This is a genomic window from Zobellella iuensis, assembly GCF_016746085.1.
Classification (GTDB): Bacteria; Pseudomonadota; Gammaproteobacteria; order Enterobacterales; family Aeromonadaceae; genus Oceanimonas; species Oceanimonas iuensis.
On sequence record NZ_JAERTZ010000018.1, the window covers coordinates 169570 to 284912 of the forward strand.

Annotated in this window: 101 protein-coding genes and 5 tRNA genes (2 of these 106 only partly in view); 77 read left to right on the plus strand and 29 right to left on the minus strand. The window is 62.7% G+C overall.

The features are described from left to right. The 20 genes from JKV55_RS07580 to JKV55_RS07675 form a co-directional block, all read left to right on the plus strand. Positions 1 to 414, plus strand: partial view of a hybrid sensor histidine kinase/response regulator gene (locus tag JKV55_RS07580; RefSeq protein ID WP_202083816.1) — the final stretch only. The gene continues 2295 nt to the left of window position 1, outside the view; the window shows 414 of its 2709 coding nt (coding positions 2296–2709); its start codon lies off the left edge, out of view; the stop codon is at positions 412 to 414. 255 nt (positions 415 to 669) lie between these two features. Then, entirely contained in the window at positions 670 to 1923 is a 1254-nt protein-coding gene (locus JKV55_RS07585) for a D-amino acid dehydrogenase (protein ID WP_202083818.1), read from the plus strand. Positions 1924 to 2034: 111 nt separating this feature from the next. Beyond that, on the plus strand, positions 2035 to 2916 hold the full coding sequence (locus tag JKV55_RS07590; protein WP_202083820.1) for an AEC family transporter: 882 nt from the start codon (positions 2035 to 2037) through the stop codon (positions 2914 to 2916). A 147-nt stretch (positions 2917 to 3063) separates the two neighbouring features. Next, positions 3064 to 3330: a DUF4212 domain-containing protein gene (locus JKV55_RS07595; protein ID WP_202083822.1), complete on the plus strand. Its 267-nt coding sequence runs from the start codon at positions 3064 to 3066 to the stop codon at positions 3328 to 3330. Positions 3331 to 3340: 10 nt separating this feature from the next. Further along, the gene (locus JKV55_RS07600; protein ID WP_202083823.1) at positions 3341 to 5044 is read left to right on the plus strand and encodes a sodium:solute symporter family protein; all 1704 of its coding nucleotides are present in this window, start codon (positions 3341 to 3343) and stop codon (positions 5042 to 5044) included. Between the two features lie 238 nt (positions 5045 to 5282). Next, a complete protein-coding gene (locus JKV55_RS07605) occupies positions 5283 to 6038 on the plus strand; it encodes an MSHA biogenesis protein MshI (RefSeq protein ID WP_369409630.1) in 756 nt (251 codons plus the stop codon). Continuing rightward, positions 6035 to 6613: a PilN domain-containing protein gene (locus JKV55_RS07610; RefSeq protein WP_202083825.1), complete on the plus strand. Its 579-nt coding sequence runs from the start codon at positions 6035 to 6037 to the stop codon at positions 6611 to 6613. Before JKV55_RS07605 ends, JKV55_RS07610 begins: the two co-directional genes overlap by 4 nt. Then, positions 6610 to 7248, plus strand: a complete 639-nt coding sequence (locus JKV55_RS07615; RefSeq protein WP_202083827.1) for an MSHA biogenesis protein MshJ — start codon at positions 6610 to 6612, stop codon at positions 7246 to 7248. Before JKV55_RS07610 ends, JKV55_RS07615 begins: the two co-directional genes overlap by 4 nt. After that, positions 7241 to 7558: an MSHA biogenesis protein MshK gene (locus JKV55_RS07620; protein ID WP_202083830.1), complete on the plus strand. Its 318-nt coding sequence runs from the start codon at positions 7241 to 7243 to the stop codon at positions 7556 to 7558. Before JKV55_RS07615 ends, JKV55_RS07620 begins: the two co-directional genes overlap by 8 nt. After that, a complete protein-coding gene (mshL, locus tag JKV55_RS07625; protein WP_202083831.1) occupies positions 7555 to 9153 on the plus strand; it encodes a pilus (MSHA type) biogenesis protein MshL in 1599 nt (532 codons plus the stop codon). The genes JKV55_RS07620 and mshL overlap by 4 nt, the downstream gene beginning before the upstream one ends. Continuing rightward, positions 9153 to 9899: a tetratricopeptide repeat protein gene (locus tag JKV55_RS07630; protein WP_202083834.1), complete on the plus strand. Its 747-nt coding sequence runs from the start codon at positions 9153 to 9155 to the stop codon at positions 9897 to 9899. The genes mshL and JKV55_RS07630 overlap by 1 nt, the downstream gene beginning before the upstream one ends. Continuing rightward, positions 9877 to 11574: a GspE/PulE family protein gene (locus JKV55_RS07635; RefSeq protein ID WP_202083836.1), complete on the plus strand. Its 1698-nt coding sequence runs from the start codon at positions 9877 to 9879 to the stop codon at positions 11572 to 11574. Before JKV55_RS07630 ends, JKV55_RS07635 begins: the two co-directional genes overlap by 23 nt. After that, a complete protein-coding gene (locus JKV55_RS07640; protein ID WP_202083838.1) occupies positions 11574 to 12794 on the plus strand; it encodes a type II secretion system F family protein in 1221 nt (406 codons plus the stop codon). Before JKV55_RS07635 ends, JKV55_RS07640 begins: the two co-directional genes overlap by 1 nt. Before the next feature lie 155 nt (positions 12795 to 12949). Further along, positions 12950 to 13465, plus strand: a complete 516-nt coding sequence (locus JKV55_RS20150) for a pilus assembly FimT family protein (RefSeq protein WP_202083840.1) — start codon at positions 12950 to 12952, stop codon at positions 13463 to 13465. 43 nt (positions 13466 to 13508) lie between these two features. After that, positions 13509 to 14060 carry a prepilin-type N-terminal cleavage/methylation domain-containing protein gene (locus JKV55_RS07650; RefSeq protein WP_202083842.1) on the plus strand — a complete coding sequence of 184 codons (552 nt, stop codon included), beginning with the start codon at positions 13509 to 13511 and terminating at the stop codon, positions 14058 to 14060. Further along, positions 14050 to 14610, plus strand: a complete 561-nt coding sequence (locus tag JKV55_RS07655; RefSeq protein WP_202083844.1) for a type IV pilus modification PilV family protein — start codon at positions 14050 to 14052, stop codon at positions 14608 to 14610. The genes JKV55_RS07650 and JKV55_RS07655 overlap by 11 nt, the downstream gene beginning before the upstream one ends. Further along, on the plus strand, positions 14607 to 15359 hold the full coding sequence (locus JKV55_RS07660) for a prepilin-type N-terminal cleavage/methylation domain-containing protein (RefSeq protein ID WP_202083846.1): 753 nt from the start codon (positions 14607 to 14609) through the stop codon (positions 15357 to 15359). Before JKV55_RS07655 ends, JKV55_RS07660 begins: the two co-directional genes overlap by 4 nt. Beyond that, the gene (locus JKV55_RS07665; protein ID WP_237332738.1) at positions 15349 to 15711 is read left to right on the plus strand and encodes a hypothetical protein; all 363 of its coding nucleotides are present in this window, start codon (positions 15349 to 15351) and stop codon (positions 15709 to 15711) included. Before JKV55_RS07660 ends, JKV55_RS07665 begins: the two co-directional genes overlap by 11 nt. Positions 15712 to 15806: 95 nt before the next feature. Beyond that, the gene (locus JKV55_RS07670) at positions 15807 to 18380 is read left to right on the plus strand and encodes a DUF7305 domain-containing protein (RefSeq protein WP_202083847.1); all 2574 of its coding nucleotides are present in this window, start codon (positions 15807 to 15809) and stop codon (positions 18378 to 18380) included. Positions 18381 to 18562: 182 nt separating this feature from the next. Further along, positions 18563 to 20323, plus strand: coding sequence for a putative bifunctional diguanylate cyclase/phosphodiesterase (locus tag JKV55_RS07675; RefSeq protein WP_202083849.1), 1761 nt, complete (start codon positions 18563 to 18565; stop codon positions 20321 to 20323). Positions 20324 to 20340: 17 nt separating this feature from the next. Here JKV55_RS07675 and glpD read toward each other — a convergent pair whose 3' ends face one another. Then, a complete protein-coding gene (gene glpD, locus JKV55_RS07680; RefSeq protein WP_202083851.1) occupies positions 20341 to 21858 on the minus strand; it encodes a glycerol-3-phosphate dehydrogenase in 1518 nt (505 codons plus the stop codon). A gap of 268 nt (positions 21859 to 22126) precedes the next feature. Between glpD and JKV55_RS07685 the strand changes: the two genes are divergently transcribed. Both JKV55_RS07685 and JKV55_RS07690 read left to right on the plus strand, forming a co-directional pair. Beyond that, positions 22127 to 23299, plus strand: a complete 1173-nt coding sequence (locus tag JKV55_RS07685) for an iron-containing alcohol dehydrogenase (RefSeq protein ID WP_202083853.1) — start codon at positions 22127 to 22129, stop codon at positions 23297 to 23299. A 168-nt stretch (positions 23300 to 23467) separates the two neighbouring features. Continuing rightward, positions 23468 to 24229, plus strand: coding sequence for a DeoR/GlpR family transcriptional regulator (locus JKV55_RS07690; RefSeq protein ID WP_202083855.1), 762 nt, complete (start codon positions 23468 to 23470; stop codon positions 24227 to 24229). A 57-nt stretch (positions 24230 to 24286) separates the two neighbouring features. On the opposite strand, the gene glpK is transcribed toward JKV55_RS07690, so the two are convergent. Continuing rightward, positions 24287 to 25792, minus strand: coding sequence for a glycerol kinase GlpK (glpK, locus tag JKV55_RS07695; RefSeq protein ID WP_202083857.1), 1506 nt, complete (start codon positions 25790 to 25792; stop codon positions 24287 to 24289). 27 nt (positions 25793 to 25819) lie between these two features. After that, complete coding sequence (locus tag JKV55_RS07700; RefSeq protein ID WP_237332739.1) at positions 25820 to 26671, minus strand: MIP/aquaporin family protein; 852 nt, start codon at positions 26669 to 26671, stop codon at positions 25820 to 25822. Positions 26672 to 27083: 412 nt separating this feature from the next. Here JKV55_RS07700 and JKV55_RS07705 point away from each other — a divergent pair, with 412 nt between their 5' ends. Beyond that, the gene (locus tag JKV55_RS07705) at positions 27084 to 29075 is read left to right on the plus strand and encodes a methyl-accepting chemotaxis protein (protein ID WP_202083859.1); all 1992 of its coding nucleotides are present in this window, start codon (positions 27084 to 27086) and stop codon (positions 29073 to 29075) included. Here JKV55_RS07705 and mepA read toward each other — a convergent pair. Further along, a complete protein-coding gene (mepA, locus tag JKV55_RS07710; RefSeq protein ID WP_202083861.1) occupies positions 29065 to 29826 on the minus strand; it encodes a penicillin-insensitive murein endopeptidase in 762 nt (253 codons plus the stop codon). The genes JKV55_RS07705 and mepA overlap by 11 nt on opposite strands. Before the next feature lie 90 nt (positions 29827 to 29916). Between mepA and JKV55_RS07715 the strand changes: the two genes are divergently transcribed. Further along, positions 29917 to 30537, plus strand: coding sequence for a hypothetical protein (locus JKV55_RS07715; RefSeq protein ID WP_237332740.1), 621 nt, complete (start codon positions 29917 to 29919; stop codon positions 30535 to 30537). Positions 30538 to 30593: 56 nt separating this feature from the next. After that, positions 30594 to 31487: a dienelactone hydrolase family protein gene (locus JKV55_RS07720; RefSeq protein ID WP_202083863.1), complete on the plus strand. Its 894-nt coding sequence runs from the start codon at positions 30594 to 30596 to the stop codon at positions 31485 to 31487. Between the two features lie 140 nt (positions 31488 to 31627). Here the strand turns inward: JKV55_RS07720 and JKV55_RS07725 are convergent, their stop codons facing one another. Next, positions 31628 to 32260: an MBL fold metallo-hydrolase gene (locus tag JKV55_RS07725; protein ID WP_202083865.1), complete on the minus strand. Its 633-nt coding sequence runs from the start codon at positions 32258 to 32260 to the stop codon at positions 31628 to 31630. 200 nt (positions 32261 to 32460) lie between these two features. Then, the gene (locus tag JKV55_RS07730; protein WP_202083867.1) at positions 32461 to 33654 is read right to left on the minus strand and encodes a class I SAM-dependent methyltransferase; all 1194 of its coding nucleotides are present in this window, start codon (positions 33652 to 33654) and stop codon (positions 32461 to 32463) included. Positions 33655 to 33729: 75 nt separating this feature from the next. Here JKV55_RS07730 and yccX point away from each other — a divergent pair, with 75 nt between their 5' ends. Next, on the plus strand, positions 33730 to 34002 hold the full coding sequence (gene yccX, locus JKV55_RS07735) for an acylphosphatase (RefSeq protein ID WP_202083869.1): 273 nt from the start codon (positions 33730 to 33732) through the stop codon (positions 34000 to 34002). A gap of 161 nt (positions 34003 to 34163) precedes the next feature. Here the strand turns inward: yccX and JKV55_RS07740 are convergent, their stop codons facing one another. Next, complete coding sequence (locus JKV55_RS07740; protein WP_202083870.1) at positions 34164 to 35684, minus strand: fumarate hydratase; 1521 nt, start codon at positions 35682 to 35684, stop codon at positions 34164 to 34166. 127 nt (positions 35685 to 35811) lie between these two features. On the opposite strand from JKV55_RS07740, the gene pabB reads away from it, so the two are divergent. The 3 genes from pabB (at position 35812) to JKV55_RS07755 (ending at position 39270) form a co-directional block, all read left to right on the plus strand. Then, on the plus strand, positions 35812 to 37188 hold the full coding sequence (pabB, locus tag JKV55_RS07745) for an aminodeoxychorismate synthase component I (protein ID WP_202083872.1): 1377 nt from the start codon (positions 35812 to 35814) through the stop codon (positions 37186 to 37188). Then, positions 37185 to 37748, plus strand: coding sequence for a CoA pyrophosphatase (locus JKV55_RS07750; RefSeq protein WP_202083873.1), 564 nt, complete (start codon positions 37185 to 37187; stop codon positions 37746 to 37748). The genes pabB and JKV55_RS07750 overlap by 4 nt, the downstream gene beginning before the upstream one ends. Before the next feature lie 139 nt (positions 37749 to 37887). After that, the gene (locus JKV55_RS07755) at positions 37888 to 39270 is read left to right on the plus strand and encodes an L-serine ammonia-lyase (protein ID WP_202083875.1); all 1383 of its coding nucleotides are present in this window, start codon (positions 37888 to 37890) and stop codon (positions 39268 to 39270) included. A gap of 156 nt (positions 39271 to 39426) precedes the next feature. Here JKV55_RS07755 and metG read toward each other — a convergent pair whose 3' ends face one another. Beyond that, complete coding sequence (metG, locus tag JKV55_RS07760; protein ID WP_202083882.1) at positions 39427 to 41457, minus strand: methionine--tRNA ligase; 2031 nt, start codon at positions 41455 to 41457, stop codon at positions 39427 to 39429. 117 nt (positions 41458 to 41574) lie between these two features. On the opposite strand from metG, the gene JKV55_RS07765 reads away from it, so the two are divergent. The 12 genes from JKV55_RS07765 (at position 41575) to JKV55_RS07820 (ending at position 54009) form a co-directional block, all read left to right on the plus strand. Beyond that, positions 41575 to 41742, plus strand: coding sequence for a glucokinase (locus JKV55_RS07765; RefSeq protein ID WP_202083884.1), 168 nt, complete (start codon positions 41575 to 41577; stop codon positions 41740 to 41742). After that, positions 41739 to 42455, plus strand: coding sequence for a response regulator (locus tag JKV55_RS07770; RefSeq protein ID WP_202083886.1), 717 nt, complete (start codon positions 41739 to 41741; stop codon positions 42453 to 42455). Before JKV55_RS07765 ends, JKV55_RS07770 begins: the two co-directional genes overlap by 4 nt. Further along, the gene (locus JKV55_RS07775; protein ID WP_202083888.1) at positions 42452 to 43903 is read left to right on the plus strand and encodes a sensor histidine kinase; all 1452 of its coding nucleotides are present in this window, start codon (positions 42452 to 42454) and stop codon (positions 43901 to 43903) included. The genes JKV55_RS07770 and JKV55_RS07775 overlap by 4 nt, the downstream gene beginning before the upstream one ends. Positions 43904 to 44058: 155 nt before the next feature. Next, on the plus strand, positions 44059 to 45312 hold the full coding sequence (locus tag JKV55_RS07780; RefSeq protein WP_202083890.1) for an ABC transporter substrate-binding protein: 1254 nt from the start codon (positions 44059 to 44061) through the stop codon (positions 45310 to 45312). A 59-nt stretch (positions 45313 to 45371) separates the two neighbouring features. Beyond that, complete coding sequence (locus JKV55_RS07785; RefSeq protein ID WP_237332741.1) at positions 45372 to 46313, plus strand: carbohydrate ABC transporter permease; 942 nt, start codon at positions 45372 to 45374, stop codon at positions 46311 to 46313. Then, positions 46306 to 47169, plus strand: a complete 864-nt coding sequence (locus tag JKV55_RS07790; RefSeq protein ID WP_202083892.1) for a carbohydrate ABC transporter permease — start codon at positions 46306 to 46308, stop codon at positions 47167 to 47169. Before JKV55_RS07785 ends, JKV55_RS07790 begins: the two co-directional genes overlap by 8 nt. Positions 47170 to 47457: 288 nt before the next feature. Next, a complete protein-coding gene (locus JKV55_RS07795; RefSeq protein ID WP_202083894.1) occupies positions 47458 to 48573 on the plus strand; it encodes an ABC transporter ATP-binding protein in 1116 nt (371 codons plus the stop codon). Between the two features lie 100 nt (positions 48574 to 48673). Next, a complete protein-coding gene (gene apbC, locus JKV55_RS07800) occupies positions 48674 to 49747 on the plus strand; it encodes an iron-sulfur cluster carrier protein ApbC (protein ID WP_202083896.1) in 1074 nt (357 codons plus the stop codon). Between the two features lie 25 nt (positions 49748 to 49772). Further along, positions 49773 to 50414, plus strand: a complete 642-nt coding sequence (gene udk / locus JKV55_RS07805) for a uridine kinase (protein WP_202083898.1) — start codon at positions 49773 to 49775, stop codon at positions 50412 to 50414. A gap of 21 nt (positions 50415 to 50435) precedes the next feature. Then, positions 50436 to 51017, plus strand: coding sequence for a dCTP deaminase (gene dcd, locus JKV55_RS07810; protein ID WP_202083900.1), 582 nt, complete (start codon positions 50436 to 50438; stop codon positions 51015 to 51017). A 22-nt stretch (positions 51018 to 51039) separates the two neighbouring features. Continuing rightward, complete coding sequence (locus JKV55_RS07815) at positions 51040 to 52956, plus strand: AsmA family protein (protein WP_202083902.1); 1917 nt, start codon at positions 51040 to 51042, stop codon at positions 52954 to 52956. 576 nt (positions 52957 to 53532) lie between these two features. Further along, positions 53533 to 54009: a low molecular weight protein-tyrosine-phosphatase gene (locus JKV55_RS07820; RefSeq protein ID WP_237332742.1), complete on the plus strand. Its 477-nt coding sequence runs from the start codon at positions 53533 to 53535 to the stop codon at positions 54007 to 54009. A gap of 47 nt (positions 54010 to 54056) precedes the next feature. On the opposite strand, the gene rne is transcribed toward JKV55_RS07820, so the two are convergent. After that, positions 54057 to 57170 carry a ribonuclease E gene (gene rne, locus JKV55_RS07825; protein WP_202083904.1) on the minus strand — a complete coding sequence of 1038 codons (3114 nt, stop codon included), beginning with the start codon at positions 57168 to 57170 and terminating at the stop codon, positions 54057 to 54059. Between the two features lie 333 nt (positions 57171 to 57503). Between rne and rluC the strand changes: the two genes are divergently transcribed. Both rluC and JKV55_RS07835 read left to right on the plus strand, forming a co-directional pair. After that, a complete protein-coding gene (rluC, locus tag JKV55_RS07830) occupies positions 57504 to 58454 on the plus strand; it encodes a 23S rRNA pseudouridine(955/2504/2580) synthase RluC (protein ID WP_202083906.1) in 951 nt (316 codons plus the stop codon). Continuing rightward, positions 58451 to 59092, plus strand: a complete 642-nt coding sequence (locus JKV55_RS07835) for an HAD family hydrolase (RefSeq protein ID WP_202083907.1) — start codon at positions 58451 to 58453, stop codon at positions 59090 to 59092. The genes rluC and JKV55_RS07835 overlap by 4 nt, the downstream gene beginning before the upstream one ends. A 120-nt stretch (positions 59093 to 59212) precedes the next feature. Here the strand turns inward: JKV55_RS07835 and JKV55_RS07840 are convergent, their stop codons facing one another. Beyond that, positions 59213 to 59791, minus strand: a complete 579-nt coding sequence (locus JKV55_RS07840) for a Maf family protein (protein WP_202083909.1) — start codon at positions 59789 to 59791, stop codon at positions 59213 to 59215. 159 nt (positions 59792 to 59950) lie between these two features. Here JKV55_RS07840 and yceD point away from each other — a divergent pair, with 159 nt between their 5' ends. From yceD to JKV55_RS07920, 16 genes are all read left to right on the plus strand, one after another. Beyond that, on the plus strand, positions 59951 to 60472 hold the full coding sequence (gene yceD / locus JKV55_RS07845; protein ID WP_202083911.1) for a 23S rRNA accumulation protein YceD: 522 nt from the start codon (positions 59951 to 59953) through the stop codon (positions 60470 to 60472). A gap of 21 nt (positions 60473 to 60493) precedes the next feature. After that, entirely contained in the window at positions 60494 to 60664 is a 171-nt protein-coding gene (gene rpmF / locus JKV55_RS07850) for a 50S ribosomal protein L32 (protein WP_094040976.1), read from the plus strand. A 10-nt stretch (positions 60665 to 60674) separates the two neighbouring features. Next, positions 60675 to 61685 carry a phosphate acyltransferase PlsX gene (plsX, locus tag JKV55_RS07855; protein WP_202083913.1) on the plus strand — a complete coding sequence of 337 codons (1011 nt, stop codon included), beginning with the start codon at positions 60675 to 60677 and terminating at the stop codon, positions 61683 to 61685. Between the two features lie 5 nt (positions 61686 to 61690). After that, positions 61691 to 62650 carry a beta-ketoacyl-ACP synthase III gene (locus tag JKV55_RS07860; RefSeq protein ID WP_202083915.1) on the plus strand — a complete coding sequence of 320 codons (960 nt, stop codon included), beginning with the start codon at positions 61691 to 61693 and terminating at the stop codon, positions 62648 to 62650. A gap of 13 nt (positions 62651 to 62663) precedes the next feature. Next, entirely contained in the window at positions 62664 to 63599 is a 936-nt protein-coding gene (fabD, locus tag JKV55_RS07865) for an ACP S-malonyltransferase (protein WP_202083917.1), read from the plus strand. Positions 63600 to 63707: 108 nt separating this feature from the next. Next, the gene (fabG, locus tag JKV55_RS07870) at positions 63708 to 64442 is read left to right on the plus strand and encodes a 3-oxoacyl-ACP reductase FabG (protein WP_202083919.1); all 735 of its coding nucleotides are present in this window, start codon (positions 63708 to 63710) and stop codon (positions 64440 to 64442) included. 158 nt (positions 64443 to 64600) lie between these two features. Next, a complete protein-coding gene (acpP, locus tag JKV55_RS07875; protein WP_094040981.1) occupies positions 64601 to 64837 on the plus strand; it encodes an acyl carrier protein in 237 nt (78 codons plus the stop codon). A gap of 72 nt (positions 64838 to 64909) precedes the next feature. Beyond that, positions 64910 to 66151, plus strand: a complete 1242-nt coding sequence (fabF, locus tag JKV55_RS07880; protein ID WP_202083921.1) for a beta-ketoacyl-ACP synthase II — start codon at positions 64910 to 64912, stop codon at positions 66149 to 66151. Positions 66152 to 66208: 57 nt separating this feature from the next. Next, positions 66209 to 67006: an aminodeoxychorismate lyase gene (gene pabC / locus JKV55_RS07885; RefSeq protein ID WP_202083923.1), complete on the plus strand. Its 798-nt coding sequence runs from the start codon at positions 66209 to 66211 to the stop codon at positions 67004 to 67006. Continuing rightward, the gene (gene mltG / locus JKV55_RS07890; RefSeq protein ID WP_202083925.1) at positions 66990 to 67997 is read left to right on the plus strand and encodes an endolytic transglycosylase MltG; all 1008 of its coding nucleotides are present in this window, start codon (positions 66990 to 66992) and stop codon (positions 67995 to 67997) included. The genes pabC and mltG overlap by 17 nt, the downstream gene beginning before the upstream one ends. A gap of 3 nt (positions 67998 to 68000) precedes the next feature. Further along, complete coding sequence (tmk, locus tag JKV55_RS07895; RefSeq protein ID WP_202083927.1) at positions 68001 to 68624, plus strand: dTMP kinase; 624 nt, start codon at positions 68001 to 68003, stop codon at positions 68622 to 68624. Next, positions 68609 to 69592 carry a DNA polymerase III subunit delta' gene (holB, locus tag JKV55_RS07900; RefSeq protein WP_202083929.1) on the plus strand — a complete coding sequence of 328 codons (984 nt, stop codon included), beginning with the start codon at positions 68609 to 68611 and terminating at the stop codon, positions 69590 to 69592. The genes tmk and holB overlap by 16 nt, the downstream gene beginning before the upstream one ends. A gap of 21 nt (positions 69593 to 69613) precedes the next feature. Continuing rightward, complete coding sequence (locus JKV55_RS07905) at positions 69614 to 70393, plus strand: TatD family hydrolase (protein WP_202083931.1); 780 nt, start codon at positions 69614 to 69616, stop codon at positions 70391 to 70393. A gap of 101 nt (positions 70394 to 70494) precedes the next feature. Continuing rightward, positions 70495 to 70908, plus strand: coding sequence for an NfeD family protein (locus tag JKV55_RS07910; RefSeq protein ID WP_202083933.1), 414 nt, complete (start codon positions 70495 to 70497; stop codon positions 70906 to 70908). Positions 70909 to 70921: 13 nt separating this feature from the next. Next, a complete protein-coding gene (locus JKV55_RS07915; RefSeq protein ID WP_202083935.1) occupies positions 70922 to 71875 on the plus strand; it encodes an SPFH domain-containing protein in 954 nt (317 codons plus the stop codon). 408 nt (positions 71876 to 72283) lie between these two features. Then, a complete protein-coding gene (locus JKV55_RS07920; protein ID WP_202083938.1) occupies positions 72284 to 72556 on the plus strand; it encodes a YebG family protein in 273 nt (90 codons plus the stop codon). Between the two features lie 8 nt (positions 72557 to 72564). On the opposite strand, the gene JKV55_RS07925 is transcribed toward JKV55_RS07920, so the two are convergent. Beyond that, a complete protein-coding gene (locus JKV55_RS07925; protein WP_237332745.1) occupies positions 72565 to 74298 on the minus strand; it encodes an ABC transporter ATP-binding protein in 1734 nt (577 codons plus the stop codon). Between the two features lie 129 nt (positions 74299 to 74427). On the opposite strand from JKV55_RS07925, the gene JKV55_RS07930 reads away from it, so the two are divergent. From JKV55_RS07930 to JKV55_RS07965, 8 genes are all read left to right on the plus strand, one after another. Further along, positions 74428 to 74886 carry a free L-methionine (R)-S-oxide reductase MsrC gene (locus tag JKV55_RS07930; RefSeq protein WP_202083942.1) on the plus strand — a complete coding sequence of 153 codons (459 nt, stop codon included), beginning with the start codon at positions 74428 to 74430 and terminating at the stop codon, positions 74884 to 74886. A gap of 87 nt (positions 74887 to 74973) precedes the next feature. Further along, positions 74974 to 75519: an RNA chaperone ProQ gene (proQ, locus tag JKV55_RS07935; protein ID WP_202083943.1), complete on the plus strand. Its 546-nt coding sequence runs from the start codon at positions 74974 to 74976 to the stop codon at positions 75517 to 75519. A 10-nt stretch (positions 75520 to 75529) separates the two neighbouring features. Then, positions 75530 to 77536, plus strand: coding sequence for a carboxy terminal-processing peptidase (gene prc / locus JKV55_RS07940; RefSeq protein WP_202083945.1), 2007 nt, complete (start codon positions 75530 to 75532; stop codon positions 77534 to 77536). Between the two features lie 78 nt (positions 77537 to 77614). Continuing rightward, positions 77615 to 80221 (plus strand): aminopeptidase N, encoded by a 2607-nt coding sequence (pepN, locus tag JKV55_RS07945; protein WP_202083947.1) that lies wholly within the window; start codon positions 77615 to 77617, stop codon positions 80219 to 80221. Continuing rightward, positions 80221 to 80442 carry a DUF2835 family protein gene (locus tag JKV55_RS07950; protein ID WP_202083949.1) on the plus strand — a complete coding sequence of 74 codons (222 nt, stop codon included), beginning with the start codon at positions 80221 to 80223 and terminating at the stop codon, positions 80440 to 80442. The genes pepN and JKV55_RS07950 overlap by 1 nt, the downstream gene beginning before the upstream one ends. A gap of 318 nt (positions 80443 to 80760) precedes the next feature. Next, positions 80761 to 85596 (plus strand): NAD-glutamate dehydrogenase, encoded by a 4836-nt coding sequence (locus JKV55_RS07955; protein WP_202083951.1) that lies wholly within the window; start codon positions 80761 to 80763, stop codon positions 85594 to 85596. A 57-nt stretch (positions 85597 to 85653) separates the two neighbouring features. Then, a complete protein-coding gene (gene pyrD / locus JKV55_RS07960) occupies positions 85654 to 86661 on the plus strand; it encodes a quinone-dependent dihydroorotate dehydrogenase (RefSeq protein WP_202083953.1) in 1008 nt (335 codons plus the stop codon). A gap of 250 nt (positions 86662 to 86911) precedes the next feature. After that, entirely contained in the window at positions 86912 to 87448 is a 537-nt protein-coding gene (locus tag JKV55_RS07965) for a cell division protein ZapC (RefSeq protein ID WP_202083955.1), read from the plus strand. 65 nt (positions 87449 to 87513) lie between these two features. On the opposite strand, the gene JKV55_RS07970 is transcribed toward JKV55_RS07965, so the two are convergent. The 5 genes from JKV55_RS07970 to JKV55_RS07990 all read right to left on the minus strand — a co-directional run bounded on the left by JKV55_RS07970 (position 87514) and on the right by JKV55_RS07990 (position 88056). After that, positions 87514 to 87590: transfer RNA gene (locus JKV55_RS07970), tRNA-Met, on the minus strand. Positions 87591 to 87627: 37 nt separating this feature from the next. Further along, a tRNA-Met gene (locus tag JKV55_RS07975) sits at positions 87628 to 87704 on the minus strand. A gap of 37 nt (positions 87705 to 87741) precedes the next feature. Beyond that, positions 87742 to 87818 (minus strand) — tRNA-Met (locus JKV55_RS07980). Positions 87819 to 87855: 37 nt separating this feature from the next. After that, a tRNA-Met gene (locus JKV55_RS07985) sits at positions 87856 to 87932 on the minus strand. A gap of 47 nt (positions 87933 to 87979) precedes the next feature. Further along, positions 87980 to 88056 (minus strand) — tRNA-Met (locus JKV55_RS07990). 181 nt (positions 88057 to 88237) lie between these two features. Here JKV55_RS07990 and rlmKL point away from each other — a divergent pair. The 4 genes from rlmKL to rmf all read left to right on the plus strand — a co-directional run bounded on the left by rlmKL (position 88238) and on the right by rmf (position 92941). Continuing rightward, positions 88238 to 90343 (plus strand): bifunctional 23S rRNA (guanine(2069)-N(7))-methyltransferase RlmK/23S rRNA (guanine(2445)-N(2))-methyltransferase RlmL, encoded by a 2106-nt coding sequence (gene rlmKL / locus JKV55_RS07995; RefSeq protein ID WP_202083964.1) that lies wholly within the window; start codon positions 88238 to 88240, stop codon positions 90341 to 90343. Next, entirely contained in the window at positions 90340 to 90570 is a 231-nt protein-coding gene (locus JKV55_RS08000; protein WP_202083966.1) for a glutaredoxin family protein, read from the plus strand. Before rlmKL ends, JKV55_RS08000 begins: the two co-directional genes overlap by 4 nt. Further along, the gene (uup, locus tag JKV55_RS08005; protein ID WP_202083968.1) at positions 90567 to 92471 is read left to right on the plus strand and encodes an ATP-binding cassette ATPase Uup; all 1905 of its coding nucleotides are present in this window, start codon (positions 90567 to 90569) and stop codon (positions 92469 to 92471) included. The genes JKV55_RS08000 and uup overlap by 4 nt, the downstream gene beginning before the upstream one ends. Before the next feature lie 293 nt (positions 92472 to 92764). Further along, positions 92765 to 92941: a ribosome modulation factor gene (gene rmf, locus JKV55_RS08010; RefSeq protein WP_202083970.1), complete on the plus strand. Its 177-nt coding sequence runs from the start codon at positions 92765 to 92767 to the stop codon at positions 92939 to 92941. Between the two features lie 63 nt (positions 92942 to 93004). Here rmf and fabA read toward each other — a convergent pair whose 3' ends face one another. Together fabA and JKV55_RS08020 are read right to left on the minus strand one after the other, a co-directional pair. After that, a complete protein-coding gene (gene fabA, locus JKV55_RS08015) occupies positions 93005 to 93535 on the minus strand; it encodes a 3-hydroxyacyl-[acyl-carrier-protein] dehydratase FabA (RefSeq protein WP_202083971.1) in 531 nt (176 codons plus the stop codon). Positions 93536 to 93627: 92 nt separating this feature from the next. Next, on the minus strand, positions 93628 to 95586 hold the full coding sequence (locus JKV55_RS08020; RefSeq protein ID WP_202083973.1) for a Lon protease family protein: 1959 nt from the start codon (positions 95584 to 95586) through the stop codon (positions 93628 to 93630). A 174-nt stretch (positions 95587 to 95760) separates the two neighbouring features. Here JKV55_RS08020 and JKV55_RS08025 point away from each other — a divergent pair, with 174 nt between their 5' ends. Both JKV55_RS08025 and JKV55_RS08030 read left to right on the plus strand, forming a co-directional pair. Next, positions 95761 to 96264: a phosphatase PAP2 family protein gene (locus tag JKV55_RS08025; protein ID WP_439654902.1), complete on the plus strand. Its 504-nt coding sequence runs from the start codon at positions 95761 to 95763 to the stop codon at positions 96262 to 96264. Positions 96265 to 96276: 12 nt separating this feature from the next. Further along, a complete protein-coding gene (locus tag JKV55_RS08030) occupies positions 96277 to 97329 on the plus strand; it encodes an MJ1255/VC2487 family glycosyltransferase (RefSeq protein ID WP_202083977.1) in 1053 nt (350 codons plus the stop codon). On the opposite strand, the gene JKV55_RS08035 is transcribed toward JKV55_RS08030, so the two are convergent. Continuing rightward, complete coding sequence (locus JKV55_RS08035; protein ID WP_202083979.1) at positions 97326 to 98051, minus strand: hypothetical protein; 726 nt, start codon at positions 98049 to 98051, stop codon at positions 97326 to 97328. The two genes, JKV55_RS08030 and JKV55_RS08035, sit on opposite strands and share 4 nt — an antisense overlap. Before the next feature lie 219 nt (positions 98052 to 98270). Here JKV55_RS08035 and JKV55_RS08040 point away from each other — a divergent pair, with 219 nt between their 5' ends. Beyond that, on the plus strand, positions 98271 to 99389 hold the full coding sequence (locus tag JKV55_RS08040) for a CapA family protein (RefSeq protein ID WP_202083981.1): 1119 nt from the start codon (positions 98271 to 98273) through the stop codon (positions 99387 to 99389). Positions 99390 to 99444: 55 nt separating this feature from the next. Here the strand turns inward: JKV55_RS08040 and JKV55_RS08045 are convergent, their stop codons facing one another. Beyond that, positions 99445 to 99747, minus strand: a complete 303-nt coding sequence (locus tag JKV55_RS08045) for an MTH1187 family thiamine-binding protein (protein WP_094038816.1) — start codon at positions 99745 to 99747, stop codon at positions 99445 to 99447. A 168-nt stretch (positions 99748 to 99915) separates the two neighbouring features. On the opposite strand from JKV55_RS08045, the gene JKV55_RS08050 reads away from it, so the two are divergent. Beyond that, positions 99916 to 100413 carry a putative molybdenum carrier protein gene (locus JKV55_RS08050; protein ID WP_202083983.1) on the plus strand — a complete coding sequence of 166 codons (498 nt, stop codon included), beginning with the start codon at positions 99916 to 99918 and terminating at the stop codon, positions 100411 to 100413. A 436-nt stretch (positions 100414 to 100849) separates the two neighbouring features. Here JKV55_RS08050 and JKV55_RS08055 read toward each other — a convergent pair whose 3' ends face one another. The 7 genes from JKV55_RS08055 to JKV55_RS08085 form a co-directional block, all read right to left on the minus strand. Beyond that, positions 100850 to 101206: a hypothetical protein gene (locus tag JKV55_RS08055; RefSeq protein WP_202083985.1), complete on the minus strand. Its 357-nt coding sequence runs from the start codon at positions 101204 to 101206 to the stop codon at positions 100850 to 100852. A 687-nt stretch (positions 101207 to 101893) separates the two neighbouring features. Beyond that, positions 101894 to 103183, minus strand: a complete 1290-nt coding sequence (gene fabF / locus JKV55_RS08060; RefSeq protein ID WP_202083986.1) for a beta-ketoacyl-ACP synthase II — start codon at positions 103181 to 103183, stop codon at positions 101894 to 101896. A 95-nt stretch (positions 103184 to 103278) separates the two neighbouring features. Beyond that, entirely contained in the window at positions 103279 to 103818 is a 540-nt protein-coding gene (locus tag JKV55_RS08065; RefSeq protein WP_202083988.1) for a PaaI family thioesterase, read from the minus strand. 80 nt (positions 103819 to 103898) lie between these two features. Then, entirely contained in the window at positions 103899 to 104705 is an 807-nt protein-coding gene (locus tag JKV55_RS08070; protein ID WP_202083990.1) for an oxidoreductase, read from the minus strand. 44 nt (positions 104706 to 104749) lie between these two features. Beyond that, positions 104750 to 107815: an efflux RND transporter permease subunit gene (locus tag JKV55_RS08075; protein ID WP_202083992.1), complete on the minus strand. Its 3066-nt coding sequence runs from the start codon at positions 107813 to 107815 to the stop codon at positions 104750 to 104752. Continuing rightward, the gene (locus tag JKV55_RS08080; RefSeq protein ID WP_202083994.1) at positions 107812 to 108927 is read right to left on the minus strand and encodes an efflux RND transporter periplasmic adaptor subunit; all 1116 of its coding nucleotides are present in this window, start codon (positions 108925 to 108927) and stop codon (positions 107812 to 107814) included. The genes JKV55_RS08075 and JKV55_RS08080 overlap by 4 nt, the downstream gene beginning before the upstream one ends. Positions 108928 to 109012: 85 nt before the next feature. Then, positions 109013 to 109576 carry a TetR/AcrR family transcriptional regulator gene (locus JKV55_RS08085; RefSeq protein ID WP_202083996.1) on the minus strand — a complete coding sequence of 188 codons (564 nt, stop codon included), beginning with the start codon at positions 109574 to 109576 and terminating at the stop codon, positions 109013 to 109015. 155 nt (positions 109577 to 109731) lie between these two features. On the opposite strand from JKV55_RS08085, the gene JKV55_RS08090 reads away from it, so the two are divergent. Then, positions 109732 to 111180 (plus strand): efflux transporter outer membrane subunit, encoded by a 1449-nt coding sequence (locus JKV55_RS08090; protein ID WP_202083998.1) that lies wholly within the window; start codon positions 109732 to 109734, stop codon positions 111178 to 111180. Between the two features lie 27 nt (positions 111181 to 111207). Here JKV55_RS08090 and JKV55_RS08095 read toward each other — a convergent pair whose 3' ends face one another. Together JKV55_RS08095 and JKV55_RS08100 are read right to left on the minus strand one after the other, a co-directional pair. Further along, positions 111208 to 111708, minus strand: coding sequence for a heme-degrading domain-containing protein (locus JKV55_RS08095; RefSeq protein WP_202084000.1), 501 nt, complete (start codon positions 111706 to 111708; stop codon positions 111208 to 111210). Positions 111709 to 111831: 123 nt separating this feature from the next. Beyond that, the gene (locus JKV55_RS08100; protein ID WP_202084002.1) at positions 111832 to 113124 is read right to left on the minus strand and encodes a tyrosine-type recombinase/integrase; all 1293 of its coding nucleotides are present in this window, start codon (positions 113122 to 113124) and stop codon (positions 111832 to 111834) included. 172 nt (positions 113125 to 113296) lie between these two features. Here JKV55_RS08100 and JKV55_RS08105 point away from each other — a divergent pair, with 172 nt between their 5' ends. Further along, a protein-coding gene (locus JKV55_RS08105; RefSeq protein WP_202084004.1) for an AMP-binding protein crosses the window boundary here: on the plus strand, positions 113297 to 115343 show its 5' portion. 815 nt of this gene lie beyond the right edge of the window; the window shows 2047 of its 2862 coding nt (coding positions 1–2047); the start codon lies at positions 113297 to 113299; its stop codon lies off the right edge, out of view.

Consider the following 115343-nt stretch of genomic DNA (forward strand, 5'->3'; position numbering starts at 1 on the left):
AAACCGGTGCATCGCTTCGACCTGTACCAGGCCTTGGTACAGGCGATCGGCAGCGGGGGCATGGCCGACCCGGCCGGGGACGCGTGCGCGGACCATGCGGCCGCGCCCGCCGGGCCACTCCCGGTACCGGAGCCCGTTGCCGCACAGCGGCATCAGGGCCAGCGGTACTTTGCCGAGCAACACCAGGATGATATCTGGTTATTGCAGGCGGCCCTGGCCGGTCCGGACTGGCAGGACGCGCTCGCTACCGTGCGGGCACTGGCCGAGGGCGCCGAGGCCTGCCGGGCGGAGGCTCCGGCGACACTGGCCCGGGAGCTGGAACAACGGCTGCTCCATAAGCAGTTGCCGGATCCGGAGCAGATCCGCGCCCTGGCCCAGGCCATCGCCGATATCCGGGAGCGCAGCGCGCGGTAACGGCAAGATCCCTGTTTTTACGATTTTGAGATATTTGTCACATTTGCGGGCATCGTGGTTTTATGTGCCGATTTTAGTAAATAAGTTGGAATTTTATACCAACCAAAAATCTTCGCTCAGATAAAGATGGAACCCCCTTGTTTACTGCCCATTTACAGGCCGCTCCCGCCTGGAAGTGGGCTTTGTTTTGCTCTGGATTTTATTTCTTTTTTAGATGATATTGTTGCCGTGAGCGCATCTTGATAGGGGAGTGTTATGAAAGTATTAGTGTTGGGTAGTGGGGTCGTCGGTGTCACCAGCGCCTGGTATTTGTCGCAACTGGGCCACGAGGTGGTGGTGATCGACCGCCAACCCGACGCGGCGGAAGAAACCAGTTTCGCCAACGCCGGCCAGCTGTCGTTCGGCATGACCTCGCCCTGGGCCGGCCCCGGTATTCCGCAGAAGGCGGTCAAGTGGATGTTCCAGTCCCACGCTCCCCTGAAAGTACGGCCCAGCCTCAATCCGGCGCAGTGGCAGTTTATGCTGTCGATGCTGGCCAACTGCAATGAAAAATCCTACGGCATCAACAAGTCGCGCATGGTGCGGGTATCCGAATACAGCCGCCAGTGCATCAACAGCCTGCAGGAAGAGCTGCAGCTGCCGTTCGAAGGCCGCAAGAAGGGCCTGCTGCAGGTGTTCCGCACCCAGAAGCAGGTAGATGATGCCGCCAAGGACATCAAGGTGCTGCAGGACTTCAAGGTGGCCCATGCCATGCTCAACGTAGACGAGTGCATCGCCCGTGAGCCGGCCCTGGCCCGGGTCAAGGACAAACTGGTGGGTGGCCTGCACTTCCCCGACGATCAGACCGGTGACTGCAACCTCTTTACCAAGGCCCTGGTAAAGAAATGCCAGGACAAGGGTGTGGTGTTCAAGTTCGGTACCGAGATCAAGGCGTTGGTCAGCGATGGCGATCGGATCCGTGGGGTGCAGACCGCCAACGGCCTGGAAACCGCCGATCAGGTGGTGGTGTGCATGGGCAGCTATTCTCCCTTCCTGCTCAATCCGCTGGGCATTCGCCTGCCGATTTACCCGGTGAAGGGCTACTCCCTGACCATAGAGGTGAAGCAGGATGCGGACGCGCCCCAGTCCACGGTGATGGACGAAACCTTCAAGGTGGCCATCACCCGTTTCGACAATCGCATCCGTGCTGCCGGCACCGCCGAACTGGCCGATTTCAACGGCGATCTGCCCAATGCGCGCCGTGAGACCATCGCCCATTCGGTGAAAAGCCTGTTCCCGGAAGGCGGCAAGGTGGACGAAGCCATCTTCTGGAGCGGTTTCCGCCCCATGACCCCGGACGGTACCCCCATTATCGGCGGCACCCGTTACAAGAACCTGTGGTTGAATACCGGTCACGGTACCCTGGGCTGGACCATGGGCCCGGGCTCCGGCAAGCTGATTGCCGATCTGGTCAGCGGCAAGCAGCCGGAAATCGACGATAACGGCCTGGCCTTCAGCCGCTACGGCTGACTTAAGCTGGAAGCTAGAACTGGAAGACTGAGGCCGGAAGCGTGAAGACCGGCTTCTGGACAGGGCGGGGTCCAGGCGCCATACTGGCGCCTTTTGGCCCCGTCCTTTTTTATGTTTCTTACCCTGCTCAATATAGTAGTGCCGGTATTTGCCGTGGTGGCCGTGGGCTTCGCCTTCGGCCGGCGTCAACGCCACGGGGAGATGGGGTTTATCAATCTCGCCAACGTGGCGGTATTCTGCCCGGCCCTGGTGTTTTCCGCGCTGGTCGACAACCCGGTATCGCCCGGCGAGAGCTGGCCGCTGATCCTGGCCGGGGTACTGATCGTGCTGTTGCCGGGGCTGCTGCTCTGTTTATTTCGTTTCCCGGGATTGGAGCGTCGGACTTTAGTCGTAGCCGGCATGTTCCGCAACACCGGCAATATCGGCATCCCCTTGATGATGCTGGCCTATGGCGCCGATCAACTGGGTGCCATCATTATTCTTTTCGTATTGTCCAACCTGATCCATTTTTCGCTGGGGCTCTTTATCCTGTCGCGGGAGGCAGGGCCCTGGCAGTGGCTGCAGAACCCCATTATCTGGGCCGCGGTATTGGGCATGCTGCTGGCCGATAATACCGCCCTGTTGCCGGCCTTCGTCTATACCACCGCCGATCTGCTCGGGCAGATGGCGGTCCCCCTGATGCTGTTTGCCCTGGGGGTGCGGCTGTCGGGCGGGGAGATGGGGGCGCTGGGGCTGGCGTTGCGGGTCAACCTGGCCTACCTGCTGGTGGGGGCGGCCAGCTTCGCCCTGGTGGCCTGGTGGCTGCCGCTCGGCAACGACTGGCTGCGGCTGCTGGCGCTGTCGGTGATGCTGCCGCCGGCGGTGCTCAATTACCTGCTGTGCGAGCAATACCGCTGCCAGCCCGAGAAAATGGCCAGCATAGTGCTGCTCGGCAATGCCATGGCGGTGGTCACAGTTCCGCTGGTGGTCTATCTTACCTTGACCTTCCTCTGATTACCTGCGCCGACCAGGCCCCCGTGGCCTGGTGCCATTGTTTAATTTTTGTTAATCAATCGTTAATACCAAAGTCTAAGTTTCAACAGGCTTCTAACGGAGTACTGTTACTTTCGAACCGTATTCGGCTATTCAAGGAGAAAGAGAATGGCGTTCGAAAGTAAGGAAAAAGCAAAAGCGTACTGGAGCGAAAACCTGAGGCTGATGGCCATATTGCTGGCGGTCTGGTTCTCGGTGTCTTTCCTGTTCGGCATTATCCTGGTGGATCTGCTCAATGCCTTCACCATCGGCGGTGCCAAGCTCGGCTTCTGGTTCTCCCAGCAAGGCTCCATTTATGTGTTCGTGGTGCTGATCTTCGTCTACGTATGGCGAATGAACGTGCTCGACAAAAAATACAACGTTGACGAAGCGTAAGGGGTAGGGCATGGATATCCAAACCTGGACATTTATTCTGGTGGGCCTGAGCTTTGCCCTCTATATCGGTATCGCCATCTGGGCCCGCGCCGGCACCACCGGCGAATTCTACGTGGCCGGCGGCGGCGTCAACCCGGTGGCCAACGGCATGGCCACGGCGGCGGACTGGATGTCGGCCGCCTCCTTCATCTCCATGGCCGGGGTGATTTCCTTCGCCGGCTATGACGGCGGCGTCTACCTGATGGGCTGGACCGGCGGCTATGTGCTGCTGGCGCTGTGCCTGGCCCCCTACCTGCGCAAGTTCGGCAAGTTCACCGTGCCGGATTTCATCGGCGATCGCTACTACTCGCAAACCGCGCGCATGGTGGCGGTGTTCTGCGCCATTTTCGTGTCCTTCACCTATGTGGCGGGCCAGATGCGCGGCGTGGGCGTGGTGTTCTCCCGCTTCCTGGAGGTGGACATCAACCTGGGCGTCATCATCGGCATGGCCATCGTGTTCTTCTACGCGGTCATGGGCGGCATGAAGGGCATTACCTATACCCAGGTGGCCCAGTACTGCGTGCTGATCTTCGCCTTCCTGGTACCGGCCATCTTCGTCTCCCTGATCGTGGCCGGCACTCCCATTCCGCAGCTGGGCTTTATCGGCCAGACCGCCGCCGACGGCGTTTACCTGCTCGACAAGCTGGACGGCCTGTCCCAGGAGCTGGGCTTCACCGAATACACCTCGGGCAAGAAGTCGGGCATCGATGTCTTTTTCATCACCGCCGCCCTGATGGTGGGCACCGCCGGCCTGCCCCACGTGATCATCCGCTTCTTCACCGTGCCCAAAGTGCGTGATGCCCGCATCTCCGCCGGCTGGGCGCTGCTGTTCATCTCCTTCCTCTACACCACAGCCCCGGCCGTGGCCGCCTTCGCCCGCGCCAATATGATCGAAGGCCTGAACGGCACCGACGGCCAGGGCGTGATCGCCGAGCAGGCGCCGGGTTGGGTGGCCAACTGGGAGAAGACCGGCCTGGTGAAATGGGAAGACAAGAACGGCGACGGCCGCATGTTCTACGCCGGCGACGAGCGTAACGAAATGACCATCAGCCCGGACATCATCGTGCTGGCCAGCCCCGAAATCGGTCAGCTGCCGAACTGGGTGGTGGCCCTGCTGGCGGCCGGTGGCCTGGCGGCGGCGCTCTCTACCGCGGCCGGCCTGCTGCTGGTGATCTCCACCTCCATCGCCCACGATCTGCTGAAGAAGGGGCTCAAGCCGGACATGACCGACAAGCAGGAGCTGCTGGCCGCCCGGGTGGCCGCCGCCTTCGCGGTGATCGGCGCCGGTTACCTCGGCATCAACCCGCCCGGCTTCGTGGCCCAGGTAGTGGCCTTCGCCTTCGGCCTGGCGGCGGCGTCCTTCTTCCCGGCCATCGTGCTCGGCATCTTCTACAAGAAGATGAACAAGGAAGGGGCCATCGCCGGCATGGTGACCGGTATTACCTTCACCGCCGCCTATATCGTGTACTTCAAGTTCATCAACCCGGCCGCCGACAATGCCGCCAACTGGTGGTTCGGCATTTCGCCCGAGGGTATCGGTACCCTGGGCATGCTGCTCAACCTGGGCGTATCGCTGCTGGTGGCCAAGCTGACCACCGAAACCCCGAAAGAGGTGCAGGAGCTGGTGGAGAGCATCCGCTTCCCGAAAGGGGCCGGTGCCGCCCACGACCATTGATCCCGATCAAAGATTGTGAACCAGGGGCGCCGCGGCGCCTCTTTTTTATGCCCGGCTAAATAGTGGCTTGTTTCTAAACCGCTTTTATCTGTTTATACTGGCGCTTTACCACTTTCGTGCAGGGCAGATGGCCTTTATTCCCAACTGGTTCAAACCCGCCAAGGCGTCTTCTTCGGTCGGGATATACCTTACTCAACACGCCCTTCTTGCGATTGATGAGCATCAGCCCCGGCAGGAGGTGCAGCGAGCGGTCGGCAGCAGTGAGTCGCCCCTGTCCGCCTTGCAGGCGCTGATCGGCGAACAGGGCTGGCAGGGACGCCGCCTGCATCTGGCGCTGGGCCGCCACTGGTATAATCAGACCCAAATGGAAAAGCCTGTCATGCCCGACGAGGAGCTGGCCCAGGCCTTGCCATGGTGCATGCGGGAGCAGGTAAGCGAGCCGGTTGAAAACCTTCTGTTTGACTATATCGACTTGCCCCCCGGCCCCCAGGGGCAGCCGCGCATCGCCGTCTATTACAGCGTCCGCGAACGGCTGGCGGCCCTGGTCAAGGCGCTGACGCCCCAGTGCGATATCGCCACCATCGGCGTGGATGAGCTGGCCCTGGCCAACTTGCTGGAGCCGGAAGTGCGCGGTTTGCTGCTGCACAAGGTGCCCGGCCAGGATCTGACCCTGACCTTCATCCACCAGCAGCAATGGCATTTTTCCCGTACCATCCGCGGCTTTCAGGCGTTGGATGACGAACAGGTCGCCAGCGACCAGTTCGTGTTCGACAACCTGTTGCTGGAGCTGCAGCGCAGCATCGATTATGCGGTGGGGCAACTGAAACTCAGCGTGCCCAACCGCTGGTATCTGGCCTTGCCCCAGCGGGTCACGCCGGCGGTAGAGGGCGCCATCAGTCAGGTGTTTGATCTTCGGCCCGAGTCCTTGACTACGGACAGCCTGAGTCCCATCAGCCTGCCGGCACTGGGAATACTGCGGGAGCCAGGCCGATGAAAAGTCGCGTCGAGTTTTATCAGGCCGGACTGAAGCCATCCCGGGAAAGGCCCACCTTTGCCTGGCTGACGCGGGGGGGGATGCTGATCCTGCTGCTGTGGGGGGGAGCCTTTGCCGTTGCCGCCTTCGCCAACCATCGCCTGCAGGAGCAGAACCGGCAGCTGGAAGCGGCGGTGGAAGCCGGCGCCGCGGGCCTGGCCCAGTTGCAGCAAAGCCTGGCCCTGCTCAGCCGCAGCCAGGACGACTCCCAGCGCCAGCGCCTGGAGCAGGACATCCGCGCCCGCCAGCGGCTGCTCGGCGTCCTGAATAAAGAAAGTTTCGTGTCTTATGCCACGACCCTGAAGGATTTGGCGCAGATCCCCTGGCAGAATGTGGCCCTGCAAGGGCTTACCCTGAACGGCAGGCACATGGTGTTGCGGGGCGAGGCGAGCCGGGGGGCGGCGGTACCGGCCTGGATCATGGGCTTCGAGCAGAGCGACAGCCTGCGCGACCATGCCTTTGGGCGGCTCGATATCCGGCAGCAGGGCGAGGGCATCTGGAGCTTTACCCTGCACAGCGAGGGGGCGACACCATGAAGGGATGGAAAGAGCAGGCCGGCGCCTGGTTTATGGCCCGTCCCCAACGGGAACGCTGGCTGCTGCTGGCCGTTGGCTGGGCCACCCTGGCCTGGAGTGGGCTGGAACTTTATGAACACAGCCTGGGGGCCAGATCGGCCCAGCTGGGCCAGCAGCAACAGCAACTGCATCGCACCCTGGCCGAGCAGCAAAGCCAGCGGGAAGAGCTGAACCAGGGCATCGCCCGGCTGTCGGCCAATAATGAACAGCAGCGCATCGAGCGGCTGAACCAACGACTCAGCCGCCTGAACGAAAACGTTGAGCAACGCATGCGTACTTTGGTGGGGCCGGAGCAGATGGCGGCCTTGCTGCTGTCGGTGCTGGAGCAGAGCGACGGACTCCAACTGCTTCAACTGAGCAATCAGCCTCCCCGCCTGCTCGATGGCGGCGACAGCGAGCTGCTGTATCGGCACGACCTGAGCCTGCACCTGGTTGGCGGCTATCTGCAACTGCTCGATTATATCGAGCGGCTGGAACAGCTGTCCGGGCGGATCTTCTGGCATGGCCTGGAGTTCCAGCTGGAGCAGTATCCTAACGGAGCCATTCGTCTGGATTTCTTTACCATCAGCCAACATAAGGAGCTGTTGCGTGGTTAATTCACTGCTTTTGCTGGTGCTGAGCGCGGCCTCCGGCTTGCAGGACCCGACCCGGCCGCTGGGGGCGCCGGTGGCGGAGCCCCGGGCCGAAGGAGTGCAGGCGCCTTCTTCCGTACCGCGGCTGGAGGCGATTTTCAGCGGCGAGGGGCGCTACAGCGCCATCCTGAACGGACAGCGCTATCACCCCGGCGACAGGGTGGGCGACTACCGGCTGGTACGGATAGCACCGAATCATATTTTGCTCGAAGGGCGGGGTGAGTCACTGGAGCTGACCTTGTTCCCTTCCTTATCAACCTTGAGTAGCCAATGAATTTAACGAAACGACCTTTTGCCGTGGCCCTGCTCGGTGCCTCCCTGGCCGCTTGTGTTAATGCACCGGATGGCTCCTTGCCCAAGGCCACCCTGGATGAAGCCCTGAGTACCCGCCCCGACGCGGTGCCGGCGGCGGTAGAGCAGGAATTGCTCCTGGCCCGTCCCGGGGCGCCGGCACCGCGTGGCGAGCCCCGCCTGCGCCGTTTCGACATCGCCGCCAACGAGGTGGAGGCCCGCAGTTTCTTTACCGCCCTGGGCAGCCAGCACGGCATCAGCATAGCGGTGCATCCGGAGGTGGCTGGCACCATCAGCCTGAACCTGCGCCAGGTCACCCTGCCCGATACCCTGGCCGCCATCTCCGGCCTGTACGGCTATGGCATAGAGCGCCAGGGTGGGGTCTATCAGGTTTACCCCAATGGGGTGCGCACCCGTACCTTTAATGTCAATTACCTGATGCTGTCCCGCCGCGGCCAGTCCCAGACCGCCATCAGCGGCAGTACCCTGACGGCCAGCGACGGCGGCGGCAATGCGACCCGTATCGATACCCAGTCCAACAACGATTTCTGGAACGATCTGGAGTCGGCCCTTGCGCGGCTGATCGGCAACGAGCAGGGCCGGGTGGTGGTGACCAATCCCCAGGCCGGGCTGGTGAGCGTGCGTGCCGCTCCCGATGAGCTGGTGCTGGTGGAGGATTTTCTGAACCAGGCCCAGCGCCAGCTCAAGCGCCAGGTGATACTGGAGGCCCGCATTCTGGAAGTGGAGCTGAGCGATGGTTATGAGCAGGGCATAGAATGGAATAACCTCAGTGCGCGCAGCCGCAGCAACGGCACGGGCCAGAACGCAACCGGAAACACCTTTCCCTTCCCGGGATTTCTCAGCCCGGTAACCAATCAGCTGGGGGGCGGGGCCGTCTTTACGTACACGGACGGCAACTTTGATGTGGTGGTCAATTTGCTGCAGACGCAAGGGGAGGTGAACACCCTGTCCAACCCCAGGGTCACCACCAGCAATAACCAGAAGGCGGTGATCAAGGTCGGTACCGATGAATACTTCGTGACCAATTTTTCACTCACCACCACCACCAGCAGTGCGACCACCGAAGTGACCCCCGATATCGAGCTGACCCCGTTCTTTTCCGGGATATCGCTGGACGTGACCCCCCAGATCGCCGAAGACAACAAGGTGCTGCTGCATATACATCCGTCGGTCACCGAGGTGACCGACAGCACCAAGATTATCGAATTCGGTAACAATTCGGTCACCTTGCCGCTTGCCAAAAGCACCATCCGCGAGTCGGATACCATAGTGGAAGCCCGCTCGGGGGAGATTATCGTCATCGGCGGCCTGATGCAGGAGCGCCAGGGGCAAATCGAATCCGGCATACCTGTGCTCAGCCAGATCCCCGTGCTGGGTAATCTCTTCAAGAACCGCAATCTCAGCACCCGCAAGAGCGAGCTGGTGATTATGCTGCGGCCGGTGGTGGTGGAGGAAAACACCTGGCAGAACGAATTGCAGCGTTCCCGCGATCTGCTGGAGAAATGGTATCCGCCATTGGCCGAGCCGCTGGCCACCTTGCCGAGTGGGGTCAGGTAATGAAAAGACGCCATCACTGGACAAAGCTGCTACTGACGCTGCTGCCTTTTGCGCTACCCGCCCAGGCCGAAACCTTCGAGGAAGACTGGAACCAGGTGGACTGGGCCGACCTGATGGTGGAGGTGCCCGCTGCGGAAGCCGAGCTGAACATCACCGAGGTGACCCTGAGCCGGGCCGACTGGCTGGCGGAGGCCAACAAGCAGGCCGATGCGGCCCTGGCCGCCGGCGACTGGGCGCGGGCCGAGTATCGCCTGGCCCAGGCGCTGGCGGAGTATCCCGACGCCCACGACACCCGGCTGCGGCTGGCGGCCATGCTGTTTGGCCGTGGTGACCCGGATCAGGCCCGGGTGCGGCTGCAGCAGGGCCTGGAGCTGGTGCCGGATCATGCGGATATGCGCCTGGCCCTGGCCCGGCTGCTGGCCGCCCAGGAACGCTTCCCCGCCGCCTTGCGGGTGCTGGACGATGTCAGCCCCCTGTTGCACCGTCATCTGGATTATTACAGCCTGAAGGCGGAAATGGCCCGGCGCAGCGGCCGCTGCGATCTGGCCATCGGCCTCTACCAGCGGCTGCTGGACAGCAGCCGGGTCGGTGCCTGGTGGCTCGGCCTGGGCCTGTGCCAGCGGGAGCTGGGGCAGAATTTTACCCTGGCCTTTGAGCAGGCCCGGGCCAGCGCCGATCTGGGCAATGCCTCGTTACGTTTTGTCGAGCAGCAACTGGAGCAATATGGTACAGCGCAAACTCACTAAACGCCTGGGCGAGCTGCTGATCGAACACGGGGTGATTTCCCCGGTGCAGCTGGATGCGGTACTGCAGCAGCAGCAGCGCGAAGGCGGCCGTATCGGCACCTTGCTGGTACAGATGGGCATGCTGGGCGAACTGGAGTTGCTGGGCTTTGTGGCCCGCCAGCTGGATTTGCCGCTGCTCGATTTGAACAGGACGCCGATCGACAAGCAGGCGGTCAAGCTGCTGTCCGAGGTCTATGCCCGCCGCTACCGGGCCCTGGTGATCGAGAGTGATGATACCCAGGCCACGGTGGTGCTGTCGGATCCGGCGGATCTCGACACCCAGGACGCCATCAGCAACCTGCTGGCGCCGCGGGACATCAACCTGGCGGTGGCCCCCCACGGCCAGCTGCTGGGGCTTTATGACCAGCTCTACCGGCGCACCGATGATATTGCCAACCTGGCCGAACAGCTGCACGTGGAGCACGCACCCAGCCGGCCGGCCCTGGATGCGGGCGGCCTGGACGACAGTGACGCCACCGTGGCCAAGCTGCTCAACTCCCTGTTCGAGGATGCCTTGCAGGTAGGGGCGTCCGATATCCATATAGAGCCGGATCAGAAGGTGGTCCGGCTGCGCATGCGGGTCGACGGCCTGCTGCAGGAAACCGAACTGAAAGAAGTGGCCATAGCCCCGGCGCTGGTGTCCCGGCTCAAGTTGATGGCCGGGCTGGATATCGCCGAGCGCCGCCTGCCCCAGGACGGCCGTTTCGAGCTCAGGATAAAAGACAGCCCGGTGGATGTGCGCATGGCCACCATGCCGGTGCAGCATGGCGAGGCGGTGGTACTGCGGCTGCTGGACCAGTCGCAGGGGGTGCGCAGCCTGGCCCAGGCCGGTATGCCGGCCGCCCTGCTCGGCGCCTTTCGCCGCCGCCTGGCCAGCCCCAACGGCATCATACTGGTGACCGGCCCCACCGGCAGCGGCAAGACCACCACCCTCTACGGCGCGCTGTCCGAGCTCAACACCCCGGATCGCAAGATCATCACCGCAGAAGACCCGGTTGAGTACCGGTTGCCGCGTATCAATCAGGTACAGGTCAACGCCAAGATCGGCCTGACCTTCGCCCGCATCCTGCGTACCAGCCTGCGCCAGGATCCCGATGTCTTGCTGATCGGCGAGATGCGGGATCAGGAAACCGCCGAAATCGCCATGCGCGGCGCCCTCACCGGCCACCTGGTGCTCTCTACCCTGCATACCAACGACGCGCCCAGCTCGGCGGTGCGGCTGATGGACATGGGAGTGCCCGGTTACCTGGTGGCCAGCACCCTGAAGGCGGTGCTGGCCCAGCGGCTGGTGCGCAAATTGTGTGAACATTGCAAGGTGCCGCACCGGCTGGAGGAAAACGAGCTGCAGTTCCTGATGCATTTGAACCCGGAGGCGTTCAAGGGGGGCTTTTATCAGGCGCCCGGCTGTGCCAGTTGCAACCACAGTGGCCACAAGGGACGGGTCGGCGTCTATGAATGGCTGGAAATCAACCACGAGATGGCCGACGCCCTGCGCGAGCACGATATCGAAGCCTTCAACGGCCTGGTGGCGGCGGTGCCCGGTTTCACCACCCTGGCCCGCTCGGCCCTGCAACTGGCGTTGCAAGGGGAGATTGCCGCCACCGAAGTGCTGCGCCTGGCCGAGTGGATGGACTGATGGCCTTTTACCAGTACAAGGCGCGCAACCGCCAGGGCCAGCTCAATGAAGGACGGCTGGAGGCCGCCTCCGCCCGGGCCGCGGCCGACAGCCTGAGCAACGCCGGCCTTATCCCCATCGAGGTGAAAGAGGCACGCTCCGGCACCAAGACCTGGCTGCAGCTGCGCCAGTTGCTCAAGGGCGGCATCACACCCGAGGCCCTGCTTATCCTGAGCCGGCAGTTCGCCTCCCTGACCCGGGCCGGCATTCCCATACTGCGCATCGTGGAAGGCTTGCGCGACACCACCGACAACAAGGTATTGCGCGAGGCGCTGGGCGAGGTGAGCCAGGCCCTGAACCAGGGCCAGACCCTGGCCAACGCCCTGGCGGCCCATCCCCATCTGTTCAATTCGCTGTTCGTGTCCCTGGTGGAAGTGGGCGAAAGCACCGGCCAGCTGGAGCAGGCCTTTCTGCAGCTGGCCCACTATTACCAGCTGGAGCTGGACACCCGGCGGTGGGTCAAGGCGGCCATCCGTTATCCGCTGTTTGTCAGCCTGGCCATGATAGCGGCCATGGTGGTGCTCAACCTCTATGTGATCCCGGCTTTCAGTGGTATTTTTGCCCGTTTGGGTGCGGATTTGCCCTGGACCACCCGTTTTCTGCTGGGCACCTCCCATTTCTTCACCCACTATATCGGCCACCTGGCGCTGGCCCTGCTGGCGTCGGCGGCGCTGCTCTGGCGCTATATCGGCACGCCGGCCGGGCGCTATCGCTGGCACCGCTGGCAGCTGCGCATCCCCATCGTCGGGCCTTTGATCAAGCGCATCCTGCTGGCGCGCTTTTGCCGCAGTTTCGCCATGATGCTGGCCGCCGGCGTGCCCATTACCCGGGTGCTGACCCTGGCCGGCACCGCCACCGGCAACGCCTTTCTGACCCGCGCCATCCTCGGCATGGGGGAGGGGCTGGCCTCGGGCAACAGCCTGTCGGCGGTAGCGGCCAAGAGTAACGTCTTTACTCCCTTGATTTTGCAGATGTTCCGGGTGGGGGAAGAGACCGGCCGGGTAGACGAAATGGTGATGGAAGCGGGCCGTTTCTACGAGGAGGAAGTAGACTACGATATCGCCAACCTCACCGCCAAGATCGAGCCCCTGCTGATCGTCGGCATTTCGGTCATGGTGCTGATCCTGTCGCTGGGCATCTTTACCCCCATGTGGGATATGGTCAACGTGGCCAAGGGTTGACACAAAAAATGCGGCTAACGTTGGATTTTTACCCAAAAGGGCTGGATTGGCCCCCGGCGGCAAAGTATCATAGCCCGGTTTTAATCCTTTGGTAGTAGCAATAAAAAACCATTTTATTTACAACAAGATAACTATTTTCTAGAGACGAGGAAAGAATGAAAAAAGCAGCGGGTTTCACCCTGATCGAGCTGGTGATTGTAATTGTAATACTCGGCATCCTGGGCGCCGTGGCCGCGCCGCGCTTTATCAACCTGCAAGGGGATGCCTATGAGGCCAATGTAAATGCATTGAAGGGTTCTATCCAGTCGGCAGCGACGTTGGCTAATACTCGGGCAGTTCTTGATGGGAAAGAAAATGGCACTGATGTAACCGGTTTTGATGATGTCGTTTTTGCTGCTGGTTATCCAATTGCTGGCACTGAAGATGAAGATTTTAAAGATGGGATTTTAGGGGCATTGCAAGATTTTGACTTAAACGCCTATAAAGTCGATGAGGCTGCTGCGGCAGGTTCAAATACAGCATCTATTACTATCAGACCGAATAACCGTAATACTGCTAGCTGTCAGATTCAATACTTTCAGGCAAAAGCGGCTGTAGCAGCTACAGCGGATGATCCGGCAGAGCCTGCGCTTCCTGCACGGATTGTAGCTGTCACGACCGGCTGTAACTGATACTTCCGTGTTAGAGGCGGCTTAGGCCGCCTTTTTTAACCCTATGACCTTTCAGCGCGGTTTTACCCTGCTTGAACTGGTGCTGGTGCTGGTATTAACCGGCATACTGGCGGCGGTGGCCTTGCCGCGGCTGTCGCTCTCTTCCTCTTTCGATGAACGCCTGCAGGCGGATAACCTGGTGGGCCTGCTGCGCCTGGCCCAGCTTAGGGCCATGAACGATCCCGGTGCCTTGCAAGCCAGTACGGATGTAAGCCGTTGCGGCCGGTTGGTGATAACCTCGACCGGGTTTTCCCTGTCTGAGGATTGCAATAGCACAACCTTGCTTAATGGGATTGCCTTGAATAATGCCGACAGTCAGGGCCTTTTTCTGGGTAAAACCGGCATTGCCATCGGTGCCGGTCATTCCCTGCCGCTGGTGCTGCAATTCGGCCGTCCGGCGCAAGATCCCAGGTTTTTAAGCAGCGACAGCCGCCTGGGGCGGCCCTTTTTGCATCAATCCGGTGCCGCTGCGGTTGCTTTAACCACTCCGCTGGAGATCATTATTGGCGGCAAAACGGTCAGGATAGAAACCGAGGGCTATATCCATGCGCCCTGAGGCAATACGCCAGGGGGGCCTCAGCCTGCTGGAGTTTGTACTGGGGCTGACCATACTGGCCATTGTGCTGGTGGGCAGCACCCTGTTTTTTGCCGCCCAGCCCCGCCAGCTGGATCCGGTATTTCAGTACCGCGCCGTTTCCCTGGCGGAAGCCCTGGCCGAGCAGGTACTGGCGGTCAAATATGATACCAATAACGATCCAGCCAGACAGGAGCGCTGCGGTATTACCGAAGGAGCGGAAGATTGCGGGGAAACTCCATCGGCCAGTGCCATTACCGCACCTGAGTTGGGCAATTTTAAATCGGTAGATGATTTTCAGCTTTGGTGTAATAACGGTCATCATGGCGCCCTGGGTGCCATTGATGGTGAACTGCTGGCCGATCAGCTGGACCTGCCTGCAACGCGGCTCTACCGGCGCTTTAAGGTGGAAACCTGCGTCGACCCGGAAGAGGATGATAACGGCCAGCCTTTCAAAAAGGTCACCATCGACGTGGATATCGACCAGGGCGGTACCCTTTCCTTTGTCCTGCACAGGTACAATATCCGATGAGGGCGCGCGGCTTTACCCTGCTGGAGCTGGTGATAGTGCTGGTGCTGGTCGGCATTAGCGCCCTGTTCGGCACCCGCTTTATCGCCGATATGGCGACCAGCTATACGGGAGCGGCGGAGCGTGCCCAGGCCCTGGCCGGCGCCCGCTTCGCCCTGGAGCGGATAAAGCGCGAACTCAGCCAGGCCTATAGCCCCAGCGTGTATTTCAGTGACGATGGCCGTTGTGTGTCCTTTGTGCCCGTGCTGGCATCGGGAAAATATGCGGGGGATGTTACCGACCAGGCGACCTTTATTATTCCCGCGGCCCTCGACCACCAGCAGCCGGAGCCGACTTATATGGCGATAAGGGCCGATTCCGGCGAAGAGCACTGGGAAGACTACCCCGCTACCCGGCCCGCCCATCTCTTCGCGTTGCTGGATCCCGCCGCCATTGCCGGCGGGGATAGGGTGCCGATGGCCGAGCTGATTGGAGAGGGGCTGCATTTCGATATCAACAGCCTCGACAGCCGCTTTACCCTGCTGGCGGCACGCCAGACGCGCTATTGCCTCGAGTCCGGCTCCCTCTGGCGCCAGCAGCGTGAGGCGGGGGAGTGGTCGGAAAAAATACTCATGTTGACCCAGGTCACTTCGGACAGCGCCTTTATGGAGTATGATGAGTCCCTGCAACTGCTGAAAATGGAGCTTTCGGTGCACAGTCGCGACGGTACCCTGGTGTTGCCCGGCCAGTTTATGGTGGTCTATGAACCCTGAACAACGGGGCAGTATGCTGCTGAGCGTGATTTTTATTATCCTGGTCATGGCCGCGCTGATGGCGGGCATGGCTACCCTGTCCGGCCAGAGCAGCCGGCAACTGGTGTACGAAGCCCAGGTGCTCAAGGCCCGGCTGGTGGCGGAAGCGGCCCTGGAGCAAAAGGTATTCGAGCTGCTGGGCAATATCGACCATGAAGATCCCATAGCGCCACTGCTGGTTTCGGGCTGCCAGGGAACCGCGGAGGTCGGGCAGGTCATCAGTCCGACTCAAAAATCAGTGCTCGCCACCGGAGAATGCGCCAGCCCGGCATTGACGGTAATACGCCATATCGAAGTTGAGGTCATAGAATGAGAATTATATTTAACACTTTTTTGGCTGTTAACCTGTCGCTGTTAGGCTCTGCCACCGTTCAGGCACAAGATTACTCCAGTCTAAGAAGCCAGATCATGACCTCTTTCCTGGATTCTGCCCAGAGTCATCATTCATCTGGCACTTATACGCGTAGTGATGCTGCCAAAGTCCTGGGCGATGAGGATAACCGCCTTAACTTTAACAAATATAATAATCAGAATGGCTATGTCCTTACCTGCGGTGATGCTCCCTGTACCCTAAGCTATGAAGAAAGGAGTAAAATAAGTCTCCCCTCCTTCCAGAAACAAAACGGTGGTAGCTGGTTGAGCATCAGCAGTTGGAACTGTCCCCAGTCAAGCCGTTTGAGTTCAACCAATTTTAGCGGCCTGGAAGTGCAGAACTGTGAGGTGGAGGTGAGCCCCTTTAAGGCTGACCAGGTCACCGTCAATAGCGGGGGCCGCTTAGTTTTGAATGAAGGGGTATACTGGTTCGGTTCATTCAGTATGAACAACAATGCTGAGTTGGTCATCAATGGACCCGTTACCATATTTGTCAAGGATCGTTTTGGTATAACCGGGGATGCGGAAGTAAATCCGGAAGCGTCTTCACGATCATTGTTGATGGTGTCTTACAATGAAAACGGTTACTCATCCATAAATAATAATGCGCTTTTTAATGGGTTTATTTACTCCGCCGCCGGTGTCGTTCATCTTACGGGTGATGCAGAAGTAAGAGGTCGAGTGAATGTGTACAGCCTCACGATGAACAATAACACGGTCATTGCCGGCGATGATGCGGTAGAGAAAAATGACCTGGCAGGCTCGATTCACCACTATGAGCTGCATTTTAACAGCTGTAATGCGCTGCTCACCGCGAAGGCTTGTGGCGATGCAAGCTGCTCGGTGCTTTACGACAAAAAAGCAACCATCCATGTACAAAACCAGGACCGTCCACCGCGTAATATTGCCAACTTCAATAACTTTGTCGGCCTTGCCCAACAGAGCATTGCCAAGACGGCACAGAGCCTGAACTATCGCTTTACTCTGGGCTATCAGGCGAATGGTAATGGCGGAAATTTATCACCTAAACCCGCTTCTGGCTTGGTCTGCTACGTTGATGGCCAGCGTACCTGTACGGTGAATGGCAAGAGTTCTTCCGGTAGCGGTAGTGGTTTCAACTTTGCTGCCGATACCGCCTATGCGGGTGGCGAAGCCCGTGTCAGCATGGCTACTAATGCTTGCTCGGCTACGGCGGGGCAGGCCGAGCTGACCTTGAACTTCAGCACCGCCAGCCAGCACAGCCACTCCTTGGCAATACGCTGGCCCGGCGGTGTTGCTACCTTGCAACCTGGCCAGTCACAGCTCCTTACATTGCCAACTAATGGGGTCACATTGAGCTACCCCGAAGCCGAGTTGATTACCCTGACGGTGAAGGAAACAGAGACTGGTAATACCCGGCAGGAACAAGTGGCCTTTGTGCCCAAAGCATGGCACGTGAATGATCCCAAAGAGTGCCTGGATGATCAGGGGCATTTTATCTATGGCGAGCATGCCCAGAGCTGCGAGCCGCTGGCGAAAGTGGGTGATCCGGCTCCCTTCCGGGTGTCCGCACTGGATATAAAGGGTGATGAAATAACCTTGTCCAACTGGCTGCTCGGCAAGATACAGGATAATAGCCTGATCGAGTTCTCCGTTAAGAATGGCGATATCACCTATAGCTACAGCCAGGGGCTGAAAGCCGGTGAACAAGATGCCCAGCCGGATATTGTGGGTGTGGCGTCGCTACGGGTAAAAGACTGGACCGCCGGCTATATCCCGCAGGGCGATACTCCGCTCCAAACATCCGGTGATAAAAACACCATAGGTCGCACCGTGCCTGCAAGTCTGCTGGTCGTCGAGAAACGTTCTGGTAGCCTGGCGGATGGCGTTGTATATGCGGGCAACGCAGTATCATTTGATGAACCCCCTGGGTTTATCATTCAGGGGCTGAATACCAAGCAGCAGCCCCTGCACAGCTATAGGGGGGAGTTTGCCAAGGGACTGTTGAAGCACAGCCGCGTATGGCTCGATGCGCTCCATGAATACAACGGGCTTGAGCTTGAGCTGGCCAACAGCGCGCAGGGGCGGCATGAGTTGGCAGTGATAAATCGGGAACTGACATTCGTCAAAGGGGAGCCCTTCGCCGAAACCGGGCTGGATGTGCCGCTGCGATTCAAAAGTGAGGACCACGATTTGACCGAAGGCACCACTGATGACGTGTCGTTGACCGACGCGGGTGAGCGGCTGCGCTATGGCTATCTGACCCTTATGGATACCGAGCTGGGTATCAATGAGACTGGTAGGATGGCCAGCCTTCTCCATTATCTTGACTTGGGCGGCAAGGTCACAGAGGACAGAATCACCCGCTACAGCCTGGTTGGCGTATCGGTGGACTACCGTCCTGTGCTCGATCCCGGACTGGTGCTTGAGGCTAAGGAGAGCGATGTCTCCGTGGTCCCCTATGGCCGGGAAGTCAGTGATATCAGAGTCAGGCTTGAGGGACTCGCATCCTGGCTGCAGCCCTATCGCGATGGCGAACTGGCCGCACCCGAGGCCCGCCTGGATATCGTGAAGAAACTGCGCCGACGAGCCAACGACAGCACCTTCAACCGGCGTGAAGTGATCCGCTGAGCCATCATCACCAGGGCGCCCCGGCGCCCTGGTGGCGTGTTTCACCTGCTGCGGGTGTGACCGGCATGATCCAGCTCAAAGAAGAACGATAGCCCTTCAACAATTGTTTTACCTTTTGTTCACACTTGGTTATTGTTGCACATAATCAACAAAATAGCGCATCAGGTAAGGATACCCGAGCCGTGCAAAATACCATCAGTTACCTGGAGAAGCGGCCATTGCCGGCCGGCGAGCTGCATTTCCTTGAGCACAGGGTCCACTTCAAGAGCCAGCTGCTGCAGCATGTGTTCGACCATGCGGTGGAGTCCATCATGGTCACGGATGCCGAGGGCGTGATCGAGCGGGTCAACGCCGCCTTTAGCCAGATCACCGGCTTCAGCGCGGAGGAGGCCGTCGGCCAAACCCCCAGGCTGGTGCAGTCGGCCCGGCACTCCCCCGAGTTTTACCAGCGCATGTGGCAGCAACTGCTGCTAACCGGCCACTGGAGCGGCCAGGTGTGGAACCGCCGCAAGTCCGGCGAGGTCTACCTGCAGTGGCTCAGCATCAATACCCTGACCGACGACCAGGGCCGGGTCACCCACAGGGTGGCCATCGGCCATGATCTGACCGCCCTCAAAACCACCCAGAACGAACGCACCCTCTTTACCTTCAAGGATCCGCTGACCCAGCTGGGCAACCGGCAACTGCTCACCAGCCGGCTGGATCAGGCTCTGGCCGAAGCCCAGCGCAACAAGATCCGGGTCGGGCTTATGGTGCTCGATATCGGCCGGCTGAAACCGGTCAACGAACAGCTGGGGCTGACCTGGGGCGACGACGTGCTGCGCCAGCAGGCCCGCACCCTGCAGGCGGCCATCGACGAGGCCGACACCCTGGTGCGGCTGCAGGGCGACATCTTCGCGGTGCTGCGCCACAGCAAGGCGGAAGATGCCACCATGGCGCAGCTGGCCGACAAGCTGCTGGGCCTGCTGGGGCAACCCATAGTGCTGGCGGATCAGAATATCGTCAGCCTGCAACCCAGCATCGGCATCGCGGTGTTTCCACGCGATGCCAAGGACAAGGAAAGCCTGCTGCAGGCGGCGGAATATGCCCATGCCATGGCCAAGCGGGAAGGGCGCAACCGTTTCCAGTTCGTGGATCTGCGCCAGCACCAGCTGCACCACAGGGAGCTGGCCATAGAGCATCGCCTCAGTCACCTGCTGAACAGCGGAGACAGCGAGGGGCTGAGCCTGCATTTTCAGCCCCAGATCTGCCCGCAAAGCGGTGCCCTGTGCGGACTGGAAACCTTGCTGCGCTGGCGGCATCCCGTGCTCGGCCCCGTTTCCCCGGCGGAATTTATTCCGGTGGCGGAGCAGAGCGGCCTGTCGGTGCGGTTGGACCGCTGGGTGATCGAGCGGGTCTGCGAACAGGTGGCGGCCTGGCAGGCACGACATCCCGGACTGCCGGTGGTGTCGGTCAACCTCGGGGCCCAGCAATTCAGCCAGCCCGATTTTGCCGACTGGCTGCAAGACTGTGTCGTCCGTGCCGGTATCCGGCCCGAGCAGCTGAAACTGGAGGTGACCGAAACCACCATGATGGCCAACACGGAGTCCTGCGTGGCCATGCTGGGGCGGCTGCGCCAGTTGGGCTTTCGTATTTCCCTGGACGACTTCGGTACCGGTTATTCGGCCCTGTCCTGCCTGCACCGCTTTCCGTTGGATGAACTGAAAATCGATCGCAGTTTCATGGTGGAGGCCAGCCAGAGCGAGCGGGCCTATATTCTGCTCAAGACCATAGTGGGCCTGGCGCATCAGCTGTCGCTGAGCCTGGTGGTGGAAGGGGTGGAGCAGGAGGACCAGCTGGCCCTGCTGGCGGACTTTGGTTCCCTGACGGTGCAGGGCTACTATTTTTACCAACCGCTGCCGGTGGAGGAAACAGAGCGCCTGCTCGAAAGCCGGCGCCCCTAGTGCTGCAGGGTTGGCCGTCAACCGGCCAATCTGTTTTGCTCCATTCCCAGTTTGGACTGCAGGTACTGGTGCAGCCGGCTCTGTTCAGCCTCCGTTAAGTACAGCCCCAGCTTGGTACGACGCCAGATGATGTCTTCCACCGTCCTGGCCCATTCGTGCTCCATCAGGTAGTCCACTTCCGCCTGGGTCAGGGCGGCGCCGAAGCTCTCGCCCAGCTCGGCCAGGCCGTGGCGGCCTTCCAGGAAATGGTGGCAGAGGTTGCCGTAGCTACGCACAAAGCGCTTGATCATGGCCTCGGGCAACCAGGGGAACTGCTGCCCGAGGGTGGCCGCCAGGCTGTCGTGGTGCTCGAAATTGCCGCCGGGCAGCGCCGCCGCCTTGGTCCAGGGCCCCCTGGCCTGGGGGAAGAAGCGGCAGATGGCGTTGGTGGCGGCTTCCGCCAGCTTGCGGTAGGTGGTGATCTTGCCGCCGAACACCGACAACAGCGGCGCCTCGCCTTCGGGCGCATCCACCTCGAAGCTGTAATCCCGGGAGGCCTTCTGGGCTGCGCCATGCTCGTCATCCATCAGCGGGCGTACGCCCGAGTAGGTCCACACCACGTCCGCCGGGCTTATCTTGTGCCTGAAATGGGCGTTGACCACGGCGCAGAGGTACTCCACTTCTTCATCACTGATGCGGGCGTCGGAGGGGTTTCCGTCATAGTCCACGTCGGTGGTGCCGATCAGGGAGAAGTTGTCCTCGTAGGGGATCACGAACACGATGCGGTTGTCTTCGTTCTGCAGGATATAGGCTTCGGGCTCGTCGTGCAGTTTCGGCACTATGATATGGCTGCCCTTGACCAGGCGGATCTGCTTGGGCGCCTTGAGGGTCATGGCGTCGTCGAACAACTTGCTGGCCCAGGGGCCGGCGGCGTTCACCAGGGCGCGGCAACGGTAAAGCTGCTGCCGGCCGGTGTCGGTATCCTGCAGGGTGACCTGCCAGAGGCCATCCCGGCGCTCGGCCTTGACGCAGCGGGTGCGGGTTTTGATGTCGGCGCCGTTCTGGCGGGCGGCCATGGCACAGAGCACCACCAGGCGGGCATCGTCCACCCAGCCATCGGAATACTCGAAGCCTTGGGTGATGTCGCTCACCAGGGGGCTGTCGGCACCGAAGCGCAGGCCGTTGGAGCCGGGCAGCAGCTCCCGCTTGGCCAGGTGATCGTAGAGGAAGAGGCCGATGCGGATCATCCAGGCCGGGCGCAGGTGCGGGCGGTGGGGCAGGCGAAAGCGCAGCGGCCACATGATGTGGGGGGCGTTGCGCAGCAGCGACTCCCGCTCGGCCAGGGCTTCCTTCACCAGGCGGAACTCGTAATGCTCCAGGTAGCGCAGGCCGCCGTGGATCAGCTTGCTGCTGTTGGAGGAGGTGGCCGAGGCCAGGTCGTTCATTTCACACAGCACCACGCTCAGCCCCCGGCCGGCGGCGTCCATGGCGATGCCGGTGCCGTTGACGCCGCCACCGATAACCATCAGATCATGAATGGTGTGCTCAGCTGTCATGCTTCTCTTCTCCTTAAGGGAAGCCAACACCGGAGCGTGGCGTCCCTGTGCCTGGGGGGTGGGGGTCATAGTCAGTCACCATAGTTGGATTATAATCTTCGAAAAAGAAAATAACCAACCGCAAAACAAACATCAAGCAACATTTTAGTACATTTTGTATTTTTTTTAACTAAAGCGCGCATTTTTGCCGGGTCGTAATGTTCGTATGGTGATGCTTCTGCTATCTTGGGCTGCCCCGGCGTACCTTGTTATGGAGAGTCATCTCGCGATGGAAACGACACTGATTGCCCCCTTCAGCCTTTCGGCCCTGCCCCGGATCCGGTTTGGTCCGGGTCTCTTCTATCAACTGGTGAGCGAAATCGAAACCTTCGGCTCGCGCATGCTGCTGGTGACCGGCGCCGGCTCCTTCGCGGGCGGCGAGCACTATCGATGGTTGCAGGCCGAGCTGGAGGCCCGGCGGATCACCTGGTTCAGGGTCGCCATCGGGGGTGAGCCCACCCCGGAGATGGTGGACGAGGCGGTGGCCCGCTTCGGAAAGGAAGAGATAGCCGTGGTGGTGGGGGTCGGCGGCGGCAGCGCCCTGGACGCGGCCAAGGCCATCGCCGGCCTGCTCAGAACCGGCACCCCGGTGTGCGATCACCTGGAAGGGGTAGGGCCTGAGCTGCCTTACCTGGGCCCGGCGGTGCCCTTTATCGCGGTGCCCACCACCGCCGGCACCGGCAGCGAGATGACCAAAAACGCGGTGATCACTCGGCCGGGTCGGTTCAAGAAGTCCTTCCGCGACGAGGCGCTGCTGGCGCGCCTGGCCCTGGTCGATCCCGAACTGCTGCTAAGCTGTCCGCAGCCGGTGCTGCTGGCCAACGCCATGGATGCCTTTACCCAGTTGCTGGAAGCCTATACCTCGACCCGCGCCAGCCGCTTCACCGACGCCCTGGCGGAAGACGGCATCCGCGCCTTTGCCGCCGGCTTCGCGCCGGGAGCCGGTCAGCCGGTGCGGGATTATTCGGCGCTGAGTTATGCGGCCATGCTGTCGGGGATCTGCCTGGCCCAGGCCGGACTGGGGGCGGTGCACGGCATGGCCTCGCCGCTCGGGGCCTGTTTCCCCGTGCCCCACGGCATGGTGTGCGGCATCCTGCTGGCCGACACCACCCGCGCGAACATCGCCGCCCTGCGCGAACGAGCGCCCCTGAGCCCGGCCCTGGACAAGTATGCCCGGGTGGCGCGCTGGCTGAGCGGTGACGACGGGGCCGGGGCCGAGGATCTGGCCGGGCTCCTGCAGGGCTGGACCCGCGCCTGCCGCCTGCCCCGACTCGCCGACTACGGCATGGCCGCCGCCGATATCCCCCGGGTGGTGGCGATGAGTGGCGGCAACAGCATGCAGACCAATCCCCTGGTGCTGACCGAGGCCGAGCTTGGCGACATCCTGCGGCGCTGTCTCTGAGCGGCTGTGCCCACCGCCGCCTCTTTTCTCGTAATCTCCTCCATTTCCCGCTCCCCGGTGGATACCGGAGCGGGCCTGCCCGGCGCCGGGGCGCCGCCTGCTGTGCATTTGGGCATTGAACGAGTACAATCGGGCGATGAAGTCGTTTCCATTACAGGGAGTTACCGCGTGAAGCAAACCCTGCGTCATCAACAGATCCTGGAGTTGCTCAAGCAGAAAGGCTTTGCCAGCACCGAGGATCTGGTTGCCCAGTTTGACGTGAGCCCGCAAACCATTCGCCGGGATCTGAATGATCTGGCCGAGCACAACCGCATTCGCCGCCATCATGGCGGGGCTTCGCTGATGTCGAGCACGGTCAACGCCGCCTACGATTCCCGCAAGGTGATGTATGCCAAGGAGAAGGACGGCATAGGCCGGGCCATCGCCGCCGAAATTCCCGATGGGGCTTCCCTGTTCATCGACATCGGCACCACCACCGAAGCGGTGGCCAGGGCGCTGCTCGATCACCAGGAACTCAGGGTGATCACCAACAACATCCACGTGGCCAGCATCCTCAGCCAGAAGGAGGACTTTACCGTGATCATCGCCGGCGGCGAGGTGCGCAACCGGGACGGCGGCATCGTCGGCGAGGCGACCCGGGACTTCGTGCAGCAGTTTCGTACCGATTACGGCATCATCGGTATTTCCGGCATAGATACCGACGGCTCCCTGCTCGAGTTCGACTACCATGAGGTGCGCATCGCCCAGGCCATCATCAACAACAGCCGGCAGGTGTTCCTGGCCGCCGACCACAGCAAGTTCGGCCGCAACGCCATGGTCAACCTGGGCCATATCAGCCAGATCACGGCGCTGTTCACCGATGCGGCTCCCCCCGCGGCGCTGCAGAAGATCATGGAAGAGCACCAGGTGGCCTGCCATATCGCCGATTGAGCGAGTGGTTCAAAGCAGAAGGGCGCCTTACGGCGCCCTTGGTATTTTCGCTTTCGCTCAGTGCTCGGCCCAGTCCAGGGAGCGGGCCACCGCCTTCTGCCAGCCCCGGTACAGGGTGGCGCGGGTGTCCTTGTCCATCTGCGGCTTGAATTCCTTGTCGACCGCGAACTTGTCGGCCAGTTCATCGGTGCTCTGCCAGATACCCACCGCCAGGCCGGCGAGGAAGGCCGCGCCCATGGCGGTGGTCTCGGTCTGCCGGGGGCGCACCACCCTGGCGTTGGTGATATCGGACTGGAACTGCATCAGGAAGTCGTTGGCCACGGCGCCGCCGTCCACCTTGAGCGCGGCCAGCTTGAGGCCGGAATCTTCCTGCATGGCCTCCAGCACGTCCCGGCTCTGGTAGGCCACCGCTTCCAGCGCCGCCCGGATGATGTGGTTGCGGTTCACGCCCCGGGTCAGGCCCACCAGGGTGCCGCGGGCGTAAGGGTCCCAGTAGGGGGCGCCCAGGCCGACGAAGGCCGGCACCAGGTAGACGCCGTTGCTGTCCTTCACCTTCTCGGCGAAGTAGCCGGTGTCGTCCGCCTCGCGAATAAGGCCCAGCTCGTCCCGCAGCCACTGGATGGTGGCGCCGCCCATAAATACCGAGCCTTCCAGCGCGTAGTTGACCTCGCCCTTGGCGCCCACCGCCAGGGTGGTGAGCAGGCCGTGGCTGGAGCTGACCTTCTGCTCGCCGGTGTTCATCAGCAGGAAGCAGCCGGTGCCGTAGGTGTTCTTGGCCATGCCCTTGGTGAAGCACAGCTGGCCGAACAGGGCCGCCTGCTGGTCGCCGGCGATGCCGGCGATGGGAATGCGGGTGCCGCCCTTGCCGCCGATGTTGGTCTTGCCGTACACCTCGCTGGAGGGGCGCACCTCGGGCAGCATGGAGGCGGGGATGCCCATTTCATCCAGCAGCTTCTGATCCCATTCCAGGCTGTTGATATTGAACAGCATGGTACGGGAGGCATTGGTGTAGTCGGTGACGTGCACCCGGCCGTCGGTCAGTTTCCAGATAAGCCAGGTGTCTATGGTGCCGAACAGCAGCTCGCCGTTATTGGCCTTCTCCCGGGCTCCCTCGACGTTGTCCAGTATCCACTTGAGCTTGGTGCCGGAGAAGTAGGCATCCAGCACCAGGCCGGTGTTGTCGCGGATATAGTCGGTCAGGCCGCGTGCCTTCAGTTGCTCGCAGATGTCGGCGGTGCGGCGGCACTGCCAGACGATGGCGTTATAGACCGGTTTGCCGGTGCTCTTTTCCCACACTACCGTGGTTTCCCGCTGGTTGGTGATGCCGATGGCGGCGATCTGGTCCGGGCTGATGCCGGTCTTGGCCAGCACCTCGGTCAGGGTGGAGCGCTGGCTGGCCCAGATCTCCATGGGATCGTGCTCGACCCAGCCGGCCTGGGGGTAGATCTGGCCGAATTCCCGCTGGGCCACCCCCTGGATGGCGGCATTTTCGTCGAAGATGATGGCGCGGGACGAGGTGGTCCCCTGATCCAGTGCAACCACGTACTGTTTGGCTTGTGACATTATGTGTCCTCCTTGTCGGGTCGGTATTCAGGCCGAGGCCCGTTGTTCCTGTTGTGAAGATGAAGGCGCTTGCTCGGCGGCGGCTTCGGCCGCGGGCAGGAAGCGGGCGATGGCATTATCGTACAGCCAGGCTCCCAGGCAGGCACCCGCGATGGGGCCGAGAATGGGAACCCAGAAATAGGGGTTGTCGCGCCCGCCGGTAAAGGACAGCTCTCCCCAGCCCGCCAGCCAGGTAAACAGCTTGGGTCCGAAATCCCGTGCCGGGTTCATGGCGAAGCCGGTGAGCGGGCCGGTGGCGGCCCCGATCACCGCGATCAGCAGGCCGATCAACAGCGCGGCGGCCATGCCCTTGGGGCCGCCGTTGCGGTCGTCGGTCAGCGCCAGTATGGCCATCATCAGCACCGCGGTAACGGTCAGCTCCACCATAAAGGCATGTCCATTAGACAGCAGGCTGTGCGGATAGGTGGAAAAAATACCGGCCAGGGCCAGGCTCTCCTCGCTGCCCCTGAGCACGCCCGCCGCTTGCTCCCACTCGATAAAGAGTGGTTGGTACAGGCTGTAGACCAGGGCGGCGGCCGAGAAGGCGCCCGCCAGCTGTGCCAGGATATAGGGCAGTACCTTGCGCTTGTCGAAGCCCCGGAACAGGGTGAGCGCCAGGGTGACCGCCGGGTTGATATGGGCGCCCGACACCCCGCCCGCCACATAGATGGCGATGGCCACGCCCACGCCCCAGCTGATGCTGATTTCCCAGAGGCCAAAACTGGCATTGGCGACTACCAGGGCCGCTACGCAGCCCGCGCCGAAGAAGATCAGCAAGCCGGTGCCGATAAATTCCGCGATGCATTCCCCGAACAGGGTGTTTGGTCGTTTGATAGACATTTCCTACTCCATTGTGTGTGTACAGTCATCCTGTAGCCCTGATTCTGGGTTATTTGTTCGTATTCGAAAATAACATGTTAGTGAATTTGTGTTCTTGATCACTTATTTTTGACCTTTCACCTTCGTTGTAACACATGGCTACCACTTAGGGTGTACTGCTAATGCGCCGAAATATGCGCATTTGGCGCCCGGTTTTCGCCTGCTCTGGTCGTTTACGGGGTGGTTGTCGTCGCATTCAGGCTTGAACCGAGATAAATGGCCGCCAGTTTTTGCTTGTCTTTTACGGGTGGGAATGTATTTTTATGCTCGAATATGATCGTTTGGGCCTGGTTTCGCCGTTGCCGGCGGGGGAAGGCGACCTTTGGCCGGGCGGATGCCCGGCCTTTTTTAGTACAACGACAAGGAGGCCGTTATGCCGCTCAGGCTTAAAAGCCGTTACAACCTGCTGCTCCTGCTGTCTATGGCCGGGGTACTGCTGCTGACCATCGCCGGCCTGCGCTGGCTGCTTACCCCCAGGCTGATGGCGATGGAAAGCGAACTGATCCGCCACGAACTGGTACAGATTGGGGAGGAAATACAACGGGAGCTGGCCCAGGTACAGGCCCAGCAGCGGGCCATTACCCAGTTGGTGCCTGCGCTTGCCAGCGACCAGATCGATGCCCAGCTACCGAGCCTGCTCGATCAGTACGGTGAGCCCAAGGTGTTCGGCGGCGGCATCTGGCCCCTGCCCCGGGCGAGGACGCAGGATCGGGACAGGCACAGCAGCTTTTATCATCGCGATGAGGCGGGCGGGCTTATCGTCAACCATTACTGGAACTCCGCCGAGGCGCCCGCCTATTACCAGCAGCCCTGGTACCGGAACGGGCGCGAGGCGCCCCGGGGGCAGTGCGCCTGGGCCAAGGCCTACCGGGACGGCGCCAGCGCCGAGCCGCGCACCAACTGCGCCATGGGCATCTACCGGGACGGTGCCCTCTACGGGGTGGCCACCCTGGACGTGACCCTGGGCTTTTTCAATGAACTGGTGCGCCGCAGCGAGGCGCGCATCGGCGGCCAGGTGCTGATCCTGGAGCGGGACGGTACCCTGGTGAGCAATACCTCGGCCATAGGGGAAGAGGTGGTGCTGAGCTCGGTGGCCGAGCAGGCGGGGCGTGCCGATGTTACCCGCCAACTGGCGGCGCTGGGGAATGCGCTGTTCCGCACGGGGTCCGAACGGCTGGAATACCGTGGGAGGGAAGGGGAAGCCCTGACCCTGCTGCTCGAGCCCATCGCCGGCACGCCCTGGCTGATGGCGGCCAGCCTGCCCTCGGCGCTGCTGCAGCAACAGAGCCATGCCCTGTTCCGCCTGCTGCTGGGCTTGCAGATCCCGGCCCTGCTGCTGTTGCTGCTGTTGGCGGGGCTGGTCCTGCACCGGTTGATGGCCCGCTTGGTGGCGCTGAAAGCCAGCATCGACCGGCTCTGTGCCGGCGAGGCGGATCTGACCCGGCGCCTGGCCATCGGCCGGGGGGATGAAATCGACGACATCGGCGAGTCGATCAACCGTTTCATGCTCACGCTGCAGCGGATGATCGGTCGCATCGCCGAAGCCAGTGGCGATATCCGCCAGGCCCTGCAGCAATTGAACGACGGCGCCCGGCTCAACGGCGAGGTACTCGAATCCCACGCCCGGGAAACGGAGCAGGTGGTGACCGCCATCAACCAGATGAGCGCCAGTGCCGACGAGGTGGCGGGCAGCGCCCAGGATACCGCCAGTTTCATCCGCGAAGTGAATCAGCAGGCGCAGGCCTCCCGGGCCCTGGTACAACAGGCGTCCACGGCGGTGGCCGCCTTGCTGGGCAATGTCGAGGGTACCTCCGGGCAGGTGGCGCAGATGCGCGGGGCGGTACAGCAGATCACTCCCATCCTCGACAGCATCGCCGGTATTGCCGAGCAGACCAACCTGCTGGCGCTGAATGCGGCCATCGAAGCGGCCCGGGCCGGCGAGCAGGGGCGGGGATTTGCCGTGGTGGCGGACGAAGTGCGGGCCCTGGCGGCTCGGACCCAGAGCAGCACCGGCGAGATTGGCGCCCGGCTGGCGCGACTGACCGGCGGGGTGGAGGCGGTGGTGGCGGCCATGGCCTGCACCCGGGAAAGCTGCGATGCCACCGCCGCCCATACCGAAGCGGTGACCCTGAGCCTGGATCAGATGGCGTCGGCGGTGGACCGCATCCATGGCCTGACCGACCAGATCGCCGGTGCCGCAGGGCAGCAGCGAACGGTGTCACGCCAGATAGATGCAAACATGATCAGCATCCGCGACATGGTGACCACCCTGGTGGCCCGGGACAGGCACAACATCGCCGTCTCCCGGACCCTGGACGAGGCCAATGCCGGGCTGGAACGGCTGGTGCGGGGCTTCAGGGCTTGACCCAGCCCACGCAGGCCTTGGGCAGGACGGGCCGCCAGGGCGCGCGCGGGCCGGCGGTGATCTCGCCGGCCCTGTCGTTGATCCAGCCGGCCAGCTCGGCGCCGCAACCGGTACCGGCCGGTACCGGCGCCTGGGGCTGGCAGTGGGCCTGGCCCCGGGGGCAGCTCAGGCGGACATGGAAATGGCTGGAATGGCCGAACCAGGGCCGGATCTTGCGAAGCCAGGGGGATTCGCCATAGGACCGGCACATGGCCTGCTTGATCAGCGGGTGTACGAAGATGCGGTCTACCCGGTGATCCTGGGCCGCCAGGGCGATTAACTGGCGCTGCTTATCCTGAAAATCGGCGGTCAGCACATAGTGGCGGTGATCGACCATGTCCACCGCTGCTATGGTTTCCAGTTGCCGGGGCAGGGGATTGTCCGGCGGGCTGCGCAGCCAGATGTCCGCGTCCAGTCCGGTCTGGTGGCTGCGGTGGCCATAGGCGAAGGGCCCGCCCCGTTGCATGGCGATGTCCCCCACCAGCATGGGCGGCAGCCCGGCCTGGCTGACCCTGAGTCCCAGATCCTGCAGGTAGTGGATCATCTGCGGTTGGCCGTAGTAGCGCTGGCGTTCGCTTCGGATCACATAAAATCCGGGGCCGCTGCCGGGCAGGGCCTGGGCATTCATCTGACAGCCGGCGGAATAGCCGCCGATGGCCTGGGCCCAGAGCGCGCCCGGCAACAACAACAAGAGCCAGCACCATTTCACCATCTGCGTATTTCCTCCTCTGCGGTATGGGCCATTATTTATGGCCGGCGCTTTTTTTGCTAGGGTTGTCATCCTTTAGAACGACGGAACAAGATGATGACAGTGCAGCGATTACCCCTGCAACAGGTGCTCGAGCGCCCCCTGGAGTTCGTGCTGTGCCCGCCCGCGGTGCGCTTTTACCTCACCCACGGCCTGGTGCTGCTGGCCAGCCTGGCCGCGGTGACCCTGGCCCTGTGGGACGGCCAGGACGGCTTCGGCCTGATCCACTGGGTGGGGGTGATTTTCGGCGGCGTGGTGCTGCTGATGAGCCTGTGGCCGCCGAGCTGGAGCCGGCAGCGGCTGATCAACCTGGCTTTCGACGCCGAGCGGCTCTATATCGTCAACGGCGTCGGTAAGGTCGCCATGGCGCTGCCCCGGGAGCGGGTGCAGGCGGTGAACCGGGGCAAGCTGCCCGGCCACGACGGCGCCGTCATCGCCTTTACCCTGGACCTGTCCCTCAACGAGCAGGAACTGGCGCAAATCAACGACGCCCTGGGTGCCCAGGTGGAGGAGCGTTTCAAGCTTGACGACCATCGCTACCGCTTCGGCTTCGTCGGCAACTGGCAGCCCAGGCGCAAGTTGCTGGAAGCCATAGCGGTACTGGCGCCGGTGGTGGCCATCTCGGCCCGCGACGAGCCGGCCAGGGACGAGGATGACGACGACTGGGACGATTGAGTCCACCCAGCCTTTGCTATACTGGCCGGGTAGCCATACAGACAGGAGTCTTCGTCATGCGCAAACCCGACCCCGCCGCCATCCCCAAGCCGGCCTTCGACCTCTACGATAAATACGCCCATGGGCTGATCGACCGGCGCCAGTTTATGGCCGGCCTGGGCCGGCTGGCGGTGGGCGGCATGAGCGCCGCCGCGCTGTTCGCGGCCCTCAGGCCCGACTATGCCCGGGCCCAGCAGGTGTCCTTCACCGATCCGGATATCCTGGCCAGCTACCGGGAATTCGACGCGCCCGAAGGCCACGGCAAGGGCCGGGGCTACCTGGTGCAGCCCCGCAATCCTTCGTCCCCGCCCGGCCTGGTGCTGGTGGTGCATGAGAATCGCGGCCTCAACCCCTATGTCGAGGACGTGGCCCGGCGCCTGGCCAAGGCCGGCTTTATCGCCTTCGCGCCCGATGCGCTCTTCCCGCTGGGCGGCTATCCGGGCAACGACGATGACGGCCGGACCCTGCAGCAGCAACTGGACGGCGACAAGATTGCCGCCGACTTCGCCGCCGCCGCCCGCTTCTTGCAACCGCTGGAGGGGGGCAACGGCAAACTCGGGGTGGTGGGCTTCTGCTTCGGCGGCTTTATCGCCAACAAGCTGGCCGCCGAATTGCCGGAACGGGTCGATGCCGCCGTGCCCTTCTACGGCATGCCGCCGGCGCTGGACAAGGTGGCCGACATCCGGGCCGCCCTGCTGGTGCAGATGGCCGAGGATGATGAGCGCATCAACGCCGCCTGGCCGGAGTATGAAGCCGCCCTGCAACGCCACGGGGTGAGCTACCAGGCTTATCAGTATCCGGGTACCCAGCACGGCTTCCACAACGACTCCACCCCCCGCTACCACCCCGAGGCGGCGGAGCTGGCCTGGTCCCGCACCCTGGCGTTCTTTAGCGAGCATCTGGCGGGATAGGGCCTATGGCCGGGACGGCCCGGGGCGGCGCGGCGGTACCGGTTTTCTGGGGGGATGATGGGGGGCCGGCGGGTTGCGCGGCCCCTGCTTGGGTTTGACCATGGGACACCTCCTGCCCTCAGTGTGGCAGAAGGCGACGCTCAGCGCAGGAAGGGGTTGTGCAGCCGCTCTTCGCCCAGGGTGCCCTCCGGGCCGTGGCCGGGCACGAAGGTGATGTCGTCGCCGAGCGGCAGCAGGGTGTGCAGTATGCTGTCGATCAGCTGCAGGTGGTTGCCCCTGGGAAAGTCGGTGCGGCCGATGCTGCCGTGAAACAGCACGTCGCCCACGAAGACCAGCCGCTGCGCCCGGTGCAGCAGCACCACATGGCCCGGAGTGTGACCGGGGCAGTGATACACCTCCAGGGTCTCCTCGCCGATGCTGACGCTGTCGCCCTGCTCGAGCCAGCGGTCGGGCGCAAAGCCCTTGACCGGGGGAAAGCCGAACATCTGCGCCTGTTGCGCCAGGGCCTCAATCCAGAAGGCGTCTTCCCGCTCGGGGCCGATGATGGGCACCCCGGTTTTTTCCTTCAGCTCGCCGGTGGCGCCCACATGATCCAGGTGGCCGTGGGTGAGCAGTATGCTGTCCAGCTCGAGGCCGCGCTCCGCCACCGCCGCCAGCAGCCGCTCGGTCTCGCCGCCGGGGTCGATGAGGGCGGCCTTGCGGCTTTGGCTGCACCAGATCAGGCTGCAGTTCTGGGCGAAGGAGGTAACCGGCAGGGTGATTCGTTCAAGCATGCGGTGTTTCCGTTTTTAACATAATGAATGGGTGGGCGAAGTATCGAGCTGGTGCCGGCGGGCCAGCCAGCCAGCTCTTCGGCGTTGCCGCGCTTGACCACCCGGGCTTCCTTCTCGGCCAGGTGGCGGCGGTAGATGGGATCGTCAGCCAGCCTGAAGATTTGTCGGCAGTCTGAGGGGCCGGAAGCGGCCCCTGGCCGTTACCAGGCGCGGACCACCAGCCCCTTGAGGTAGTGGCCTTCCGGATAGGCGGTGCCGATGGGGTGGTCGGCGGCCTGGTTGAGCCGCTCCAGGATCTGGGCGTCGCGGCCGGCGTCGAGGGCGGCGTCCGCCACTATCTTCTGGAACAGATCCGAGGTCATCAGTCCGGAGCAGGAGAAGGTCAGCAGCACGCCGCCCGGGTTGAGCAGCTGGAACGCCAGCATATTGATGTCCTTGTAGCCGCGGCAGGCGCCGTTGAGCTGGGCCTTGCTCTCGGCGAACTTGGGCGGGTCCAGCACGATGACGTCGAAGCGCTGGCCCTGCTCCCGGTAGTCGCGCAGCAGCTTGAACACGTCCGCCTGCTCGAAGCGGGCCCGGCTCAGGTCCAGGCCGTTCAGCTCGGCATTCTGGCGGGCAAGCGCCAGGGCCGACTCGGACACGTCGGCGTTGATCACCTCATCGGCGCCGCCCTTCAGGGCATAGACGCCGAAGGTGCCGGTGTAGCTGAAGCAGTTCAGTACCCGCTTGCCCTTGCAGTAGCGGCCGGCGATACGGCGGTTGTCGCGCTGATCCAGATAAAAGCCGGTCTTGTGGCCGTGTTCCACGTCCACCAGGATGCGCACCCCGTTGTTTTCCTCGATCACCACGGGCTGGGGCGGCAACTGGCCCGCCAGCAGGCCCTTGCGCTCCTTCAGGCCCTCCTTCTTGCGCACCGCCACGTCGGAACGCTCGTAGATGCAGGCGCCCGGATAGAGCTGCTTGAGTGCCTCGACGATGGCCGGGCGCCAGCGCTCGGCGCCGGTGCTGAGCAACTGGCACACCACCACCTCGCCGTAGACATCGATGGTCACCCCGGGCAGGCCGTCGGACTCGGCGGCGCACAGGCGGTAGCCGGTGAGCCCCTGCTCCTCGATAAGCGGTTGGCGGCCCTCCTTGGCGCGTTGCAGCCGGCGCAGAAAAAAGGCCTGGTCCACGGTTTCGCTTTGATCGAAGGTCCATACCCGGGCGCGGATCTGGGACTGGGGCGAGTAGAAGCCCCGGCCCAGCCACTGGCCGTTGTGGCTCAGGATGTCGACGGTGTCCCCGGCGTTGGGCTGGCCCTGTACCTTGTCGATGGCACGGGAAAACACCCAGGGGTGGCGGCGCAGGAGGGACTTTTCCCGTCCGGCGATAAGGGTAATGGCTGCGGTCATAGGCTGGAGCTGCTGAAAATAAGGGGCCACAATTCTAGGGTGCGGCGCGGTAAAACACAAACGAGGAGCCGAATCATGGGCGAGATGGCGAAAAAAATCCGGGTCAGCGGTGTGGTGCAGGGGGTGGGCTTTCGCTTCTACACCCAGCGCGAGGCGGAGAAACTGGGACTCAGCGGCTATGCCCACAACCTGCCCGACGGTCGGGTGGAGGTGCTGGCCGAAGGGGAGGCCGGGCAGGTGCAGCGGCTGGTGGACTGGCTGAAGGTGGGGCCGAGCAGTGCCCTGGTCGAAGATATCGAAGTGGAAGAGGTGGCGCCGGGCGGTCATCGGGGGTTCGAGACCGGTTAGCCGGGCTTTCAGATTGCCGGCAAACCCTCGTCGTTTTCTGTGGTCACTCCCGCGCATGTGCTGAGGGGCCCCAGTTTCTTGCTGGCCATGCCGGAAAAATGTAAAAGCCCGGCAGTGCCGGGCTTTGATAACATCTGGCTTCCAGCTTCCAGCCGCCGCCGTCAGGCTTTCAGCTGGGCGTCCAGCTCTTCGATTTTGGCCTGCCAGATGGCGGGGCCGGCCACGTGGGCGTTGTTGCCCTCGGCGTCCACCGCTACCGTCACCGGCATGTCTTCCACCTCGAATTCGTAGATGGCTTCCATCCCCAGATCCTCGAACGCCAGCACCCGGGCCTTTTTCACCGCCTTGGCCACCAGGTAGGCGGCGCCGCCCACGGCCATCAGGTATACCGCCTTATGGCGCTTGATGGACTCGACGGTGGCGGGGCCGCGCTCGGCCTTGCCCACCATGCCGATCAGGCCGGTCTGCTCCAGCATCATGTCGGTGAACTTGTCCATGCGGGTGGAGGTGGTGGGGCCGGCGGGGCCCACGGCCTCGTCGCCGATGGCATCGACCGGGCCCACGTAGTAGATGAAGCGATCCTTGAAGTCGACCGGCAGCTGCTCGCCCTTGTTGAGCATGTCCTGGATGCGCTTGTGGGCGGCATCACGGCCGGTGAGCAGTTTGCCGGACAGCAGCACGGTCTCGCCCATCTTCCACTGGGCGATATCGTCGCGGGTGACGGTGTCCAGATTGACCCGGCGTACGTTTTCGCCCACTTCCCAGGTCACTTCCGGCCAGTCTTCCAGTTTCGGCGGAGTCAGTTCGGCGGGGCCGGAGCCGTCCAGGTGGAAGTGCACGTGGCGGGTAGCGGCGCAGTTGGGGATCATCACCACCGGCTTGGAGGCGGCGTGGGTGGGGGCGGACTTGATCTTGATGTCCACCACGGTAGTGAGGCCGCCCAGGCCCTGGGCGCCGATGCCGAGCTTGTTGGCCTTGTCGAAGATCTCCAGGCGCAGTTTTTCCTCGGTGGTTTCGGCGCCGCGCTCGATCAGATCGTGGATGTCCACCGGATCCATCAGGGCTTCCTTGGCCAGCACCGCGGCCTTCTCGGCGGTGCCGCCGATGCCGATGCCCAGCATGCCCGGCGGGCACCAGCCGGCGCCCATGGTGGGCAGGGTTTTCAGTACCCACTCGACGATGTCGTCGGAGGGGTTGAGCATCACCATCTTGGACTTGTTCTCGGAGCCGCCGCCCTTGGCGGCGATGGCCACCTCGACGTGATCGCCGGGCACCATGTCGATATGCACCACGGCGGGAGCGTTGTCCTTGGTGTTCTTGCGGGCACCGGCCGGGTCGGCCACTATGCTGGCGCGCAGGGGATTATCGGGATTGTTGTAGGCGCGGCGTACCCCTTCGTCCACCATTTCCTGTACCGTCAGGTCGCTGTCCCACTGCACCTGCATGCCTATTTTCACGAAGCAGGTGACGATGCCGGTGTCCTGGCAGATGGGCCTGTGGCCTTCGGCGGACATGCGCGAGTTGATCAGGATCTGGGCGATGGCGTCCTTGGCGGCCTGGCTCTGCTCTTTCTGGTAGGCTTTTTCCAGGGCCTGGACGAAGTCCAGCGGGTGGTAGTAGGAGATGTACTGTAGGGCGTCGGCAACGGAGTCGATAAAGTCCTGCTTCTTGATAATGCTCATGGCTTCCTCATGGGTTATCGGCATTGGCTCTGTGTTGTTATAAGCCCCGCTATGATACGCTTAGCGCCCCCCGGCTGCCAGCCTGAGCCTCAAGCCGGATGCCAAAACTGTCGAGTGGATTACATTAATGGGACCGCGTTTGCACATTCACAGCCAGCCGTTCTCCGGCTCGGTGCATGACTTCTTTTCTCCCGTCGCCCATCTGCCCTGGGCCATGTTGCTGGAGTCGGCCGCCCCCCATCGGGCCGACAGCCGTTTCCATATCATCAGCGCCGCGCCCCTGGCTACCCTGGTCACCCGGGGGGAGGAAACGGTGATCGATCATCAAGGCCGGAGCCAGGTCTCGGCCGCTTCCCCCTTCGCCCTGCTGAAGGAGTGGCAGCAGCGGCTGCTGGGCGAGCTGAGCCTGCCCGTTGCGTTTCGCCATCTGCCCTTCGCCGGCGGCGCCCTGGGGCTGTTCGGCTACGATCTGGGCCGGCGGCTGGAGCGGCTGCCGAGCCTTGCCGTCAACGAGCTGGCGACCCCGGACATGGCGGTGGGTATCTACGACTGGGCCTGGGTTATCGATACCCGGGAGCGGCTGGCCCACCTGCTGGTGCTGGGCGACGAGGCGGCGCTCGCCGCTCGACTGGACTGGTGGCGGCAACGGCGGGAGCGGGCGGCGGTGTCCTTCCGTCTGGCCGGTCCCTGGCGGGCCAATCAGTCCCAGGCCCAGTACGGGGCCAACTTCGAGCGGGTGCAGGCCTATCTGGCAGCCGGCGACTGCTATCAAATTAATTTGACGGTGCGCTTCGAGGCCCCCTTCGAGGGCGATGCCTGGGCCGCCTATCGCCACCTGAGCGAGCACAACAGGGCGCCTTTTTCCGCCTTTCTGCAGTTGCCCGAGGGCGCCGTGCTCAGCCTGTCGCCGGAGCGCTTTATCGCCCTCGAGGGGCGGCGGGTCGAGACCAAGCCGATCAAGGGCACCCGGCCGCGGGGGGCCGATGAGGCCGAGGACCGGCGGCTGGCCGAGGAACTGGCGTCGGCGCCCAAGGACAGGGCCGAGAACCTGATGATAGTGGATCTGCTGCGCAACGATATCGGCCGGGTGTGCGTGCCCGGCTCGGTGCGGGTACCGGCCCTGTTCGCCATCGAATCCTTCCCGGCGGTGCACCACCTGGTGTCCACCATCACCGGCGAGCTGGCCCCCGGGCTCGACGGCACCGATCTGCTGGCGGCCACCTTTCCCGGCGGCTCCATCACCGGCGCCCCCAAGATCCGGGCCATGCAAATCATCGAAGAGCTGGAGCCCCATCGCCGCCACGGCTACTGCGGCAGCATCGGCTACCTCAGCGCCCACGGCCGCATGGACACCAGCATCAGCATCCGCACCCTGCTGGCGGAGCGGGGGTGTCTCTATTGCTGGGCCGGCGGCGGTGTGGTGGCCGACTCCGAGGCCGGCGCCGAATACCAGGAGTTGTTCGACAAACTGGGCAAGATCTTGCCGGTGCTGGAAACCCTATGACCCGGGAACAACTGCTGACCCGCTTCAACCTGCTGCAACCCCTGCCGGATGCGGTGCTGCCCGCCCAGGCCCGGCCGGCGGCGGTGCTGCTGCCGCTGCTCGAGGGGGAGCGGGGGCTGGAGCTGGTGCTGACCCGGCGCAGCCGGCAGCTGCGCCAGCACCCGGGCCAGGTCAGTTTTCCCGGCGGCCGGGTGGATGACACCGATGCCAGCCTCTGGCATACGGCGCTCAGGGAAAGCCGGGAGGAAATCGGGCTGGATCCGGCCCTGTGCCGGCCGCTCGGGCGGCTGCCTTCCCAGTACACCGTCTCCGGCTTCGCGCTCACCCCCTTTATCGGCCTGGTCGAGGGCCGGCCGCACTTTGTCCTCAACCCGCAAGAGGTGGACGAGGTGTTCCAGGTGCCCCTGGCCTATGTCCTGGATCTGCGCCGTCACCACCTCTTTACCCTGCGAAGGCGTGGCCGGCTGCACACCGTCTGTTTTATTCCCTGGCAAGGCATCTGGATCTGGGGCATCACCGCCGCCGTCATCCATCAGTTCGCCCTGCAGATCGCCCGCTGACGGGCGATCCCGGTCACAGATCCCGCTTCCTTTCGCCGCCCCCTTAAAAATTAGTTGGGTTGAAACTCAAATAATTCTACAATCATTCAATATAAGTTGAATGATTGCGTTCAGCCCTGTTGTACTTCGGAGTGTTCCCATGATCAGTGTGTTCGACATGTTCAGTATCGGCATAGGCCCTTCCTCCTCCCACACCGTGGGTCCCATGCGGGCGGCGCACGCCTTTGTGGCGGGTTTGGCGGAGCAGGGAACCCTGACCCGGGTCAGCCGGGTCGAGGTGGAATTGTTCGGCTCCCTGGGCCAGACCGGTATCGGCCACGGTACCGGCAAGGCGGTGATTTTGGGGCTGGGGGGCTTCGACCCGGAAAGCGTGGACGTGGACATGATCCCGGGCTTCCTGGCCGAGGTGGACACCAGTCAGCGCATCCTGCTCAACCGTGAGCATGCGGCGGAGTTTCCCCGCAGCGGCGCCATCGTCTTCCATCGCCGCAAGACCCTGCCCCTGCACAGCAACGGCATGACCTGCCGGGTGTTCGAGGGCGACGCCGTGCTGGCCGAGCAGTCCTACTATTCCATCGGCGGTGGCTTTATCGTCAAGGCGGAGGAATTCGCCGAGACCAAGGCCGGCGCCCAGGCCCAGGCCGTGGCCCGTCCGGCGCCCTATCCGTTCAAGAGCGCGGCCGAGCTGCTGCGCCTGTGCCAGGAAAACGGCATGTCCATCAGCGGCCTGATGATGGCCAACGAGAAGGTCAACCGTTCCGAGGAAGAAATAGTCCGGGGCCTGCGGGAGATCTGGGGGGTGATGCAGGCCTGCGTCAAGCGCGGCTGCAAGACCGAGGGCATACTGCCGGGCGGGCTCAAGGTCAGGCGCCGGGCGCCGGCCCTCTACCGCCGGCTGACCAGCGAGTCCCAGTACAACAAGGATCCCCTGAGCGTGATGGAATGGGTGGATCTGTTCGCCCTGGCGGTGAACGAGGAAAACGCCGCCGGTGGCCGGGTGGTGACGGCGCCGACCAACGGCGCCGCCGGTATCATCCCCGCGGTGCTGCACTATTACGACAAGTTCGTGCAACCGGTGGATGACGACGCCCTGGTGCAGTATTTCATGACCGCCGCCGCCATCGGCATCCTGTACAAGGAAAACGCCTCCATCTCCGGCGCCGAAGTGGGCTGCCAGGGCGAGGTGGGCGTGGCCTGCTCCATGGCCGCCGGTGCCCTGACCGCGGTGGTGGGCGGTACCATAGAGCACGTGGAAAATGCCGCCGAGATCGGCATGGAACACAACCTGGGGCTGACCTGCGATCCGGTCGGCGGCCTGGTGCAGGTGCCCTGCATCGAGCGCAACGCCATGGGCGCGGTCAAGGCCATCAACGCCAGCCGCCTGGCCCTGCGCGGCGACGGCGAGCACAAGGTGTCGCTCGACAAGGTGATCAAGACCATGCGCGACACCGGCATGGACATGAAGACCAAGTACAAGGAAACCGCCCGCGGCGGCCTGGCGGTCAATATCATCGAGTGCTGACGGCGGGAGGCTAGATGCCTGAAGCTGGAAGTAAAAAGCCCGGTTCATAAACCGGGCTTTTTGTTGTCAATACAGCCAACGCTGTGGCTGTGTACCGGCTAAAGAGGCGCCTGAAAACAGCGCCACTTCCAGCTTCCAGCTTACGGCTTCCAGCTCTTATTTAATGCGCATGCCCGGCTGGGCGCCGGCCTGGGGCTCGAGGATCCACAGATCCTTGCCGCCGGGGCCGGCGGCCAGCACCATGCCTTCGCTCATGCCGAAGCGCATCTTGCGCGGGGCCAGGTTGGCCACCATGACGGTGAGCTTGCCTTCCAGATCTTCCGGCTTGTAGGCGGACTTGATGCCGGCGAACACCTGGCGGGTCTCGCCGCCCAGATCCAGCTGCAGTTTGAGCAGCTTGTCCGCTTCCGGCACCGCTTCCGCCTTCTTGATCAGCGCCACCCGCAGATCCACCTTGGCGAAGTCGTCGAAGCTGATGGTCTCGCCAATGGGATCCTCGGCCAGGGGACCGCTGGGCTTGGCGGCCTGCTCGGCGGCCAGATCTTCCCTGGAGGCTTCCACCATGGCGGCGACCTTGTCCGCCTCGATGCGGCTGAACAGGGCACTGAAGGTGTTGACCCTGTGGGCCAGCAGCGGCTGTGCCACTGCGTCCCACTCCAGAGTACAATTCAGGAAGGCCTCGGCCCGCTCGGCCAGTGTCGGCATCACCGGCTTGAGGTAGGTCAGCAGCACCCGGAACAGGTTGATGCCCATGGAGCAGATGGCCTGCAGCTCGGCCTCCTTGCCTTCCTGTTTGGCCACCACCCAGGGGGCCTTGTCGTCCACATAGCGGTTGGCCTTGTCGGCCAGGGCCATGATCTCGCGGATGGCGCGGCCGAATTCCCGCTGCTCGTAATACTGGCCGATGCGCTCGGCAGCCTCGGTAAACTCCGCGTACAGGGCGGGCTCGGCGCACTCGGCGGAGAGCTGGCCATCGAAGCGCTTATTGATAAAGCCGGCGTTGCGGGAGGCCAGGTTGACCAGCTTGTTGACCACGTCCGCGTTCACCCGGGCCACGAAGTCGTCCAGGTTCAGATCCAGATCGTCGATGCGGCTGGACAGCTTGGCGGCGTAGTAGTAGCGCAGGCACTCGGGATCCAGATGAGCGAGGTAGGTGTCGGCCTTGATAAAGGTGCCCTTGGACTTGGACATCTTGGCGCCGTTCACGGTGACGTAGCCGTGCACGAAGATATTGCTGGGCTTGCGGAACCCGCTGCCCTCGAGCATGGCCGGCCAGAACAGGCTGTGGAAGTAGACGATGTCCTTGCCGATGAAGTGGTACAGCTCGGCGTCGCTGTCCGCCTTCCAGTAGTCGTTGAAATCGAGGTTGCCCTGGCGGTCGCAATAGTGCTTGAACGAGCCCATGTAACCGATGGGAGCATCCAGCCACACGTAGAAGTACTTGCCCGGGGCGTCGGGGATCTCGAAGCCGAAGTAGGGGGCGTCGCGGGTGATGTCCCACTGCTGCAGCCCGGCCTCGAACCATTCTTCCAGCTTGTTGGCCATTTCTTCCTGCAGGGCGCCGGAGCGGGTCCAGGCCTTGAGCATGCCCTCGAACTGGGGCAGGTCGAAGAAGAAGTGCTCGGTGTCCTTCATCACCGGGGTGGCGCCGGACACCGCCGAACGCGGGTTGATCAGCTCCGCCGGGGTATAGGTGGCACCGCACACCTCGCAGTTGTCGCCGTACTGATCTTCCGCCTTGCAGCTGGGGCAGGTACCCTTGACGAAACGATCCGGCAGGAACATGTTTTGTTCGGGATCGTACAGCTGGGAAATGGTGCGGCTCTGGATAAAGCCGTTGGCCTTGAGCTTGCCGTAGATCAGTTCGGCGAATTCGCGGTTTTCCGGGCTGTGGGTGGAGTGGTAGTTGTCGAAGCTGATATTGAAGCGATCGAAGTCGGCTTTGTGCTCCTGCTGCACCGCGGCGATCATCTGCTCGGTATCCAGGCCCAGTTGCTGGGCCTTGAGCATGATGGGGGTGCCGTGGGCGTCGTCGGCGCAGATAAAATGGATTTGATGGCCACGCATTCGCTGATAACGAACCCAGATATCGGCCTGGATGTGCTCCAGCATATGACCAAGGTGGATAGAGCCGTTGGCATAGGGGAGGGCGCAGGTGACAAGTATCTTACGTGGATCGGTAGCCATAATGTCCATTTTGTTGAGTCAATTACGTGGGACTGAGCATGTTACCCGAGTTTTTTCTGTTATACACTCCTCGACCGCTTTTTCCCCTTTTTAACCGGTTTGAGCAGGGAGTATGACATGACAACGGCTTGTCTGATTGCGGATATTGGCGGCACCAAGGGCCGCTTCGCACTGGTGGAGCAGGGGACCCTGGCGCCTCGGGACATCCGGGTGCTGGCGGTGAGCGCCCACGAACACCTAGAGCAGGCCATCCGCCATTACCTGGCCGAGGAGGCCGGGGCATGAGCGAGTGGGCCGGACGTCATATCCTGGTGGTGGACGATGACGAGGAGATCTGCGCCCTGCTCAAGTCCTACCTGGAGCGCAGCGGTTTCAGGGTGAGCGTGCTCAACAACGGCGAACGGCTGCTGCAGGCGCTGGAGCTGGTGTCGCCGGACATGCTGATCCTGGATGTGATGATGCCCGGCGAGGACGGCTTCACCCTGTGCAGTCGGGTACGCAAGGTTTCCCAGGTGCCCATCATCATGCTCACCGCCTCGGCGGACGAGAGCGACCGCATCATCGGGCTGGAGCTGGGGGCGGATGATTATGTGCCCAAGCCGTTCAGCCCGCGGGAGCTGCTGGCACGGATCAAGGCGATTTTCCGGCGGGTGGGCGGCGTGATGCCGGGCGACCATCACCGCTATTACTGTTTCGCCGGCTGGCAGCTGGACACGGTCAACCGCAGCCTGACCGACCCGCAAGGGGAGGAGCAGGCCCTGTCCGGCGCCGACTACAGCCTGCTGCAGCTGTTCCTGGAGCGGCCGGGCGAGGTGCTGAGCCGGGACGATCTGCTGGGGCTGACCCGGGGCCGGGAGGCCAATCCCTTCGATCGCAGCATAGACGTGCAGCTCAGCCGGCTGCGCCAGCGGCTGGGGGAGGACGCCAAGGATCCCCATATCATCAAGACGGTGCGCGGCGCCGGCTATGTGCTGGCGGTGGCGGTGGAGCTGAAATGAGACGCTGGCTGCGCTGGCCCAACTCCCTGTTCGGGCGCATGTCGCTGGTGATGATACTGGGGGTGGTGCTGGCTCAGCTGGTCAGCAACGCGGTCTGGGTGCAGCAGCTCAACAAGGACAAGGCCGAGGCGGCGGGCCGCATGGCCGAGGAGCTGGCCGACAGCGTGGCCTCCACCGTCAATTTCTTCCGCGCCCTGCCGAGCAACTACCAGCACCTGGTGCTGTCCCAGCTCAGGGACATGGGGGGCACCCGTTTCTTCGTGTCCCTCAACCGGGAGTTTATCGAGATCCAGGACATTCCCGACTCCCCCGTCAAGGCCATCGTCACCCGCCGCTTCGAGCAGGAGCTGCGCCGGCGCCTGGGCGGGGAGCTCGAGCTGCACATAGGGGTGTCCCATCCTCAGACCCTGCACGTGTACAAGAACGAGGTGCGGCTGCTGGACCTGCCCGCCCGCTGGGCCCAGCAGAGCCAGATCCACGATCCGGACGCGCCGCCCATCCTGGTGATGCAACTGGCCATGGGCGAGGGCGACTGGCTTTACCTGGCGGCGCTGCTGCCCGATCGGACCCTGCTGGCACCGACGTCCTACCTGGACGGCGAGCGGCTGCTGTTCCTCACCCTGCTGGTGCTGGTACTGCTGCTGGCCGGTGCCCTGATCTTCCGCTGGCTCAACCGGCCCCTGCGCCGCCTGGGCCGGGCCGCCGAGCGGCTGGGGCGGGGCATGGCGGTGGCCAAGCTGGATGAGAGCGGGCCGCGGGAAATCCGCGCCACCGCCCGCGCCTTCAACCTGATGCAGGACCGCATCGGCCGCTTTATGGCCGATCGGGAGCGGCTGTTCTCGGCCATTTCCCACGATCTCAAGACCCCCATCACCCGGCTGCGGCTGCGTGCCGAGCTGCTCGACGACGACCAGACCAGGGCCAAGTTCGAACAGGATCTGATCGCCCTGGAGCAGATGGTGAAGGGCGCCCTCGACTGTGCCCGAGGCACCGATATCCGCGAGCCGGTGACCCGGGTCGACCTCTTCGCCCTGTTGCAGGAACTGTGCGACGACGCCGGCCTGATGGGGGCCGAGGCCAGCCTGCAGGGGCCGGCGCCGGCCTTCTTTCACGGCAAGGCGCTGGCGCTCAGGCGCTGCTTCGGCAACCTGATCGACAACGCCGTCTTCTACGGCCGCACCGCCGAGGTGATCCTCACCGCGGACGGGGGCTGGCTGGAGGTGCAGATCCGCGACCGGGGCCCGGGCATTCCCGAGGCGGCCCTGGAACTGGTGTTCGAACCCTATTACCGGCTGGAGTCCTCCCGCAGCCGCCACACCGGCGGCACCGGCCTGGGGCTCAGTATCGCCCGCAACATAGTGCACGCCCACGGCGGCGAGCTGAGCCTGGCCAACCGGGCCGGGGGCGGCCTGGTGGTGTCGGTGCGGCTGCCGAAGGGCGGCGGCTGAACTGTGATCCCGGTGTGAATAAAACCGGAATCCGTTAACACTTCGTTACAATTGCTTTCCTTATGTAACCCAAGCGCCTTGGCCGCCGTGCTTTAATGGCGGGGTGGCTCCAGGTGGGAGCCTGCCATTGAGTGAAACCACAAAAGGGAACCCCAATGAAACTGTTACGGAAATCCATTCTCGGTGTGATGTTAGGCGGTGTGCTGGCCCAGCCGGCCTGGGCGGGCAAGGTGGAAGTGCTGCATTTCTGGACCTCGGGCGGCGAAGCAAGATCGGCGGCCGTGCTCAAGGAGCTGCTGGAAGCGGAAGGCCACGGCTGGGAAGACTTCGCGGTGGCCGGCGGCGGCGGCGAGAGCGCCATGACGGTGCTCAAGTCCCGCGCCGTGTCCGGCAACCCGCCCAGCGCCGCCCAGATCAAGGGGCCGGACATCCAGGAGTGGGCCGAACTGGGGTTTCTCGCCAACCTGGAAACGGTGGCCCGCCAGAGTGGCTGGGACGAGCTGCTGCCCAAGGTGGTGGCGGACGTGATGCGCCACGACGGCCACTATGTGGCGGTGCCGGTGAACGTGCACCGGGTCAACTGGCTGTGGGCCAACCCGGCGGTGTTCGAGCGGGTCGGGGTAGCGGTACCCACCAGCTGGGATGAATTCATGGTGGCGGCCGACAAGCTGAAGGCGGCCGGCGTCACCCCCCTGGCCCACGGCGGCCAGGCCTGGCAGGACGCCACCCTGTTCGAGGCGGTGGCACTGGGCAAGGGCGGGGTCGACTTCTACCGCAAGGCCCTGGTCGAGCATGACGACGCCACCCTGTCCGGCCCGCAGATGGTGGAGGTGCTGTCCCTGTTCAAGCAACTGCGCGACTATATCGACGCCGATGCCCCGGGCCGGGACTGGAACATCGCCACCGCCATGGTGATCAACGGGGACGCGGCCATGCAGGTGATGGGCGACTGGGCCAAGGGCGAGTTCAGCGCCGCCGGCAAGGTGGCGGGCCAGGACTACCTGTGCGTGGCCGCGCCCGACACCCGGGACGCCTTTACCTTCAATATCGACAGCTTCGCCATGTTCGAGCAGCGCAACGACGACGACATCCAGGCCCAGAAGGATCTGGCGCGCCTGATCATGGAGCCGACCTTCCAGGAAACCTTCAACCTCAACAAGGGCTCCATTCCCGCCCGCACCGGCCTGCCCCGGGACAAGTTCGACAGCTGCGCCCACCTGTCGATGGACGACTTCGTGCGCACCGCCGAGCAGGACACCCTGGTGCCGAGCATGGCCCATGGCATGGCCACCAGCTCCGCCATCCAGGGCGCCATCTATGATGTGGTGACCAACTACTTCAACAGCGCCGCCATGAGCGCCGAGGACGCGGCCCGGCAGATGGCCCGGGCGGTCAAGGCAGCCATCTGAGCCCGACGGGCGGGCTCTTGCCCGCCCGTCGTCTTCCGGTCTTATCTCAGGGATTTGACATGACCAAGTATTCCATGACCCGGGCCCTGCCGCGGGAAGAGGCCCCTGTCCGCGCCGGCGGCGGAGCGGCGGACCGGCTGCAGCGCTGGCTGCCCAGGCTGGTGCTGGGCCCGACCATGATCACCACTGTGCTGTTCGTATACGGCTTCGTGGCCTGGACGGTGCTGCTGTCCTTCACCTCGTCCCGTTTCCTGCCCAAGTACGATTTCGTGGGCTGGCTGCAGTACCAGCGGTTGCTGGACAACGATCGCTGGAGCGTGGCCTCGCTCAATATCCTGATCTTCGGCGGGCTCTTCATCCTGATCTGCCTCGCCCTCGGGGTCTTGCTGGCGGTGCTGCTGGATAGGCAGATCCGCGCCGAGGGCGCCATCCGCACCGTCTTCCTCTATCCGATGGCGCTGTCCTTCATCGTCACCGGCACCGCCTGGAAGTGGGTGCTGAACCCGGGGCTGGGGCTGGAGAAGCTGATGCGGGACTGGGGCTTCGAGTCCTTCACCTTCGACTGGCTGGTCAATCCGGACATGGCCATCTACACCCTGGTGATCGCCGCCGTCTGGCAGTCGTCGGGTTTCGTGATGGCGCTGTTCCTGGCCGGCCTGCGCGGGGTGGACGACGACATCATCAAGGCGGCCCAGCTCGACGGCGCCGGCCTGTTCACCATCTACCGGCGCATCATACTGCCCTACCTGCGGCCGGTGTTCTTCAGCGCCTTTATCATCCTTTCCCATATCGCCATCAAGAGCTTCGATCTGGTGATGGCGCTGACCGGCGGCGGCCCCGGCTATGCCACCGATCTGCCGGCCACCTTTATGTACACCACCGCCTTCAGCCGTGGCCAGATGGGTCTGGGCTCGGCCAGCGCGGTGATGATGCTGGGGGTGGTGCTGGCGATACTGGTGCCTTATCTGTATTCCGAACTGAGGGGGAAACGTCATGGTTAAAACCGCTGCCAATCCCGTCGCCCGGGGGCTGCTGTATGGCGTGCTGGGCCTGGCGGTGCTGTTCTACCTGTTGCCGCTGCTGGTGATGGTGCTGACCTCGTTCAAGACCATGGCGGACATCCGCGGCGGCAACCTGCTGGCGCTGCCGGAAGTCTGGGTGCTGGAGGCCTGGGCCAAGGCCTGGGGTAGCGCCTGCACCGGGGTGAGCTGCGCGGGGGTGCAGCCTTATTTCTGGAATTCCTTCGCCATCACGGTGCCGGCGGTGCTGATCTCCACCCTGCTCGGCTCCCTCAACGGCTATGTGCTGACCAAGTGGCGGTTCCGGGGCTCGGAATTTTTCTTCGGCGCCATGCTGCTGGGCTGCTTCATCCCCTTCCAGGTGGTGATACTGCCCATGGCCCAGACCCTGGGCTGGCTGGGGCTGGCCAACACCATTCCGGGCCTGGTGTTCGTGCACGTGGTCTACGGCATGGCCTTCACCACCCTGTTTTTCCGCAATTTCTACGTGGCGGTGCCGACCGAGCTGGTGAGCGCGGCGCGCATCGACGGGGCCGGTTTTTTCCGTATCTACTGGCGCATCATTCTGCCGGTGTCGGCGCCCATCTTCGTGGTGACCGTCATCTGGCAGTTCACCCAGGTGTGGAACGATTTCCTGTTCGGGGTGGTGTATTCCGGCGGCAATACCCAGCCGGTCACGGTGGCGCTGAACAACCTGGTGAACAGTTCGACCGGGGTGAAGGAGTACAACGTGGACATGGCGGCGGCGATGATAGCGGCGCTGCCGACCCTGCTGGTGTATGTGCTGGCGGGCAAGTATTTCGTGCGCGGCCTGACCGCCGGCGCGGTGAAGGGATGATGAAGCGGCATGGGTGGCAGGAAATGGCGGCGCACCGGCCAAAGGGACAACTCCGCCGACACGCCGTAAGACATGACACTCGCTGTTTCAGCCTGCTGCGAACATTCACCGGATGTTCGGTCAGTCTGAAACGGCTCGTCACGGCGAGGCAAGCTCGCCCCATGGGGGCTCGGACATGCCATCCCTGGCATGTCACGGTCGGCGGAGCCGCTCCCTTTGACCGTCACCCGACTAGGGCGTTGTCTGTCCACCATGGCGACGCGGCAATATATTGAAGAGGACGCCATCATGGCAGCATTGGCAATTCAGAACGTAAAGAAAAGTTTTGGCGATACCCATGTGCTCAAGGGCATCGATATCGAAATCAAGGACGGGGAGTTCCTGATCCTGGTGGGACCTTCCGGCTGCGGCAAGTCGACCCTGATGAACGCCATCGCCGGGCTGGAGGAGGTGACTTCCGGCGATATCCGCATCGGCGAGCGGGTGGTCACCGGGCTGCAGCCCAAGGACAGGGACATCGCCATGGTGTTCCAGTCCTATGCGCTCTACCCGAGCATGACGGTGCGCGACAATATCGCCTTTGGCCTGGAGATCCGCAAGGTGCCCAAGGCTGAGCGGGAGCAGGAGGTGCAGCGGGTGGCCGAGTTGTTGCAGATAAGCCACCTGCTCGATCGCAAGCCGTCCCAGCTCAGCGGCGGTCAGCGCCAGCGGGTGGCCATGGGGCGGGCGCTGGCGCGCCGGCCCAAGATCTACCTGTTCGACGAGCCGCTCAGCAACCTGGACGCCAAGCTGCGGGTGGAGATGCGCACCGAGATCAAGAAGCTGCACCAGCGCCTGGGTACCACCATCGTCTATGTGACCCACGATCAGATAGAGGCCATGACCCTGGCGGACCGCATCGCGGTGATGAAGGACGGCATCGTCCAGCAGTTCGGCACGCCGCGGGAGATCTACGAGAACCCGGTGAACATGTTCGTGGCCGGCTTTATGGGCTCGCCGGCGATGAATTTCCTGCGTGGCGAGCTGGTGGCGGGCGAGCAGGGGCTGGGGGTGCAGGTGCTCAACGGCGACGGCGAGGTCTTCGTCTTCCCCCTGGGGCCGGATACCCGCGGCCTGACCGGCCGGCTGGGCAAGGAGGTGGTGCTGGGCATCCGTCCCGAGCACCTGACCCAGGTGATCCCCCATCAGCAAGGGCTGGCGCAGGTGTGCCGCTTCCGGGCACGGCTGGAAGTGGTGGAGCCGACCGGGCCCGATACCCTGGTGGAAATACAGCTCAACGGCCAGGGCATCAACTGCCGGGTGCACCCGGCCGAGGCGGGCCGGGCCGGCGAGCCGATGGCGCTGATGGTGGACATGGGCAAGGCGGTGCTGTTCGACCCGGCGACCGAGCAGCGGTTGTTGTAAGCCATCTGCTGCCTAATCCCCTTTACAACCCGGGCCGGCGTTTCGCCGGCCCGGGCTTTTTGGTAGAGTGCAGGGCAGATTCCCTATCAGGCGAAACAGCATGAACAACGAACAGATTAGCGCCCGGCTCGCGCAATTCAGGCCGCCGCACTGGGCCCAGGATCCGGTCGGTGCCGGTTTTGTGCGCGGCATCGCACTCGAGCGGGACGAACTGGTCATCAGCCTGGTGCTGCCCTTCGCCGAGCTGGCGGTGGAAGCGGCGCTGCACGGCCTGGACGCCGAGCTGTGCGCCCTGAGCGGTGCCCGCTCGGTGCGCTGGCAATTGCGCGTCGACGTGGCCACCCTGGCCCGGACCAACGAGATCCAGGGCGTGGCCGGGGTGCGCAATATCATCGCCGTCTCCTCCGGCAAGGGCGGGGTGGGCAAGTCCACCACCGCGGTCAACCTGGCGCTGGCGCTCAAGCGCCAGGGGGCCCGGGTCGGCATCCTGGACGCGGACGTCTATGGACCGTCCATCCCGCTGATGCTGGGGGTGCCCGACGCCCGGCCGGAAAGCGACGACGGCAAGACCATGAGCCCCATCGAGGCCCACGGCCTCAAGGCCAACAGCATCGGCTTCTTGGTCGCGGCGGACGACGCCACCATCTGGCGCGGGCCCATGGCCAGCAAGGCGCTGTCGCAGATCCTGCGCGAGACCCGCTGGGGCGAGCTCGACTACCTGGTGGTGGACCTGCCGCCGGGCACCGGCGACATCCAGATCACCATCGCCCAGCAGGTGCCCACCACGGCGGCCCTGGTGGTGACCACGCCCCAGAACGTGGCCCTGGCCGACGCGGTCAAGGGCATCAATATGTTCCGCAAGGTCAATATTCCGGTGCTGGGGGTGATCGAGAACATGAGCTACCACCAGTGCGGCGCCTGCGGCCACCGGGAAGCCCTGTTCGGCGAAGGGGGCGGGGTGCGGGTGTCGACCGAGCACCAGGTGCCCCTGCTCGGCCAGTTGCCGCTGGATGCGAACCTCTGCCGGCAGATGGACCGGGGGACGCCCACGGTGGCGGCCGATCCCGACGGGCATATCGCCCGGGCCTACCTGGACATCGCCGCCCGGGTGGCCGCCGGCCTGTACTTTACCGGCAAGACCATTCCCACCAGCCTCTATACCCGGTTGGTGTGACCCTTTTCTATTTTCAGGTAACAGAATGTCAGAACAACGCAGCTGCGTGATCATCGGCATTGCCGGTGCATCCGCCTCGGGCAAGAGCTTGATTGCCCAGACCATTTACAACGAGCTGATGGCGGAGCTGGATGCCGCCGAGATCGGGGTGATCAGCGAGGATTGCTATTACCGGGATCAGGGTCACCTGACCATGGAAGAACGGATAAAAACCAACTACGACCACCCCCGGGCCCTGGACCACGAACTGCTGGCCGAGCAGCTGCGAGCCCTCAGCCGGGGCGAGTCGGTGGACATTCCCCAGTATTCCTACGTGGCCCATACCCGTACTTCGGAGAGCATCCACTTCCTGCCGAAGAAGGTGATCATCCTCGAAGGCATACTGCTGCTCACGGATCCGGTGCTGCGCGAGCTGATGGACGCCACCATCTTTATGGACACCCCCCTGGACATCTGTCTTATCCGCCGGCTGCAGCGGGATGTGGAAGAGCGCGGCCGCTCCATGGACTCGGTGCTGCAACAGTATCGGGACACGGTGAGGCCCATGTTCCTGCAGTTTATCGAGCCGTCCAAGCAGCATGCGGACGTGATAGTACCGCGGGGCGGCAAGAACCGCATCGCCACCGACATGATCAAGTCCCGTATCCGTCATCTGTTGATGGACTAATCACCGAATCAAGGAGTCTTCATGCGTCTGTGCGACCGTGATATCAAGCGTTACCTGGCCGAAGGTCTTATCCGCATTACCCCCGAACCGCTGCCGGAGCGGATCAGCGGGGTGAGTGTCGACGTACTGCTCGGCAACGAGTTCCGGGTGTTCCAGGATCATACCGCCCCCTATATCGATCTGAGCGGCCCCAGCGCCCAGGTGTCCGAGGCCATCAACCGGGTGATGAGCGACGAGATCTTTATCAACGACGGCGAAGCCTTCTTCCTGCATCCGGGGGAACTGGCCTTGGCAGTAACGCACGAGTCCGTTACCCTGCCCGATGACATCGTCGGCTGGCTGGACGGCCGCTCCTCCCTGGCCCGGCTGGGGTTGATGGTACACGTCACCGCCCACCGCATCGATCCGGGCTGGTCCGGGCGCATCGTGCTGGAATTCTACAACAGCGGCAAGCTGCCCCTGGCGCTGCGGCCCAAGATGGTGATCGGCGCGCTCAATTTCGAGACCATGTCGGGACCGGCGGAGCGGCCCTATATGAGCCGCGCCAGTGCCAAGTACAAGGCCCAGAAAGGAGCGGATGCCAGCCGGATCAACCAGGACTGAACCTCAACAGGGGATAATGACAATGAAGAAATGGCTCTACGGGCTGGGCGCCCTGCTGTTGTTACTGATGCTGGCGCTGGTGGCGCTGACGCAACTGGTGGACACAGAACGGGTCAAACGGGTGCTGATCGAGCAGACCCGGGAGAAGACCGGCCGCACCCTGGTGATAGAGGGCGACCTGAGCTGGCGCTTCTTCCCGTCCATCGGTTTCACCCTGGGTAATACCGCCCTGCTCAATCCGCCCGGTTTCCCGGAAGGGCCCACCCTCGCCATCGGCGAGGTGAGCCTGGACGTGGCCTTGAAGCCGCTGTTCGACAACCGGCTGGAGATCGGGGAAATGGTGCTGAACAACGCCCGCCTGCACCTGATCACCCGGGCCGACGGGGTGTCCAACCTCGACGATCTGCGCGAGCTGTCCGGGCGGGAAGTGCCGGCCGAGGCGGAGTCCGGGCCGTCGCGCGAACAGGAGGACGAGCGTACGCCCATGAGCCTCAGCCTGGCCGGGGTCAGGGTCACCGATGCCGAAGTGGTGATGCAGGACGAGGCGAACAATCGACTGACCCGGCTGAACCGGGTCAACCTCACCCTGGATGCCTTCGCCCCCGGCGAGTCGGTGCCGCTCAGCCTCTCCGGCAACCTGTTCAGCGACGAGGTGCAGGCCAATATCAGTGCCGACGGCCGGCTGTGGCTGGCGCCGGACTTCGATGGGCTGCGCCTGGAGGGGTTGCAGCTGGCGGTGGACGCCACCGGCCGGGCCATTCCCGGCACCAAGCAACTGCGCCTGGCCGGTGAGCTGGCCTACGATCTGGACCAGAAGCGGGCCGAGTTTACCGAGCTGGCACTGCAACTGGGTGCCCTGGATCTGAGCGGGGCCCTCTCGGTGCAGCACAAGACGCTGCCCGAGGTACGCTTCGCCCTGGTCACGCCGTTGCTGGACGTGGACGCCCTGCTGGCCGAATGGAGCCAGCAGCAGGACAGTTCGTCGACCGGCGCGCCGGCATCGGGCACGGGGGCCGCCCGGCCTTCTCCGGAAGCGCCCCGAGAGCCCGACCTGTCTTTCCTGAAAGGAGTGGATGTTGAAGGTAGCCTGAACGCCGACAAGGTCAGCGTCCAGGGGGTGGAGCTGGAGCAGCTGAGCATCCGGGTTCAACTGGATCAGGGTAAGCTGAGGCTGGAAGATGTGCAGGCGCAGCTGTACCAGGGCCGTATCGACGCCAGCGGCGAGCTCGACGCCAACACCAGCCCGGCCGGGTTCAGGGTGAAAAAGACCCTGACCGGGATCGATGCCCGGGCGCTGCTGGCCGCCGCCATGGACATCGACTATCTGGCGGGCAAGGCAACCCTGGCGCTGGACTTGCAAGGGCAGGGCCTGACCGCCGAGGCCGCCAGGCGCAGCATTCGGGGCAGCAGCGTGCTGAAGATGACCGACGGCGCCCTGCACGGGGTCAATATCCCGGCGATGATCCGCCGCGGCTATGCCCAGGTGAAGGGCCAGCCGCTGCCGGCGGAAGAGGCGGTGCAAAAGACCGACTTCAGCGCCCTGAGCGCCGACTTCAGGATTGGCGGCGGCAAGGTCACGACCGACAACCTCCAGATGTCATCACCCCTGCTGCGCATCCAGGGGGAGGGAGAAACCAGCCTGCTCGACCAGTCCCTGAATGTGTTGCTGAACACCGCCATCGTGGGCAGCCTCAAGGGCCAGGACGGAGAGGAGCTCACCGAGCTCAGGAACATCAGCCTGCCGGTACGCATCAGCGGCAGCTACCAGGCGCCGAGGTATGCCTTGGACATGCAGCAGGTATTCGATCGCTACCTGCGCGACAGGGTGGACAGGGAAGCCGAGCGGCTGCAACAGCGGCTCGACGAAAAATTGGGTGAGGAGCTGGGCGACAAGATCCAGCAGCGGCTGCCCGGCCTGCTGGACCGGCTCAAGCGCTGAAACAAGCGGGGCGGCTCCGGCCACCCCGCTTGTCCTTTTCAACCTCCCCGGAACTGCTGCAGCGCCTGCTGTTGCACCTCAGGTCCCCGACGGCGCGCCTCCGCCATGCAGTCCGTATCCCGGGTGGCGGTCATTGCTCCTTCCTGTAAGCCTCGGCCACCGCCTCAGCCTGGGCAGAGGTCAGCCCATAGGCCACCAGTTCCCGCCCCATCACTTTTACTGTGCCGGCCAGCCCGGTGTCCGGACCGGTCAGTACCAGGCGGCGGGTTAATCCGGGCTCGGCGGTTGCCAAGCCCCGGCTTTGGGCTAATGTCCTTGGTTTGCTATGCCTCATAGTATTCCCTCCGTTGGCCCAGGAAAAAGTGTAGCATGGGCTGAGAGATATGCTCACCTTGGGGGCATCGGGGTCTGTGCTGGCCGCAGAGTAGCGGCAGCTGGCAGCTGGCAGCCGGGGACGGTGGCAGAGGTTGTTTTTTCCGGAACTATTCCCCAAAATTATTCCTAATTCACTGAATATACAGGATTTGTTTATCACTCACTGAAGGCGGAAAATAGCCTCGAATAAGGGGTAATCCATTGAAAACAAAAAAAATCAGCGTCTTGTTCGTGTGCATGGGCAACATTTGCCGTTCGCCCACGGCCGAGGCGGTGTTCCGTCACAAGGTGCGGGCGGCGGGGCTGGATATCGGTATGGACTCAGCAGGAACCATAAGCTACCACAGCGGGGCGGCCCCGGACGGCCGTTCCCGGGCGGCGGGAGAGGCGAGGGGGTACGACTTCAGCGGGATCAGTGCGCGCAAGATAAGGAGGGAGGATTTTATCGAGTTCGATCTTATCCTGGCCGCCGACCGCAGCAACCTGGCCGATCTGAAAACCGCCTGTCCGCCGGAGCACCATCACAAGGTCAAGCTGTTGCTGAGCTTTGCCGCCGAGCCGGAGCAGGAAGTGCCGGATCCCTATTATGGTGGAGATCAGGGTTTTGAGCGGGTGTTGGACTTGATTGAATCTGCCTGTGACGGTCTGTTGAGCCATTTCCACCGACAGCGGGGATAACAAAAAAGGCTCCCGTCGCGGGAGCCTTTTGCGAGCTAGCCGAGCCGTTACTCGGGCTTGCTCATGGGCGCTGAAGCGGTACTGCGGGCCGCTCCTGTGCCGGCGTGCCGGCCGCTGGTCACAACGGCTTTGCGCTCCAGTGGCGGATAGTCCGGTTTGACGTAAGGCACAACGGGTACCGCCGGTGGCTTGGCCATGGGGGCAGAGGCCTGATGGGCGGCCTGATAGAGACCGGATACCTGCCCGGGCTTGCCATTCGCCGGGGCTGCCTCGGGCGCCGATACGGGGGCGGCGGCCGGCTGAGGGACAACCTCTGCCACCGGCTCGGCCACCACGGTTTCCGGCTCGGACAGCGCGGCCACCGGCTCGGATACCACGGTTTCCGGCTCGGACAACGCGGCCACCGGCTCGGATACCACGGTTTTCGGCTCGGACAACGCGGCCACCGGCTCGGCCACCACGGTTTTCGGCTCTGCCACCACGGTTTCCGGCTCGGCCTGGTGCTGGACGGGAGCTTCCATCACAGGCGCGACCTCGGGCTGTACGGACTCGACTTTCGGTTCGAGCACAACTGCAGGCCGGGGCTCGGCACCAACGACCTCTTCCTCGGAAAGAGGCGCCGGAGCGGCTTCCTCGGCAACCGCTACGGCTTGCACTTCCTGCTCAGAGGCTGCCTGCGGCACGCTCCGGGTCTTGTCAACCGCAGAGGGGGACGGCTCGGTCTCTACCGCCGGGATGGCGGCCGTGTCTTCCTGGGCGACCCATTTATCTTCACCCTGGGCGGCGATCAGGGCGGCAACGCTGTCCTGGCGGCGCTGGCGGCGGCTGTCTTCGTTGATGCGCTTGCGCTTGGGCATGGTGCTGCGCTGGTGATGAGACGGCTGCTCGGTGACGTCGGCGAGCGACTCTGCGGCCACTGCCGTTACCGCTTCCTCTTCCATCTGGGTTTTGGGCTGGCGGCGTGGACGGCGCTCTGCCTTTTCCTGAGCCTCGTCGGCCGGCACGGCTGCACCGGTGGGAGAGGTGTCACCCTGGCGGCCTTCCGCATCCATGCGCACTTTTTTACGCATCTGGCGACGCTGACGGCGCTCCGCCACCACCAGTTCCTTCTGCTCGTGCTCCACCAGCTCAGCTTCCTGTGCGGGGAGGGGAGCCTGCACCAGCGGCAGTTCGACTGCGGCGATTTCTTTCTGTTGCGGCTTCTGCCGCTCCTGTTGAGGCTGCTCGCGGCGCGGTTTACGACGCTCGCGGCGGGGTTTGTCGGTTTTCAGCTCGGCGGACGGCTCGGCCTGGGCCATCGGGGCCGGCCTGGGGGCACGCTCTTCATCCCGTGGTCTGCGGTTGCGGTTGTTGCGACGTTCGCCGCGTTCGCCGCGCTCCCGACGCTCGCTACCGCGGGCGGACGGACGAGCAGGCTGTTCACTTGGCTCCGCAACGGCTTGCGTCGGCTCTGCCGAGCCCTTGAACCAGCTGGACAGGGCGCAGAACAGGCGGCTCAGCAGGCTGGGTTGGGCCGCCGGAACGGGTTCAACCTTGGCTGCCACCGGTACGGGGGCCGGTGCCGGTGCCGGAGCGGCAAAGCCTTGCAAGGCCGGCTGTTCGCTCTTGGGCGCGCCCTGGCTTTGTCGAGGGGTGTACGCCGGTCTTTCGATCGTGGTTTTCAGATCGAAGCTGGTGACGTCTTCCACATCGTTGGTGCGTACCCGTGCAACCTCGAAGTGAGGCGTCTCGAGCTGTTCGTTGGGGATAATATAAATGACAACCTGGTAGCGGTTTTCCAGCCCGGCGATGGACTTGCGCTTTTCGTTGAGCAGATAGGCGGCCACGTCGACCGGCACCTGGGCGTGAATTTGCCCGGTGTTGTCCTTGAGCGCTTCTTCTTCGATCAGGCGCAGTATGGCCAGGGCCAGGGACTCGTTGTCGCGGATGGTGCCCTGGCCCAGGCAGCGGGGGCAGACGTGGGTGCTGGACTCGCCCAGCGACGGGCGCAGCCGCTGGCGGGACATTTCCAGCAGGCCGAAACGGGAGATGCGGCCCAGCTGGATGCGGGCCCGGTCCTGGCGCACGGCATCGCGCAGGCGGTTTTCCACCTCCCGCTGGTGGCGCACCGGGGTCATGTCGATAAAGTCGATTACCACCAGGCCGCCCAGGTCGCGCAGGCGCAGCTGGCGGGCGATTTCTTCCGCCGCTTCCAGGTTGGTCTGCAGCGCGGTTTCCTCGATATCGCCGCCCTTGGTGGCACGGGAAGAGTTGATGTCGATGCTGGTCAGCGCTTCGGTAGGATCGATGACGATGCTGCCGCCGGAGGGCAGGCGCACTTCCCGCTGGAAGGCGGACTCGATTTGGCTCTCGATCTGGTAGTGGCTGAACATGGGCACGTCGCCCTCGTACAGCTTGACCCTGTTGATGAAATCGGGACGCACCAGCTGGATGTGCTGCTTGGCCCGCTCGAACACCACCGGGTTGTCGATCAGGATCTCGCCGATGTCCCGGCGCAGGTAGTCGCGGATAGCGCGGACGATGACATTGCTTTCCTGGTGGATCAGGAAGGGGGCGGTGCGGCTTTCGGCGGCTTCCTGGATGGCGGCCCAGTGGGTTTGCAGCACGTGCAGATCCCACTCCAGCTCTTCGCCGGACTTGCCCACACCGGCGGTACGGACGATAAGACCCATGCCGTCGGGCAGCTTGAGGTGGCCGAGGGCTTCCTTCAGTTCGGTGCGCTCGTCACCCTCGATACGGCGGGAAATGCCGCCGGCACGGGGGTTGTTGGGCATCAGCACCAGGTAGGAGCCCGCCAGGCTGATGAAGGTAGTGAGGGCCGCCCCTTTGTTGCCGCGCTCTTCCTTGTCGATCTGGACGATGACTTCCTGCCCTTCCTTGACCACTTCCTTGATGTTGGGGCGGCCTTGGTAGCTGTAACCGGGGGGGAAATAGTTGCGGGCGATTTCCTTGAGCGGCAAAAAGCCGTGGCGGTCGGCGCCGTAGTCGACAAAGGCGGCTTCCAGGCTGGGTTCTACCCGAGTGATCTTGCCTTTATAGATGTTGGCTTTTTTCTGTTCGTGGCCGGGGCTTTCGATATCCAGATCGTAGAGTTTCTGCCCGTCTACCAGGGCTACACGCAACTCCTCTTCTTGGGTTGCGTTAATCAGCATTCTTTTCATTGAGTACTCTTTTTTATTAGGTTTTTACTGTTGTTACAGTGTTTGTATCCCCTGGTTGGCCATTGAATTCCGACCGGCACCGGCCTCGAGTCTGTTAGCGTAACGGGTACAGCCTCCCGGCTGGGTACGCATGAGGCGCATTTTCAGGTGTCTTTCACGTCAGAGGGGGGAGCCCAAAGGCCGCGAATAAAACGGATAACCAAGGGTATTCAGGCTGCGCCGTCCGGTTGCGGAAAGCACGAAAAACGCATGCATTATCACACTTTACCCTCAATATTAGCAAGGCGCCTTTTTTACAGCAAAAGCCCCGTGGCTGATGTTAGAATGGCGGCCATGAAACCAGAACAGCAAAACGTGCGGCTGCTCACCATAGAGGCTGAGCATGAAGGGCAGCGCATCGACAACTTTTTACGGACTCAGCTTAAAGGCGTTCCCAAAAGCCTGATTTATCGAATTTTGCGCAAGGGTGAGGTTAGGGTTAACAAAAAGCGCATCAAACCGGAATACAAACTGCTGGCCGGTGACGTGATCCGGGTGCCGCCGGTGCGGGTGGCGGAGCGGGAGCAGGAGTTGCCCTCGGCCCGACTCGACAAGGTACAGGCCCTGGACGCCGCCATCCTCTATGAAGACGACGCCCTTATCGTGCTGAACAAACCGGCGGGCACCGCCGTGCATGGCGGCAGCGGCCTGAGTTTCGGGGTGATCGAAGGCATGCGCGCCTTGCGGCCCGAGGCGCGTTTCCTTGAACTGGTGCACCGGCTGGATCGGGATACCTCCGGCATACTGCTGATTGCCAAGAAGCGCAGCATGCTGAAAAGCCTGCATGAGCAGCTGCGCGACAAGACCATGGATAAGCACTATTTTGCCCTGGTGCGCGGCCAGTGGCAGGCGCATCAAAAGGCGGTGACGGCGCCGCTCAAGAAAAATGTGCTGGCGTCGGGTGAACGCGTGGTGCGGGTAGATAAGGAAGGAAAACCCTCGGAAACCCGTTTCCGCATCATCCGGCGCTACCGGGAGGCGACCCTGGTGGAGGCCAGCCCGGTGACCGGCCGTACCCACCAGATCCGGGTACACAGCCTGCATGCGGGGCATCCTATTGCCGGCGACAACAAATACGGTGATGCCCAGTTTGATGACAGCATGCGCGAGCTGGGCCTGGGCCGGCTGTTCCTGCATGCCTGCCGTATCCGCTTCTACCACCCGCGGCTGGAGCAGACCATGACCCTGGAGGCACCGCTGGAACCGGGTTTGCAGCGGCTGCTCGACAAGCTGCCGCCGGCATGAAGTACCAGTTGGTGGTCTTCGACTGGGACGGTACTCTGATGGACTCTGTCGCGCGTATCGTTTCTTCCATGCAGGCCGCGGCGGCCGAATGCGGTCTGCCGCGGCCCGAGGCCGCCGAGGTGCGCCATATCATCGGGCTCAGCCTTCATCAGGCATTTCCGCTGCTGTTCGGCCCACTGCCGGCCGGGCAGGCGGATGCCCTGTTTGCGGCTTATCGCCGGCACTACCTGGAGCTGAATTGTACGCCTTCGCCGCTGTTCGACGGCGTTGCCGATATCGTTATGGGTCTGCACCGGCATGGCTATCGGCTGGCGGTGGCCACCGGCAAGGCGAGGGCGGGGCTGGATCGGGTGCTGGAGGAAACCGGGTTGGGCCCCTATTTTCATGCCTTGCGCGGGGCGGATGAGGCCCAGTCAAAGCCTCACCCGCTGATGCTGGAGCAGATCCTGAACGAGCTGCAGCTGACACCCGGGCAGGCGGTGATGGTGGGGGATTCCAGCTACGATCTGGCCATGGCCGAAGCCATCGGCATGGACCGCATCGGGGTGACCTACGGCGTCCATGGCCATGAAATATTATGCCAACATACACCGTTAACCCTAATCGATGATATCCGCCAGCTGCCGCGCTGGCTGTAACCATCCGGCAGGCAGTGCTGTAAACGCTCGGCTGGAAGCAGCCCGAGTTGCTTGACGACCCGGGCCGTGGTGCCGATGCTCCAGCTTCCAGCTTCCAGCTTCCAGCTTCCAGCTTCCAGCTCAGGGCACTTCCACCCCGAAACGGGCCAGCAAGTCCACCAGTCCGATCAGCGGCAGGCCGACCAGGCTGTTGGGATCCCGCCCCTCCATGCGTTCGAACAGGCTGATGCCGAGGCCTTCGCACTTGAAGGCACCGGCGCAGTCCAGGGCCGGCTCCCTGTCCAGGTAGCGGTCTATCTGGGTGTCGTTCAGCCTACGGAAATGAACCGTGAAGGGCTCGACCAGCGAGTGCAGCTCGCCGCTCGCCGCATCCAGCACGGCCAGGCCGGTATAGAAGGTGACGGCATTACCGCTGGCGGCCAGCAGTTGTGCCCGGGCCTGTTCCCGGGTGCCGGGTTTACCCAGTATCCGGCCCTGGTTGACACAGACCTGGTCCGAGCCAATCACCAGGCCCTTGGGGTACAGTGCGGCCACCGCCCGGGCTTTCTGCTGCGCCAGGCGCAACACCAGCGCGTCGGCGCTTTCATCGGGCAGGGGCGACTCATCGATAGCCGGGCTATGACAGTCGAAATCCAGTCCCAGCTTGCGCAGCAACTGCTGGCGGTAGCGGGAGGAAGAAGCGAGGATAATATGGGCCATGGTCACCTGGGCGCGTTACAGCAAAACCCGGATTGTAGTGCCTTGTCGAGCCGTCGTCATGCCCTGGGCATCGCCCGGGCCACCTTTGGTCTGGTTATTGACTTGCAAGGCATTTTTCCCTTTGACTCCCGTGTCCGGTCGCTATAATATGCGCGCCTTATGGAAAAGGTAAAGTTGCCCATTAAGGTTGATCCCGCTCGCTGCGCGCTTAAACGTCTCGATTATCAAGGCGCTTATGCCCCAGCGCTGATGCCCAGACTGGCGGAATCAACCCAAGGTATCCATGGTGATATTGACGTCTCTCTGAGCTTTGGTACAGATGCCCAAGGGTTGCGTGTGATGTCGGGCCAGGCCCGTGCGCAGGTAACACTCCAGTGCCAACGTTGTAATGAGCTGTTTGATACCGCTATAGAGTCCGAGTTTACATACACGCCTCTGCGTGAAGACGCCGAGGCGCCGGAGTTGCCGGAAGCCTACGACACCTTTGAGGTGGATGAGTTTGGTGAAATCAACCTGGTTCAGGTCATTGAGGATGAACTCATTCTCAACCTGCCACTGGTGCCGGTTCATGAAAATGAACACTGTGCCGAGGGCAAGTACGACATGAGCTTCGGGGATATCCCCACCACCGACGAGCGTCCGAATCCTTTCGCGATTCTGGAAGAATTGAAACGTAAGTAACTGATTTAGGAGTGAGGTCAAATGGCCGTACAACAGAACCGTAAAACCCGTTCCAGACGTGGTATGCGTCGTTCACACGATGCACTGAGCACTGCTGCTCTGTCTGTGGATCAAACCACTGGCGAAATCCATCGTCGTCACCACGTGACTGCCGATGGTTTCTACCGTGGTAAAAAGGTAATCGCCAAGTAAGGGTTGCCTTTTGTCGCAGCTGATTGTTGCGTTAGATATGATGGGGGGCGATCATGGCCCCTCAGTCACAGTGCCTGCCGCCGCGCAGGCACTGTCGCTTCTGCCCAATCTTAATCTGGTCCTCTTTGGCCCGGAAGCGGAACTTTCTCCCTGGCTAAGCCGGTTTCATTTACAATCCCATGCCCGGGTACGCGTACATTTCTGCTCCCAGCAGGTGGGCAATGAGCACAAGGCCGCTTATGCCCTGCGGCATCTGACCGATTCTTCCATGCGCAAGGCGCTCGATGCCCTGGCCACCGGACAGGCCGGTGCCTGTGTCAGTGCCGGCAATACCGGCGCCTTGATGGCGATGGCCATGAAGGTGCTCAATACCTTGCCCGGGGTGGACAGGCCGGCCCTGATCACCCGGCTGCCGCAAGCCGGCGGCGGTTATGCCTTGTTGCTGGATGTGGGGGCCAATGTCAGCTGTGACGCCGACCAACTGCTGCAGTTTGCGTTGATGGGGGAACAGGCGGCGCGCCATACCCAGGGATTGTCTTGCCCTCGTATTGCCTTGCTGAACGTGGGCGCGGAAGCGAACAAGGGCAACGAGGCGGTGCGTGAGGCCGCCCAGCGGCTAGCCAAGGTAGAGGGGTTGCATTATACGGGTTATGTGGAAGGGGACGATCTCTTTGCCGGCAAGGCCGATGTCATCGTGTGCGATGGCTTCGTCGGCAATGTGGCTCTGAAAGCCAGCGAGGGGGTGGCCCGGCTGTTGCTGGGATTGGGGCAACATCGCGGCATTTTGTGGAAAATGCTGACTTTTTGGTTAAAAAAGCGGCTTTCCCATCTGAACCCCGACCAGTATAACGGTGCGAGTCTGATAGGATTACGCGCCAGTGTGGTCAAGAGCCATGGGAGTGCCGGCTCACCCGCCTTCTTAAATGCGATCTTGCAGGCCGTGGCCGAAATTGAACATGAGCTGCCGGCAAGCATCGCGCATCGTTTTGACACTGCCCCACAGGACAGTCACGCAAGATAACGCCTATGAACAGTAGAATATTGGGAACTGGCAGCTACCTGCCAGAGGCGGTACGTACCAATGCCGACCTGGAGCAAATGGTAGAGACCAGCGACGACTGGATCCTCGAGCGCACCGGCATTCGAGAGCGCCGCATCGCCGGGGCGGAGGAGAGCATCGCCACCATGTCTTATGGCGCGGCGTTGCGCGCCCTGGACGCGGCCGGTATCGAGGCGCAGCAGCTGGACATGATAGTGCTGGCCACCACCAGTGCCGACAATGCCTTTCCGGCGGCGGCCTGTGAAGTGCAGGCCATGCTCGAGGTTCCCGGTATCCCGGCCTTCGACATCGCTGCCGCCTGCGCCGGCTTCAGCTATGCCCTGAGTGTCGCCGACCAGTTTATCCGCGGCGGCCAGGCCCGTCATATCCTGGTGATCGGCGCCGATGCGCTGTCACGCATGTGCGCGCCGGACGATCGTTCGACTATCATCTTATTCGGTGACGGCGCCGGTGCCGTGGTGCTCGGGGCCAGCGAAGAGCCCGGTATCTTGTCCACGCACCTGCATGCCGACGGCCGCTACGGCGAGTTGCTCAAGTTGCCCCAGCGGCAGCGGGGGGTCACCGGCAGCGAGATGGACGCCTACATGCACATGAAGGGCAACGAGGTGTTCAAGGTGGCGGTGTCGCGCCTGAGCGACATCGTGACCCAGACTCTGGAGGCCAACGGCATCGACAAGTCCGAGCTGGACTGGCTGGTGCCGCACCAGGCCAACTACCGCATCATCAACGCCACGGCCCGCAAGCTGAACATGCCGCTCGAACGGGTGATCCTGACCCTCGACAAGCACGGCAACACCTCTGCCGCCAGCGTGCCCATCGCCCTGGACGAGGGCGTGCGCGACGGTCGCATCCAGCGCGGCCATCTGGTATTGCTGGAGGCCTTCGGTGGCGGTTTTGCCTGGGGCTCGGCCCTGGTTCGTTTTTAAAGAAGGAAACACCATGACTTTTGCCATTACCTTTCCCGGACAGGGATCCCAGGCGGTGGGCATGCTCGCGGGCGTGCTGGCCGAGCATGACATCGTGAAGCAGACCTTTGCCGAGGCGTCTACCGCGCTGGGCTATGACATGGCCGAGCTGGTACTGAACGGCCCGGCGGAAGAGCTGAACAAGACCTGGCGCACCCAGCCGGCGCTGTTGACCGCGTCCGTCGCCCTGTGGCGGCTGTGGCAACAGCAGGGCGGAGCCGCACCGGCGGTGATGGCCGGCCACAGCCTGGGCGAATATTCCGCCCTGGTGTGTGCCGGCGTGCTGTCCCTGGCCGACGGTGTCCGGCTGGTGGAGCTGCGCGGCCGACTGATGCAGGAGGCGGTGCCCGAAGGTACCGGTGCCATGTCCGCCATCATCGGCCTGGACAACGACACCATCGTTGCCAACTGTGCCAAGGCCGAGCAGGGCGAGGTGGTGTCGGCGGTGAACTTCAACTCCCCGGGGCAGGTGGTGATCGCCGGCCACAAGGCGGCGGTGGAGCGGGCCAACACCCTGATGAAGGACAGCGGCGCCAAACGTGCGCTGCCGCTGCCGGTGAGCGTGCCGTCCCACTGCGCCCTGATGCGTCCGGCCGCCGAAAAGCTGGCCGAGACCCTGGCCGGGATGAGCTTCAATACACCGGCCGTGCCCGTGATCAACAACGTCGACGTCAGGGCCGAGACCGATCCCGCCGCTATCAAGGACGCCCTGGTGCGCCAACTGTACAGCCCGGTGCGCTGGACCGAAACCGTGGAAGCCATGGCCGGGCAGGGAATCACCCTGGCACTGGAGGTGGGGCCCGGCAAGGTGCTGACCGGTCTGGCCAAGCGCATCGACAAACGGGTCGAGGGCCTGGCGGTGAATGACGACGCCGGCCTGGAGCAGGCGCTGGCCGCCGTTAAGGGTTGATTAAGAGCGGAGGCGGGTTTTCCCGGCTTCGGCAAGTGACGAAATTCAATAGGGGATGGTGGAGCCTGTGTTGCGCCACCATCCTCCCCACGGTTTAAAGGAGTCATTATGAGTTTTTCCGGTAAAGTGGTGCTGGTCACCGGGGCCAGCCGGGGTATCGGCCGGGCCACCGCAGAATTGTTTGCCAGCCGCGGTGCCACCGTGATCGGTACCGCCACCAGCGACCAGGGCGCCGAGGCGATCAGCGCCTATCTGGGCGAAAACGGGACAGGCCTGGTGCTGAACGTCACCGATGCGGAATCCATGAGCCAGCTGCTCGACACCATCAAGCAGCGCTACGGCGACATCGACGTGTTGGTCAACAATGCCGGCATCACCCGCGACAATCTGATGATGCGGATGAAGGACGAGGAATGGCAGGATATCCTGGACACCAACCTGACCTCGGTATTCCGTCTGTCCAAGGCGGTGCTGCGTGCCATGATGAAGAAACGCTTCGGCCGCATCATCACCATCGGCTCCGTCGTGGGCACCATGGGCAATGCGGGCCAGGCCAACTATGCGGCTGCCAAGGCCGGTTTAATCGGTTTCAGCAAGTCCCTGGGCCGGGAAGTGGCGTCCCGTGGCATTACCGTAAATGTGGTGGCCCCCGGATTTATTGAAACTGACATGACGCGCGCATTGAATGACGAGCAAAGGGCCGCTATCTTGTCACAGGTTCCGGCACAACGTCTGGGTGAAGCCAAGGAAATTGCATCCGCCGTTGCCTTTCTGGCGTCGGAAGAAGCCGGTTATATCACCGGTGAAACGCTGCACGTTAACGGCGGCATGTACATGGTTTGATGAAAATCCCGGCAGTTAGACCCTATTTGACGGAAATTGCTGCATTTTTAGCATAAATTCTGGTTAGACCAGCCTCAAATAGGCTTGCAAACTACGGTCAATTTAATACACTACCGCAACGACACGCACTTGCGTATTTCTAAAGGAAAATACTGGTCATGAGCAACATCGAAGAACGCGTAAAGAAAATCATTGTTGAGCAACTGGGCGTTAAGGAAGAAGAAGTAAAACCCGAAGCCTCTTTCGTTGATGATCTGGGCGCTGATTCCCTGGACACAGTTGAGCTGGTAATGGCTCTGGAAGAAGAATTCGACACCGAGATTCCTGACGAAGAAGCGGAAAAGATTACTACCGTTCAAGCTGCGATTGATTACATCAACGCCAATCAGGAATAACAAACCTGTACCGGAGTGGCAGCCGCCGCTTCGGTTCTTTCCCCGTTTTAACCCCCATTCGGAGACGCTCCTGTGTCCAAACGCAGAGTCGTGGTGACTGGCCTCGGTATGCTCTCTCCTGTCGGAAACACGGTCGATGCCAGTTGGCAGGCCCTGCTGGCAGGTCAAAGCGGCATCACCAACATCGAGCACTTTGATACTACCGACTACAGCACCAAATTCGCTGGCCTGGTCAAGGACTTCGATCCCGAAGCACACGGTATCGCCAAGAAAGAAGCCCGCAAGATGGACTTGTTCATCCAGTACGGCGTGGCAGCCGGTTTGCAGGCCATGGCCGACTCCGGTCTTGAAATTACCGACGCCAATGCGGATCGCGTTGGTGTCTCCATCGGCTCCGGCATCGGCGGCCTGGGTCTGATCGAACAGAACCACAGCAACCTGATCGCCAGTGGCCCCCGCAAGCTCAGCCCGTTCTTCGTGCCGTCCACCATCATCAACATGGTGTCCGGTCACCTGTCCATCATGAAAGGTCTGCGCGGCCCCAATATTGCGGCCACCACCGCCTGTACCACGGGTACGCACAGCATCGGCCTGGCTGCACGCATGATCGCCTACGGCGATGCGGATGCCATGCTGGCCGGCGGCACCGAGAAAGCCTCCACCCCCATGGGCATGGGTGGCTTTGCGGCGGCCCGCGCGCTCTCCACCCGTAACGACGCGCCTGAGCAGGCCAGTCGCCCCTGGGATAAAGAGCGGGACGGCTTCGTGCTGGGTGACGGCGCCGGCGTGATGATGCTCGAAGAATACGAGCACGCCTTGGCCCGCGGTGCCCGGATTTATGCCGAGCTGGTTGGCTTCGGCATGAGTGGCGATGCCCACCATATGACGGCGCCGCCCGATGACGGCAGCGGCGCGGCCAGCGCCATGGCCAACGCCATCCGCGATGCGGGCATCGCCCCCGAGCTTATCGGTTACGTCAATGCCCACGGCACCTCCACCCCCCTGGGAGATGTGGCCGAGCTGCGCGGCGTAAAGAAAGTATTCGGCGATCATGCCTACAGGCTGATGGTCAGCTCCACCAAGTCTATGACCGGCCACCTGCTGGGTGCCGCCGGCGCGGTGGAAGCCATTATTACCGTACTGGCCCTGCGGGATCAGATAGCGCCGCCCACCATCAACCTGGACCACCCGGATGATGAGTGCGATCTGGACCTGGTGGCACAGGGCGCCAAGCCGGGACAGTTCGAGTATGCGCTGTCCAACTCCTTCGGATTTGGCGGTACCAATGGCTCATTGATTTTCAAGCGCTTATAATGGCCTTTTGGCCAATACCAGCCCGGCCTCAGCGCCGGGCTTTTTTATTCGGTGACCATGCAGAACATCATCACATCCGGCGAGCCACTGGCGGCGCTGGCCCGGGGCTGGCAACTGGGCGACGGGCACTTCAGTACCCTCCATGCGCAAGCCGGCAGGCTGCGCCATTGGCGTTACCATCAGGCACGGCTGCGTGATGCCTGCCGTCGGCTGCGGATGCCCGAGCCGGATTGGCCCCGGCTCCAGCAGGACGCCCTCGCGGTGCTCGATGGTTCCGATCAGGTGCTGCGCATCAGCTTGCTGCGCGGTCCCGGTGCCCGGGGTTACGGCATCGATGGCTGCGGCGAGCCGACCCTGGTGCTGAACACTGCTCCCTTTCCCGTTCATTACTACGACTGGCGGGAGCGGGGACTGGCCATCGGCCTGTGCCACGGACGCCTGGGCAGCAGTCCGCTGCTGGCGGGGCTGAAGACAGTCAACCGCCTGGAGCAGGTACTGCTCAAGGCGGAGCTTGAGCAGCGAGGTTTGGCCGAGGGTCTGGTGCTGGACGGCGCCGAAGTGGTACGGGAAGCGGTAACCGCGAACCTGTTCTGGCGAGAAGGATCGCGCATATATACCCCGGATTTGTCGCATGGCGGCGTTTGCGGTACCGTGCGCGCCTGGAGTCAGGATTACCTGGGCGGACGCCTGGCCATGGTCAGCGACGGGCTGCCCCGTTTGCTGGCGGCGGACGAAATCTGGCTGACCAATGCCCTGATGGGGGTGGTGCCGGTGACCCTGGTTGAGGAACAATGGAAATCATCTTCTTTTTCAACGGCAAGAGAATTACAGCGAGCGTATGAACAAACTGATTAAATGGCTGGGGCGGCTGATGCTGGCCCTGACCCTGGCTCTGGTGGGCCTGGGGATCTATGGCTTCAGCCAGTGGCAGAAGCTGGAACAGATGGTGATTGCCGAGCAGTCCGACCCCCTGTTCGTGGTGGCCCGGGGAGAAACTACCTTTCATCTTATCAACCGGCTGAGCCCGGAGCCCCTGTCCGAGCTGCACCGCCGCTTGTGGCTGCGCTTCCATCCCGAGTTGGCGGCCGTGCGCCAGGGGACCTACCAGCTGGCTCCCGGCACCTCCTTGCGCGATGCGCTGATGACCTTTGTCAACGGCGACATCTACCACCTGAGGGTAACCCTGGTGGAAGGGCTGCGACTGGTCGACTGGCAGAAGCGGTTGGCGGAGGCGGAATACCTCAAGGTTGAGCTGGATGGCCTGACCGAGTCCGAACTGGCCGAGCAACTGGGGGTGGAGCAGCAGAAGCTGGAAGGGCTGTTCCTGCCCGAAACCTACAGCTATACCCCGGGCGACAGCGATGTGTCCATTTTGCTGCGGGCCCACCAGGACATGCAGCGTTTTCTGGATGAAGCCTGGGAGGCACGGATGGAAGGGTTGCCGATAGCATCACCCTACGAAGCCTTGATCCTCGCCTCCATCATCGAAAAGGAAACCGGTATTGCCGAAGAGCGGCCGTTGATTGCCTCGGTGTTTGTCAACCGTCTGCGCCTGGGCATGAGGTTGCAGACCGATCCTACCGTGATCTACGGCATGGGCGAGCACTTCGATGGCAATATCCGCAAGCGGGATCTGCAAACCCATACTCCCTATAACACCTATATGATCGACGGTCTGCCACCGACGCCCATCGCCATGCCGAGCAAGGAGGCCATCCTGGCCACCTTGCAGCCGGACGAGAGCGACTATTACTATTTTGTGGCCATGGGGGAGGGACGGCATTATTTCTCCAGGACCCTGCGCGAGCACAATAACGCCGTGCGCCGTTATATTCTGAAAAGGTAACCGATGAGTCAGTTTATTGTGATCGAAGGGTTGGAGGGAGCCGGCAAAAGCACGGTGCAACGCCATGTGGTCGACTGGCTCGATGCCCGGGGCATAGCCGTGATGACCACCCGGGAACCGGGTGGCACCCCCCTTGCGGAAAGAATGCGGGCCCTGGTCAAGGAAGTGCACGACGAGCCCCTGACCATGGAGGCCGAGCTGCTGCTGATGTATGCGGCCCGGGTGCAGCTGGTCAAAACCCGGATCCAGCCGGCTCTGGCCATGGGCACCTGGGTGGTGGGGGATCGTCATGATCTGTCCTCCCTGGCTTACCAGGGAGGAGGCCGCGGTATCGACCTGGGCCTTATCCGCCAGATCAAGGCGGCGGTGCTGGGTGATTTCGGCCCCGATCTTACCCTCTATCTGGATATCGATCCGGCCGTCGGGCTGCAGCGGGCCCGGGCCCGGGGCCCGCTTGACCGCATCGAGCGGGAGCAGCTCGGCTTTTTTGAGCGTACCCGCGCCTGTTACCTGGAGCTGGTGCGGGGCGATCCGCGCTGCGAACTGCTCGACGCCGGCCGCAGTGAGGCCGAGGTGAAAGCCGCGGTGCTGGACTGCCTGGAGCGACGTCTGTGTATCCCTGGCTAGTCTCCCACCGGCAGCAACTGCAAGCCCTGGTGCGGCACGGCCAACTGGGCCATGCCTTGTTGCTGAAGGGCATGGCCGGGCTGGGCAAGCGTGAGCTGGCCAAGGAACTGGCACAGATGTTGTTATGCCAACATACAAGTATTACTCCCTGTAACAACTGTCACTCCTGCCAGCTCAACGCCGCCGCCAGCCACCCGGATCACCATGTGATCACCGGCGAGGAACGCAGCATAGGTATCGATGCCATCCGTCAGTTGGGTCAGGTCTTGAACGAAAGCGCCCGCCTCGGCCATGGCAAGGTGGCGGTGATCATGCAAGCCGAAAAAATGACGGAAGCCGCTGCCAACGCCTTGCTGAAGACCCTGGAGGAGCCGGCAGGGGAGGCGACGCTCATCCTGACCAGTGCTCACCCGGAGCAGTTGCCGCCGACCGTGCGCAGCCGATGCCAGCAGTGGCTGCTGCCGGTACCGGACAGCGCTGCGGTGCTGGCATGGTTATCGGCCCAGGGACAGGACGGCAGTCTTACCGCGCTGAATGTGAATCAGGGCTCTCCGCTGAATACCCGTGATTATCTGGCGGCGGGTACCGATCGGCAACGCCGGCAATTACTGCAGCAGTTTGCCGAACTGGCTGGCCATCGTCATTTACTGCCGACGCTGCAGCAGGGATTACTGGCCGAACCGAGGCATTTGCAGTGGTTGCAGCTGTTACTGCAGGATGCCTTGCAGCTGGCTCTCGGGGTGAACACCGCCTTGCGGCTGGTTGACAGCGAACCGCTGTGCCGACAGCTGAGCCGGCTTGGATCGGCGAGGCTCAATCAGGCGCTGACGGAGCTGGTCCAGCTACGCCGCACCTTGCAGCCCACCGCCGGCCGGCCGGTCAATGCCGCGCTGCAACTGGGGCAGTGGCTCAATCGCTGGACCCAGCTCTCGGCCGCCGGCGGCCGCGATGGCCGGCTTCCCCATTAACATATTCATCAGGAGACGGTTGTGCTGGTTGACTCCCACTGCCATCTGGACAAGCTCGACTACGGCAACAAACATGCAAACATGGCCGAGGCCATCGCCAAGGCCGCCCAACGTGGCGTCGACCATATGCTGTGCATCGGTGTCGGCCTCTCGTCCTTTCCCGCCATGCTCGAGGCCATAGCGCCTTTTCCTCAGGTGTTTGCCTCCTGCGGCGTGCACCCCCTGCACCAGCAGGACGAGCAGAACGATCCGGCCCTGTTGCGCCGGCTGGCCGCGCACCCCGCCGTGGTGGCCATCGGCGAGACCGGGCTCGACTACTTCTATGCACCGGAAACCGCCGCTCTGCAGCGACAGGCATTCGAGCAGCATGTGGCCACCGCAGTGGAGCTGGGCAAACCGCTGGTGATCCATACCCGCAATGCCCAGGATGACACCCTGGCCATACTGCGCCAGGGTGGGGGCGACCAGGTCGGCGGCGTGCTGCACTGCTTTACCGAGTCGCTGGCCATGGCCGAAGCCGCCATCGAGCTCGGGTTTTATATTTCCATTTCCGGCATCGTCACCTTTCGCAGCGCCGATGCCCTGCGCGAGGTGGTGAAGGCGCTGCCCCTAGAGCGGCTGCTGGTGGAAACCGACTCGCCCTGGCTGGCCCCGGTGCCGTTTCGCGGTGAGGAAAACGAACCCGCTTATACCCGTACCGTGGCGGAATATATCGCCCGGCTAAAAGGCGTGACCCTGGAGCAGGTAGCGGAGCAGACGACCGCCAACTTCTTTGAGCTGTTCAAACTGGCCAGGCGGTGAGCGCCCGATAGGGCCGGTGCCTCCGGCCCGATTTCCTTTCTGCCCCGAGGTCCTCTATAGTAAGGCTGCGTTTCGTTTGTATCCTGCTCCGGAGGTCAACCTTGCTTACCTGGCATTTATGGCTGATTGCCGCCCTGTTGCTGCTGCTGCTGGAGTTGCTGGGCACCGGTTTTTTCGCCTTCGCCATGGGGATAGCGGCGCTGGCGGCCATGGTGGCGGCACTGTTTGACGCCAGCACGACCTCGCAATGGTTTACTTTCGCCATCGCCGCCGCCCTGCTGGCCCCCCTGCTGAAACGGCTTTTTCGCCGTTATGCCCCTTCCCGGCGCACCAGCTTCCTCGCCGGCGAAAGTCGCCGGCAGCAGGGCGAGTTGGTCCGGTTGCCTTCCGGTGAGTTCCGGTTAAAGCTTGAAGGCGATCTGTTTTTGGTCCGTAGCGAGTCGGGGGCCCCCTTGACCGCCGGTGCCCGTGTTTGTATTCGCCGTTTCGATGGCATCACCGCCATCATTGATTAAAAAGGAAGCTCCAATGGATGCCATGTTAATCATTGCCCTGGTCTTTACCCTTGTCATACTGGCCCTGATCGTCAAGGGCCTGATGATAGTGCAGCAGTCGGAAGCCGTCGTCATCGAACGTCTCGGCAGTTATCAGAAAACCCTGGCTCCCGGAATCAACTGGATCATCCCCTTCGTGGACAAACCCCGTTCGATCAAGGTACGGCGTTACCAGGCCATCGGCGGGGAGAATATCCCCATAGTCCAGGAGGAAACCCGCATCGATCGGCGTGAAACCGTGCTCGATTTTCCCGGCCAGTCGGTGATCACCGCCGACAATGTCAGCGTCACCGTCAATGGTGCCCTCTATTTCCAGGTCATCGACCCGGAGCGGGCCGTCTACCAGACCGAGAACCTGATCCAGGCCATCGAGATCCTGGCCAAGACGTCACTGCGTTCGGAAGTGGGCAAGATGGAGCTGGACAAGCTGTTCGAATCCCGCCAGGAAATCAACGACAAACTGCAGATAGTGATGGACGAAGCCGGTAACAAGTGGGGAGTCAAGGTGACCCGGGTCGAGATCCAGGACATCACCATTCCCGCCGAGGTGGAAGATGCCATGCGCAAGCAGATGGCCGCCGAACGGGAGCGGCGGGCACTGGTACTGCGGGCCAGCGGCGAGCGGGAAGCGGCCATCGCCAAGGCGGAAGGGGAGAAGCGCTCCAACATCCTGGTGGCGGAAGGGGAGAAAGAGGCGGCCATCCTGATGGCCGAAGGCCAGCGGCAGGCCATCGACAAGGTCCTCGCCGCCGGCAATGAAAAGCTGGATCCACAGTTGGTGATCGGTTATCTGCTGGGCCTGGAATACCTGAAAACCCTGCCCGAGATCGGCAAACAGGGGGATCGCATCTTCCTGCCCTATGAGGCCAGCAGCGTACTGGGCGCCGTCGGCAGTATCGAAGCCTTGCTGAAAAGTACACCCAGGTAAGACCGGACAACGTAGGGTCGGACAACAGAGGAGCCAGTGAGCTCCTCTGTTCATTTACATCATCCGCCTAGGCACGAACCGGGTCGTGCGCCGGGCAGGGGCCCTCGAGCCGGATCTATGCCATCACACCGCCATCCCCAAAAAAAGCCAGGTACAAAATCCGTGTACCTGGCCTAGGGGAATGGCTCATATGCTGAGCCGTGCGCTAGTGAGAAGGCACCAAAGGTGCGCTTCAACCTAAACTATTGGCCAGAATCCCACAGCCTGCCAGCCACAGGCCAAAAAAGTTGCTCTGATCCCGATGGTTGAGCCGTTTTCACTGCCCGGATGCCGGTTGTCGCCCAGAAGGGGCTTGCAACCGGCGGTACATAATATTACTGTATTTATATACAGATATGGGAGTCAGTCATGGCAGTCACGATACAGTACCTGGTAGTCAGAAACGGAATCGAAAAAATGACCTTCACCAATAAGAAAGACGCGGATGCCTACGACCGCCTGCTTGAATTGGCCGAACACCTCGACGAGTTGCTGGCCTCGGGCCCGGTGGCCCTGGGCGAGCAAGATCGTGAGGCACTGGCCCTGTTCCTGGCCCAGCATCAGGACCAGTTGAGCGGACCCAAGAAAACACCGGCCAAAAAAGCGGCCAAGCCGGCCGACGAGATCAAAGTCGTGGCCTGAGGGCAGAGTCAGTAATACAGGGTACGGTACAGCCCGGGCTGCTCCAGCAGTTCGTGATGGGTGCCGGACTGACTGATTTTGCCGTCTTCAAACACCAGCACCCGATCCGCCTGGCGCACCGAACTGAGCCGATGCGCCACTATCAGCGTCGTCCGGCCACGCAAAAAACTCGCCAGCGCCTGGTGCAGCTTCTGCTCGGTTTCCGTATCCAGCGCCGAGGTGGCCTCATCCAGAATGACGATGGCCGGGTTCTTCAACACCATGCGGGCAATGGCCATGCGCTGTTGTTGACCGCCCGACAGCCGGACACCCCGCCGTCCGATTTCCGTGTCCAGTCCCTGTTCCATGGCGGCAACCACCTGATCCAGCTGCGCCACCCGCAGCGCCTGCCACAGGGCGCTGTCGTCGTGCCGGTCGCCCAGGCTTAAATTGGCCCTGATGGTATCGTTGAACAGTATCGGTTGTTGCAACACGGTGGCGACATGTTCACGGATGGTGGCAAAACCGATATCGCCGCTGCGGACGCCACCAAAGCGGATATCACCGCTATCGGCCGGGTAGAGGCCGAGCAACAGCTGGATAAAGGTGGACTTGCCGCCGCCGCTAGCTCCCACCAGCGCCACCTTTTCCCCGGCCCGGATATGCAGGCTGACGTCATCCAGCACCTTGCGCTCGCCATTGTAGGAAAAGCTGAGTCTGTTGACCTCTATCGGCAGGGTGGTGGCGCCGTCGAAGGGATTGACATGCCCCTGGGGCTCGGGCTCCCCCCCCAGGGCCAGCATCCGGTTGATGCGCTTGAGTGCCGCGCTGGCGGCATAAAAGGAATACTGCATATTAAGCAGATCCTGCACCGGTCCCATCATGAACCACAGGTAACTGAATACAGCAAAGATCTGGCCCACGGTCAGATCCGTATAGAGCACCATGATCATGCCCACCGCCCTAAACAGCTCGACTCCGGACAAGAACAGCAGAAAACTGGCCCGCCCGGCCGCTTCGCTTTTCCAGGCATAGTCGATGGCGGTATCCCTTACCCCCCGGGCCTTGTCGATGACCCGCAGCAGATAGTGCCGTTCCCGGTTGGCCGCGCGGATCTCGTGAATGCCGTCCAGGGTTTCCACCAGCGCCTGCTGGAACACCTCGAAGGCGCTGTTTTCGTTACGCTTGAGGTGCTTGACCTTGGCACCCAGGCGGCTGGAGAAGTAGACCACCACCGGGTTGAGCAGCAGAATAAAGAGCCCGAGCTGCCAGTTGATCAGCAGCAGCACCACCGCCGTGCCCACCACGCTCAGCAGGCTGATCAGCAACCGGCTCAGGGTCTCACCGAGAAATTTGTCCAGGGTCTCCACATCGGTGACGTAATGGGAGCTGACGCTGCCGGCACCAATGGACTCAAAGGCACGCAGTGGCGTCTTCATCAGCTGCCGGGCCAGCCGACGGCGGATCTGAAAGGTCAGGTGCTTGGCCACCCGGGCGAATTGCTTGCCTTGAATGATATTGAACACCAGCGCCAGGGTACGCAGCAACAGGGTGATCACCAGTATCGCCAAGATGTAGCCGACGCCTTGCTGCCAGGCCGCCGGCAGCAGGTGATCCAGCCAGGCCAGCAGGGTGCCGGGGCTGTCCAGCAACACCTCGTCTACCAGCAGCGGCATCAACAGCGGTACCGGTACGGCCAGCAGGGTGCCGATCAGGGCGAACAGGTGGGCATAAATCAACAGGCGGCGATGGCGTTTCATCATATGGATAAGGTCCGGCCACTGCAAAACCGGGGTTTTCAGATTTTTTTTATCCATCAATCACCATCATCGGGTTTTCATTTGGAGAAAGGGCAGGTAAGTTAGGCAAAAATAAACGGCGCTTTCTCTTTTATGTCTGAAAAATCTGCATTTTATCAAAGCCTCACCGCGCAGGCACTGGCTCTGTGCGAAGGGGAGCCCAACCGCATTGCCAAGCTAGCCAACCTGTCCGCCCTGCTCAACCTGGCGCTGAACGATATCAACTGGGTCGGTTTCTATCTGCGCGAGCAGGATACCCTGGTGCTCGGACCTTTCCAGGGCAAACCGGCCTGTGTACGCATTCCGGTAGGAAAAGGCGTCTGCGGTACCGCGGTGGCCACGGCGGAGGTGCAGCGTGTAGCCAATGTACATGAATTCGCCGGCCATATCGCCTGTGACGGGGCCAGCAATGCGGAAATCGTGCTGCCCCTGGGGCAGGGCGATAACGTCTGGGCCGTACTGGATATCGACAGCCCGGTGTTCGGGCGTTTCGATGAAGAGGATGAAGCCGGTCTGAGGCTGTTTGTGGCCGCAGTGCTGCCTTTGCTATAACGCCGGGGTCGCTTTTGTCAGCGTGCCCTTTATAATGTGATTGTTTCAATGGGCGGTGCGCCCTTAGGTCTTAACCCAAGGTATTTCATGGAAAACTCGGAAAAACTAAAAAACAGCAAAGAAGTCATCGCCTACCTGGCCGAGAGCTTCCCCCAGTGCTTTGTTGCGGCCGGTGAAGCCAAGCCACTGAAGATCGGCATTTTTCAGGATTTGGCCGAACGTCTGGCCGAAGACCCCAAGGTGTCCAAGACGCTGCTGCGTACCGCCCTGCGTCAGTACACCTCCAGTTGGCGTTACCTGCATGGCCTCAAGGCCGGCATGAGCCGGGTCGATCTGGACGGCAACCCCTGCGGTGAGCTGACCCAGGAGCATATCGATCACGCCAAGGGTGCGCTCAAGGAAAGCAAGGATAAGGTCTTCGGTGCCCGCAAAGAGAAACCCGCCGCCAAGAAGCCGCGCCCCAAGGCCCGCAAGGTCGATCCGGCGAACTTGTCCGTGGAACAGAATGTCAAAGTATTACTGGGCAAGTCTCCGGTTCCCGCTACCATTAAGGAAGTTACCCGGGACGATGTCCAGGTGGAGCTCAAAACCGGTCTGTCGGTTCGCGTCAAGTTTGATCATCTTATCCTCTAAGGAGTAGGGTTTGACCAGTCACGGAATTCGTTTGTCTCTGGTAGCCGCCGGTATCATGGCTGCGGGGATGGCCTGGGCGGTGCCTCCGGCCATCGATGCCTCGGCGATTCCCGTTTTGGCACCGGAAAGTCAGCATGCGGCCGCCAGCAAGCGGATTACCGCGCTGTTCACCCGCTCCCATTATCAGCAGTTTCAGCTGGATGATGCCTTTTCGGCAGAAATTTTCGATCGCTTTATCGAAAGCCTGGACTTCGGCAAGAACATCTTCACCCGGGGTGATATCGCCCAGTTCGAGCGCCATCGCCACAGCTTTGACGACTTGCTCAGGGCCGGTCGCCTCGATACGGCCTTCGATATGTACAACGAAAGCCTGCGGCGCCGCTACGAACGCCTGGTGTATGCCCTGTCCTTGCTCGACACGCCGATGACCTTCGATGGGGACGAGCAATATCAGTTCGATCGCAGCAAGGCGGACTGGCCCAGGGACAGTCGTGAGCTGGACGAACTGTGGCGTCAACGGGTCAAGTTCGACGCCCTGAGTCTGGCCCTGGCCGACAAAGACTGGGATGAAATCAAGGACACGCTGGCCAAACGTTACAACAATGCCATCAAGCGCCTGGCCCAGAGCGAAAGCGAAGATGCGTTCCAGAGTTTTGCCAATGCCTTTGCCCGCGCCATCGAACCTCATACCAGTTATCTCAGCCCGCGCAATGCCGAACGCTTCGAGACCGAGATGAACCTCTCGCTCGAAGGGATCGGTGCCGTCCTGCAGGCCGAAGACGACTATACGGTGATCCGCTCCCTGGTGCCGGGCGGCCCGGCGGCCAAGTCCAACGAGCTGCAGCCCGAAGATCGTATCATCGGGGTCGGCCAGAGCGCCGAGCAGATCACCGATGTCATCGGCTGGCGGCTGGACGAAGTCGTGGATCTGATCAAGGGACCCAAAGGCACCAAGGTCTGGCTGCAGATCCAGCGTGGCCAGGCGGTCACGGCCACCCCGAGGGTCATCGAGCTGATCCGCGATACGGTGCGGCTGGAAGACAGGGCCGCCAGCGGCAAGGTGCTGCAGGTCGATGGCGAGACGATAGGGGTGGTCAGTATTCCGAGTTTCTACGTCAACCTGAGCGTGGATGTGGCCAAGGAAATCGACAAGCTCAAGCAGCAGGATATCAAGGGCCTGGTGATCGATCTGCGGGCCAATGGCGGCGGCGCCCTGACCGAAGCCTCGGCCCTCACCGGGCTGTTTATCCACAGCGGCCCCGTGGTGCAGATCCGCGACGGCCTGGGGCGGATCTCGGTCAATGGCGATGAGGACAACCAGCTGACCTACGATGGCCCCATGGCGGTATTGGTCGATCGCTATTCGGCCTCCGCGTCCGAGATCTTCGCCGCGGCGATGAAGGATTATGGCCGGGCCGTCATCCTGGGCGAGAATACCTTCGGCAAAGGTACGGTGCAGCAGCACCGCAGCCTGTCGCGCATTTACGATCTCTATGAAAATCCCATGGGATTCGTCCAGTTCACTATCGCCAAGTTCTACCGGATCAACGGCGGCAGTACCCAGAACCGGGGCGTAAAACCGGATATCCCGTTCCCGACCGCCATCGAGGCCGAGGAAACCGGTGAAAGCATGGAGAAGAACGCGCTGCCCTGGGATCAGATCTCCAGTCTCGAGTTTGATCGGCTCCATGATCTGACGCCCCTGCTGGGCAAGCTCCGCCAGCGTCATCAGTCCAGGATCGAGCAGGATCCGGAATTTACCTACATCTTTGAAGACATTAGGGAATACCAGCGACTGAAAGACAAAAGCGCGGTTTCGCTCAATCTGGCCGAGCGCAAGGCCGAGCTGGATGAGCAGGATGCCAAATCCCTGGCACGGCTGAACGACAGGCTGCGCCGGGCAGGAAGGAATACCGTTGACTCGCTCGACAACGCTCCGGGTGACTTCGAGCCCGACGACAGCTACCTGCAAGAAGCGGCACGCATTACCGCCGATCTGGCCAAGCTGCTTGGCTGACTGCCTGCCCGGCACCGCTTTTCCGGTGCCGGGCTTTCTTATTAAAGCCCCTCGGATGACTTTAACGAGATCCCCGCTATGACCCAAACAAAACCCCAAGTGCAATACCGCGACGATTATCAGCCGCCCCATTACTGGATTGATACCCTGGATCTGGATGTCCAGCTGCACGACAGCGCCACCGAGGTGGTTGCCATCAGCCGTATCCGGCGCAACGGTGAGCACAGCGAGCCCCTGGAGCTGGACGGCGAGCAACTCGAACTGCTGCAGGTGGCCATCAACGGGGTGGACACCAGCCAGTACCAACAAACCGGGAGCGGGCTGGTGTTGAGCCAGGTACCGCAGGAATTCGTGCTGACCATCAGGACCCGCATCAGTCCGGCGGCCAATACCGCCCTGGAAGGACTGTACAAGTCGGGCAATGCCTTTTGTACCCAATGTGAAGCCCAGGGCTTTCGGCGCATCACCTATTACCTGGACCGACCCGACGTGCTGGCCCGTTTCAGCACCCGCATCACCGCCGATGCCGGTCTTTATCCCTATCTGTTGTCCAACGGCAACCGGGTGGGGCAGGGCAGGTTCGACGACGGCCGCCACTGGGTGCAATGGCAGGATCCTTTCCCCAAACCGGCCTACCTGTTCGCCCTGGTGGCGGGAGACTTTGATGTGCTGCGTGACAGCTTCACCACTCACAGCGGCAGGGCGGTGGCACTGGAGATCTATGTGGACAAGGGGAATCTGCATCGGGCCGGGCATGCCATGGACAGCCTCAAGGCTTCCATGGCCTGGGACGAGCAGCGCTGCCACCTGGAATACGATCTCGACATCTATATGATAGTGGCGGTGGATTTCTTCAATATGGGGGCCATGGAAAACAAGGGCCTGAACGTCTTCAACGCCAAGTTCGTGCTGGCCGATGCGCACACCGCCACCGACAACGATTACCTGGATATCGAACGGGTGATCGGTCATGAATACTTCCATAACTGGACCGGCAACAGGGTCACCTGCCGCGACTGGTTCCAGCTGTCCCTGAAGGAAGGGCTGACGGTATTCCGCGACCAGGAGTTTTCCTCGGATCTGGGGTCGCGCACGGTCAACCGCATCCGCAACGTGCGTATCATCCGCGGCCCGCAATTTGCCGAAGATGCCGGTCCCATGGCCCATCCCATCCGTCCGGATGCGGTGATCGAGATGAACAACTTCTATACCCTCACCGTGTACGAAAAAGGCTCGGAAGTGATCCGCATGCTGCATACCCTGTTGGGGGAGCAGGCGTTCCAGCGCGGGCTGGCCCTGTATCTGCAGCGTCACGACGGCGAGGCCGCCACCTGCGATGATTTCGTGGCGGCCATGAGCGAGGCCAGCGGGCGGGATCTGAGCCGTTTCAAACGCTGGTACGGCCAGTCCGGAACCCCGGTGCTGACGGTGACCGACGACTATGACGCCGCCCGGGAACGCTATACCCTGACCGTGCGCCAGCATACCCCGGCCACCCTGGATCAGCAGGAAAAACTGCCGCTGCATATTCCGCTCAGCCTGGCGTTGTATACCGCCCAGGGCGAACCGCTCACGCTGATGGCCGAAGGCCGCTCGGTGGGGCCGGTGCTGGATGTCATGGAAGCGGAGCAGCAGTTTGTATTCGAGCAGGTTCCGTCCCGGCCGACACCGGCCCTGCTGCAGGGGTTTTCGGCCCCGGTCAAGCTGAACTACGGCTACACCGATGAGCAGTTGGCACTGCTCGCGCGTTGCTGCCTGGATGAGTTCGTCCGCTGGGATGCAGTACAGATGCTGATCAACAAGAGCGTCGTGGCCCATCTGGCCCAGGCGCAACGCCCAGAAGCACCGGCGCTGCCTCGCGCCCTGGTGGAGGTGTTTCGTGCTATCCTGGAGGACGCTTCGCTGGACCGGGCACTGAAGGCCGAAATGCTGACCCTGCCCGATCTGGGCAGCCTGCTGGAGTTGTTCGAACGGGTCGATATCGATGTGCTGGCCCGGGTGCATGAAGGCCTGCAGCAGGGACTGGCCGACGCGCTTCACCCTTTGTGGCAACAGGCCTACGCGGACAACCTGACCCCCGCATATCGCATCGAGCATCAGGACATGGCCCGCCGGGCCCTGAAGAACGTGGCCCTGGGCTATCTGGCTCTGGCCGGAGACGAGGCGCTGGTGCAACAGCAGTACCACCAGGCCGACAATATGACCGATACCCTGGCGGCCATGAAGGGGGCGGTGCGGGCCGGGCTGGAAGGCGGTCAGGCCATGCTGGCCGATTTTGAAAACAGATGGCGCCATGATGGGCTGGTACTGGACAACTGGTTCCGGCTGCAGGCCACGGCGCCGGGCGAGGGGACGCTCGAGCGGGTAAAAGATCTGATGCAGCACCCGACCTTCAGCTTGAGCAATCCCAACCGGGTGCGCGCCCTGATCGGGGCCTTCGCCGGCGCCAACCCGGTGCAGTTCCATCGCCGCGACGGGGCCGGTTATGATCTGCTGGTCTCGGTGCTGGAGCAGCTCAACCACAGCAACCCCCAGGTGGCCTCGCGGCTGGTCACCCCGCTCATCCAGTTTGCGCGGCTGGATGATACCCGGCAGGCCATGATCAGATCCCGGTTGCAACGGCTGATGGCCCTGCCGGAGCTGTCCCGGGATCTGTTTGAAAAGATCAGCAAGGCCCTAGCCTGATGCAGCGGTTGCGCTTTCGTCTGGCGATTTCCAAGGCGCAACTGCTGCGTTATTACCAGGGGCGGGTGGCCGCCCTGTCGGTCAATACCGAGCAAGGGCTGCGGCTGCAGGTGGCCTTGCATCATTTTCGCAGCTTCGTGGGACACGACGGTTTGAACGGTTATTTCGAAATCGAGCTGAATGAGCAAAACCGACTGCACCGGCTGAGCCGACTGCCATAAGCATCCATTCCATTGCATATAAAAGGCCCTGGATACGGGCTTTTTATCTTATTTACTCAGCAATTGCTGATAATTAATAAACTCCCCGCCTAACTATTCAAAATTAGATTGAAACAATTCATTCACCTTTAGCAGATTCTTTCGCTAAAGTATTTTCATGCATTGTATATATTCCACCCACAAGTGACCTGGTCGATATTTCTGGACCTTTTTTCACTGCTTCGCTCGCATTCCAGATAGGCCGGGCTTAAACTGGGCCCGTCCCGTTGGGGGCTCCACTCCCCATGGTTATTGCCTGTACCCGAGGAACACTACGCCATGACATTCAAAGACGCAGCAACATCCGTTTTGCTTGAAAACGTCAATCAATTGGTAGAAGACAAATTTTCCAATCACACCGCTTCCCTGGTGAACACCTTCGTCAGCAAGCTCTACGGCGGTATGACCCACGATGACCTGAACCACCGCAATGACAGTGATCTGTATGGTGCCGCCATCAGCCTGTGGAACTCGTTTGAAACCCGCGTCGATCAAACACCCTATGTTCGGGTATACAACCCCGAACTCTCCCGCCATGGCTGGCAGTCTCCTCATACCATTGTCGAGCTGATTATCAAGGATGCCCCTTTCCTGGTGGACTCCATCCGCATGGCGCTGACCCGGCTGGGTATTACCTCGCACCTGATGCTGCACCAGCCGATGCACCTGATCCGCGATGAGCAGGGAAAACTGCAACGGATCCTTGGCCGCCAGGAGCAGGCACAGCAAAACCGGGTGGAAACCGCTTTCCTGATCGAGATCGATCGCCAGCCCCAGGTCGAAGCCCGTGAGCGGTTGCGCGACGAACTGCTGTCGGTGGTAGAAGAAGTCGCGATGGCGGTGGGGGACTGGCAGCCCATGGTGGACCGGCTCGGCGACATCATCAAGAGCCTGCCCAAGCAGGCGAAGGAAGCCAATCCGGATGATCTGAAGGAAACCCTGGCTTTCCTCAGCTGGGTGGCGGATCACAACTTCACCCTGATGGGCTATCGCCGTTACAACGTGTCCGCCATCGAAGGCGACTATGAGCTGGTGCCCGAACTCGACTCCAGCCTGGGCTTGATGCGCAAGGCCCAGCAGACCGACGGCCTCAGGCTCAGCAGCCTGACCGCCACTGCCCGGGAGGCCGCGCTCAGCAAGGATATCCTGGTTCTGACCAAGACCAATCACAAGTCCCGGGTGCACAGACCCGCCTATATCGACTACATCGGCGTCAAACGTTTCGACAATAAAGGCAAGGTCGTCGGGGAAGACCGTTTTATCGGCCTCTATGCGTCCAGCATCTACAACACCAGTGCCATGCAGATACCGCTGATTGGCGCCAAGCTCAAGCGCATCATCGACGCATCCGGCCTGGAGCGCGGCTCCCATGCCTACAAGGCGCTGTTGAATATCCTGGAAACCTACCCCCGGGATGAACTGATCCAGGCGACCGAGAAAGAGCTGCTCGATATCGGCATGGGTGTGCTTGCCATGCAGGAACGGGACATGACCCGGCTGTTCGTGCGGCGGGATCTGTTCGGCCGTTTCTTTTCCTGCATGGTGTACGTCACCAAGGAACGTTACAACACCGCCCTGCGGGAAAAAACCCAGCGTATCTTCCAGCGTTATTTCGGCTCGGAAGAAGAAGTCGAGTTCACCACCTATTTCTCCGAAGGCGTACTGGCCCGCACCCATTATCTGATCCGGGTGCAGAATAACTCTATGGATATTGATGTGAACGAAATCCAGGCAAACATGATTGAAGCGGCCCGCAGCTGGGAAGATAAGCTCGAGCAGGCCCTGTCCGCCAGTTTCGGCGAGGCCGAGGGTAACCGGCTGAAAAACAAATACCGCAACGCCTTCCCACGTTCCTATACCGAAGAAGTGATGCCGGGGTCGGCGGTGGCCGACATCGAGAAGCTGGAGGCGCTGAACGATGATCATAAACTGGGCATGCTGTTCTACCGCGCCCAGGAAGAAGAGCGCGATTCCAACCGGGTACGGCTCAAGCTCTACCATCGCGCCGAGCCCATCCACCTGTCCGACGTATTGCCCATGCTGGAAAACATGGGGCTGCGGGTGATTGGTGAAACGCCCTATGAAATAGACTGTGCCGGTGAAACCTTCTGGATCCTCGATTTTTCCATGCTCTACACCGGCAGCCCGCTCGATCTGGATGCCAGCCAGGAGCGGTTCCAGAAAGCCTTTGCCCAGGTATGGAGCAACGAGCTGGAAAACGACGGCTTCAACCGCCTGGTGCTGGCGGCTGGCTTGTCCGGCCGTGAGGTCAGCCTACTGCGTGCCTATGCCAAGTACATGCGCCAGACCGGCGTCAGCTTCAGCCAGAGCTATATCGAAGAAACCCTGTCCCGTTATCCGGCACTGGCCGGGCTGTTGTTCACCCTGTTCCAGCGCCGACTGTCACCTAAGCTCAAGCAGGATCCCAAGCAGATCCAGAAACTGCATCAGCAATTGATCGAAGAGCTGGACAAGGTCGCCAACCTGGACGATGACCGTATCATCCGCCGCTATATGGAGATGATCGAAGCCACCCTGCGGACCAACTTCTACCAGCCGGCGGCAGATGGCAGCGACAAGCCGTATATTTCCTTCAAGATGGCGCCGGAATCCATCAGCGAGATGCCCCAGCCCCTGCCCAAGTTCGAGATTTTCGTGTACTCGCCGCGGGTGGAAGGGGTGCACCTGCGTTGGGGCAAGGTCGCCCGGGGCGGCCTGCGCTGGTCCGATCGCCGGGAAGATTTCCGTACCGAGGTGCTCGGCCTGGTGAAAGCCCAACAGGTGAAGAACACCGTGATCGTGCCGGTGGGCGCCAAGGGCGGCTTCGTCTGTAAACAGCTGCCGGTGGGCGATCGCGCCGCCTTCCTGAAAGAGGGGCAGGCCTGCTACCGCCTGTTTATCCGCGGTCTGCTGGACGTGACCGACAATATCATCCAGGGCGAAGTGATACCGCCGAAAAGCGTGGTACGTCACGATGAAGACGACTACTACCTGGTGGTGGCGGCCGACAAGGGCACGGCCACCTTCTCCGATATTGCCAACGAAATCAGCGCCGAATACGGCCACTGGCTGGGTGATGCCTTCGCCTCCGGCGGCTCGGTGGGTTACGATCACAAGAAGATGGGCATCACCGCCCGCGGCGCCTGGGAATCGGTGAAGCGCCACTTCCGTGAAATCGGCATCGACTGCCAGCAAACCGACTTTAGCTGTGTCGGCGTCGGCGACATGGCCGGCGACGTATTCGGTAACGGCATGCTGCTGTCGCCCCATACCCGCTTGGTGGGTGCCTTCAACCACCTGCATATCTTTATCGATCCCGAGCCGGATGCCGCCAGCACCTTCAAGGAGCGTGAGCGTCTGTTCCATCTGCCCGGCTCGAGCTGGGAGGACTACGACGCTTCCCTGATCTCCGAAGGCGGCGGTATCTTCCTGCGCTCGGCCAAGTCCATCAAGCTTACGCCCCAGATGAAAAAACTGCTGGGCACCCAGAAGGCCAGCCTGACCCCGACCGAGGTGATCCGTCACCTGCTGATGGCCGAGGTGGACCTGCTGTGGAACGGCGGTATCGGCACCTATATCAAGTCACGCCGGGAAACCGACGCCGACGTGGGCGATCGTGCCAACGACGCGGTGCGGGTCAACGGTGAAGAGGTGCGTGCCCGTATCGTGGGCGAGGGCGGCAACCTGGGCTGCACCCAGTTGGGCCGGATTGAATATGCCAGCCGCGGCGGCCGCATCAACACCGACTTTACCGACAACGTGGGTGGGGTGGATTGCTCCGACAACGAGGTCAACATCAAGATCCTGCTCAACGCCCTGGTCGACAAGGGCGAACTGACCAAGAAACACCGGGATCAGATGTTGTACGACATGACCCAGGACGTGGCCGGCATCGTGCTGACCAACGCCTATCGTCAGTCGCAGACCATCTCCATTACCGAGCACCGCGGCGCCAGCCCGCTCAAGGAGCACCAGCGCTTCATGCAATGGCTGGAGCGGGACGGCAAACTCGACCGTAACCTGGAGTATCTGCCCAACGACGAAGAGCTGGCCGAGCGCATGGCCGCCGGCAAGGGCCTGACCCGTCCCGAGCTGGCCATCCTGGTGGCTTACGGCAAGATGGTGCTGAAAGAGCTGCTCAACGTGCCCGAGCTGACCGACAATGCCTATATCGCCCGCCTGCTGCCGAGCAGCATGCCGGCCCAACTGGTGGAACGGTTCGGCGAGGCCCTGATGGATCACCCGCTGCGGGGCGAGATCATCGCCACCCGTCTGGCCAACATCATGGTCAACGACATGGGCTTCAACTTCGCCAACCGGATGCAGGACGAGACCGGCGCCAGCATGAGCGACATCGCCATCAGTTTCATGATTGCCCGGGAAGTGTTCGGCATGAATGAGCTGCTGCGCGACATCGAGGCCCTGGACAACCAGGTGCCGGCCGAGACTCAGCTCGACATGTTCTACCAGGTACGGCGCATGGTACGCCGGGCCACTCGCTGGTTCCTGCGCTCACGCAACCGTAACCTGGGTATCGAGGAAACCATCGCCCAGTTCAAGCCGGCCTACGACACCTTGGCGGAGCATCTCTATAGCGTGATGATCGAGGCGGAAGTGAACGAGCATCAAGCCGCGGTGGCCCGCCTGGAACAGCAGGGGATTCCGCGCTCGGTGGCACAGCGCGTGTCCCACATGAGCAGCCTGTTCTCCGCGTTGGACCTGGCCCAGGTGGCCGCAGAGCAAGAGCGGGACATCCGGGTGGTGGCCGAGCTGTACTTCCACCTCGGTGCCGAGCTGGAGCTGCACTGGTTCCTGGATCAGATCAACCAGCAGGCGGTGGGCAACCACTGGCAGGCCCTGGCCCGTGCGGCCTTCCGCGAGGATCTGGACTACCAGCAACGCAGCCTGACCTCGGTGGTGCTGAAAAACTGTAAAGCCCAGGGCGAATGCGCTAGTATGCTCGACCAGTGGCTTAATGAGCATGAGCAGCTGCTGAATCGCTGGCGTCACCTGCTGGCCGACTTCAAGACCTCCGGCAGTCATGAATTCGCCAAGTTCTCGGTCGCCCTGCGCGAGCTGAACCTGCTTCATCTCAACTGCATGAACGCCGTATAACGGTGCACAACGCAAAAGCCCCGGCCATGACCGGGGCTTTTTTATGAGGAAAACAACGTGTATTCACTGGCTAAATCCCTGCTTTTTCAATGCGATCCCGAGCATGCCCATGAATTGACCATCAAGGGCCTGGCCAAGACCCAGCATACCCCGCTGGCGACCCTGTACCGCCGGCCACTGATCCAGAACCCGGTGCAACTGATGGGGCTGACCTTCACCAATCCGGTGGGGCTGGCGGCAGGCCTGGATAAAAACGGCGAATGCATCGACGCTTTTGCCGCCATGGGATTCGGTTTTATCGAGGTGGGCACCGTGACGCCGCGCCCCCAGGAGGGTAACGAAAAACCCCGACTGTTCCGGGTAAAACCGGCGGAAGGCATTATCAATCGCATGGGGTTCAACAATAAGGGCATCGACTACTTAATCGAAAACGTGAAGCAATCCCGTTACCAGGGCGTGTTGGGTATTAATATCGGCAAGAATAAAGACACCCCCATCGAGCAGGGCAAGGATGACTATCTGCTCTGCATGGAAAAGGCCTATGCCCATGCCGGCTATATCACGGTCAATATTTCCTCGCCCAACACCCCGGATCTCCGTTCCCTGCAGTATGGCGATGCCCTCGATGATTTGTTGTCAGCGCTCAAGCAGAAACAGCGGCAATTGGCCGAGCTGCATCATAAACAGGTGCCCTTGCTGGTCAAGATCGCGCCGGATCTGTCGCCGGAAGAAATAGAACAGATCGCCGACAGCCTGGTACGCTTTGAAATAGACGGCGTCATCGCCACCAATACCACCCTGGATCGTGCCTTGATCTTCGATCTTCCCCACGCCTATGAGGCGGGCGGTTTGAGCGGCCGGCCGGTACAGGGCAAGAGCACCCAGGTGATTGCCGAGCTGGCCCGTCGCCTGAATGGTCGCCTGCCCATTATCGGGGTGGGGGGGATCGACTCGCTGACCGCGGCCCGGGAAAAAATGGCCGCCGGCGCCAGCCTGGTGCAGATTTATTCCGGCTTTATTTATCAGGGGCCGGCCCTGGTTCATCGGCTGGCCAAGCACCTCTAACTAATTGTTCCTAATCTAATAGTGCTACATCGACCGGGCCCCGCCGTGAACCCTTCCTGGGGGCTCCGCCGCGCCAGGGAGGGTGCGGAGGGGCTGCTTAGCGGAACCCTGTCGCTGCCGGTAGAGCTCTACCATTCGGAACCGTTATTTAGTTGTATCTTGTCAATGGAAGTTTTCCCCCCGGCGTCAAAATGCAATATACAATTAGAGCGTTGGGGATGAACTTTCTTTTTCACAAGGTGTGATCTGGATGCTGCTACAACCAAACGACAATTGGCGCTGGTTTCTCGGAAAAGAACGGCGGCTGATGCTGGACTTAGGGGAGGAGATGTTATTCGCCACCCCTTATCTGCAAAAACAGCTGGTATGCCCCGAAGGCATGCACCAGTGTTTTTCGGTGGAAGATACCGGCCTTTACTATACCTTTCTCGACAAGCTGAATACTATTTCCGCCCCGGCCCAGCGGGTTCAGGCGGCCCTCAATGCCGTAGCGGTGGCCCGCTTCTACAAGCCACTGATGCCACAAAGCTGGTTTTTCACACAACAGGCGGATTATCACCACCCCGAGCTGGGCGAGCTGATCGGCCTGGCGGTGGCGGGTGAACGGCTAACCCTGATGGCGGTGGAAACCTCGGCGTCCGCATCGGTATGCATGTCGCTGTCGGTGCCGGTCTCATTGAATGACAGCAAACAGTTACCGACCTTCGGTGCCATAAAAGTCATGAACGATCGCATTATCAGTCTCGAAGAAGTCGAGCAGGAAGAAGAACTGAGAAGGGTGGGGTAGTTGCCGATACGGTTGACAGTGATTGAAACGGGGGAACTGTAACCTGGTTATACTGTGCGCTAAGTTGGTTGCGGGAGCCGGATTTGAACCGACGACCTTCGGGTTATGAGCCCGACGAGCTACCAGGCTGCTCCATCCCGCGTCCGGTACTTAACGTATTGCCATGTTCTTCATCAAGTTGGTTGCGGGAGCCGGATTTGAACCGACGACCTTCGGGTTATGAGCCCGACGAGCTACCAGGCTGCTCCATCCCGCGTCCGGTACTTGACGTATTGCCATGTTCTTCATCAAGTTGGTTGCGGGAGCCGGATTTGAACCGACGACCTTCGGGTTATGAGCCCGACGAGCTACCAGGCTGCTCCATCCCGCGTCCGATACTTGACGTATTGCCGTGTTCTTCACCAAGTTGGTTGCGGGAGCCGGATTTGAACCGACGACCTTCGGGTTATGAGCCCGACGAGCTACCAGGCTGCTCCATCCCGCGTCCGATACTTGATGTATTACACCTTACTGTTATTGCTTGCTGAGAACTGGTTGCGGGAGCCGGATTTGAACCGACGACCTTCGGGTTATGAGCCCGACGAGCTACCAGGCTGCTCCATCCCGCGTCCTCAGGCTGCGTATACTAGTGATCCGCATCACTGAACGCAAGGGCTTTACCAGAACTTTATTCCGGTTGCGTAATAATGCCGCTATATGTCTATCTTCCACGCAACCTGGCGGCAATTTTTACAGACCGACCAAGGTTTAAGGTATAATACCGCCTTCTTTTATCAGACAAGCCTGACTATGCTGCCGTTTTTTGCTACCTGCCCCAAGGGCCTGGAATCCTTACTCACCGACGAACTGCACAGCCTGGGAGCCGCCGAGCTTCAGGAAACCGTGGCCGGCGTAGCCTTCAAGGGCGAACTGGCCACCGCCTACCGTGCCTGTATGTGGTCCCGGCTCGCCTCACGCATCATGCTGCAGCTGGCCGATTTCACCATGCGCGACGACATGGACCTCTACCTGGGGGCGGCCAACATCGAGTGGGAGCAGCATATTCAGCCGGGCCAGACCTTTGCGGTGGATTTCTCCGGCGGCAACAATGCCATCACCAATACCCAATACGGTGCGCTCAAGATCAAGGACGCCATCGTCGACCGGCTTACCAAGCGCCGGGGCGAACGACCGAGCGTCGATAAGCGGGCACCGGATATCCGCATTCTGGCCCACCTCAAGCGCAACCAGCTCAGCATCACCCTGGACCTGTCCGGCCCGGCGCTGCACCAGCGCGGCTATCGCCAGCAGGCGGGGGAGGCGCCGCTCAAGGAAAACCTGGCCGCCGCCATACTGCTGCGCAGTGGCTGGGATAAGAGCTCCCCGCTGGTCGATCCCATGTGCGGCTCCGGCACGCTGTTAATAGAAGCGGCGTTGATGGCCGCCGATCAGGCGCCGGGCTTGCTGCGGCCGCGCTTTGGCTTTATGGCCTGGTCCGGCCACGACGATGCCCTGTGGCAGCAGGTCAAGGCCGAAGCCACGGTGCGCGCGACCCGGGGCCTGAAGCAGGCGGTACCACACTTATATGGCTTCGATCAGGATCAGCGGGTGCTGGGCTTCGCCCGTGACAACGCCGAGGCGGCCGGGGTCGGACCGCTCGTCCACTTCGGGCAGGGCAGCGTCGAGACACTGACCAACCCCGCCGAACAGCCGGGCTGGCTGATCTCCAACCCGCCTTACGGTGAACGCCTGAGCGAGTTTCCCTCCTTGTTAGGCTTGCATCAGCACCTGGGTGACAAACTGCGCGACCAGTTCAAGGGCTGGCAGGTGAGCCTGATCTCCAGCTCACCCGAGTTGCTGAGCTGCCTGCGGCTGCGGCATGAGAAAACCTACAAGCTGTTCAACGGCGCCCTGGCCTGTGAACTGCGCAACTACCGCATCGCCGAGGATGCCAGGGCCGCCCGCCCGGTGGCGGAAGACTTCGCCAACCGCCTGAGCAAGAACCTCAAGGCGCTGGAAAAATGGGCCAGAAGCGAACAGCTCGACTGCTACCGGCTCTACGATGCCGACCTGCCCGAGTACAACGCCGCCATCGACCGCTACCGGGATCACCTGGTGATCCAGGAATATGCCGCCCCCAAGACCATTCCCGAACACAAGGCCCGTGCCCGCTTTTTCGATCTGGTGCAGGCCACCATGGCGGTGACCGGGGTGCCCGGCGGCAAGGTGGTGTTGAAGGTCCGCTCGCGCCAGCAGGGCAAGGAACAGTACGAAAAGCTGGACCGACGCGAACAATGGATGGAGGTGCAGGAGCATAACGCCCGCTTGCTGGTGAATCTGTACGATTATCTGGATACCGGACTGTTCCTGGATCACAGGCCCATCCGCAAGCGGCTGGGGGAGCTGGCCCGGGGCAAGGACTTTCTCAACCTGTTCGCCTATACCGGTACCGCCACCGTGCACGCCGGCCTGGGCGGCGCCAAATCCACCACCACGGTAGACATGTCCAGAACCTATCTGGCCTGGGCCGAACGCAATATGCAGCTCAATGGCCTGCGCGGGCGGGCGCACCAGTTCGTCCAGGCCGACTGCCTGAGCTGGTTGAGTCAACCTGGAACCGATTACGATCTGATCTTCGTCGATCCGCCGACGTTCTCCAATTCAAAGCGGATGGAGGACAGCTTCGACGTACAGCGCGATCATATCGAGTTGCTGCACCTGCTGAGCAAGCGGCTGCGCCCCGATGGTCTGCTGATCTTCTCCAACAACAAGCGCAATTTCAAAATGGATCTGGATGCCCTGGCCGAGCTGGGCCTGAGTGCCACCAACATCAGCAAGGCCAGCCTGCCCAAGGACTTCGCCCGCAACCCGCAGATCCACAACTGCTGGGAAATCCGCTGGAGTCCGCAAGCATGATGACGCTGTTTTCCACCGACGGCTGCCACCTGTGCGAACAGGCCTGGGCTTTGCTGGAGCAGACCGGCCTGGCCAACGGCACCGAGCAGAAAGACATCATGGACGACGAACAGTGGCTGGCGGCCTATGCGGTCCGTATTCCGGTATTGCGCCGGCAAGACGGTGCCGAGCTGGACTGGCCTTTTACCGCCACCGATATCATCGAATTTAGCCGAGTAGAATCATGAGTTTGCTAACCCTGCAGAACGCCCAACTGGCGTTTGGTGATGCCCCCCTGCTGGATGGGGTGGAATTGAATATTCAGGCCGGAGAGCGGCTCTGTATCGTCGGCCGCAACGGCGCCGGCAAGTCGACCCTGATGAAGGTGATCGCGGGCGACATTCAGCTGGACGACGGCCGCCGTCAGTTGCAGCAAAGTATCAATATCGCCCGCCTGGAGCAGGATCCCCCCAAGGTCGACGACGATCAAACCGTGTTCGACTATGTAGCCGGTGGCCTGGCGGAGCTCGGCGAGCTGCTGGCCCGTTACCACCATCAGTTGGAGCGGGTCAGCCACGACAGCTCCGACAAGGCCATGAACGAACTGATGCGGTTGCAGGAGCAGGTGGAGCACGCCAACGGCTGGCAGTTCGATACCCGTATCAACCAGAGCCTGACCCTGCTGGGCCTGAACGGTGACACCCGGCTCAACGACCTGTCCGGCGGCTGGTTGCGCAAGGTGGCCCTGGCCCGGGCGCTGGCCAACGATCCGGACATTCTGCTGCTGGACGAGCCCACCAACCACCTGGATATCGACGCCATCGCCTGGCTGGAGAGTTTCCTGCTCGATTTTCGCGGCGCCATCGTCTTTATCAGCCACGACCGGGCCTTTATCCGCAAAATGGCCACCCGTATCCTGGATCTGGACAGGGGTCGGCTCTCCAGCTGGCCGGGCAACTACGACGACTACCTGACCAACAAGGAAGAAGCGCTGCGGGTGGAGGCGGAGCAGAACGCCCTGTTCGACAAACGCCTGGCCCAGGAAGAAGCCTGGATCCGCCAGGGCATCAAGGCCCGCCGCACCCGTAACGAAGGCCGGGTACGGGCGCTGAAGGCACTGCGCAACGAACGCAGCCAGCGTCGGGAAAGCCTGGGCAAGGTCAGCGTCACCCTGGACGACGTGCGCCGCTCCGGCAAAATCGTGTTCGAGGCCGAACAGCTGGACTTCGCCTACGAAGGCAAGCCGCTGCTCAAGGACTTCTCCGCCCTGGTGCAGCGCGGCGACAAGATTGCCCTGGTCGGCCCCAACGGCTGCGGCAAGAGTACCCTGATCAAGCTGCTGCTCGGCAAGCTCGAGGCTCAGCATGGCAGCCTCAAATGCGGCACCAAGCTGGACGTGGCCTACTTCGATCAGTACCGGGAACAGCTGGATCCGGAGCGCTCGGTGATGGACAACCTGGCCGACGGCAAGCAGGAAGTGGACGTCGGCGGGCGCAGCCGCCATGTGCTGGGGTATCTGCAGGATTTCCTGTTCGAGCCCAAGCGTGCCCGTACCCCGGTGAAGGCGCTGTCCGGCGGAGAGAAAAACCGGCTGCTGCTGGCCCGCTTGTTCCTCAAGCCCAGCAACCTGCTGGTACTGGACGAACCGACCAACGATCTGGACGTGGAAACCCTGGAGCTGCTGGAAGAGCTGCTCGCCGACTATCAGGGTACTCTGCTGCTGGTCAGCCACGACCGGGACTTTATCGACAACACCGCCACCCATTGCTGGCTGTTCGAAGGTGAAGGCAAGGTCAGTGAATATGTCGGCGGTTACCAGGACATGCAGTTCCAGCGGGCGCGCCAGGCCGAGGCGGCACCGGCCAGGGAGAAGGAAGAGAAGCCCGCGGCCAAGGCGGTGAAACCTGCGGCCAAACCCGGCAAGAAGCTGTCGTACAAGCTGCAGCAGGAGCTGGAGGGACTGCCCGCCCGCCTGGAGCAGCTGGAGCAGCAGATCGCCACCCTGCAGGAAGAAATCAACGCACCGGACTTTTTCAGCCGGGCGGAAACCGAAACCCAGCTCACATTGCAGCAGTTGGCCGAGACGGAAACCGAACTGGAGCTGGCCTTCGCCCGCTGGGAAGAGCTGGAGGAAATGGCGGCCGGCTAGGCCGCCTGGTTTGAAGCGGTCCCCACCGAGGCGCCATGCCCTTGGTTTTGGCATTGAGTCAGCGGGGGCCGCAATGCCATCCATCGGTAACGAGGCCATGCCTGAAGTGAGCCACCTCACATTTCCGGCTTTTGCCCTTTCATCAAAACTTCATAAATATCAGTCGCTAATCCGCTAATCTGGGCTATGCTCAAAAATTACTCTTGATCTTGCCTCTCCGCTCAACTATTCATAGGGGGCGGTGGTTGCAACGCCACCGTGCACTTTTTGTTGATTAAATGAGGGTTATACCTATGAAGAGACAAAAACGTGACCGTTTGGAAAGAGCGCGTACCCGCGGTTACCAAGCTGGAGTCAGTGGTCGTTCTAAAGAGCAGTGCCCCTACAACGATTTCGATGCCAAAGGTTATTGGCTGGGGGGCTGGCGAGACGCAATGGAAGACAAAGGCTCTGGCCTCTTCATGAAGTAAACAGTGTTCACCTTCAACAAAAAAGGCCCCGATCTTCGGGGCCTTAACGTATCCGTTGTTGGTTCAGAAGCTGGAGGTATCGGTGAAAAGACCGACCTTCAGATCCTTGGCTTCGTAGATCACGCGGCCGTCCACTTCCACGATGCCGTCGGCGATGCCCATGATCAGCTTGCGCCAGATCACCCGCTTCATGGTGATCTTGTAGGTCACTTTCTTGGCGGTGGGCAGGATCTGGCCGGTGAACTTCACTTCACCCACGCCCAGGGCACGACCCTTGCCGGGGCCGCCTTTCCAGCCCAGGAAGAAACCGACCAGCTGCCACATGGCGTCCAGGCCCAGGCAGCCGGGCATCACGGGATCGCCGGGGAAGTGGCAGTCGAAGAACCACAGGTCGGGGGTGATATCCAGCTCGGCCAGGATCTCGCCCTTGCCGTGTTCACCGCCTTCGTCGCTGATGTGGGCGATACGGTCCATCATCAGCATGTTGGGGGCGGGCAGCTGGCTGTTGCCCGGGCCGAACAGTTCACCACGGCTACAGGCCAGCAGTTCGTCTTTGGTAAAGGCGTGCTTGCCCAGTTCTTTCTGTGAAGGCATCTCACTCTTCCTGATTCGAGCAGACCACAATGGCCTAGTTATAAAATTGGCGTCACTTTAGCGAACAGTTGTTAGCCAGACAAGTCCGATCTCTAATTCCGGCGGAACAAACGCCGCAAAAATCCGCTTTCCACGCTATGGCCGTTGAGTTCGTCCAGCCGTTCACGGATACGGCCGAACAGGGTCTCGGGCCTGTCCACGTCGCCCGCCGGACAGCCGGTGAGCAGCTCTATGGCCTGCTCGACATGGGCCACCGGGTAGATATGGAAACGGCCGGCGGCGATGGCGGCACAGACTTCGTCGGACAGGTTGAGCTGCAGCCGGTTGCTGGCCGGGATCAGCACGCCCTGCTCGCCGCTGAGCCCCTGGATCTGGCACAGCCGGAAAAAGCCCTCGATCTTCTCGTTGACGCCGCCCACCGGCTGTACGTTGCCGAACTGGTCCACCGCGCCGGTAATGGCGAAATGCTGGTAAATCGGCTCCCGGGCCAGGGCCGAGAGCAGGGCGCACAGCCCGGCGAGGGAGGCGCTGTCGCCGTCGATTTCATGGTAGGACTGTTCGAACACCAGGTTGGCGGAAAGCGGGGAGGGATGTTCGGCGCCAAACAGGTTGGCCAGGTAGCCATGGATGATCATCATCGCCTTGGCATGGATATGGCCGGCCAGCTCCGCCTTGCGCTCGATGTCGGCGATGTCGCCGTCGCCCAGGTGCACGGTGGCGGTGAGCCGCACCGGCTCGCCGAAGTCGTAGGGGTGGCCCACTATCTGGATCACCGACAAGCCGTTGATCTGGCCGATTTCCCGGCCCTGGGTCTGCAACAGGAACTGGCCGTCGCGCACCCCCAGATCCGAATGCTCCACCAGGAAGCTCAGCCGATAGTCCTGCTCCTGCTGGGCCAGCACCATATGGGCTTCGGTAATCAGTTCACTCTGCTCGCGCTTGGCGATCACATCGGCCAGCTGCATCAGGGCGAGCAGCTGGGCTTCCACCAGCGACAGCCGGTGCTGGTGTTCGGTGAGTCGGCTGCCGTAGCGGCACAGGCGCAGCATGGCGCCCCCGTCCATGTCCCGCAGCTCGTGCTTGCGGCGCAGGTGGGCCAGGAAGCCGATATAGGAGGGCAGATCCTGCTGGGCATCCCATTCCGGGATGATGTCGGCTCGCAGGAAGGCGAGGGTATCCAGCTCCCGGTCCAGCATATAGAGTTCGGCCACGGCCATGCGATCCCCCACCAGGATCAGGTGGATGTCCAGGGGCGGTGGCTCGGGCTGGAAGTAGAAGGCCGCCATTTCCGCCGGCCGGCTCCATTCCACCCGGCGGGTGACCAGGGCATTCTTGAGGCGGAACCAGAGGTTGGGCTGATCCAGCAGCTCTTCGATCGGCACTATCAGGTAACCGCCGTTGGCCTGGTGGATAAGGCCCGGCTCCAGCAGGTGATGGTGGCTGAACACCGAGCCCTGCTCGGTCTGGAAGTGGATGGCGCCGAACAGCTGCTCGGGGCTGAACTGGCGGGCATAGACGATGGGAATGGTGCTGTCGTGGCGGTGCACCATCAGGTTGATAAGAATGGGATGGCTGAAGCCTTCGCCGGCGGCCACATGCTGGGACAGCAGCGACAGGTAATCGGCAATTTTTTCGTCCTGGCCCTGCTTTCTCAGGATCCGTTCGACGATATGCTCCGCTTCCAGGTGGCGGGAAGACAGCTCCAGCAACTGGCCGACCAGTTCGCAGAACTCGATGCCGGTGCCGGCCTTGAGCCGGAGCCAGATCGGTTTTTGCGGGTGGTGCAGGTTTTCCGCGTAGCAGAGGTCGAACAGATCCGCATGATTGGCATGTTTTCTGACCAGATCCTGCACCAGCTCTTCGTAATCCACCCCGGGGAAGCCGTTCAGCAGCAGCACAGGGTTGGCGGCGTTCAGCCCCGACAGGGTGGCGAAGGCGGAATCGGCCCGGGCTTGCAGCGCGCTGAACGGCAGGGGAGTGGCGGCATTCAGGGTAGTGAGCTCAGGCAGGGCGAAAGCAGGATTCAGTTCGGCAGGACTCAGTGGTTGCACTCGAAAACTCATCAACTTAGGTAAATTGCAGCCAGTATACTTGAGCCGGCCGGCAGGTCGAGCCTCTGTGTAAAAATCTGTGCCGGCTTGTCGCGCAATCGTCATGCGCCGGTCACCGCCCTGTCATCCCGGCCCGCGACCATGGGAGCCGAGCAGGGAGGAGAGCCCATGGTACTGGATGTATTGACCCGCCTCGATCACCGGCTGTTTCGCCGGACCCAGGCCAGCCGCTACTGGCAGCAACGGGCCTGGCTGGCCCGCTGGATTTCCCGCACCGGCGACGGCCCGCCCTATGTGCTGCTGGGGCTGTTCTTCTGGCTGAGCCGGGAGGCCCCCTTGCAGGCCTATGTGCTGGATCTGTTGCTGGCCTTCGCCCTGGAGCTGCCGCTCTACCTCAGCCTGAAAAACGGCTGCCGGCGGCGCCGGCCGGCGCTGGCCCTGCCGGGCGCCCGGGCCTATATCGATCCCTCCGACCGCTTCAGCCTGCCGTCGGGCCATACCGCCGCCGCCATGCTGGTGGCCAGCCTGAGCCTGCTGCATTTCGGCGCCGCCGCCTGGCCAGTGCTGCCCTGGGCGCTGCTGGTGGGCTGGTCCCGGGTCTGGCTGGGGGTGCATTTTCCCTCCGACATCCTCGCCGGCCTGCTGCTGGGCGGCCTGGTCGCGCTGTTGATTTTTTAGGCAAGGAGTCCGATGCGCATTCTTTACGGAGTACAGGGTACCGGCAACGGCCATATCACCCGGGCCAGGGCCCTGGGCGCGGCGCTACGCCGGCGCGGGCTGGCGGTGGACTTTCTGTTCAGCGGCCGCCCGCCGGAAGACTATTTCGACATGGCGGAATTCGGCGACTACCAGAGCCGCACCGGAGTCACCTTTGTGACCCGAGGGGGATGCATAGCTCCCCTGGCCAGCCTGGGCCGCTGCCGGCCGCTGCAACTGCTGGGGGACATCCGCGCGTTGCCAGTGCGGGACTACGATCTGGTGCTGACCGACTTCGAGCCGGCCACCGCCTGGGCCGCCCGGCGGGCGGGGGTGCCCTGTGTGGGCATCAGCCACCAGGCTGCCTTTCTGAGCGATATCCCCAGGCAGGGGGAGAACTGGCTGAACCGCCAGCTTGTCCGCCATTTCGCGCCCGCCGGCTGCCAGCTGGGCCTGCACTGGCACCATTTCGGACAAAAGGTGCTGCCGCCGTTGATGGAGCCGGCCCCGCCCGCCACCGCCATCCGGCCCGACAAGGTGCTGGTATACCTGCCGTTCGAGGAACAGGGCGATATCGCGGCCCTGCTCGGGGGCTTTCCCCATGTCCAGTTTTACTGCTATCACCCCAAGGCCGAGCCGCGGGAGCAGGGGCATCTGCACTGGCGCGCACCGTCACGCCAGGGATTCCGGCGGGATCTGGCCGAGGCCGCCGGCGTTATCGCCAACAGCGGCTTCGAACTGCCGTCGGAGGCGCTGAGCCTGGGCAAGAAACTGCTGGTCAAACCGGTCGGGGGCCAGTTTGAACAGTTGTCCAATGCCCTGGCCCTGGCGCGACTGAACCTGGGGAGCGTGATGGCGCGGCTGGACAACAGCGCCGTGGCCGCCTGGCTGGCCCGGCCCGATGCCGAGCCGGTGCATTATCCGGAGGTGGCGGAGCAGCTGGTGGACTGGCTGCTGGCCGGCGACCGGCGGGATCCCGCGCCCCTGTGCGAGAGTCTCTGGCGGCAGGTGCGCTTTCCTTCTTACTGTACCCTGCCCGGGAATTAACCGCGGCGGCGAAAATCGGCCAGCCGCACCACGTTGTCGCGGGCCGGCCGGTCCGAATAGGGGCAGGGGAAATCCCCCACCGGAGTGTCGGGGTAGCTGGTCGCCGCCAGCCCCCGGCCGAAACGGAACAGGGCATCGTCCAGCAGGCGGATCACCGGCCGGAAGGGCTGGCTCCGGTTGCCGCCGACCCGCTTGTACTGCTGGTTGATATGCAGACCCAGGCCGTAACAGTGGTTGTCGTCCAGGTAGTCCAGCTCTTCATGGGTCAGGGTGCTTTTCAGCCACTCGCCGGCATCGGTGACGTGGCCGTTGATACTGGGGTCGCTGTTGTTGACCCAGGTGATCTGCCAGCCTTCGGCGAAGAAACGCTCCACCATCAGCGGCAGCTCGTCGTCGTTGACGGCGCCGCTCTCCAGGGCCAGGTGCAGCGCCTCGTTGCCCCAGCGCTCCAGCAGTATCGACTCCAGCTCCGCCCGTTCGGGCGGGGTCGCGAAGGGCAGCAGCAGGGCATAACGGCTGTGGGCTTCCACCGCGATCACCGTGTAATGACGCAGACAGCCAGGGCGGCCATGCTCCACCAGATGGCATTGCCAGGACACCCGACTGAAGCCCGTGGTCAGCGGCTGGGTGCCAATGCGCTTGCCGTCCGGGCTGGGCAGGCGGGGCAGATCCAGCCGCAGCCATTTGGCCAAGGCATTGCTGGCCGCGATAAGGATTTCCATGGGTTTTCCTTGTTATTCCGCCGATCATGCCGCCATGGTAGCGGGTCGGGACCGCCGGCACCAGGACAGCCGCAGAACGGGTGGCGGCCGTAGCACCCGCTATCGGATAAGGAAGCCATAAATGCGCAACCGATGACGTTATGTTAAATTCCCGGCGACTTCTGCGTATTTTTTGCCAGACTGGAGATGTAAGGCACGTCTTTTCACGGAAGGAGCCCTATGTCCCGGCGAACCTTGAGCCTGTTCCTGTGCGGCGATGTGATGACGGGCAGGGGGATCGACCAGATCCTGCCTCGCTCCTGCCCGGACGAACTGCACGAAGCCTATATGACCCGGGCGAGCGGCTATGTCAGGCTGGCCGAGCGGCGGTGCGGGCGGATCCCGCGACGGGTCGGCTTTGCCTATGTCTGGGGCGACGCCCTGGCCGAGCTGGCGCGGGTCGGGCCCGCGGTGCGGGTGATCAACCTGGAAACCAGCATCACCACCAGCGAAGACTGGCAGCCCAAGGGCATCAACTACCGCATGCACCCCGCCAACCTGCCCGTCCTCGGCGCCGCCGGCATCGACGTCTGTGTCCTGGCCAACAACCATGTGCTGGACTGGGGCCGGCGGGGGCTGCTCGACACCCTGGCCGCGCTGGAGCGACAGGGCATCCGCACCGCCGGTGCCGGAAGACAGCTCGCCGAGGCCCGGGCGCCGGCCAGGATCGGACTCGGGTCGGAGGAGGGCGGGCGCCTGCTGATCTTCGCCCTGGCCCTGGCCTCCAGCGGCGTGCCGGAAAGCTGGGCGGCCGGCGTCGACCGACCTGGGGTATTCTTTTTGCCGACGCTGACGGCGCCGGCACTCGACGAGCTCAAGGCCCTGATCCGGCGCTGGCAACGGCCAGGGGACCGGGTGCTGGTGTCGATCCACTGGGGCCCTAACTGGGGCTACGCCATACCGGCCGCCCACCGCGACTTCGCCCGGGCCCTGATCGACGAGGCCGGGGTCGACCTGGTGCACGGCCATTCATCCCACCATGTGCTGGGGCTGGAGCTGTACCGGGAGCGGCTGATCCTCTACGGCTGCGGCGACTTTATCAACGATTACGAGGGCATCCGCGGTTACGAGCAATACCGGCCCGATCTGGTGGTGATGTTCTTTCCGGTGCTGGAGCGGGACAGCGGCCGTCTGCAGTCGCTGCGCCTGGTGCCGCTGCAGCTGAACAAGTTCCGGCTGTGCCGGGCCCGGCCCGAAGACGCGGCCTGGCTGGCGCAGCGGCTGAACAGGGAAGGTAAGCGAACCGGCACGGCATTCCGCCTCCAGCCGGACGGCAGCCTGACGCTGGACCTGGGCTAGAGGCGGGAAGGTGCCATGTCTTGGGCCTTCCCGCCGCAGCCAGTGAAAACCCCGGCTAGCCGCCCAGCTTTTGTTGCACGCTGGCGACCTTGTCGGCCATGGTCTGCGCCCGGTCGTTGCGGGTGCCCAGCTTGATATGGCTGGTAATGCGCACGGCGCCGGCATCGTGCAGCACCTCGTGGCAGCGCTTGACCGCCGCCATCACCTCATCCCATTCGCCTTCCACATTGGTGCCGTAGCCGTGCATGGTGTGAACCAGGCCGGCATCCTCAAAGATTTGCTGGCACATGGCCACATAAGGCGACACCGACACGCCAACGCCGCCGGGCGAGACCATAATATCCATCAGTACGTACATAACAGCTCCCTGGTTAGAATGAATCGGTAAGTTGTATCACCCCGCCATTCGAGCCAATGCGCGCTCGGGCCGCAAGGGCCAGATGGGGCATTTGCGTTGGCCAGTGCATTGTGGTCATAGGATTCCATTGCACCTGCGCCAGGGTGCTGTCAGTAATGAGGGCAGTAAATGAGCATACTGCAAAAAATCATCAGCGGCGGCCAGACCGGCGCCGACCGGGCGGCCCTGGACGCGGCCATGGCGGCGGGATTTCCGGCCGGGGGGTATTGTCCATCCGGGCGGCGGGCGGAAGACGGGCCCATAGACGCGGTTTATCCCTTGATCGAACTGGCCGGCGGCTACCGGCAACGGACCCGCAGAAACCTGCAGGAGGCCGATGGCACCGTTATTTTTTACCGCGGCATGCCAACCGGCGGCACGGCGCTGACCCTGGCGCTGTGCCTCCGCGAGCAAAAGCCGTTCCGGCTTATCGACATGGAGCTGGTGTCGGTTGAACAGGCCTGCACGGCAGTGCTGGCGTTTATCCGGGCCCAGCGGATTGCGGTACTGAACGTGGCGGGCCCGAGGGAAAGTGGTCAGCCGGGGATCTATGACTACAGCTTTCGTGTGCTGACGGCGATGATCAGGGCATCGATGTCCTCGAACACTGGCCAGATGCCTTGCTGAGGATCGCCGGAAATGACGCAACCGAGCAGGGTACCGGACACAGCGGGCCAAGTAACGGTACCGATAAATCTTTAAAACCGGGCGGCAGAACCAGGGTGTCCTGAATCTTATAATTTCTTATTTAACATAATATAGATTATGCGTAGTGTTGGATCAGAAGGAAATGACCACTGCGATGGTCAGTACCAGTACTGGGCCGGCTTGTGGTTAAGCGGAAAAACCAGGCCGTCCGGATCGACACCTCGACGCACCAGACACAATACGCGCTGCACCTCCCGCCGTTCTGGCCGGGTCATCCGCAGATTACGGAACCAACGCGGTGACTTGGAATGCCACTTGGCGCAAGTGACCAATCGAGCACTTACCCGACGACGGCGCTTCAATCGAGCATCGGGCTGGCGGTCACGAGCCCTGTTCTTGATAGACATAGACACCTCTAAGTGATGAAAACACTTAGAAGATGTCCAGTGAACGGTACCAATGCAGCATCATCTCGCCGTTCCCCAGAACCGGGCTTCACTAAACCAAAATCCGGAATATTCCAGTCCCGATCATCAGAAAACATAAAATGGAGTTGGCGGTTCCTACACAGCTGGGCCAAGTCTTCGAAGAAACAAGACTCACATAACTCAACTTCGTACTGCTCGCCATCATGAGGCGAGCCATAGCCCCAAGCGGCTTGCAGCACACCGAACTGGGGTGAATAGCCCTCAGCCATCACCGTACTGCAGCCACACACGTCGCAGCGCACGTCGGTGACTAACTCAATCTGCTTCAGCGTTTTGACCTTCATTGGTCACCCCATCCAAGCCCCCAAAAAAAGTTGTGCCTTGGCCCAGATGCTATTTCCTCGCGCAGTTCGGCTATCTCCTGGTCGGTCAAGCGGCGAACGGTCATCAATACCCCCCTGTTTATTGACACTTGAGGGGCGTTCAGCCCCCTCAAAAGAAAATGCCGATAAACTGCATTATCGGCATTAAATCATCCAAGTAATAAGCAAAATAATAAGATTCTACGAATACTAAGAGTGCCACAAGGCGCTGCGTGCGTCCTGGCGCTGAGGGTCTGCCTAGTGGAACCCAGTCGCTGCCGGTAGTGATCTACCATCCGGAACAGTTAGTCAGAACAGCACCCAAATCTACCTATACTCCACCTACCCCAGCTTGGGCCACAAGCTCCTTTCCGGTTGCCCTGTCCTTTGCCATCCCTCTCTCGACGCCAAGCCGGCCGGGCCGTTGCGCTTAGTCGTCTGCACCTAGAACCGCTACCCCCGGACCAGTACTTCACCCGGCGGGATATCATGCAGCGGTAACATGGCAATAATCCTGCGCGGGGCCGTCGGAGACCTGTAGCTCCCCTGCCCTGTTCAGCCTGGCACCGGCGGTACCAGGCGTTCCCCGACCGGATTGCAACCGGGACTATGCCTCCACTCCGGATCCGGCTGACGTCAATCATGGCCGGTTTCGGCGAGCTGGCGAACTCAGTTGCGCCGTTCCCACCGGCGAAACAGTACGCTGGCATTGACCCCGCCGAATCCAAAGCCGTTCGACAGCGCGTACTGGAGCGGCATTTTCCGTGCGGCCGGGCCGACCAGATCGAGGCCGTCGGCCGCCTGGTCGGGGTTGCTGAGGTTCAGTGTGGGCGGAACCACCTGATCGCGCAGCGCCAGTATGGTGAAAATGGCTTCAATGCCGCCCGCGGCCCCCAGTAGATGGCCGGTACTGGATTTGGTCGAGGTAATCGCCGCCCCCGCTCCGGTCCCGAATACGGAGCGGATGGCGGCCAGCTCTCCCCTGTCACCGACCTGGGTGGAGGTCGCATGGGCATTGATGTGCTGAACGTCGCCGGGCGCAATGCCGGCCTGGCGCAGTGCCTGCTGCATGGCAAGCCGGGCGCCGCTGCCGTCCTCCGGCCCGGCGGTCAGGTGGTAGGCATCGGCGCTGGTACCGTAGCCGACCAACTCCGCCAACGGACGTGCGCCACGCGCCAGGGCATGATCCAGCGATTCGATCACCAGTAGACCGGCCCCCTCGGCCATGACGAAACCGTCCCGGTCGCGGTCGAAGGGACGCGATGCCTCCCGCGGGCGGTCGTTGAATCCGGTGGACAAGGCGCGTGCCGCGGCAAAGGCGCCGAGGGTAACGCGATGGATGGCCGCCTCGGTCCCGCCACACACCGCGATATCCGCCTCGCCGCTGCGGATCAGCCGGGCGGCATCGCCGATGGCTTGAACCCCGGCCGCGCAGGCGGTCACCGGCGCCCCGAGCGGCCCCTTGAAGCCGTGCTGGATGGAGATGTGCCCGGCCGCCATATTGGCGAGAAAGGAAGGCGCGGTGAAGGGTGAAAGGCGGCGTGACCCACGGCTGTCCGTCGTGCGCACGGCCTCGGCGATGGCGCCAAAACCACCGACGCCGGAAGCAATGATGGTCGCGGTTCGCCGGCGTTGCTCTTCCTCGGTCGGGTGCCAGCCTGCCTGGATAAGGGCTTCCTGCGCCGCCAGCAACGCAAACTCGATAAAGCGATCCATCTTCTTGCGCTCCTTGGCGGCAACGGCTCGCTCTGGATCAAAACCCGCTTGCGGATCTTCCATCAGACTTGGCACTTGCCCGCCTGGGCAAATGCCGGTGCCGTCGGCCAGATCGGCAGACAGGGCCCGAATGCCGGATTGTCCCGCCAGCAGGCGGGACCAGACTATCTCCGTACCACACCCCAATGGCCCGACGGTACCCGTTCCCGTCACCACTATTCGAACTGCATCTCGAACACCCATCATTATTCCTCGCTTTCCACAGTTGCGGTGCTTCGCAGTGAGCACCGCCTCGGTTGTTTCTCTCTGGCCGGCTATCCGGCCATCTCCGCTCTTCGTCAGGCCATCGGCACGTCGAACACAAAACAGGTTGCCGTCGCATGGGCATAGAGTTGGCCCTTTTCATCTTCAACACGGGCTTCGGCCGTGGCGAGTTGCCGGCCACCGTGGATCACCGTGCCGATCGCCCGCAACGGGCCGGTTCTGTGTGAGGCTGGCCGAACAATGTTGACGTGGAGTTCCGCCGTTGTGTAGGAGCGTCCGGCCGGCAGCGTGCTCTGTACCGCACATCCCAAGGCCGAGTCCAGCAGCGTGGCAAACCAGCCGCCGTGCACCGTGCCCAGAGGGTTATAGTGTTGCGGCAGTGGAATGCCCTGAAAGATGGCACGGCCGATGTCAACGCCCAGCAGCCACATGTTCATGGTCTCGTTCATGGGCGGGTATGGCAGTTCACCGGACATCATGCCCTCAAGAACCTCACGCCCGCTTTTGCCGGCGAGTTGCTCCATTCGGGTAAGGCCTGGCTTGCCGCCACCTGCAATCGAACGTTGTCGAGCGGCTTTTTGCTGGGCAGTCCAGTCTATGCTCGGTAGGGGCATGGGTTCTCCTGATCAATATGTTCAAAGGTGAAGGCCATTACACTCCGGATTGGCCGCGAGCCGGCATCCGAGCCAGGGCCTCAAGCAAGTCCGAATGTTTTTCTCAAGCCTGCATCGACGGGGCCGGCGGGCATAAAGCGGCGCAATTTGCGCAGCAGAGCGGCCTCGCCTTTGGGCGTACGCCGCATTTTCCACGCCCCCAAGGCGGCATCGACAATGGTGCTGGCGACGCCATCGGGATCCGGCGCCTTATGGACATTGTTTTGAATGGCCTGGGAAACGACAGCGCGCTCGGTGTCGTAGGCCGGGATTTTGGCGGCCGCCAGGGGCGCATTGATATCCATGTTGGTCTTGGTGAAGGAAGGCTCGACCAGCGCTATACGAATGCCGAACTGGCGCACCTCGTGATCCAGGGTCTCGGACAGCCCCTCCACCGCATGCTTGGACGCCGAATAGAGCCCCATGTAGGGCGCCGGAAGAAAGCCCAACACCGAGCTGATGTTGACGATGCGACCAGAGCCTTGCTCGCGCATGTGCGGCAGTACCGCCTGTGTGGTGCGCAGGATGCCAAACACGTTGGTGTCGAACAGCGATGCCGCTTCGGCAACCGAGGTTTCCTCCGTTGCGCCGAGCAGGGTCACGCCGGCACTGTTGACCAGCACGTCGATACGCTTGGCCTGAGCCATGATGGCCTGGACCCCGGCCTGAACCGACACTTCGTCACGGATATCCATCTCGACCAGCTCAACACCGGCTATTGGCTGTGCCGTTGCCCTGTTGCGCACTGTGCCGAATACCCGGCAACCCTGAGCGGCAAACTTCACGGCGGCGGCGCGGCCGATGCCTGACGATACACCGGTCACAACGACAACTTTTGATTTCGACATAACCACCTCTCTTTAATAAACGGGTAAACGGAATAACACGCCGCTCAGGCAGTGTCGCCGGGCCTGATCCTGAACCAGATGGCATACATGGCCGGCAGGAACACCAACGTAAGCACAGTCCCGGCAAAGGTGCCGCCGATCAGCGTATAGGCCAGCGCGCCCCAGAACACCGACTGGGTCAGCGGAATAAAGGCCAGGATTGCCGCCAAGGCGGTCAGGATCACCGGCCGGGCACGCTGCACCGTGGCCTCGACCACCGCCCGGAACGGATTCAGCCCCTCCTGCTTGTTGTGCTCGATCTGCCCGATCAGGATCAGGGTGTTGCGCATCAGGATCCCCGCCAGAGCTATCAGGCCGACCAACGCATTGATGCCGAACGGCTGCTGGAACAGCAGCAGGGTGGGCACCACGCCGATCAGCCCCAGGGGCGCGGTCAGGAACACCATGGCCATGGCGGCATTCGAGCGCACCTGAAGGATGATAATGAGCAGGGTGAGCGCCACCATGATCGGGAACAGCGGCAGCATGGCGCCCATTGCCTTGCCCGATTCCTCGATGGAGCCGGCTTCTTCAATGCGGTAGCCGCCCGGCAGTTTGTCCATAATGGGCTGGAGCTGACGGGTGATGGCGGCAGACACATCCGGCGGCTGCAAATGGTCGGCGATGTCGCCGCGCACGGTAATGGTCGGCATGCGATCGCGCCGGCGCATGACCGGGTCCTCCATGCGCACCTCGACCTCGCCCACCTGCGACAGCGGGATGCGCTGGCCGTTGGCGCCGGCCAGCGTGAAGTCGCCGATCCTGGCCGGATCGAGCCGGACGTCGCCGGCCGAGCGGGCGGCGACCTGCACGGTGCGGATGTCCTCGCGCACGGTGGTGACCGGCACTCCGGTCAGCAGGAACTGCAGTTGCTGCGCCACGTCGCTGGAGGTTAGCCCCAGGGCCTGCAGCCGATCCTGCTGCAAGGTAAAGTGCAGCGTGGGCGTGCGCGTGCCCCAGTCGGCGTTGACCGTGCGCATCATCGGGCTGGCATCCAGGACCCGCTGCACCTCGGCGGCGATGTCGCGCAGTGTGTCCGGGTCCGGCCCGGTGACCCGATAGGCAACCGGAAACGGCGAGTAAGGGCCAAACACCAGTTGGGTGACGCGTACCTGTGCCTCGGGGGCCAGGCCATCGGCAATCGCCCGGCGCAACCGGTGTTTCAAGGCTTCTCGCGCCTCCTGGCTGTCGGTGCGGATCACTATTTTGGCGAACGAGGGATCGGGCATCTCCGGCCCCATCGCCAGGAAGAAGCGCGGCGCGCCCTGGCCGATGTAGGCGGTGACGATCCCGGCCTCCTCCTGTTCGGCCAGCCAGTCCTCCACCTTGGCCGTGGCGGCGCTGGTCTGCGCAATCGAAGAGCCATAGGGCATCTGCACCTCGACCAGCACCTCGGGGCGGTCGGAGATCGGGAAGAATTGCTTCTTGACCACGTCCATGCCGAGGATGGCCAGGACGAAGAGCCCCACCACCGAGCCGGCGACCAGCCACTTGCGGGCGATGACGCGCTCCAGCACCCGCCGCATCTGGTTGTAGCGCGGCGTGTCGTAGAGCGCGGCGTGGCCACCCTCGACTTTTTTGACGTTGGGCAGCAGTTTGACCCCCAGGTAGGGCGTGAACACCACGGCCACCACCCAGGACGCGATCAGGGCGATGCCGACGATCCAGAACATGTTGCTGGTGTATTCACCCGCGGTGGAGCGGGCAAAGCCGTTGGGCATAAAGCCGACCGCCGTGACCAGCGTGCCCGACAGCATCGGCGCGGCGGTATGGCTCCAGGCATAAGCGGCGGCGGCGGCGCGACTGAGCCCCTCTTCCATCTTCACCACCATCATTTCGATGGCAATGATGGCGTCGTCCACCAGCAGGCCCAGCGCCAGGATCAGGGAGCCCAGGGTGATGCGATCGAAGTTCTTGCCGGTGGCGAGCATCACCAGGAACACCACCGCCAGGGTCAGCGGCACGGCCGCGGCGACCACCAGGCCCGCGCGCCAACCCATGCTCAGAAAGCTCACCAGCATCACCACCAGCAGCGCGGCGAAAAACTTGAGCATGAACTCATCGACCGCGGCACTGATATTGACCGCCTGATCCGTGACCTTGGTCAGGCTCATGCCCAACGGCAGCTCGGCGTTGATCGCCGTGACTTCGGCATCCAGCGCCTTGCCCAGGTCGAGTCCGTTCCAGCCTTCGCGCATGATAATGCCCAGCAGCAGGGCTGGCTCACCGCCGTTGCGGACCAGAAAGGTCGCCGGATCTTCATAGCCGCGTTTGACGGTGGCGATGTCCGACAGCGTCAGGGTGTGGCCTTGCGCCACCACCGGCGTATCGCGGATCTGTTGCAATTCGTCGAAAGCGCCGTCCAGGCGGATAAACACCTGCGGCCCCCGGGTTTCCACCGAACCGGCCGGAGTCAGGGCATTCTGGTTGTTGAGCGCGGCAAACACCTGTTGCGGGCTGACGCCCAGGGTGGCCAGGCGCTCGTGGGAGAACTCCACATAAATGCGCTCGGATTGCTCGCCGATGATATTGACCTTCTTCACCCCCGCCACGTGCAGCAGCCGCTGGCGCAGCGTTTCCGCATCGCGTACCAGCAGGCGCTGCGGCTCGCCATTGGCCTTGAGCGCAAACAATGCAAAGGTGACGTCCGCGTATTCGTCGTTGACCATGGGCCCGATCACGCCTGCCGGCAGGTTGATGGACTCGTCGCCGACTTTCTTGCGGGCCTGGTAGAACTGCTCCTGAACTTGTGCAGGCGGGGTACTGTCGAGCAGGGTCAGGGTGGTAAAGGCCAGACCGGGCCGGGTATAGGTTTCGGTTCGATCATACCAGCGCAGCTCCTGCAGCCGTTTTTCGATCTTCTCGGCGACCTGGTCCTGCATTTCCTGAGCGGTCGCGCCGGGCCAGGCGGTCACTATGGTCATCACCTTGATGGTAAAGGCCGGGTCTTCCGCCCTCCCCAACTGGAAGAACGAAACAACGCCAGCCAATGAGATCAGGCAGATCAGGAACAGACTGATGGCGCGCTCGCGTACGGCGAGCGCCGACAGGTTGAAACGGCCCTCGCTCATGGCTGTACTCCTGCACTCGCAACGGCAGCGGCCTGGCCGGCCACCCGCACCTGTTCGCCTTCGCGCAGCAGGTGCGCGCCGAGCGCGACGATCCGGTCGCCGTCCTCGAGTTCGCCGGCGATGAGGGCGCCATCCTCATCCAGGCGCTGGACCCTGACCGGACGCCAGGAAACCCTTGCCGGCTCGCCCTCGATAACCCAGACTCCCGGCCCCTTGCCCGGGTCGAACAAGGCGCCGATCGGTACCTGCAGGCCATGCGGTACGGACGGATGTTCATCCGGGATCCGGATGGTGACGGTGGTGCCCAAGGGCGCGTCGGCCAGTTCACCCTCCAGCACATAGCGCGCCTCGAAGGTACGGGTCAGGCGGTCCGCCGTATCCGAGAGCTGCCTGAGTTGGGTCGGAACACTACGATTTTCTGCGCCGAAGAGCCTGGCCTGCCCGGTCGAGCCGACCGCGGGACGCAGGGTTTCCGGCAGTTGGACCACGGCTTCGCGCGGTCCGGCGTGGGCCAGGCGCACCACCACCTGGCCGGCGCCCACCACCTGGCCGGGTTCGACCAGCGTGTCCATGACCACACCATCGGCATCGGCCACCAGCTCCGCATAGCGGGTCGCGTTGAGGGCCACTTCGGCCTGGGCCTCGGCCGCCTTGAGTTGCGCCCTGGCGGCGTCCGCCGCCGCCTTGGCCTGGTCGTAGGCCGACGCCGATATGGCGCCGGTGCCACGGAGGTTGCGGTAGCGGGCTTCATCCTCGGCCGTTTGTTTCGCCAGGGCGCGCGCGGCGGCAACCGCTTCCTGCTGGGCATGGGCCGCAAGCTTCAGATCGACGGGGTCGATGCGCATCAGCGGCTGGCCGCGCCGGACGCTCTGCCCGGTATCCACCAGCCGCTCCAGCACCTTGCCGGAAACACGAAAACCCAGGTCGCTCTGGACCCGGGCGGCTACGGTCCCGGTGAAAGCGCGCGATACGGCGGTGGCCGGCTGGACGGCGGCGGCACGCACCAGTGGCGCTTCGATGCGCGGATCCGGCGGCGCTTTTTCGCCGCAGGCGGCCAGGGCAAGCGGTAATGCACAGATGGCGGTAGAAGAAATGAGACGGCGACGAAGCATGGGAGCCCCCTTGGTGAACCAATCAGGGCTCCCACTATGATACTAGTGACCAATTTAGTCAATAGTCACCAATCATCTCGCTGCATCATGGTGACAGGCTGCGCAGCACCAGGCCGGACAGCTGGGCCGGCGCATCGTCGGTATGATCGAAGCTGTGCTGCAGGAGCAGCGGGTTGAGGTAAGGCCGCATGACCAGGTAGATCGACATCGTGACTTCATCGAGGGGGGTCTTGCGCTCGAAATCCCCCGTCTGCCGCCCTGCCTGCAGTATGTCCTGCAGCAACTGCTGTATGCGTTCCTCATAGGCTCGCGCGGCCGGCCAGCGGTCGGTGGCCGCCGCAGCCGCGATTTCGTAGAGATTTCGATCCTGGAAAAACAGGCGCAGGCTCGCCTCGACGATGGCCTTGAACATCCGCCGCAGCTTCTCCGGCGGCCGTTCGGCCTCGTCGACGGCCGCCCTGACCTCGACTTCAAGCTCGCGCAGGCAGTTGGCACAAATCATCTCGCCGATGGCCTGCTTGGACGCGAAAAACTTGTAGATGTAGGCCTTGGAAAAGCCGATGGCCTTGGCGAGATCGGAGACGGTGGTCTTCTCGTAGCCATAGCGACGGAAGTGCTCGGTGGCGGCGGCCACGATCTGATCTCGCACGTCGTGCGTCATCGGGCCGCGGGCCGAAACGGGATAGGTGTTTGCTTTGCTCATGGTTTGGAGTTTACCGCCAGTGTTGAAGATTGACAACGAGTGACCAAGGTGTATTTTAGTCACAAAGCTCAGAGTCCACATCTTTTATTCCGGAACACATTATGCTGCCAAAACACCCCCTTGCCATGCTTATCGTTGCCGGCCTTGCTGCCGGTTGCACCCTCGGCCCCGATTACGTCAGGCCCGACACGACCATGCCGGAACGGTACCTGGGTCAGACGGCCGTGGCGCAACGGCACGCCGGTGCCAGCGCCGACATGCTGGCATGGTGGGCGGGTTTCGGCGATCCGCAACTGACCCGATTCGTGACGCTGGCGCTGGCGCAGAATCTCGATCTCGCGCAGGCGTCCGCCCGCGTCGCGCAGGCCCGCGCCGGACTCGGGGTGGCGAAGGCCGACTTGCTGCCTGCCGGCAACGTCAGCGGCCAGGCAGCCAGAGCCTATCAATCCGCCGAAACCCCCTTGGGGCAAGTCTTGAACTCGGCGCCCGATCCCGACCGCTACGGCAATGCTTTTGAGGTCAATCTCGGCGCGAGCTGGGAGCTGGATCTGTTCGGCGGCCTGCGTCGCGGGCGGGAGGCGGCCCTGGCCGAGTACCAGGCATCGGCAGCCGGCGTGGCCGCGACCCGGCTGGCGGTGGCGGCGCAGACCGCCGATATCTATCTCGGCATCCGCGGGCTGCAAACCCGCCTCGATGTCGCCAGCCGGCAGGTGCAAACGCAGCAGGAACTGCTGTCAACCATCAACCTGCTGTATGGCAAGGGGCTGGCCGCCGAACTTCAAGTCCGGCAGGTCGAAGGCGCACTTGCCCAGGTCCGGGCCAGGGTCCCGGCCCTCGAAGCGAGTTTGGACGCGGCCATGAACGCCCTGGACCTGATGCTGGGCACACCGCCCGGGACGCACCGGGCCGAGCTGGCGGATGTCCACCCCATTCCGGCGGCACCGGAGATCGCCGCCATGGGTACGCCGGGCGATCTGCTCAGGCGCCGGCCCGACCTGATCGTGGCCGAGCGGCGCCTGGCCGCGGCGAACGCCCGTATCGGCGGCGCCATCGCCGAGTATTACCCCAAGCTCTCCCTGAGCGGACTGATCGGCAGCGCGACCTCGGTGTCAGGCGGCAACCTGTTCACCGGCGATGCCAGCCAGGCCGCCGGCATACTGGGCCTGCGCTGGCGCCTGTTTGATTTCGGCCGCATCAACGCGCAGATCGACCAGGCCAGGGGCCGGGAAGCCGAATGGCTGGCCGCCTACCGCCTGGCCGTGCTGCAAGCCACCGAGGAGGTGGAAAGCGCCCTTTCGGCCCTGGTCAACCGGGAAGAGCAAGCCGCGCTACTCGCGCAAGGCGTGGATTCGCTCGGCCGCGCGCGGGAGGCCTCCTTTGCGGCATACCAGCAAGGCCTCGTCAGCCTGATTGAAGTCCTGCAAGCCGATGAAAACCTGCTGCGCGCCGCCGATGGACAGGCGCAGGCGCAAACCGGCGCCGCGCGCGCAGCGGTCGCCGCCTTCAAGGCGCTCGGTGGCGGTTGGCAACCCGATACGGAGCCGATGTGATGGCCGAGTCATCGTCGCTCCGGGCGCTCAACCCGCCAGCAGCGCATCCAGGCCGATGTTCTGCACGTCCAGGTGCGATGCCAGGGCCCGGACGATGAGTTCGTGGTCGTCCCGCGCCGGCAGGCCCGATACGGTGATCACCGCGACGACGCCGACGCCCCCTACCCGCACCGGGAAGCTGCCGCCATGGGCGGCGTAGTCCAGCGGATCCAGGCCCATGCCGGGCCCGACTTCCTTGCCTTTCGCCGCCAAGCGTTCGCCGCACAGCAGTGACGAACACTGCTTGCGCAACGCCATGTTGCCCTTGCGGCGTGCCCATTCATCGTTGTCCGGTGCCGAGCCCGGCAGCGCCGCAAAGTACAGCCGGCGGTTGGCGGTGCGGATATCGATCACCACCGGCGCCCTCTCCGCCGCCGCCAGTTCGCGCAGCGCGGTACCCAGCCGATAGGCTGTCTCTTCATCGAAGCCGCTGAATACCAGGGCCTGCTCCTGCTGTTCGAGCGCGCCGATCAGATTGGTCATGCTCATCTCTTCTCCCGGATTATTGGATAGTGGCAGCTTGCTCTTCATTAAATATCACGCCGATCGGCTTTCTCACTGCATCCATGGCCGTCCGCGTTGCGAGGTACGGCGAGATGCAAATACCCCAATTCAGGGCTTCAGCCGGTCCAGCCGCTTGTTGGCGGCGCTTTCATGGCGCTCCACCCTGCCGGTGTGCAGGTACTGGGAGGTGGTGTCTATGCTGTCGTGGCCGGCGTCGGCCTGCACATGGGACAGCGGCCGGCCGTTGTCGTTGATGTCATGGGTGATACCGGTGTGGCGGATGCTGTGCACCGTCAGGCTGCGCATCTCGGCGGCATCCTGCTCGAAGCCGTCCGCCCCGGCGGCCTCGGCGGCGGCGGCCATCAGCTCGTCGAGCAGCTCGCGCAGCTGGCGGATGCCGAGGTTGGCGTTGAGCAGGCCCTGCTCCCGCCCCCGCCCCGCGGCCCGGTGGCGCACGAACAGCGGCGTGTTGTCGTTGGGCGCCGGCAAGGGCGGCAGCTTGAGGTAAGTCCGGTAGCGTTGCAGCGCCGCCAGCAGTTCCCGGGACACCGCCACCGTGCGCCGCTTGCCGCCCTTGCTCACCGGGATGTGGAAGCTCCAGATCCCGGTTTTGCCGTCGCGGCGGAACTGGCTCATCACCGGCGAAAAGCCGGGCCGGGCCGCCACCTCGGAAATGCGCAGGTAGCAGCCGTACATCAGCGACACCAGGAACAGGGTGCGCTCGTGCCGCTCCGGCTGTTCCCCGGCCAGGCGCTCGGCGGTGCCCATCACGTAGGACCACTGCAGATCGCTGAATACCCGTACTTCCTCTTCTTCGCCCACGGGGCCGGCCGGTGTCGGGCCGGTGCCGAAGCGGCTGTGGCGCATCCACATCACCGCCGGGTTGCGCTCGGTCACCTCCTCGTTGATAAGATAGGCGTAAAAGGATGACAGCACCGCCAGCTTGGTCCTGAGCGCCTTGTCGCTCAGCCGGTACGGCTGTGGCACGCCATCCGTCCTCTTGCCGAGAAAGGGCCGCCACTGGGGATTGGGCCGGCGTTCGCCCCAGTCCTTGTCCAGCACGAACTGGGCCACGTTGCGGTAGGCTGTCAGGGCCGGCGGCGGCGCCAGGCAGTAGTCCACATAGCGTTGGATGCCGCGCCGGCCCAGGGCCACCGGCGACAGTTGCTCCACGTCGAAACACCAGTGCAGAAAGGTGGTCAGCTCGCTGCGGTAGGTCTTGTAGTTGTTCTCGCTGTAACGGTTTTCCAGCAGCCAGTCCATGGCGTGTTCGTAAAGAAAGGCGGCGTCCGCCACCCGGTTCAGGGTGACCTCGGCGATATGCTGGTTGACCAGGCTGTTGCCCTCTTCCAGGTGCTGGGGGGCGTCGAACAGCGGAATAACGGGAGGAAGCTCGGGCATGATGGCTTGGGGTGGTGTAACAACAGTGAAATAGTTTACCAAAACAAAAGGTTACCATATACCCATAAATCCGGCCTCCGCCCGACGGCCGATAAAGACCATCCCGGCCGCCAGCGGCTATAGTTGGTAGAGACAGGCTGGACCCGGATGCCGCCGCATCCGGCCCGGCGGCGTGATCCACCGCAACCAGGGCGATCCGGTGCAAGACGAAGACGACAGCCCCCAACCCGACGGCGCCCGCGCGCAACAACTGCTCGCGCTGGTCGACCAGACCCTGCGCGATCTGCAGCCGGAAGCCCCGGCGATGCCGCCCGCCCGGCTCGACAGTAGCCTGGACCGGGATCTGGCCCTCGACAGCCTGGCGCGGATGGAGCTGCTGCTGCGTATCGAGCAGGCCTTTGCGGTCGACCTGCCGGAAGACACCCTGCAGCGGGCCGACACGGTGCGGGATCTGCTGCTCGCCATCGAGGGGGCGCCAAGCGCCGAAGCGGCCCGGGTCAGCCGGCGCCGCCCCCTGGGCGACCTCTCCCGCCCGGCCCCGGTGGCGGACGAGCAGGGGCTGCTGGCCGCCACCACCCTGCCGGAGGTGCTCGACTGGCACGAGCGGGCCCATCCGCAACAGGTACAGAGCATCCTGGTCACCGACGAATCCGAGCAACGGCTCAGTTACGGCGAGCTGGCGGCCGGCAGCCGGGGGGTGGCGGCCGCCCTGCAGCAGGCCGGGGTCGAGCCGGGCCAGCGGGTGGCCATCATGCTGCCCACCTCCCTCGCCTACTTCCACTGCTACTTCGGCATCCTGAGGATGGGCGCCATCCCGGTACCCATCTATCCGCCGGCGCGGGCCTCCCAGCTCGAAGACCATGTGTTGCGCCATGCCGGCATCCTCGCCAACGCCGCCGTGGTGCTGATGATCACCGTGCCCGAGGCCATGGTGGTGGGCCGCCTGCTGCAGGCCCGGGTGAGCAGCCTGCGCCGGCTGGCCACCCCCGAGCAGCTGGTCGCGCCGGCGGACAGCCTGCGCCCGGTCGACATTCGCGGCGAGGACACCGCCTTTATCCAGTACACCTCGGGCAGCACCGGCAACCCCAAGGGGGTGGTGCTGAGCCACGCCAACCTGCTCGCCAACATCCGCGCCATGCAGGGGGTGCTGGCGGCCAGCCCGCGCGACGTCTTCGTCAGCTGGCTGCCGCTCTACCACGACATGGGGCTGATCGGCGCCTTTCTCGGCAGCCTCTATGTGGGCCTGCCCCTGGTGGTGATGTCGCCCCTCACCTTCCTGGCCAGGCCGGAGCGCTGGCTGTGGGCCATCCACCGCTATCGCGGCACCCTCTCGGCGGCCCCCAACTTCGCCTATGAACTCTGCCTCAAGCGCATCGAGCCGGCGGCGCTGGAGGGGCTCGATCTCGGCAGTTGGCGGCTGGCCTGCAACGGCGCCGAGGCGGTCAGCCCCGACACCCTGCGCCACTTTGCCGAGCGGTTCGCCCCCTATGGCCTCAAACCCGAAGCCATCACCCCCGTGTACGGCCTGGCCGAGGCGTCGGTCGGCCTGCTGTTTCCCCCGCTCGGGCGCGGCCCCTTGATCGACAATGTGCGGCGCGAACCCCTGGCACGGGAACACCGGGCCCTGCCCGCCGCCGAGGGGGACGAGAGCGCCCAGCGCTTCGTGTCCTGCGGGGCGCCCCTGCCCGGCCATGCCATCCGCATCGTCGACGAGGCCGGCCGGGAGGTAGGCGAGCGCATCGAGGGCCGGCTGGAGTTCAGGGGGCCCTCGGCCACCCGGGGCTACTTCCGCAATCCCGCGGCCACCGCCGATTTGTTCCACGATGGCTGGCTCGACACCGGCGATCGCGCCTATGTCGCCGCCGGCGAGGTCTACCTCACCGGGCGGGTGAAGGACATGATCATCCGCGGCGGCCGCAACCTCTATCCCCAGGAAATCGAGGAGGCGGTCGTCGCCGTGGAGGGGGTGCGCAAGGGCGGGGTGGCGGTGTTCGGCAGCCCGGATCCGGCCACCGGCACCGAGCGCCTGGTGGTGCTGGCCGAAACCCGACTGGCCGGTAGCGCCCTCGCCGCCCTGCATGGGGCAGTGGTAGATGCCGTGCTGAAGGTGCTGGGCGAGCCGCCCGACGAGGTGGTGCTGGCACCGCCCCGCACTGTGCTCAAGACCTCCAGCGGTAAGGTGCGCCGTGCCGCCTGCCGCAGCCGCTATCTGCAGGGGG

Bases quoted from the DNA above. Each gene is read 5' to 3' on its own strand.
- JKV55_RS07610 (WP_202083825.1), top strand. From the start codon at position 6,035: ATGAAAAGTCGCGTCGAGTTTTATCAGGCCGGACTGAAGCCATCCCGG.
- JKV55_RS07775 (WP_202083888.1), top strand. From the start codon at position 42,452: ATGAGACGCTGGCTGCGCTGGCCCAACTCCCTGTTCGGGCGCATGTCG.
- rpmF (WP_094040976.1), top strand. From the start codon at position 60,494: ATGGCCGTACAACAGAACCGTAAAACCCGTTCCAGACGTGGTATGCGT.
- JKV55_RS07770 (WP_202083886.1), top strand. From the start codon at position 41,739: ATGAGCGAGTGGGCCGGACGTCATATCCTGGTGGTGGACGATGACGAG.
- JKV55_RS08050 (WP_202083983.1), top strand. From the start codon at position 99,916: ATGAGCATACTGCAAAAAATCATCAGCGGCGGCCAGACCGGCGCCGAC.
- tmk (WP_202083927.1), top strand. From the start codon at position 68,001: ATGAGTCAGTTTATTGTGATCGAAGGGTTGGAGGGAGCCGGCAAAAGC.
- pabB (WP_202083872.1), top strand. From the start codon at position 35,812: ATGGGACCGCGTTTGCACATTCACAGCCAGCCGTTCTCCGGCTCGGTG.
- glpK (WP_202083857.1), bottom strand. From the start codon at position 25,792: ATGTCACAAGCCAAACAGTACGTGGTTGCACTGGATCAGGGGACCACC.
- JKV55_RS07815 (WP_202083902.1), top strand. From the start codon at position 51,040: ATGAAGAAATGGCTCTACGGGCTGGGCGCCCTGCTGTTGTTACTGATG.
- JKV55_RS07655 (WP_202083844.1), top strand. From the start codon at position 14,050: ATGCGCCCTGAGGCAATACGCCAGGGGGGCCTCAGCCTGCTGGAGTTT.
- fabG (WP_202083919.1), top strand. From the start codon at position 63,708: ATGAGTTTTTCCGGTAAAGTGGTGCTGGTCACCGGGGCCAGCCGGGGT.
- mltG (WP_202083925.1), top strand. From the start codon at position 66,990: ATGAACAAACTGATTAAATGGCTGGGGCGGCTGATGCTGGCCCTGACC.
- JKV55_RS07790 (WP_202083892.1), top strand. From the start codon at position 46,306: ATGGTTAAAACCGCTGCCAATCCCGTCGCCCGGGGGCTGCTGTATGGC.
- rlmKL (WP_202083964.1), top strand. From the start codon at position 88,238: ATGCTGCCGTTTTTTGCTACCTGCCCCAAGGGCCTGGAATCCTTACTC.
- dcd (WP_202083900.1), top strand. From the start codon at position 50,436: ATGCGTCTGTGCGACCGTGATATCAAGCGTTACCTGGCCGAAGGTCTT.
- JKV55_RS07915 (WP_202083935.1), top strand. From the start codon at position 70,922: ATGGATGCCATGTTAATCATTGCCCTGGTCTTTACCCTTGTCATACTG.
- rluC (WP_202083906.1), top strand. From the start codon at position 57,504: ATGAAACCAGAACAGCAAAACGTGCGGCTGCTCACCATAGAGGCTGAG.
- fabF (WP_202083986.1), bottom strand. From the start codon at position 103,183: ATGGGTGTTCGAGATGCAGTTCGAATAGTGGTGACGGGAACGGGTACC.
- JKV55_RS07600 (WP_202083823.1), top strand. From the start codon at position 3,341: ATGGATATCCAAACCTGGACATTTATTCTGGTGGGCCTGAGCTTTGCC.
- metG (WP_202083882.1), bottom strand. From the start codon at position 41,457: ATGGCTACCGATCCACGTAAGATACTTGTCACCTGCGCCCTCCCCTAT.
- JKV55_RS08100 (WP_202084002.1), bottom strand. From the start codon at position 113,124: ATGCCCGAGCTTCCTCCCGTTATTCCGCTGTTCGACGCCCCCCAGCAC.
- JKV55_RS07930 (WP_202083942.1), top strand. From the start codon at position 74,428: ATGTCTGAAAAATCTGCATTTTATCAAAGCCTCACCGCGCAGGCACTG.
- JKV55_RS07640 (WP_202083838.1), top strand. From the start codon at position 11,574: ATGGCCTTTTACCAGTACAAGGCGCGCAACCGCCAGGGCCAGCTCAAT.
- JKV55_RS07955 (WP_202083951.1), top strand. From the start codon at position 80,761: ATGACATTCAAAGACGCAGCAACATCCGTTTTGCTTGAAAACGTCAAT.
- JKV55_RS07795 (WP_202083894.1), top strand. From the start codon at position 47,458: ATGGCAGCATTGGCAATTCAGAACGTAAAGAAAAGTTTTGGCGATACC.
- JKV55_RS07595 (WP_202083822.1), top strand. From the start codon at position 3,064: ATGGCGTTCGAAAGTAAGGAAAAAGCAAAAGCGTACTGGAGCGAAAAC.
- rmf (WP_202083970.1), top strand. From the start codon at position 92,765: ATGAAGAGACAAAAACGTGACCGTTTGGAAAGAGCGCGTACCCGCGGT.
- JKV55_RS07585 (WP_202083818.1), top strand. From the start codon at position 670: ATGAAAGTATTAGTGTTGGGTAGTGGGGTCGTCGGTGTCACCAGCGCC.
- JKV55_RS07635 (WP_202083836.1), top strand. From the start codon at position 9,877: ATGGTACAGCGCAAACTCACTAAACGCCTGGGCGAGCTGCTGATCGAA.
- JKV55_RS08075 (WP_202083992.1), bottom strand. From the start codon at position 107,815: ATGAGCGAGGGCCGTTTCAACCTGTCGGCGCTCGCCGTACGCGAGCGC.
- JKV55_RS07750 (WP_202083873.1), top strand. From the start codon at position 37,185: ATGACCCGGGAACAACTGCTGACCCGCTTCAACCTGCTGCAACCCCTG.
- JKV55_RS08000 (WP_202083966.1), top strand. From the start codon at position 90,340: ATGATGACGCTGTTTTCCACCGACGGCTGCCACCTGTGCGAACAGGCC.
- pepN (WP_202083947.1), top strand. From the start codon at position 77,615: ATGACCCAAACAAAACCCCAAGTGCAATACCGCGACGATTATCAGCCG.
- JKV55_RS20150 (WP_202083840.1), top strand. From the start codon at position 12,950: ATGAAAAAAGCAGCGGGTTTCACCCTGATCGAGCTGGTGATTGTAATT.
- fabA (WP_202083971.1), bottom strand. From the start codon at position 93,535: ATGCCTTCACAGAAAGAACTGGGCAAGCACGCCTTTACCAAAGACGAA.
- JKV55_RS07725 (WP_202083865.1), bottom strand. From the start codon at position 32,260: ATGCTTGAACGAATCACCCTGCCGGTTACCTCCTTCGCCCAGAACTGC.
- uup (WP_202083968.1), top strand. From the start codon at position 90,567: ATGAGTTTGCTAACCCTGCAGAACGCCCAACTGGCGTTTGGTGATGCC.
- JKV55_RS08040 (WP_202083981.1), top strand. From the start codon at position 98,271: ATGTCCCGGCGAACCTTGAGCCTGTTCCTGTGCGGCGATGTGATGACG.
- JKV55_RS07720 (WP_202083863.1), top strand. From the start codon at position 30,594: ATGCGCAAACCCGACCCCGCCGCCATCCCCAAGCCGGCCTTCGACCTC.
- JKV55_RS07765 (WP_202083884.1), top strand. From the start codon at position 41,575: ATGACAACGGCTTGTCTGATTGCGGATATTGGCGGCACCAAGGGCCGC.
- JKV55_RS07840 (WP_202083909.1), bottom strand. From the start codon at position 59,791: ATGGCCCATATTATCCTCGCTTCTTCCTCCCGCTACCGCCAGCAGTTG.
- JKV55_RS08080 (WP_202083994.1), bottom strand. From the start codon at position 108,927: ATGCTTCGTCGCCGTCTCATTTCTTCTACCGCCATCTGTGCATTACCG.
- mshL (WP_202083831.1), top strand. From the start codon at position 7,555: ATGAATTTAACGAAACGACCTTTTGCCGTGGCCCTGCTCGGTGCCTCC.
- mepA (WP_202083861.1), bottom strand. From the start codon at position 29,826: ATGGTGAAATGGTGCTGGCTCTTGTTGTTGTTGCCGGGCGCGCTCTGG.
- JKV55_RS08070 (WP_202083990.1), bottom strand. From the start codon at position 104,705: ATGTCGAAATCAAAAGTTGTCGTTGTGACCGGTGTATCGTCAGGCATC.
- JKV55_RS07715 (WP_237332740.1), top strand. From the start codon at position 29,917: ATGATGACAGTGCAGCGATTACCCCTGCAACAGGTGCTCGAGCGCCCC.
- JKV55_RS08065 (WP_202083988.1), bottom strand. From the start codon at position 103,818: ATGCCCCTACCGAGCATAGACTGGACTGCCCAGCAAAAAGCCGCTCGA.
- JKV55_RS07590 (WP_202083820.1), top strand. From the start codon at position 2,035: ATGTTTCTTACCCTGCTCAATATAGTAGTGCCGGTATTTGCCGTGGTG.
- JKV55_RS07705 (WP_202083859.1), top strand. From the start codon at position 27,084: ATGCCGCTCAGGCTTAAAAGCCGTTACAACCTGCTGCTCCTGCTGTCT.
- udk (WP_202083898.1), top strand. From the start codon at position 49,773: ATGTCAGAACAACGCAGCTGCGTGATCATCGGCATTGCCGGTGCATCC.
- glpD (WP_202083851.1), bottom strand. From the start codon at position 21,858: ATGACAGCTGAGCACACCATTCATGATCTGATGGTTATCGGTGGCGGC.
- JKV55_RS07920 (WP_202083938.1), top strand. From the start codon at position 72,284: ATGGCAGTCACGATACAGTACCTGGTAGTCAGAAACGGAATCGAAAAA.
- JKV55_RS07700 (WP_237332739.1), bottom strand. From the start codon at position 26,671: ATGTCTATCAAACGACCAAACACCCTGTTCGGGGAATGCATCGCGGAA.
- JKV55_RS07615 (WP_202083827.1), top strand. From the start codon at position 6,610: ATGAAGGGATGGAAAGAGCAGGCCGGCGCCTGGTTTATGGCCCGTCCC.
- yceD (WP_202083911.1), top strand. From the start codon at position 59,951: ATGGAAAAGGTAAAGTTGCCCATTAAGGTTGATCCCGCTCGCTGCGCG.
- JKV55_RS07660 (WP_202083846.1), top strand. From the start codon at position 14,607: ATGAGGGCGCGCGGCTTTACCCTGCTGGAGCTGGTGATAGTGCTGGTG.
- JKV55_RS08030 (WP_202083977.1), top strand. From the start codon at position 96,277: ATGCGCATTCTTTACGGAGTACAGGGTACCGGCAACGGCCATATCACC.
- fabD (WP_202083917.1), top strand. From the start codon at position 62,664: ATGACTTTTGCCATTACCTTTCCCGGACAGGGATCCCAGGCGGTGGGC.
- JKV55_RS08055 (WP_202083985.1), bottom strand. From the start codon at position 101,206: ATGAAGGTCAAAACGCTGAAGCAGATTGAGTTAGTCACCGACGTGCGC.
- JKV55_RS08095 (WP_202084000.1), bottom strand. From the start codon at position 111,708: ATGAGCATGACCAATCTGATCGGCGCGCTCGAACAGCAGGAGCAGGCC.
- apbC (WP_202083896.1), top strand. From the start codon at position 48,674: ATGAACAACGAACAGATTAGCGCCCGGCTCGCGCAATTCAGGCCGCCG.
- yccX (WP_202083869.1), top strand. From the start codon at position 33,730: ATGGGCGAGATGGCGAAAAAAATCCGGGTCAGCGGTGTGGTGCAGGGG.
- JKV55_RS07755 (WP_202083875.1), top strand. From the start codon at position 37,888: ATGATCAGTGTGTTCGACATGTTCAGTATCGGCATAGGCCCTTCCTCC.
- JKV55_RS07835 (WP_202083907.1), top strand. From the start codon at position 58,451: ATGAAGTACCAGTTGGTGGTCTTCGACTGGGACGGTACTCTGATGGAC.
- JKV55_RS07740 (WP_202083870.1), bottom strand. From the start codon at position 35,684: ATGAGCATTATCAAGAAGCAGGACTTTATCGACTCCGTTGCCGACGCC.
- proQ (WP_202083943.1), top strand. From the start codon at position 74,974: ATGGAAAACTCGGAAAAACTAAAAAACAGCAAAGAAGTCATCGCCTAC.
- JKV55_RS07665 (WP_237332738.1), top strand. From the start codon at position 15,349: ATGAACCCTGAACAACGGGGCAGTATGCTGCTGAGCGTGATTTTTATT.
- JKV55_RS08045 (WP_094038816.1), bottom strand. From the start codon at position 99,747: ATGTACGTACTGATGGATATTATGGTCTCGCCCGGCGGCGTTGGCGTG.
- JKV55_RS08090 (WP_202083998.1), top strand. From the start codon at position 109,732: ATGCTGCCAAAACACCCCCTTGCCATGCTTATCGTTGCCGGCCTTGCT.
- JKV55_RS07965 (WP_202083955.1), top strand. From the start codon at position 86,912: ATGCTGCTACAACCAAACGACAATTGGCGCTGGTTTCTCGGAAAAGAA.
- JKV55_RS07925 (WP_237332745.1), bottom strand. From the start codon at position 74,298: ATGATGAAACGCCATCGCCGCCTGTTGATTTATGCCCACCTGTTCGCC.
- JKV55_RS07785 (WP_237332741.1), top strand. From the start codon at position 45,372: ATGACCAAGTATTCCATGACCCGGGCCCTGCCGCGGGAAGAGGCCCCT.
- JKV55_RS07670 (WP_202083847.1), top strand. From the start codon at position 15,807: ATGACCTCTTTCCTGGATTCTGCCCAGAGTCATCATTCATCTGGCACT.
- JKV55_RS08035 (WP_202083979.1), bottom strand. From the start codon at position 98,051: ATGGAAATCCTTATCGCGGCCAGCAATGCCTTGGCCAAATGGCTGCGG.
- JKV55_RS07860 (WP_202083915.1), top strand. From the start codon at position 61,691: ATGAACAGTAGAATATTGGGAACTGGCAGCTACCTGCCAGAGGCGGTA.
- rne (WP_202083904.1), bottom strand. From the start codon at position 57,170: ATGAAAAGAATGCTGATTAACGCAACCCAAGAAGAGGAGTTGCGTGTA.
- JKV55_RS07650 (WP_202083842.1), top strand. From the start codon at position 13,509: ATGACCTTTCAGCGCGGTTTTACCCTGCTTGAACTGGTGCTGGTGCTG.
- JKV55_RS07780 (WP_202083890.1), top strand. From the start codon at position 44,059: ATGAAACTGTTACGGAAATCCATTCTCGGTGTGATGTTAGGCGGTGTG.
- acpP (WP_094040981.1), top strand. From the start codon at position 64,601: ATGAGCAACATCGAAGAACGCGTAAAGAAAATCATTGTTGAGCAACTG.
- pabC (WP_202083923.1), top strand. From the start codon at position 66,209: ATGCAGAACATCATCACATCCGGCGAGCCACTGGCGGCGCTGGCCCGG.
- JKV55_RS07730 (WP_202083867.1), bottom strand. From the start codon at position 33,654: ATGACCGCAGCCATTACCCTTATCGCCGGACGGGAAAAGTCCCTCCTG.
- JKV55_RS07950 (WP_202083949.1), top strand. From the start codon at position 80,221: ATGCAGCGGTTGCGCTTTCGTCTGGCGATTTCCAAGGCGCAACTGCTG.
- JKV55_RS07685 (WP_202083853.1), top strand. From the start codon at position 22,127: ATGGAAACGACACTGATTGCCCCCTTCAGCCTTTCGGCCCTGCCCCGG.
- JKV55_RS07630 (WP_202083834.1), top strand. From the start codon at position 9,153: ATGAAAAGACGCCATCACTGGACAAAGCTGCTACTGACGCTGCTGCCT.